Source organism: Streptomyces chromofuscus (assembly GCF_015160875.1).
In the GTDB taxonomy this organism is placed as follows: domain Bacteria; phylum Actinomycetota; class Actinomycetes; order Streptomycetales; family Streptomycetaceae; genus Streptomyces; species Streptomyces chromofuscus.
Genome location: NZ_CP063374.1, coordinates 4,991,248 through 5,104,880, shown reverse-complemented (window position 1 = coordinate 5,104,880; position 113,633 = coordinate 4,991,248). Strand labels below are relative to the sequence as shown.

Genomic DNA, 113,633 nt, shown 5'->3' with positions numbered 1-113,633 from the left:
TGTGAGGGAGACAAGGGTCTGCAGTTCCATGGGTGGGCTCCTGCCTACCGGGCTTCTCGGGTGGCCAGCTGGTCCGCGGACCGGGCGACGCCGAAGGCCGGCGGGATGGGCTGGCTCGCCATGTAGAGGCGGTCGGCGGTGCGCCGGGTCAGCGGGAAGTACTCGAAGTTGCCGTGGATCCGCCCGTCGGCGGCCATCGGCCGGGCGTTGAAGCGGGCGACCGTGGCCAGCCGGTACGGCTCGCCGCCGTGGCTGTCGAGCAGCGCCACCTCGGTGACCCGCCGGGCGCCGTCGGCGAACCGGGTGAGCTGCACGATCACGTCGACGGCGCTGTTGATCTGGTCGTGCAGCGCGGCGAAGGGGACCTCCACGTCGGACATGGACGCCAGGGTCTGCAACCGCATCAGCGCGTCCTCCGCGCTGTTGGCGTGGACAGTGGCCAGCGAGCCGTCGTGGCCGGTCGACATCGCCTGGAGCATGTCCAGCGACTCACCGCCACGGACCTCACCGACGACGATCCGGTCGGGTCGCATGCGCAGCGAGTTGCGGACCAGGTCGCGGATGGTCACCTGGCCCTGGCCCTCGACGTTGGGCGGCCGTGACTCCAGCCGGACCACGTGGTGCTGCTGGAGCTGGAGTTCCGCCGAGTCCTCGATGGTGATGATCCGCTCGCTCTCGGGGATCAGCCCGGACAGCGCGTTCAGCAGCGTCGTCTTGCCGGTGCCGGTGGCGCCGGAGACGATGATGTTGAACCGGGCCTGCACCAGCCCCGCCAGCAGATACACCATCGGCTCGTCCAGCGAGCCGAACCGGATCAGCTCCTGGAGCGTGAAGGAGCGCGGGAAGCGGCGGATGGTGAGCGTGGCGCCGGTCAGCGACAGCGGCGGGATGATGACGTTGACGCGCTCGCCGGACGGCAGACGGGCGTCGACCATCGGGTTGGACTCGTCCACACGGCGGTTGACCGTGGAGACGATCCGCTCGATGGTCTGCATCAGCTGGTCGTTGGAGGCGAAGCGCAGCGGCAGTTGCTCCACGCGTCCGCCGCGCTCCACGAAGATGGCGTCCGGCCCGTTCACCATGATCTCGGTGATCGACGCGTCTTCCAGCAGGGGCTCCAGGATGCCCAGGCCGAGCGCCTCGTCGACGACCCGGCGGATCAGCTGCGCGCGCTCGACGGTCGACAGCACCGGGCCCTCACGGCTGATGATGTGGCCCAGCACCCGCTCCAGCCGCGCCCTGCGCTCGGCCGCCGCGAGCGAGCTCATCTCCGCGAGGTCGATCTCCTCCAGGAGTTTGGCCCGGTACGAGGCGACGAGATGCCCGTCCTCGCCCCGGCCGCCGTTCTCCTCGGGGGAGTTGATCCGTGCCCGCAGACTCATCGCGTACCCCCGCTCAGTGGTCCATCGGCATGGTGGCGGTCTTGCGGGCGGGGCCGAAGTCCCAGCCGGGGACGATCGACGGGATGTCGATCGTGGCGGTGACCTCCACCTCGTCGCCCAGGTCCGCCTTCGTGCAGACGGCGTCCAGCCAGGAACTGACCGCGCTGTCGCAGTCCTGCGCGTACGGCCCGTCGAGCGAGGCGCTGCGCGCGCCGGTGCGGGCGGCCGTGCCGGCCTGCTGCGCGGTGTACGCGATCAGGCCGATCTGCACCGCGGCCAGGGCGACGAGGACCAGGACCGGGATGAAGCCGAGGTACTCGATGGCCACTTGCCCACGGTCGTTGCGCCGGTACGTCATCTCAGTCCGTCTCCTCCACCACGGCCCCCGCGTGGCCGACGACACCCGGGAACGGGAAGCCGACCGAGCCGGGGAAGAGCACCGGCACCTTCAGACGCACCTCGGCCGTGACCAGGCCGCCGCTCTCGCCGCAGGACACCTCGGCACCCCCCTCCCACGCGGACGGCAGATGCCGTACGCCCGCCTCCTGGCAGGCCCCCTGACGGTCCTGAGCCGCGGTGCCCGCCCGTACCGCCTCGTCGGCAGCGTTCCCCGCGAGCGTGTAGGTGTACCCCACGAGCACGAACTGCCACAGCAGCACCAGCGTCAGGATGATCAGCGGGGTCATCCCGAGGAACTCGATGGTGACCTGCCCCCGGTCGCGGGCCCGGCGTGTGGTCCTCATCCGTCCCTCCGCCGCAGGAAGCCCACCGACCCGCGGTCCCCGCGCAGCCGGCCGCCCTTGCGGTCACCCGCCGGCGCCTTGACCAGCCCGAGCTCTCCCGCGAGCGTCCACAGGGCCTGCTTCACCACGCTCTTGTGGTCGAGTTCGTGGACGCGCCCGGCGTCCACGACGGCCTGGAGCTCCTTGAAGTGGGCGGGCACGGCGGTCGCGGCGACCGCCGTGCCGGTGATCCGCTGGATGAGCGGCGGCTGGATCTCCGTACCGCGCGTGTGCCGGTTGACGACGACGGTGGTCTCCTCGGCCTTGCGGATCTGCAGCCGGTCCCACATCCGCACCGTCCGCTTGGCGCCGCGGACCGCGACCACGTCCGGCGTGGTGACCAGCAGGGCGGTGTCGGCCATCTCCACCGCCGCCGCGCCGGCCCCGCTCAGCTGGGCGCCGCAGTCGACGACCACGGTCTCGTACCGGGAGCGCAGGGCGCTGACGATCTGCCGGGCGGCGCGGTCGGTGACCTCCTCGCCGCGTTCGCCCTCGCCGGGGGCGAGCAGCAGGGCGAGACCCGTGTCGTGCCGGAAGACGGCGTCGGCGAGGACGCGCGGCGAGATGTCGGTGATGGCGGCGAGGTCGGCGACGCTCCGCCGGAACTGGACGTCGAGGTAGGACGCGACGTCCCCGGTCTGCAGGTCCATGTCGACCAGCACGGTGGAGCGGCCCGACGCCTGGGAGGCGAGCGCCAGCTGGACGGCGGTCAGCGTCGCGCCGACGCCGCCCTTGGCGCCGCTGACCGTGACGACGGTGCCGCCGACGCCGGTGAACGCGTCACCGCCGTGGCCCAGATGCCGCCGTACCCCCACCGACCACTGGGCGACCGCCTGCACGCGGTTGGCCAGTTCCTCATAGGACAGCGGCAGCGCGACCAGCCCGCGCGCGCCGCAGTCCATGGCGGCCTGGAAGAGGCCGGGGCTCGCGTCGGAGGTGACGAGGATGACGCCCACCGCCGGGAAGCGCAGCGCCACTTCGCGGATCAGCTCCAGGGCCGGTACGGGGCCGATGCGTTCGTGGACGACGACGACCTCGGGCAGTTCGTCGACGGACTCGGCGGCCAGGCGCGCGAGGGTGTCGATGAGCTGGGTGGAGTCGACGACGGGGGTGACCGGTTCGGCGTCCGGGAGCTGGCTGAGCAGAGTCGTGACCGAGCGGACGGCGTCCGCGTCGCCGACGGCCGGCAGGATCCTCGTGGGCATGCGGCCTCACTTGTCCTTCGCGAGTTCGTAGGTGCGGTCCGCGTCGGGGACGGCGGTGTCGCTGCCGGGCGCGACCAGGGCGAGCCGGACGCGCTCGGCGAACGACTCGGCGTAGGTGATGCGCTGGGCGTCGATGGTCGACAGCGCGAAGGTGATGGGCACGGCTTCGGTGGCGCGCCGGCTGCGGTCGTCCGCGTCCGGTTCCAGGGAGGTGAGCCTGCCGACGTCGATCACCCGGGCGTTCGTCACGATGATCTTCGACTGGGCGGGGTCGCCCTCCCGCTCACCGGCGAAGGTGGCGTACACGTTGACCGTGGAGCCCGGCGTGATCTTGCCGGCCACACCGGTCGCCGCGTCGATCATGATGGCGACCTCCTGCTGCCCGGGTCGCAGGGCGGGCTGGTCGACGATCATGTCGCTCTGCAGCAGGGAGCCCTTGCGCAGCGTCGTGACGGCGATCTTGCCCTCGATCTGCCGCAGGTCGGTGACCGCGTTCTCCGACAGCCAGCGCTCGGGCATCTCGATCCGCTCGAACGTGTCCGGGGTCAGGACGGTGTAGGGCGCCACGTTGCCCTTCAGCCGGTACGCGGTGACCTCGGGGCCGACCTTGGACTGCACGTCGTTGACGACGGAGAGCACGCCCGCGAACGCGCCGAGGGCGCACAGGACGGACAGGAGCAGGAGTATGACGCCGCGGCGCTGACGGGAGTTCATGAAGCGTGCAACCTCGTTGGGGGGTGGGGTCGAACGGGTCTGGGGTCCGGTCGGGGCAGCGGGTCACCCCGCCGGGAGCTGGAGCCGGTTGTCGTACGACGGGGCGGTCGCGGAGCAGAACACGCAGCGGTCGCCGATGACGTCGATGCCGCACCAGTGGCAACTGCTCCGGCGTACCGAGCCGACCAGCTGGTAGAGCACCGACAGGTCGGGCAGGTAGGTGCAGAACTCGACGAGCTTGCCGGTCCCCCACCAGTCGGCGGACTCGGCGGGCAGCGGGGCCTCGCGCAGGCCCTGCACCCGCCAGGACGGGGCGAGCGTGGCGCTGACCCAGTCGGACTGGAGCTGCCCCCGGGCGAGCAGCATCCAGGTGCCGAACTCCGGTCCGGCGAGCCGCGCTTCGGGGCCGATCCGGACCAGCTGCGGCTCGGGATGGGCGATCACCCCGAACTGGCTGCCCGGGACCCAGGACTTGGCGTGCGAGGTGAGACCGACGGGGACGCGGTCGAGGCGGGCGACGGAGCCGAGGAGGGCCCCGGCGTGAACGTAGTGGGTGAGCAGCCGCCCCGCCGAGGCGAGGACGCCCGGGCTGAGGTCGCAGGAGGCGAGCTGTCTCAACTGGCGGGTCAGGGCGGCGAGTCCGAGCGGTGGCAGTTCCGGGCGGAACAGGGCGATCCGGTCGCTCTCCAGGAGGGACCGGACGGTGTGCAGCCGCCGTTCCACCGCGGCCGGGACGGCCCGCGAGTACACGACGATCACATGTCCGTGCGCCTCGATCAGGCCCTGCATCTCGGTCAGCGCGTGGTCCAGCGGGCGTTTGTCCACGTCGCGCAGGACGACGGCGGGCAGGGTGCGTTCGTCCTGTGGTGGCAGCGCCATGTCGGCGCTGGTCACGGCAATGGCTGTTGGCACGCGCAGCTCCCCGTTTCCCACCCAAGTCCGGCCCGCCGGCGCAACTCTCGTGCACCGGGACGACTTCACTGCGTGACTACCTCAGCACTGTATCCACGCCTCGATGACCGGAGAACAGCGTTTCCGTAGCCGGACAGCAACTCTTCTTGCACAAGACACGTCAAATCGGGGCAGGGGGAGCATCCCGACCGAACCCAAAAGAGTGCGCGGTACCGACCCCTTGACAGCGGAATTGGTCTGGACCAACTCTTGGGTCCAGCGGTGGCCACCGTCGTCCCTCGTCGTTCCCTCGGCGCCCCTCGGCATCGAGGGCCCCACTCCCCCACCGGAGGCCCCAGTGGACCGTGCACGCGGACGCAGACGTACCCGCATCTGGTCGGGAGCGGTGACCGCCGCACTCGCGCTCACCCTGTCGGCGACCGGCCAGGCATCCGCCGCGGACATCAACAACGCCAAGAACGCCGGCTTCGAGTCCGGCCTGACCAACTGGACCTGCTCCGCCGGCAGCGGCACGACGGTCGCCTCGCCGGTGCACGGCGGCTCGTCCGCGCTGAAGGCGACGCCGGCCGGGCAGGACAACGCGCGCTGCACGCAGACCGTGGCGGTGCAGCCCAACTCGACGTACCGGCTCAGCGCGTGGGTGCAGGGCGGCTACGCGTACCTGGGCGCGACGGGCACCGGCACGACGGACGTGTCGACGTGGACCCCCGACTCGTCCTCCTGGAAGGAGCTGTCGACGACCTTCACCACGGGCTCCTCGACGCGCTCGGTGACGATCTACACGCACGGCTGGTACGGCCAGGCGGCGTACTACGCGGACGACGTCTCGGTGTTCGGCCCCGACGGTGGCGGCGGCGGTGACCCGGCCCCGACCGTCCCGGGCGCGCCGACGGGCGTCGCCGTCTCCGGTACGACGTCGTCCTCGGTGTCCCTGTCCTGGAACGCGGTCTCGGGCGCGACGGGCTACAACGTCTACCGCAACGGCACGAGGGTGACGGCCGTGACCGGCACGTCGGCGACCGTGACCGGGCTCGCGGCGTCGACGTCGTACACCTTCCAGGTCACGGCGACCAACGCGGCGGGCGAGTCGCCGAAGTCGGCCTCGGTGACGGGCACGACGGCGCCCACGGGCGGCGGCTCGGACGTCCCCCGGCACGCGGTCACCGGCTACTGGCAGAACTTCAACAACGGCGCGACCGTGCAGCGACTGTCGGACGTGCCGGCCCACTACGACATCATCGCGGTCGCGTTCGCGGACGCGACGGCGACGCCGGGCGCCGTGACGTTCAACCTGGACTCGGCGGGGCTGGGCGGCTACACGGTGGACCAGTTCAAGGCCGACCTGCGGGCGAAGCAGGCCGCGGGCAAGAAGGTGATCATCTCGGTGGGCGGTGAGCTGGGCCGGGTCGCGGTGAACGACTCCGCCTCGGCGACGAACTTCGCGAACTCGGTGTACTCGCTGATGCAGACGTACGGCTTCGACGGCGTCGACATCGACCTGGAGAACGGCCTGAACGCGACGTACATGACGCAGGCGCTGCGCTCACTGGCCGCGAAGGCGGGCCCGTCGATGGTCCTCACCATGGCACCGCAGACGATCGACATGCAGTCGACCTCGAACTCCTACTTCCGGACGGCGCTGAACGTGAAGGACATCCTCACGGTCGTCAACATGCAGTACTACAACAGCGGTTCGATGCTCGGCTGCGACGGCAAGGTCTACAGCCAGGGCTCGGTGGACTTCCTGACGGCCCTGGCCTGCATCCAGCTGGAGAACGGCCTCGCCCCGTCCCAGGTGGGCCTCGGCGTCCCCGCCTCCACACGGGCGGCGGGCGGCGGTTACGTCGCACCGACGGTGGTGAACAGCGCGCTGGACTGCCTGACCCGCGCGACGAACTGCGGCTCGTTCAAGCCGCCACGGACCTACCCCGACCTGCGCGGGGCGATGACGTGGTCGACGAACTGGGACGCGGCGAGCGGCAACGCGTGGTCCAACGCGGTGGGCCCGCACGTGGACGCGCTGCCGTAGCCCTCGGCGTACCGGGCGCCGGCCGCGGGTGTGTGGACGCGGCCGGCGCAGGCCCGCTTCGACCGCATCGCCAGGGCGCGACCGGGCACGGGGCGGGCGCCGGACCCCGCCCCGTACGTTTCTCAGCCGGACGTCACCGGTCAGCGTTTCTTGTACGCCGCGGTGACCTCGACCTCGACCAGCCAGCCCGCGACGGGCAGCGAGGCGACCTCCACCGACACGCGGGCCGGGCGGGCGGCGTTGGCGAGCAGCGGGGGCCTGGCGGGTGAGGTGCCCATGGGGACCGGTACGACCTCGCGTGTCTTGAGGTCGATATTGGGGCAGCCGAGCGGGCCCGGCGTTCAGGTGGGGTGTGAGTTCCCCGTGGGCCCTGGCCGTGTCATCGGTTTCCGCACGCCGCCGGACGCCACGCTCCCGCGGAGCCGTGAAACATTTCCCCGGGCCCACCGCATCAATGAGGTGAGGAGCGCCGACGACGGGGGGACAGGAACATGCAGGTCCGCGGGGACGAGTACGCGGAGTTCGCCGCGGCGCGCGCGGGGCACCTCTACCGGGCGGCCTGTCTGCTCACCGCCGGTGACACGCATCTCGCCGAGGACCTGGTGCAGGAGACCCTCGGTCGGCTGTACCTGAGATGGGGGCGCGTCAGCCGCGCCGACAACCCGGCGGCGTACGCGCAGACCGTCCTCACCCGCACCTTCCTCGCCCAGAAGCGGCGGCGCAGCAGCAGTGAGCGGACCACCGACGTGCTGCCGGAGACGGCCGCCGCCGGCGCGGACACCACCCTGCGGCTGACGCTGCTGGAGGCGCTCGCCCGGCTGCCCGCCAAGGACCGGGCGGTCGTCGTGCTGCGCTACTGGGAGGACCGCAGCATCCAGGAGACGGCCGACGTGCTGAACACCAGCTCGGCCGCCGTACGCACCCGGTGCTCCCGCGCCCTGGCCCGCCTGCGGGAGCTGCTGGGCGAGGACCTGAGCGAGTACGCGACGACCTGACCCCCGGGCGCCGACCCCCAACCCCCCTCACCTCCCGCTCCTCGCCCGACCTCGCCTCACCTCACGTCACTTCACGACCCACCCTCACGAGACGGTGATTCGCCATGCCCACAGCGCACCAGGAAAACGACCCCTTCGAGGACCGGCTCGGCGCCGCCCTGCGGCAGACCGGGGACACCTTCGACACCGACCGTCCCGCCCTGATCGCCGCGGGCCACCACCGCGGGCGCACGCTGCGGCTGCGCCGGCGGGCCGCGGTGGCCGGCGGCGCGGCGAGCATCGCGCTCGTGGGCATCGCCGGAGCGCTGGTCCTCCCGGGGAGCGGCAGCGGCGGGGACGCCCGCGAACAGCAGGCCGTCGGCTCCGGGCCCAGGACCTCGGCTCCCGCCACCTCGGCCGCGACGCGGGCCGTGTCCGCCGAGCGCATGATCGCCACGTTGCGGCAGCTGCTCCCCGAAGGGGCGGTCAGCGGCGCGGAGGGGAGCGGAGGGGGCGGCGTGGCGACGCCGTCCGTGCGGCTCGTCTACGACGACGGCGAGGGCGGCGGCGCGATCGCCGTCTCGCTGAACCGGGTCGAGCCGGGCAGCCGGACGGCCCGCGAGGCCATCGCCTGCCCCGACAAGGTCTACGTCCCGCACGACAGTTGCACCAGCAGCCGGCTGTCCGACGGCTCGGTGCTCATGCTCTTCCAGGGGTACGAGTATCCGGACCGACGCGTGGACACGAGGCTGTGGCGGGCGGAACTCGTCACCCCCGAGGGCGAGCAGATCAGCGTGAGCGAGTGGAACGCCGAGGCCGAGAAGGACGCGCCGGTCACCCGGCCGGAACCCCCGTTGTCGCTGCAGGAGTTGCGCAAGGTCGCCACCGCCTCGCAGTGGCGGGCGCTCGTCCCAGCCGAGGCGGGGGACCCGAACAAGCCGGAAACCACCACGCAGCCCTCCGCCCCTGCGGCGACGTTCAACGGATCCGCCGTGGACACCCTCGTCACGCTCCTGCCGAAGAAGGCCGAGGTGGTGAGCAAGGGCGGCGAGGGCGACTTCGGCTACGTCGTCGTCGACGACGGCCGGGGACAGAGCCTGGTCCAGATCAACGTGCAGCCGCGCATGGGGGACGTCGCCGGCGAACTCTTCACCGGGGCCGGGACGCTGCCCGACGGCACGCTGGTCAGCACGCGGAAGACACCGGGCGAGAAGGGCGGCGAAGGGGTCGTGATGTGGACCGCCGACACCCTGCGCACCGACGGTCTCCGGGTCGTGATCAGCGCCTTCAACTCCGGCTCCCAGCACACGGCCGCGACCCGCGAAGCGCCCGCCCTGACCCTCGGGCAACTCCGCGAGCTCGCTCTCGACCCCATGTGGCCGACCTTGCTCGACTGACCGCCGACCCCGCTCGACCGACAGCCGACGCCGCCTTCGTGTGCGCTAGAAGAACTCCGACCACGGCTGGTCCCAGATCTGCTTCACGCACAGCACCAGGAACAGCAGCCCCGCGACGACGAGCATCCCGTTGCTCACCCACCCGTTGCGCCACTGCCTCGGCGTGCGGTCGGTGTTGAGCAGCCAGATCAGCGTGCCGGCGAGGAACGGCAGGAACGCCGCGCCGAGCACGCCGTAGATGATGACCAGCCGGAACGGCTGGCCCTCGAAGAGCAGGACCATGGGCGGGAACGTCAGCCACAGCAGGTACGCGCGGAACGGCCACGACCGTTCCCGCTCCCCCGAGGCGACCTCCTCGCCCGTGGTCCGCTCCCGCTTGCGGTAGCGGGCCACGAAGTCGGCGAACATCAGGCTCACGCCGTGCCAGACGCCGATCAGGGAGGTGAAGGAGGTGGCGAAGAAGCCGATCAGGAAGAACTTCGCGGTGGCCGTGCCGTACTCGGCCGCCAGGACGTCGCCCAGCTGGATCAGGCCCTTGTCGCCGCTCTCGAGGGAGATCTCGCGGGCGTGCAGCAGTTCGGCGCCGACGAAGAGCATCGCGACGACGAAGATGCCCGTGGTGGCGTAGGCGACCCGGTTGTCCAGCCGCATGACCTTCATCCAGCCGGTGTCGGTCCAGCCCTTGGCGTTGACCCAGTAGCCGTACGCGGCCAGCGTGATGGTGCCGCCCACGCCACCGATCAGGCCGAGGGTGTTGAGGACCGAGTCCTTCTCGTCGGGCAGGACGGGCAGGAGTCCGGCGAGCGCGTCCGGGATGTTGGGGGTGACGCGGATCGCCAGGTACACCGTCACCACGAACATGACGCCGACCAGGACCGTCATGACCTTCTCGAAGACGGCGTACTTGTTGAACCAGACGAAGACGAGGCCCACCACACCACAGGCGATGCCCCACCACTCCAGGTCCATCACGTCGGGGAACAGCGCCTGCAACGGCAGCGCGCTCGACGACATCGCCGCCGCGCCGTACACGAAGCCCCAGATCACGACGTAGACGACGAAGAAGTACGTGGTCCAGCGGCCGAGGCTAGCCCAGCCGTCGAAGAGGGTGCGGCCCGTGGACAGATGCCACCGGCCGGCCGCCTCGGCGAGGGAGATCTTCACCAGGCAGCCGATGACGGCGGCCCACAGGAGGGTGTAGCCGAATTTGCTGCCCGCGATCAGCGTCGCCACCAGGTCGCCGGCCCCGACGCCGGTCGCCGCGACGACGATGCCGGGGCCGATGTACTTCCAACTGGCTTTACGGGGAGTCGTGGTGGAGTTCGGACCGGGTGCCGGTGTCGCCCCGGTGTCACTGGTGTTTCCCGTGGTGTCCGCCATGAGGGTCAAGTAAGCCCATGGGCGGCGGTCCGACAAGAGGGCGTGCGGGATCTTCACCCGATGTGCTCGGCGGCGGGCAGCGGGACGGACGCCGCGACGGGCGCGTCACGGCTGTCGCCGACCGCAGCCCTCGCACGCGCAGGTGCCGAGCTCGAACCAGACGGTCTTGCCCGGCCCGTCCTGGTGGCAGCCCCAGCGCCGGGCGAGCGCCTCCACCAGGAACATCCCCCGGCCGCTCTGCGAGCTGCCCGCGTCGAGCACCTGCGGAACCCGCCGGCCGCCGTCGGAGACCTCGCAGCGCAGGACGCCGTGGGCGGCGGTCAGTGTGAGCCGGAAGCGGCTCGCGGCGTGCAGCAGGGCGTTGGTGGCCAGTTCGCTGACCAGCAGCTCCGCGGTGGACACCAGGTCGTCACCGGCGCCGTCCCGGTCGGCCAGCCCCCAGCCCTCCAGCCGGCGCCGGACCTCGGCCCGGGCCTCGCGGACGGCGGACGGTCGCGGGTCGTACTCGACGCTCGAATGGCCCGCTCCTAGGGGTGGTTGGGGGTAGGCGCCGTACCGGGGACCGGGTTCCGGGTGGCCTTCCCCGGAGAGTTGCAGCATGCCCTCAGGGTGATGCGTGTCCGGTCCGGGGCACATGGGGAGGACTACCTGTTTCCCTACCTGCGCGGGGATGCGCATACGGATCGGGTCACGTGTACTGCAGGCGTACGACCGCGCCCGCCTCGTCGTCGCGTACGTCGACGTACGCGCACACCTGCCGCGCGAACCACAGCCCCTGCCCCACAGCCGGTTCGGCGGCGGGCGGCGGCACGAATCCGGCGAGCGGGTCGTCGACGCGGCGCGGCGAGCGCAGTTCGCAGACGCAGCCGGGCGCCTCGCCCCACAGCAGGACGTGGCCGACGGGGTCGAGCACGGCCGCCGCCTCGGACACGGCCGCGGCGAACAGCTCCGCGTCGGCGGCGGGCAGGCCCTGGCCGGTGGCCCAGGTGCGGACGGCGTGGGGTTCGGGCGCGGGCAGCGGGCGCGCGTCGCGCGGGGGCGGCGGCAGCGGTACGGCGTCCAGTTCGGCGGCGATGCGCAGCGGGTCCTCGTAGACGCCGGTGCCGGGGTGGGTGCGGCGAGCGGCGGCGATCACGGCGGGGCCCGCGGTGCGGGTGTCGTACGCGCACAGGGCGGTGGTCGCGAGCGGGGCGAAGAGGAGGTTGGCGAAGGCCTCGTAGCGGATCCACTCGCTGCTCTCGCGCGCGGAGCGTCCGGCACGGCCGGCCCAGTCGGGCTCCATCAGCAGGTGGACACGGCCCTGGTGGCCGGCGTGCGCGGCGAGATAACCGGCGCCCTGCGCCACAGCGTTGGCGGCCGAGCCGGAGTACCACTCGGTGTGCGGGACGAAGCCGACGCGCCGGGCGTCGCCGCCGAGGGCCTCGCGCAGCAGGTCGAGCTTGCCGGGGGCGGCGATGGCGACGGGCGGCGGCTCGTCGGGGGCCGCGAGGCCCTCGGCGAGGAAGGGCAGGGCGGCCGCGACGAACTCCTCGTCGGTGGCGAAGACGGCCATGCGGTGGTCGAAGGTGCCTTGGGCACGTGCTGATGAGGTGGGCATGGGGTTCCTGTCGGTCGGATCGGATCGGGCGGGGCGGGGTGGGGTGGGTGTGGGTCAGGTCGAGTGGAGTCGGCGGTGGGTCGGGCGGTGGTGCGGGTCGGGCGGTGGTGCGGTGATCAGCGCTGGGCGGTGACCCAGGCCGCGATCTGACTGCGGTTGCTGAAGCCGAGCTTGCTGAGGATGCGTTCGACGTGGCCCTCGGCGGTGCGGCGGGCGATCACCAGGCGATCGGCGATCTGCTGGTTGGCGAGGCCCTCGGCGACCAGTTCGGCGACCTGTGTCTCACGGCGGGTCAGCCGGACCCCGCGATGGGCGCGTTCGACGGCCGGTTCGCCGGGACCGCGCTGTTCGGGCCGCTCGTCCAGCGCGTGGCCGACGATGCCGGTGAGGCCGAGGGTCGCGCCGTGCGCGTACGCCCGGTCGTAGGCGGCGCCGCCGAGCGCCTCGCGGGCCCGGGTCTCGGTGCCGCGCCGGGTGCTGTCGAGGGCGGCGGAGCCCCAGCGGTCGCGGTCGACGTCGGCCCAGATCCGGTCGGCGCCGCCGAGCAGGACGGCCGCGCGCTCGGGGGCGCCGCTCCGGCCGACGATCTGGGCCAGCAGATCAAGGGTGAGGCCGATGCCGGTGACGTCGTTGACGGCGAGTTTCAGCCGCAGGGCCTCGCGGGCGTGCCGTTCGGCGCGGTGGCCGTCGTCGCGCACGGTGTGGGCCAGGGCGAGCATCCGGTGGACGTACGACAGCACCCACTCCTCGCCGTGCCGTTCGCACAGCGCGCGGGCCTCCTCGCAGACCGCGATGGCCTCGTCGGCCTCACCCAGGAAGCCGAGGGCGCAAGCGAGTTCGACGCGGTCGAGGCCGACGAGGCTGAGGTGCCGGCCGGGGACGCGTCCGCGGGCGACACCGGCCCGGAAGTGGGCGAGGGCGGCCCGCAGGTCGTCGCTGAACAGCAGGATGACGCCGATCACGTACTCGGCGTGCGCCGCCTCGGCCTCCACCCCGAGCCGCCGGGCCAGCGCCCGCGCCTCCTCGGCCCGTCGGCGGCCCCGGGTGAGGTCCTCCGGGCACCCCGCCAGCAGCCCGGCCACCCACAGGCCGCGGGCGCGCTCGGCCGTGGGTTCGGGGCTGGCGTCGAGGGCGCGGTCGAGCCAGTAACGGCCCTCTCGGGGGGCACCGCAGGCATGCCAGTAGAACCAGAGCGTGCCGGCGAGACGGAGGCTGGCCAGCGCGTCGGCGGGGGCAGGGGCGCCGGAATGCGCCCCGGTCGGCGACGCGTCGGGCTCGGGCAGGCCGAACGCCAGGGCCGCGCGCAGGTTGTCCTGGTCGGCGCGCAGGCGGGCCACGATCTCGCGCTGGCCGGGGCCGAACCAGGCCGCCTCGCAGGCGGCGGCCCGCTGCTGCATCCAGTCCCGCTGGCGGCGCCGGGCGGCGCGTTCCTCGTCGGGGTGCCGCCGGAGCCGGTCCAGGCCGTAGTGGCGCAGGGTGTCCAGGAGGCGGTAGCGCACGCCGTCGGGGCCGGGCTCGCGGCACAGCACGGATTTGTCGACCAGGCCGGCCACGGCCTGAAGGACGTCGTACGACCGGACCCGCTCACCGTCGGCGCAGACCGCCTCCGCCGTCTCCAGGTCGAAGCTCCCGGCCAGCACCGACAGCCGGGCCCACACGACCTGCTCCCTCTCGGTGCACAGGTCGTGACTCCAGTCGACGGCGGCGCGCAGCGTCCGGTACCGGGGCAGGACCGCGGGGCTGCCGGTGGACAGCAGGCGGTAGCGGTCGTCGAGGCGTTCCAGGAGCTGCTCGACGGAGAGCACGCGCAGGCGCACGGCCGCGAGTTCGATGGCGAGCGGCAGTCCGTCGAGGCGCCGGCACAGCCGGGCCACGGCGGACCGGTTGGCGGGCGTGAGGCGGAAGCCGGGGACGACGGCGGCGGCCCGGTCGGCGAACAGGGCGAGTGCCGGGCCGGGTTCGGCGGCGGACGCCTCGCCGTCCGGGTCGGGCACGGGCAGCGGCCGTACCTCCAGGAGGTGTTCCTCGGTGAGCCCGAGCCGGTGCCGGCTGGTGGCGAGCACCCGGACGCCGGTGGTGCCGTGCAGCAGTGCCGCCGCCAACTCGGTGCAGGCTTCCAGCAGATGCTCGCAGTTGTCGACGACGAGCAGCAGTCGGCGGTCCCGTACCTGCGTCACCAAAGCGTCGAGCGGGGGCTGTGCGGAGTGGTCGTACAGGCCGAGGGCGTCCGCGGCGGCGACCGGCACCAGCGCGGGGTCGTGCAGGCCGGAGAGGTGGACGAAGCGCACTCCGTCGGGGAAGGCGCGGGCGACGCGGGCCGCGATGCGTCCGGCGAGCCGGGTCTTGCCGACGCCGCCGGGTCCGGTGAGCGTGACCAGACGGGCCCGGGCCAACAGTTCGCGGCCTTCGGCCAGTTCTGCCCGCCGGTCGACGAAGCTGGTCGTCTCGACCGGCAGCCGGCTGTCCCGTCGTGGCGCTGATCCGCCCATGATCAGCCAGTCCTTGGAGGGTGGTCGGGGTCGTGTGCGCGAAATCCCACTCTTCCCGGACGCGTACATATATGCACGCGCCGCTCACACCGGCGGGTGGTATTTGCCGGGGACCCATTCCGGCGGGGGCGGCCCGCGTACACTGCGCGGCCCTCGTCCGGCTGCCGCGGCGGCCGTTTTCCGCCTGTCCCGGCTGCCAGTTGGCGGGCCCTCTTGACCTGGTCATGCCAGACACTCACGATGAGCGCCACACCCGCACCAGAACGTCGTACGTCGCACGGAAGAACCACCCCCACAGCTCCACTCCCCACTTCCGGAGACCCCGGAATTCCCGGAGAACCGAGGAGACTTCATGCGACTTCGCATCCGCGGCTCAGGCGTCCGCAGCGGCAGACGCACCGCCGCCCTCGCCGCCCTGCTGGCCCTCGCCCTCGCGGCCCCGGTCTCGACGACGGTCACCGACGCCACCGCCGACAGCGCGGGCAGGGCGGCGGCCTCGGCGGACGACGTCCGTCAGTACGAGATCCACACGCACTCGACCGTCGAGGACCGCACGGCCATCCAGCAATCGGGCGTGACCGTGGACGAGGCCGACGACCACACCGTCGTCGTCTCCGGCCGCGCGGACCAGATCAGGAAGCTGCGCTCGCTGGGCTACGAGATCACCCCGCTCGGCGCGGCCCCCGACCGCTCGGCCGGCGAGGACGACGTCCGGCTCTACGACTTCCCGTCCGCCGACTCCCGGTACCACAACTACGCGGAGATGACGAGCCAGATCAACTCGGTCGTCGCGGCGAACCCGGCCATCGCGAGCCAGCGGGTGATCGGGACGTCGTACCAGGGCCGGAACATCGTCGCCATCAAGATCAGCGACAACGTCGGCACGGACGAGGCCGAGCCCGAGGTGCTGTTCACCCACCACCAGCACGCCCGTGAGCATCTCACCGTCGAGATGGCGCTGTATCTGCTGCGGGAGCTGACGTCCGACTACGGCACGGACTCACGCGTGCGGAACATGGTGGACAACCGGGAGATCTGGATCGTCCCCGACCTCAACCCGGACGGCGGCGAGTACGACATCGCCACCGGCTCGTACCGGTCGTGGCGCAAGAACCGGCAGCCCAACTCCGGTTCCTCGTACGTCGGCACGGACCTCAACCGGAACTGGAACTACCGGTGGGGTTGCTGCGGCGGGTCCTCCGGCTCGCCGTCCTCCGACACCTACCGCGGCTCGGCGCCCGAGTCGGCGCCGGAGGTGAAGGTCGTCGCCGACTTCGTGCGCAGCCGCGTGGTGGGCGGGACGCAGCAGATCAAGGCCGGGATCGACTTCCACACCTACAGCGAGCTGGTGCTCTGGCCGTTCGGGTACACGTACTCCGACACGACGACCGGGATGACGGCGGACGACCGCAACGCCTTCGCCGCGGTGGGGCAGAAGATGGCCGCGAGCAACGGCTACACGCCCGAGCAGTCGAGCGACCTGTACATCACCGACGGGTCGATCGACGACTACCTGTGGGGCTCGCAGAAGATCTTCGGGTACACGTTCGAGATGTATCCGCGGTCGTCCTCCGGGGGTGGGTTCTACCCGCCCGACGAGGTGATCGAGCGGGAGACCTCACGCAACCGTGACGCGGTGCTGCAACTGCTGGAGAACGCGGACTGCATGTACCGGTCGATCGGCAAGGAAGCCCAGTACTGCGGCTGACCGGGCGGTCGCCCGGGCGGCTCAACCGGCGTCGGCCTCGGCGTCCGCCTCGAAGTAGGCGTCGAGGACCGCGTCCAGCCGCTCGTCCCACTCCTTGTGCTGGGACCTCGACTTGGCCTCGATCTCGATGGGGTACCAACGGCGGTCGGGCGTGTGCACGGTCACCGTGAACCGCTTGCCGAAGCGCGGGGACTCCGTCTCGATCGCGCCGATCTCGTCCCAGCGGAACTCGCAGCTCTCCTCGTCGAGGCTGAGGCGGACGCCCCTGGCGTCGGCGACAATGCGGGCCCGGCGGTCGGCGGCCTCGAACACGGGGCCGCCGACCGCCTCCTTGGGCTCCTCGGCCGCCGGCTCCTCGACCTCCTGCGGCTCCTCTGGCTCCTCGGCGGTGGCCTCTTCGGGCTCCACCGGTGCGGCGGAGGTCCGCCCGGTGACCTCGTCCTCGACCGGGGCCGCGTCCTCGGGCTCGGGCTCGGCGGCCTTCTCCGGGCCGGTGAGCCCGGGGATGTGGGCCGGGTTGAGCCCGGCGTCCAGGGGCTGACTGCTCGTACCTATGCGCTGCTCCACAGCGGGCAGTATGGCGGACATTGCTGTGCCGTGGGGCGCCGGGGGCGACAGAGGTCACCTGTCCCCGCCGCGCGCTCACCGACCCCCGGCGCGGACCGGCTCGATACGCCCGCGGGCCGCCGAGGCGAACCCCGACGGCCCGGCCCCTCACCCGAACAGGCTGAGCACGGCAGCCGCGACGAACCCGGCCACCCACAGCACCGACTCCAGCACCGTCCACGTCTTGAGCGTGTCCCGCTCGCTGATCCCGACGTACTTGGCGACGATCCAGAAGCCACCGTCGTTGACGTGCGAGGCGAAGATCGAGCCGGCGGAGACGGCCATGATGACCAGGGCCACGAACGCCTGCGAGTGGTCGCCCTCCGCGAGCAGCGGGGCCACGATGCCCGCCGTCGTCACGATCGCCACCGTCGCCGAACCCTGGGCGACCCGCGGACGGTGCCGAAGAGTTCGGTGACCGACAGGCCGGCCATCAGGCCGACGGCGATGGAGACGGCCGGCAGGGCGACGAACGGCTGGATCCGGGCCTTGATGATCAGGAAGAGCAGGAGCGCGATACCGAGCGCGGCGACCGTCAGCAGTCCCGCGGTGCCGTCGACGAGGAGGAGCAGACCGCCGGTGTGGGGCGGGGCCTCGGCCGCCGGGGCGGAGGCAGCGAGCGGGACGGATTTCGGGAGGGATGCAGCGGGCATCCGGTGGTCATCTGGGTCGGCACATGACGCTTTCGGGCATGGGGGATCGCGGCACGGCGCCCCGGGGAGGTGGGCACCGTGCCGTGACGGCGTACGGCGTGCGGGGATGGATGTTCCTCGAAGGGCGTCAGCCCAGGACGGCGAGGGCGTCGATCTCGATGAGGAGTCCGGCGGGCAGCCCGACGTAGACGGTGGTCCGGGCGGCCGGCGGCCGGGTGAGGCCCTGCTCCTCGAAGTAGGCGTTGTAGAGCTCGTTCATCTCGGCGAAGTGGTCCACGTCCGTGAGGTAGACGCGGATCATCATCACGTCGTCCCAGGAGGCGCCGCCCTCCTCCAGAACGGACTTGACGTTGGCGAGGGTCTGGAGGGTCTGCTCACGCAGGGTGGGACCGGCCGGCGTCGGGGGCTGCCCCTCGACCGCGGGCAGGAAGCCGACCTGGCCGGCGACCTGGAGGATGTTGCCCTTCCTCACGCCGTGGGAGAACCGCGCGGGCGGGGTGGTGTGGGTCGAGGGGGTCAGGGCGGTCTTCTCGGTCATGCCAGCTCTCTCGTCGGGGTCCTGCCGGAGTACTCGCCGCTGATGGCGTCCGCCGTGCGGCGGACCAGCGGGAGCAGGGTGAGGAGTTCGTCGCCGGTGACGACCACGTTGGGCGCGGACACCGACACCGCGGCGACGACCCGGCCGTCGGCGCCGCGGATGGGCGCGGCGACGCAGTTGATGGACTCCTCGTGGCCGCCGAGGTCGGTGGCCCAGCCCTGTTCGCGCACCCTGGCCAGCTCACGGAGGAAGGCCTCGGGGTTCGGCGTCGAACGGGACGTGTACATGGGGTAGTCGAGCTTGCCCGCGAGAGTGCGGCGCTCGTGCTCGGGGAGGTCGGCGAGCAGCAGCTTGGCAACGGCGGCGACCGTGATGGCGACCGGCTTGCCGATCCGTGAGTACATGCGGACCGGGTAGCGGCTCTCCACCTTGTCGATGTAGAGCACCTCGTTCTCCTCGTACACCGCGAGGTGCACGGTGTGCCCGCACTGCTCGTTCAGCCGTACGAGGTGGGGGTGGGCGATCTCGCGGACGTCGAGGTTCTCCATGGCCTCCTGCGCGAGCGCGAAGAGGCGGGCGCCGAGACGGTAGCGCTGGTCGGACTGGCGGTAGACGAAGCCGTGTTCGTGCAGGGTGCGCAGCAGGCGGAGCGCGGTGGACTTGTGCACGCCGAGGCGGTCGGCGACCTGCCCGAGGTCGGCGGGGCCCTCGGCGAGCAGCGGCAGGATGCTCAGCGCGCGGTCGACGGTCTGGCTCATGGCGTACGTACCTCCTCCGAGGCCCGATCAACGGCGTGCGTCCAGCCGGGGCCGAGTCGAAGTCTCCCCCACGCGCCGTCGTCCAGGGCGGCGAGCCGGTCGGCGTGGTCGCGGGGCGGAGGTGTGGCGAGGTCGCCGGGGACGGTGAGGGCGGCGGCGGCCCAGAGGTGTCCGTGCCGCAGCCGGTCCCGCACGGGCAGGCCCCGCAGGGTGGCGGAGAGGAATCCGGCGGCGAAGGCGTCACCGGCCCCGACCGCTGCCGCGACGGTGACGTGGGGGGCGGGGACGAAGGCGGGCGGCTTTTCGTCGGCGCCCGGCGTCCGTGCCGGCCGGGGGTCGGTCGCGCGACCCGGCTCCTGCGGGGTGCCGCCCGCGCCCACCCGTGCCGCTTCGGCGGCACCCGCGGCCGGACGGGACGGCCGGTCGACGTGCTCGTCCGCGCGCTCGAACACCGTCGCGCCCCGAGCGCCCTCTTTGACCACCAGCACGGGCGGCTCCGGCAGCAGCGCGCGGATCGCCTCCGGACCGCCGGTGACGCCCCAGGCCGCCCGTGCCTCGTCGGTGCCGACGAAGACGACGTCGGCGCGCCGGGCGAGGTCGAGCAGGACGCGCGGCCCCTCGGCGTCACGCCACAGGCCGGGACGGAAGTTGACGTCGAACGAGACGAGCGGCCGCTCGGGCCGGGGCGCGGTCAGCCACCACAAGAGGCCGGAGCACTCGTCGGAGAGCGCCGCCGTGATTCCGGACAGGTGCAGTACGCGTCCCGCGCGCACCGCCCGAAGGTCCACGTTCTCCACCGCCATGGCGGACGCCGCCGACCCCGCCCGGTAGTACGCCACCTCATGCGCGTCCGTCGCCCTGTCCCCGGCCGTGCGGAAGTACACGCCCGTCGGCCGCGCCGGATCCCGGGGGACGGCGGTCACGTCGACGCCGTACGCCCCGATCGCCTCGACCAGGTGGTCGCCGAAGCCGTCCTCGCCCACCCTGCTGACCCACCGCGTCGGGTGCCCGGCCGCCGCCAGCACGCACGCCACGTTGGACTCCGCGCCGCCGATGCCCCGGTCGAAGGAGGGCACGTCGGCGAGGCGGCCCGGCCGGGACGGCAGGAAGGCGACCATGGACTCGCCGAGCGCGACGACGTCCACGACGTCGGGTGCGGTGCTGGTGCCGGTGGCGGTCACGATGGTCAGGACTCCTCGGTCGGCATCGCGGGTCCCGGCTGCTTTCGTTGACCCCGCGTTGGCCGAGATGTTAGACAGCGGTAAGCGACATACGCAATGGACGTTGCGCTAAGCGCAACGCACCAGATCAGGGAGGCTTCATGGCCCTCGACCCCGGCTCCCCCGCCACTGACCAGCTCGCCGGCCTCGCCGAGGAACGCGTCGACCACCGCTTCAAGGGCCTCCCGCCCGACGCCGACGGCCTCACCGTCGCCGAACTCGCCGCCCAGCGCCGCAACCTCTTCACCGACGGCTTCACCACCCCGGTCCTCGCCCTCTCCGCCGAGCACCTGGAGCACAACCTCCGGCTCATGGCGGAGTACGCCACCCGCCACAGCCTCGCCTTCGCTCCGCACGGCAAGACCACCATGGCCCCGCAGCTCTTCCAGCGGCAGATCGAGCGGGGCGCGTGGGGCATCACGCTCGCGGTGCCGCACCAGGTGCGGGTGGCGCGGGCGTTCGGGATCCGGCGGATCTTCCTGGCCAACGAGCTGGTGGACGCGGCGGCCCTGCGCTGGATCGCCGGCGAGCTGGCCGCCGACCCCTCCTTCGCGTTCGTCTGCTACGTCGACTCCGTGCGCGGCGTCGAGCTGATGGACGCGGCGCTGCGCGGCACGGAGCGCCCCGTGGACGTCGTCGTGGAACTCGCCGCCGGCGAGGGCGCCCGCACCGGCGTGCGTACGGAGGCGGAGTGCGCGGCGGTCGCCGACGCGGTGGCCGCCGCACCGGCCCTGCGCCTGGCCGGCGTCGCGGGCTACGAGGGCGAGGTGCCTCGGGCGGACCCCGAGCGGGTGCGCGCGTGGCTGCGCCGGCTGGTGGCGCTGGCGGCGGACTTCGACAAGGCGGGCCGGTTCCAGGGCCGCGAGGAGATCGTGGTCAGCGCGGGCGGCAGCGCCTGGTTCGACGCGGTGGCGGACGTGTTCGCGGAGATCCCCGAGCTGAGCGCACCGGTGCTGAAGCTGCTGCGCTCCGGCGCGTACGTCTCGCACGACGACGGCCACTACCGGAAGCTGACGCCCTTCAACCGGGTGTCGCGGGAGGGCGCCCTGGAGCCCGCGTTCCGGCTGTGGGCGCAGGTGGTGTCGCGGCCGACGCCGGAGCAGGCCTTCGTCAACGCGGGCAAGCGGGACGCGGCGTACGACCTCGACCTGCCTCTCGCCCAGGTCGTGCGGCGGGGCGACGACGAGCGTCCGGCGACCGGCATCGAGGTCACCGCGCTGTCCGACCAGCACGCCTGGCTGCGCACCGGCCCGGAGGCGGACCTCCGCGTCGGGGACTGGCTCGGCATGGGGCTCTCCCACCCGTGCACGTCGTTCGACAAGTGGCAGTTCATCCCGGTGGCCGAGGCGGACGGCACGGTCGTCGACTACATCCGCACGTTCTTCTAGGAGGACCGGCATGGCAGACCTCGTCATCCGTGACGCGGACGTCGTCGACGGCACCGGCGCCCCCGCCTACCGCGCCGACGTCGTGGTCGACGACGGCCGGATCGTGTCGATCGTCAAGGAGGCCGCGGCGGCGGGCTGCCAGCGCCCCACCGCCACCAGGGAGCTGGACGCGGAGGGCCTGGTCCTCTCGCCCGGCTTCATCGACATGCACGCCCACAGCGACCTCGCCCTGCTGCGGGACCCCGACCACAGCGCGAAGGCCGCGCAGGGCGTGACCCTGGAGGTCATCGGCCAGGACGGGCTGTCCTACGCCCCCGTCGACGACCGCACGCTGGCCGAGGTCCGCCGTGCCATCACCGGCTGGAACGGCTACGGCGACGACATCGACTTCGACTGGCGTTCGGTGGGCGAGTACCTGGACCGGCTGGACGCGGGCGTCGCGGTCAACGCGGCCTACCTGGTCCCCCAGGGGACGGTCCGCGCGCTGGTCGTCGGCTGGGAGGACCGGCCGGCCACGCCGGACGAGCTGGAGCGGATGCGGCGGCTGGTGGCGCAGGGCCTGGAGCAGGGCGCGGTCGGGATGTCGTCGGGGCTCACCTACACGCCCGGCATGTACGCGAAGGACGCCGAGCTGACCGAGCTGTGCCGGGTGGTGGCGGAGTACGGCGGCTACTACTGCCCGCACCACCGCTCGTACGGGGCCGGGGCGCTCCAGGCGTACGAGGAGATGGTCGCCCTCACCCGGGAGGCCGGCTGCCCGCTGCACCTCGCGCACGCCACCATGAACTTCGGCGTCAACAAGGGCCGCGCGCCCGAGCTGCTGTCCCTGCTCGACGAGGCCCTCGCGGCCGGAGCGGACATCAGCCTGGACACGTACCCCTACACCCCCGGCTGCACGACGCTGGTGGCGCTGCTGCCGAGCTGGGCGGGCGAGGGCGGCCCGGAGCGGATCCTGCGGCGGCTGAGGGACGACGCCACCGCCGAGCGCATCCGCCACGACCTGGAGGTGGTGGGCGCGGACGGCTGTCACGGCGTACCGGTCGAGTGGGACACGATCGAGATCTCCGGCGTGACCGACCCCGCCCTCCAGGCGTACGTCGGCCGTACGGTGCAGGAGTCGGCGGCCCTGCGCGGCGAGGCGCCGTGGGTCACCGCCCGGCGGCTGCTGGTCGAGGACCGGCTCGGCCCGACGATCCTGCAGCACGTCGGTCACGAGGAGAACGTCCGGGCCATCATGCGGCACCGGGTGCACACGGGCGGCTCGGACGGCATCCTGCAGGGCGCCAAGCCGCACCCGCGCGCATACGGCACGTTCCCGCACTATCTCGGCCGGTACGTCCGGGAACTGGGGGTGCTGTCGCTGGAGGAGTGCGTGGCCCGGCTGACCGGGCGACCGGCGGCCCGGCTGCGGCTGCCGGACCGGGGCGTGATCCGCGAGGGGTACCGGGCCGACCTGGTGCTCTTCGACCCGGCCGCGGTCGCGGCGGGCTCCACCTTCGACCGGCCGCGCACGCTCCCGACGGGCATCCCGCACGTGCTGATCGACGGCCGCTTCGTGATCGAGGACGGGCGGCGCACGGACGTCCTGGCGGGGCGGGCGGTGCGCAGGTCCCCCACCCCGGCCTGAGTTCTCGCTCCCTGGCTACCTGGGCCGCTTGCTGGCGCCCCGGCCGTTGCCCGGGTTGTCGTCGTCGGTCGCCGGATCGTCGGCGGTCGGTGTCGCGCTGGGAGCCGTTGTCGTGGTCGGCGCGGTCGTGGGCTCCTCGCCGGGCGTTTTCGAGCCGGGCGACTCGGAGCCGCCGCCGCCAGCGGACGTGGTGGCGGACGGGGACACGGCGGCGCCGGCTCCGCCGCCCGGCGACGTGGGCGCGGCGGACGTGCCGTCGCCACCGCCCGCCTCCGCCCCCGACGGCGTCGCCGGGTCTGCGTCGTCCGACGTCGAGGTCGTCCTGTCCTGCTTGTCCTGCGTGCCGTCGCCGGAGGGCGAGCCGGAGAAGGAGAACCCGGCGATCAGCGCCGCCACGGACACCGCGCCCACCGCACCCGCGGTCACCGCCACCCGCCGCTGCCGCCAGAGGCTGGGCTTGCGACGGGAGCGGCGGGGCCCGGAGGGCGTCACCGGCGGCAGCTCGCTCGTCTCGTCGTAGGCGTTCTCCCAACCGTGTGCCGCCGCCGGGTCGGCGTACTCGTCGTAGGCCGGTATCTGCTCCGGCGGCGGCTGCGGCAGGTACACCATCGGCGCACTCTGAGGTTCACCCGTTCGGGCAGGCTCTGACATGGCCACGCATTCTAGAGACTCCCAGTATTTCAGGGACAGCGACAGTGCTCGCAAGCCCGAACCGGCGTCTCATGTGGCGGAAAGCACGAGCCGTGACCCGTTATGCGGTCGTAAGCTCCCAGACATGCAGGTGATCCAGTCGACGAAGCTCGCGAACGTCTGTTACGAGATCCGGGGCCCGGTTCTCGAAGAGGCGATGCGCCTGGAAGCGGCAGGTCACCGCATCCTGAAGCTGAACACCGGCAACCCGGCCGCCTTCGGCTTCGAGTGCCCGCCGGAGATCCTGGAGGACATCCTCCGCAACGTGTCGACGGCCCACGGCTACGGCGACGCCAAGGGCCTGCTGGCCGCGCGCCGGGCGGTCGTCATGCACAACCAGACCCTCGGCATCGAGACGGACGTCGAGCACGTCTTCATCGGCAACGGCGTCTCCGAGCTGATCACCATGGCGATGCAGGGCCTGCTGGACGACGGCGACGAGGTTCTCGTCCCGGCGCCGGACTACCCGCTGTGGACGGCCGCCGTGTCCCTGTCCGGCGGTACGGCCGTGCACTACCGCTGCGACGAGCAGTCCGACTGGATGCCGGACCTCGCCGACGTCGAGCGCAAGGTCACCGACCGCACCAAGGCGATCGTGATCATCAACCCGAACAACCCGACCGGCGCGGTCTACGACAAGGCGGTGCTCAAGGGCCTGACCGACATCGCCCGCCGCCACAACCTGTTGGTCTGCTCGGACGAGATCTACGACAGGATCCTGTACGACGGCGCGACGCACGTCCCGACGGCCTCGATCGCCCCCGATCTGCTCACCCTCACCTTCAACGGCATGTCGAAGGCGTACCGGGTGGCCGGCTACCGGGTCGGCTGGATGTCGATCTCCGGTCCGCGCGCGCACGCCGACTCCTACATCGAGGGCCTGACGATCCTGGCGAACATGCGCCTGTGCGCGAACATGCCGGGCCAGCACGGCGTGGTCGCCGCGCTGAGCGGACGCCAGTCGATCAACGACCTGGTGCTGCCGGGCGGCCGGCTGCGGGAGCAGATGGACGTGGCCTACGAGATGCTGACGCAGATCCCGGGCGTGACCTGCGTCCGCCCGAAGGGCGCCCTGTACCTCTTCCCCCGCCTGGACCCCAAGGTCTTCAAGATCAAGGACGACCGGCGGCTGGTCCTGGACCTGCTCCGGCGCGAGAAAATCATGGTCGTGCACGGCACGGGCTTCAACTGGACGGAGCCGGACCACTTCCGGGTCGTCACGCTGCCCACGGTCGCCGACCTGCGGGACGCCATCGGCCGGATCGGCTCGTTCCTGGACGGGTACGGCCAGCACTGACGCTCACCCTGCGTGGACACCGACCCCTTGTGTGCGAACGGCTCAACTTTAGACGAAATCCAAGGTAGGATGTTTTCTGCCGAGCACAGGAGGCCGTCCCATGTACGAACCGATCCGCGCCAAGTCGGTCCACACGATGGCCGGCACCGCGTCCGACTTCCCCCACCGGTCACGTGAGGAAGAGCTGGACATCCAGCTCGCCGGGCACCTCGCGGCACTGCTCGCCGTCACCGACGAGCTGAGCGCGCTGGCCCCGTCCGACGACCTGAACGCCGCCGCCGCACGACTCGCGGAGCAGGTGGCCCGGCTGCGGGGCGGCCGTACGCCGGCCCGCACCCCGGCGACCGCTACCGCCGAACCGCACCTCGCCGCGCTGCACCGGCGCGCCCACGCGCTGGCCGGGCGTGCGCTGGTCGTCGCCGCGTCCCGCGCGGACACGGCGGCGGCGATCCTCGCCGCCCAGCGGATGGACGCCCACGCCAAGGCTCTCGAGCCCCGCCGGCTCGCGTCCCCCTGAGTCCCCTCACGGGCTCCCCCTGACGGCCCCGGTCCGCGTGCACCCGCAGCGACGCGCGGACCGGGTGCCACAGCACTGCGTCGGCTTGATCCGACGCGCCTATGGGGCGTGGGACTTCTTGTCGGCTCGCGGCTGTCTGTTGTTCGTGGTTGATCGCGCAGTTCCCCGCGCCCCTCGCGGCGTTGCCGTGCCGGGACTGGTACGTCACCGGTCGTTCACCGTCGACACCGGGGAACGTCGGGTTCCGGGAGCACGCTCCCGGCGTGAGACGAATCACAGGGATTGTCCTCGCGGTACTGCTGATCGGCGGCGTGGTGGCGGCCGTCGTGGCGGGCCGGGACAACGGGGACCAAGGCATGGCAACGAAGACCGTGCGCGCGGTGGTCGGGTCGGAGAAGGCCGAGTTCTTCGCCGATCCCCAGGTGGTGGACGCCCTTGCCGCCAAGGGCTACACCGTGCGGGCGGAGCCGTCCGGGTCATGGGCCATGGAGGACCTCGACCTGAAGGGTTACGACTTCGCCTTCCCGTCCAGCAAGGCGCCCGCCGACGCGCTGGCCGAGAAGTACGGGGCGCAGCAGCCGCTGCCCCGCCCCTTCTACTCGCCCCTCGTGGTCGTGGCGCACCGCAACGCCGCCGAGGTGCTCGAGGCCAACGGGCTCGCCACGCTCGACGAGGCCCACCGCGGCACACTGAGGATGGGCGCCCATCTCGACGCCGCCCGGGACGACCGGACCTGGCAGCAGCTCAAGGGGGCCGATCGGTACGGCGAGTTGAGCGGGACGCTCTACATCGCCAGCACCGACCCCGTCACCTCCAACTCCGGCGCCCTGTACCTCGCCGCCGCCTCCTACGTCGACAACGACGGCAAGGTCGTCACGAACGACGCCGACGTGCGGCGCACCGCGCCGCTGCTGCGCAAGCTGGTCGCCGTGCAGGGCGCCCAGCAGTCCAGCTCGGACGGGGCCTTCCGGGACTTCGTCAGCGGAGCCGGCAACCCGCTCGTGCTCGTGTACGAGTCGCAGGTCGCCGCCCTGCTCGCGCAGGGCCAGGGCGTCGACGACCTCACCGTCCTGTACCCGGACACCACCGCCACCAGCGACCACACCGTCGTGCCGCTGACCGACGCGGGCCGCGAGCTCGGCCAGCTGCTCTCCACCGATCCCGTGGTGCGGGAGCTGGCCGTCCGGCACGGGTTCCGCCCGCAGGGCGCCACCGCCGAGTTCACCGAGGCCACCGCCGGCCACACCGACTACCTCATGCAGAAGCTGACCGTGCGTCAGGCGCCCGTGCCCACCTCCGAGGTGCTGCACGAGATGGCGCGCCGGGCGCGGGGATAGGGGAATCAGCCAGATGAGCGACTACGTCCTCGGCCACAGCGCCAGCCAGAACACCAGCGCCAGCCGCGACGACACCTTCACCCTCACCCCGCCCGAGCCCGTGTCCGCGGTCCCGCGCGACAAGGCCGGCGGGCTCGTCCCCGTCGACGAGAGCGTCCGCACGGACATGGCCCGCAAGGCCGCCGACCACGTCGCCGGCCTCGCCGCCCTCGACGCCCGCTCACCCGAGTTCGCCGGCAAGGTCGGTGAGATCACCGCGCTCGGCGCCGGCGAGATGCGCACCGCGGCCGCGCAGTCCAACCGCATGCTGGAGCGGACCGTGCGCAGCCTGCCCGGCAAGGGCGGTGACGCCCAGGCGCAGGTCGCCGGGTCGCTGGTGGAGCTGCGGCGCGTCGTCGAGGACCTCGACCCGCGCGACCCGCCCACCGCCAAGGGGCGCAAGTTCCTCTCCCGGCTGCCCGGCGGCAACAAGCTGCGCGACCACGTCGCCAAGTACGCCTCCGCGCAGGGCACGCTGAACAGGATCGTGGGCTCGCTGCGCGGCGGGCAGGACGAACTGCGCCGGGACAACGCCGCGTTGCAGACCGAGCGGGTCCGGCTGTGGGAGAGCATGGGCAAGCTGCAGGAGTACGTCGTCCTCACCGAGGCCCTGGACAGCGCCGTCGAAGAGCACATCGTCCGCGTCGCCGACCCCCAGCAGGCCGACACCCTGCGCGCCGACGTCCTGTTCCCCGTCCGGCAGAAGCACCAGGACCTGCTCACCCAGCTCGCGGTGTGCGCGCAGGGCTACCTCGCGATGGACGTCGTACGCCGCAACAACGAGGAGCTGATCAAGGGCGTCGACCGGGCCGCCACGACCACCGTCTCGGCGCTGCGCATCTCCGTGATGCTGGCCTCCGCCCTCGACAGCCAGAAGAAGGTCGTCGACCAGGTCAACGCCCTGCGCGGCACCACCGAGGACCTGATCCGCGGCAACGCGGAGATGCTCGCCACGCAGTCCGGCGAGATCCAGCGGATCGCCGCCGACCCGGCGGTCGGCGCGGAGACCCTGCGGACCGCCTTCCAGCAGATCTACCGCACGCTCGACGCCATCGACACCTACAAGGTGGAGGCCACCGAAGCGATGGCCGCGACCGTCGAGTCCCTGACGTCCGAACTGCACAGCGCCCGTGCCCACCTGGAGCGCAGCCGCTCGCAGGGCGCCCTGGAAGGGGGCCGGACATGAGACGCCGGATCGCTGCCCTCACCCTCGCCGCGCTCACCCTCCTCACCGCCTGCACCACCGGGCAGGACACCCCCGACGACGACCCCACCGCCTACGCGCCCGGCACGCTGCGCGTCCTCGCCTCCAGTGAGCTCAGCGACATGGCGCCCGTCCTGGAGCAGGTCCGCGAGGAGACCGGCATCACCGTCCGGCCCACTTACATGGGCACCCTGGACGCCGTCGACCTGCTGGCGCGGGGCGAGGCGGACCAGGCGTACGACGCGGTGTGGCTGGCCTCCAACGACTATCTGCGGCTGCGCCCGGAGGCGGCGAAGAAGGTGGTGTCGGAGACGCCGATCATGTCGAGCCCAGTCGCGATCGGCGTGAAGCCGGCCACCGTCCAGGCCCTCGGCTGGCGGCCGGAGGACGTCACCTGGTCCCAGGTCGAGCAGGCGGTCCGCGACGGCGGGCTGACGTACGGCATGACCGACCCGGCCCGCTCCAACTCCGGCTTCGCCACCCTGGTCTCCGTCGCCTCCGCCCTCTCCGGCGCCCAGTCCGCGCTCACCGACGCGGACGTGGAGAAGGCCACGCCGCGGCTGCGGGAGTTCTTCAAGGGGCAGAAGCTGACGTCCGGTTCGTCGGGCTGGCTGGCGAGCGCCTACACCCGGCGCGGCACCGTCGACGCGCTGCTCAACTACGAGTCGGTGCTCACGTCCGTGCCCGGTCTGACGGTGATCCGGCCCACCGACGGCGTGGTGAGCGCGGACTACCCGCTGTCCTCCCTGGCGTCCGCGAGCGCCGGCGCCCGCGAGGACGTCCGCCGGCTCACGGAGGCACTGCGCACCCCGGGCGTCCAGCAGGAGATCACCAACCGCACCCTGCGCCGCCCGGTCGTACCGTCGGTGTCACCGGCCCGGGACCTCGAGACCAGCCGGCGGCGCGAACTGCCCTTCCCGGGCAGCCGTTCCGTCGCCGACGGCCTGCTCGACTCCTACGAGAACGAACTGCGCCGCCCGTCGCGCACGGTGTACGTCCTGGACACCTCCGGCTCCATGCAGGGCGACCGGCTGGAGCGGCTGAAGGCGGCCCTCGCCGGGCTGACCGGGGACTTCCGGGACCGCGAGGAGGTGACGCTGATGCCGTTCGGGTCGGCCGTGAAGAGCGTGCGCACCCATGTCGTCGACCCGGCGGACCCGAAGACCGGCCTCGACGGGATCCGCCGCGACACCCAGGCGCTCCGGGCCGAGGGCGACACGGCGATCTACACCTCGCTGGAGAAGGCGTACGCGCACCTGGGCGCCGACGACGACACGTTCACGTCGATCGTGCTGATGACCGACGGGGAGAACACCGCCGGCGCGAGCGCCCAGGACTTCGAGGCGTTCCACGGCTCGCTCACCGGCGGGCAGGGCGACATCCCCGTCTTCCCGATCCTCTTCGGCGACTCCGACCGCTCCGAGCTGGAGCACATCGCCGACCTGACCGGCGGCCGCCTGTTCGACGCCCAGCAGGGCTCCCTGGACGGCGCCTTCGAGGAGATCCGTGGCTACCAGTAAGGCTCTGACGTACCTGGAGTCCCGCAAGAACCTCACCGGCTGTGCCTGCGGCATCCTGGGCCTGGTGCTCACCTTCACGGGCGTGGCGGGGCCGTACTGGCCGGTGGTCGTCGCGGGCCTGTACGGCGCGGGCGCGCTGATCGCGCCGCCGGAGCGGCCCGCGCCGCCCCGCTTCCCGTCGCCGAGCGAGCAGCTCGACGAGGTGCGCGGCGACCTGGCAACGCTGCGCGGCTATCTCGGCGAGGCCGAGCTGCCGCACTTCGCCGGCGAGTGGCTGGAGCGGCTGACCGAGCTGCTGACGGCGCTGCTGGACCCGGAGCGGGGTGCCCCGCTGCTCGCACAGGACCCGGAGGGCGTGCACGTGCTGTCCCGGGCGGTGCGGCAGGACATGCCCGAGAGCGTCGACAGCTACGTCCGGACCCGCTGGTGGACCCGGCTGACCCCCGGGCAGGAGTCGCCGGAGGTCCAGCTGGAGCGGCAGCTGTCCCTGCTGCACGAGGAGCTGACACGGGTGGCGGCGGGCCTCGGGGAGATCGAGGTCCGCCGCCAGGAGTCCCACACCCGGTACCTGCAGGACCGGGGCGAAACCCGTCAGGGCCCGCCGGTCAGGGGCAACTGACGCGGGCGCCGCCCGAGGGTCGGTGCTGCAGGTCCGCGACGCCGAACAGCCCCGCACGCCGTTGTGCGGGGCTGTTCGGTGACGGGTCACCGCGGCCGGCCGTGACGATGTAGCTGGTCAGGGCACAGTCGGTTCCGGCCGGCCGCGGAGTCTCGGTGGGGCTCAGCCCAGGCGGCGCACCAGGGCGTGGTACTCGTCCCACAGTTCCTTGGGCGTGTGGTCACCGAAGGTGTTGAGGTGGTCGGGAACGAGCGCGGCCTCCTCGCGCCACACCTCCTTGTCCACGGTGAGCAGGAAGTCCAGGTCCGCGTCGGCCATGTCCAGGCCGTCGGTGTCCAGGGCCTCCTTGGTCGGCAGGACGCCGATCGGCGTCTCGACGCCCTCGGCCCGGCCCTCAAGGCGCTCCACGATCCACTTCAGGACGCGGCTGTTCTCGCCGAACCCTGGCCAGACGAACCGGCCCTCGTCGTTCTTGCGGAACCAGTTGACGTAGTAGATCTTCGGCAGCTTCTCCGGGTCCTTGCCCTTGGCGACGTCGACCCAGTGCCCCATGTAGTCGCCCATGTTGTAGCCGCAGAACGGCAGCATGGCGAACGGGTCGCGGCGCAGCTCGCCGACCTTGCCCTCGGCGGCGGCGGTCTTCTCGCTGGCCACGTTGGCGCCGAGGAAGACGCCGTGGTTCCAGTCGAAGGACTCCGTCACCAGCGGCACCGCGGTGGCGCGCCGCCCGCCGAAGAGGATCGCGGAGATCGGCACGCCCCTGGGGTCCTCCCACTCGGGCGCGATGATCGGGCACTGCGCGGCCGGGACGGTGAACCGGGCGTTGGGGTGCGCGGCCGGGGTGCCCGACGCGGGCGTCCAGTCGTTGCCCTTCCAGTCGGTGAGGTGGGCCGGGGTCTCCTCCGTCATGCCCTCCCACCAGACGTCGTTGTCGTCGGTGAGCGCGACGTTGGTGAAGACGGAGTTGCCCCACAGCGTCTTCATCGCGTTGGCGTTGGTGTGCTCGCCCGTGCCGGGCGCGACGCCGAAGAAGCCGGCCTCCGGGTTGATGGCGTACAGGCGACCGTCCTCACCGAAGCGCATCCAGGCGATGTCGTCGCCGATCGTCTCGACCGTCCAGCCGGAGATGGTGGGCTCCAGCATCGCGAGGTTGGTCTTGCCGCAGGCGGACGGGAAGGCGGCGGCGACGTACTTCGGCTCGCCCTGCGGCGGGGTGAGCTTCAGGACCAGCATGTGCTCGGCCAGCCAGCCCTCGTCGCGGGCCATCACGGAGGCGATGCGCAGCGCGTAGCACTTCTTGCCCAGCAGGGCGTTGCCGCCGTACCCGGAGCCGTAGGACCAGATCTCGCGGGTCTCGGGGAAGTGGGAGATGTACTTGGTGCTGTTGCACGGCCACGGCACGTCCTGCTGCCCCTCCTCCAGCGGCGCTCCGAGCGTGTGCACGGCACGCACGAAGAAGCCGTCGGAGCCGAGCTCGTCCAGGACGGGCCGTCCCATGCGGGTCATGGTGCGCATGGACACGGCCACGTAGGCGGAGTCGGTGATCTCGACGCCGATCGCGGAGAGGTCGGAGCCGAGAGGGCCCATGCAGAACGGGACGACGTACATCGTCCGGCCCTTCATCGAGCCGCGGAAGACGCCCTTCTCCCCGGCGAAGATCTCCCGCATCTCGGCGGGATCCTTCCAGTGGTTGGTCGGGCCGGCGTCCTCCTCCTTCTCGGAGCAGATGAAGGTCCGGTCCTCGACGCGGGCGACGTCCGTCGGGTCGGACGCCGCGTAGTAGGAGTTGGGGCGCTTGATCGGGTCGAGTTTCCGGAAGGTTCCCTTCTGGACGAGCTCTTCGCACAGTCGCTCGTACTCGGCCTCGGATCCGTCACACCAGACCACGCTGTCCGGCTGGGTCAGTTCGGCGATCTCGTTCACCCACGAGATCAGTTCCTGGTGGTTGGTCGGGATGACGGGGGGAGCCGCGATGTCGCGCGCCACGATCGCTCCTAAATGAGGGATTTTTTTGTCTGTCTGCCCCGTGGGGGCTGCGACCCGGATGCTTCGCTTACTCCCTTTGGCGCTCATCCGGTGCCGACCGCACTCATTTGATCATCCGAGGTGACTGCGCATTTGTCCAGAGGGCCGCCCACCTGAGCGGCGTGAGGAAGGCCACCACCTCTGTGTTCCCGTTTGTTTCTTTACGTGCACGTTGGGTTTGGATGACCGTCTCTTGGGGGCTTGCGTGCGACGTCCCGGCTACCGTGAGACGATGGCCACTCCTGACGGATACTGATTCGTAACTTACGGTCCCGTAGGTACGATGCCGCGCATGACTGCGTCCGCCCCCGACGCGCCCTCGGAGTCGCCGGTCGCCGACCGGATCCCGAGCGCGCTCTCCCTGCCGCATCCGATCAAGCCCAAGCTCCGCGGCTGGCTGCACCTCGGCATGTTCCCGGCGGTGCTGGTCGCGGGCCTGACGCTCACCGCCCTCGCGGACTCGGCCCGCGGGCGCGTGGCCTGCGGGGTCTACGCCCTCACGGCCTGCCTGCTGTTCGGCGTGAGCGCGCTGTACCACCGGGGCACCTGGAGCCCGCGCATGGACGGCGTCCTGCGCCGCCTGGACCACTCCAACATCTTCCTGATCATCGCCGGCACCTACACGCCGCTGACCCTGCTGCTGCTGCCGGGCAGCAAGGGCCGCTGGCTGCTGTGGGGCATCTGGGCCGCGGCCCTGGCGGGCATCCTGTTCCGCGTCTTCTGGGTCGGCGCCCCGCGCTGGCTGTACACGCCCTGCTACATCGCGATGGGCTGGGCGGCGGTGTTCTTCCTGCCCGACTTCATGCGCACCGGCGGCATCGCCGTACTGGTGCTGGTGGTCGTCGGCGGGTTGCTCTACAGCGCGGGCGGCGTCATCTACGGCATCAAGCGGCCGAACCCGTCACCGCGCTGGTTCGGCTTCCACGAGGTGTTCCACTCCTTCACGCTGGCGGCGTTCGTGGTGCACTACGTGGGGATCTCGATGGTGGCGTACCAGCACGCGTGATCACAGCTCCCGGAAAGGGCCACGGCTTGCGAGCCGTGGCCCTTCCGCATGCGCACATGGCCTCGTCCGTGGCCGATGCACGACAATGACGACCATGACGGCGGCACGTTCCACCGCTCCCGCCGACCGCCCCCGGCCGGGGCTTCGGGAGCGGAAGAAGATCAGGACGCGGGAGGCGATCCGCTCGGCGACGTACGACCTGATCGAGGAGCAGGGGTACGACGCCACGACGATCGAGCAGATCGCCGACCGCGCCGAGGTGTCGCCGTCGACCGTCTTCCGCTACTTCCCCACCAAGGAGGACATCGTCCTCACGGACGAGTGCGCCCCGCCGCTGCTCGAGGAGTTCCGGGCCCGACCGGCGGACGAGCCCTGGCCGGAGTCGCTGCGGCAGATCATGCACAAGGCCGTCGGCCTCGGCGTCGGAGAGGCACTCGAAGTGACCCGGCTGCGGTGCCGGCTGATGGCGGACGTCCCGGCGGTGCGGTCCCGGATGATGGAGAGCATGTCGGAGGCCGGGCAGTCGCTGGCCGAGGCCATCGGCGAGCGCACCGGCCGGGACCCGCAGGGCCTGGAGGTGCGGGTCCTCACGATGTCCCTGATCGGCGGGCTGATGGAGGTGCCCCAGTACTGGGCGCGCACCGACTTCCGGGAGGACCTCGCGGACCTCGTCGACCGGGCCCTGACCGTCTACGAGCACGGCCTGTCATCCTGATCCCGTGAATCGACCCGAGATCCACGTCCAGTTCGCCACCGACCTGCACCTGTTCGTCCCGCACGGCCGGCGGCGCGGCGCCACCGCGCTCGGCACGGACGGCGTCTCGACGCTCGGCCACGTCGTCGAGTCGCTCGGCGTCCCGCTCACCGAGGTCGGCGCGCTCGTCGTGGACGGCCGCGAGGTGCCGCCGGGCCACGTCCCGAAGGACGGCGAGACCGTCACCGTCCACGCGGTCCGGCGCCCGCAACGCGTCCCCGGCGCCCCGCTGCGCTTCCTCCTCGACGTCCACCTCGGCACCCTCGCCCGCCGACTGCGGCTGCTCGGCGTGGACACGGCCTACGAGTCCCTGGACATCGGCGACCCCGCGCTGGCGGCCCGCTCGGCCGCCGAGCGGCGCGTCATGCTCAGCCGCGACCGGGGGCTGCTTCGCCGCCGCGAACTGTGGGCCGGCGCGTACGTCTACAGCACCCGCCCCGACGACCAACTCCGCGACGTCCTCGACCGGTTCTCCCCCGACCTGCGCCCCTGGACCCGGTGCACCGCCTGCAACGGCCTGCTGAGGGAGGCCACCAAGGAGGAGGTGGCGGAGCAGCTGAAGGGCGGGACACAGCGGTCGTACGACGTCTTCGCACAGTGCCGCGAGTGCCGGCGGGCGTACTGGAAGGGCGCGCACCACGACCAGCTGGAGGCGATCGTGGAACAGGCGCTGAGCATGCGGACGCAGGCCGACTGAGTACGTCGCCCGATCACCGGCGGTGGGCGGCGGTGATGCGACGGCGGCGTGAACAGTCCACGTCTGCTCACCGGTCGGTCCGCCGCCGCTCTGGCGCTGGGCGTCCTGGCACGGGCATGGCCCCGAGCCAGGTGGCAGTACGCCAGGCTCGGGGCCGTGCTGCTGCAGTGGGGTGCTCAGCTCATGGTGTCAGGGCTGATCCTCAGCGGCGCCTGAGGTCCCCCTTTCCGCAGGCCACGCCGTCCTTGTCGGGGTCGAGGCGGAGCGGGTCGTCCTTGCCGTTGACCTTCAGCCGGCCGTAGTCGTGCTGCTTCAGCCAGGTGCAGCGAGCCACCGTCGTCTTCTTGACCTCCTTCGGGAAGGCCGTCGGCACACAGACGTTGGCGGAGCCGTAGTGGCGGTCGCAGCCGGAGATCGTGGTGGGCACCTTCTGCGACGACCGCTTCTTGCCGGGCCCCGTGACCTTGCCGGTCAGGTCGTCGGCGAAGGAGTGGACGTGCGCGGAGGCGTCGGTGGCCCTCAGGGCCTGCGGGCCCGACAGGTGCACCCACTTGGCCACCGACGGCACGCCGCCCGCGTCGACCGCGAAGAGCATGTACCAGCCGGGCGGGGCCAGGTTGGGGTTGCTCGTGACGTTGAGGTCGATGTTGTTGCCGTCCACGCTCAGCGGCAGGTCCACGAACCGCTGGTTCGGGTCGGAGGAGTGCGTCACCGCGGCCGGGCGGATCAGCTCGGCCTTCACGATCGGCCGGTCCACCGTGATGCGCTGGGTGTCGCCGTAGTTCCACTCGGTGTCGATCACCGAAGTGATCGTCGGACGCGGGCCCTTGAGCAGATAGGGCGGCGTGTAGATGGACACGTTGTGGTTCCAGGTGCCGTTGCCCGGGTTGTCGCCGGTGGTCATCACGCGGCCGTCGGGCAGCAGGAACGCCGAGGAGTGGTAGCCGCGGGCCTCGGGGTCGGCGGCCACCGGGTCGAACGTGTTGGTGGCCGGGTCGTAGATCGACGACTCGAAGACCGGGTTGGCGCGGTTGTGCAGCGCGCCGCCCGTCTCCAAAACCTTCCCGTCGGGCAGCAGCACGGCGGAGACGTACATCTTGCCCTGGTTGCCGGTCTGCGGGACGGGCCCGTTGCCGAGGTCGACGGTGCCCTGCGGGATCGGCGGTCCGGCGACGTACGACGGGTTGGGCTGCTTCAGGTCGATGACGTCGGTGAGGCGGTTCGCCTGCGGGTTGGACTCGATGTTGCCGCCGCCGAGGGTGAGGACCTTCTGGTCCTGCGCCGGGGGCAGCAGCACGCTCGCCGACTGGTCCCGCTCGTCCTTGTTCTGCAGGCCCGGCACCTGGGTGACGGTGTTGGCGCCGTAGTCGTAGATCGCCGAGCCGGTGCCGGGGATGTTGTTGCCGAAGACATGGCTGCCGGAGTAGAAGAGGCGGCCGTCCTGCATCAGGATCATCGACGGGTACAGACCCCAGTAGGACCAGGTCTGGTTGACCTTCCACAGCGGCTGCCACTGCTGCTCGTCCTCGGACCACAGCTCGGCGGTCACCGAACCGGTGGAGTCCTCCTTCAGCCCGCCGAAGGAGATCACGTCACCGTTGCCGAGGATGGTCGCCGACGGGTACCAGTGCCCGTCGTTCATGTCGTTGGTCTTGATGTACGTCTCGGTCGCCGGGTCGAAGACGTACGAGTCCTTGTACCCCTGGTAGCCGATCGTGCCGTCGGCCGACGGGTAGCCCTTGTTGCCGCTCATGATCAGCACCCGCCCGTCGGACAGCTGCACATGACCGGCGCAGAACATGTCGTCCGGCGTGGGGATGACCTTGTAGCTGCCGTTCTGCGGATCGTAGACCGCGGAGGTGAACGTGCCCGCCTCGAACATCGCGGTGTCGTTGCCGGAACCCGCGATCAGCAGCACCTTGCCGTTGTGCAGCACCACGGAGTGCATCGAGCGCACCGGGTTCTGCGCGGGCAGCACGTCCCACCTGCCGTTCGCGCACTCCTGCGCCGTGCCCGTGCACTGCGGCGGCGGAACCGGGTCGGCGACCTGCTCCATCGTGTAGTCGTCCGTGGTGACGGAGCCGGTGCCGTAGACGGACACGCCCCAGGAGATCCGGTCGGTGCCGGCCGGGACCTCGGGGGTGCGCACCGTGGCCTCGGTCCAGGTGGCCGCCATCTGCAGCGTCTTCAGGTCCGTCCAGTACTGCCAGCCGGCGGTGGCGTCGTGCCGGAACAGCGTGATGTTGGCGTCCGGCGTGGTGCTCTTGTACCAGAGGCCCAGGTCGTACTGCTTGCCCGGCGTGACGACCGGGGCGCAGGTGCTGGACTCGGTGATCAGGGCCTTGCGGTCGCCCTCCAGGCGGCGGGTGAGCGTGACCTTCATGGCCTTGCTGCCGGAGTGGGCGTCGGCGACCGTCTCGAAGGTGAAGTCGTTGTCGCCCCAGCCGGACTTCGACCAGCAGTACGGCATGTCCGCGGTGCCGGCCGTCTCGAAGCCGGGGTTCTTGATCAGGTTGGCGGCGGAGGCGGGCTGGGGTGCGGTCAGAAGCAGGCCGCCGGTGAGGCCTGCCACGGCCAGGAGTGCGGTTCTTCTTCGGTGCTTGTTCACGCGGCTCTCCTTGCATGGCGGCTGCCGCCCAGTTGCCTGCGCGGCAGATAGACCAGCGCTTCGGTACCGAGGAAGCGCAGGACGAACGTCGTCACCAGCGCGAGCGCGGTGGCGGGCAGCACGGCCATCCCGAACGCGCCGACCAGCAGCGCGATCAGCGGGATGCGCAGCAGCAGGTCGGCGTTGGCGAGCAGCGCGAACCGCCCGAGCCGGTCCCACCAGGCCCGGTGCCGGCGCCGGTCGCGGAACAGCAGCCGCTCGATGAGCAGGAAGTTCCAGGCGACGCCGAGCTGGTTGGCGAGGATCTCGGCGGGGAGGTAGTGCATGCCGACGCCGGTGAGGGCCCACAGGCCGAGCAGGTTGGGCAGGAAGCCGGTCACGCCGATCAGCCCGAAGACGATCATGCGGGCCATCGGCGAGGCGGTGCGCAGCCCGACCAGGTGGCGCAGGAATCGGAAGCCCTCCTGCGCGGTCGACTTGGACTCACCGGCGAACCGGTCCTGGAAGACGAACGGGACTTCGGTGACCTCGCGGGGGCGGCTGCGCACCGCGAGTTCGAGGAGGATCTTGTAGCCGAGCGGCTGGAGGATCTCGGCGGTGACCGCGCTGCGGCGGATGGCGAAGAAGCCGCTCATCGGGTCGCTGATGCCGTGCAGCTGGCGCGGGAACAGCGACTTGGTCAGCCAGGTCGCGCCGCGCGAGACGGCGACGCGGTAGCTGCCGGCGAGTCCGGCGCGGCTGCCGCCCTTGATGTAGCGGGACGCGACGACCAGCCCGGCGTTCGCCCGTTCCCCCGTGGCGACCAGCTCCGGCACCAGCGAGGGCGGGTGCTGGCAGTCGCCGTCCATGACGACGATCCAGTCCGACCCGGCCGCCTTCATGCCCTCGACGACCGCGCCGCCGAGCCCTCCGACGGGCTCCTCGCGGTGCAGAACGGTCACCGGAAAGGGGCAGTCCTGGGCGGCCTGCTGGATCACCTCCGGGGTGTCGTCGGTGGAGTCGTCGACGAAGACGACCTCGCACGGCAGCCTGGACGGCACCGACTCGGTGATCTGGTGCAGCAGTTGCCGGACGTTGGCGGACTCGTTGAAGGTCGGTACGACGATGGTGACGGCGCCCGGCTCGGGCACGTCGGCGGCGTACGCCGCCGGATCGCCCAGCTCGCCGGGGACCACGGACTCCTGGCTCATCGGCCGCCTCCTGTCCCGGCGCTCTGAATCTGCCGGATCTCGATCCGGTCCTCCCCGGCGCCGAACACGGCGACCGGCGTCGAGTGCTCCATCGCGGCCTTGACGTTCGGCAGGTCGACCGCGTCCCGTCGTACCGTCGGCGACGCCACCACGTAGTCGAGGTCACGCCAGCCGTTCGGCATGGTCTTGGTCACGGCCGGGTCGAGGTCGGCCTTGTAGAACCAGATGACGCCGAGCCCGGGCTCGAAGCCCTGGTGCACGAGGTCCAGCCACAGGGCGTCGTCGACCAGGACCCGGGTGTCCTCCGGGTCCTCCACCTCGGCGGCCAGCCACGTGGAGGCGGCCCGGTAGGGGGCGTTGGCGTCGGCGGTCATGGCGGTGCGGTCGCCGTCGTACCAGCGCGGTACGACGTACGCGCCCGCGGCGAGCGCCAGGACCGCTGCGAGCGCGTACCGCCCGCCGGTCAGGAATCTGCCCTCGCCCGTCCGGCGCCGCCGCCGCAGCACGGCGTGGGCGACGGAGGCCGTGCCCCCGGCGAGCACCAGGGCGAGGAACGGCAGCGCCTGGATGATGTACATGGCGGGCAGATAGCCCGGCCGCAGCGCCATCCCGGCGAGGATCGCCACGGCGAGCGCCGGCCCGGCGAGCGCCCGCGCGGTCACCGACCAGCGCCAGGTGAGGACGAGCAGCAGCGCCCCGGCGAGTCCGCCCAGGGGCAGCACCCGGTCGTAGTACAGCCAGGACTGGAGCACGCCGTACGAGCCGGTGCCGGGTTCGAGGATGAAGCCGGAGCCGGGGCGGCTCATCTGGTAGACGATGCCGTCCCACAGCGAGACGTGCCCGCTGCCCGGCAGCAACTCGCCCTTCAGCAGCGCGAAGAGGGGGTACGAGATGCCCAGCAGCGCACACGCGGTGATCGCGCCGGTGATGGCGAACTTGCGGGTGTCGCGGTGGCTGTGCCGCCACATGGTCACCAGCACGGCCGGGAGCACGAGCAGCATCGTCTCCTTGGTGAGCACCGCGGCCGCGGCCGCCATGCCCGCCCCGAAGTGGTGCCACAGGTGACGGCTCGGGGAGGCGGCGAGGGTGAACGCGAGCAGCGTCCACATCACCGCGATGTTGTCCAGGAAGATCTCGCGCTGGAGGACCACCGACAGCGGGGAGAGCCCGAACAGCGCCATGGCGAGCCCGGCCGCCCAGCGCGGCAGCGACAGCCGGCGCGCGAGGACGTACACGAGGACGGCGCTGATCGCGCTGATCAGCAGCATCATGACGCGCATCGAGCCGACGGTCATCGACTCGGGCGCGAAGTACGCGGGGATCCAGGTCAGCACGGCGATCTGGATCCAGCCGAACGGCGGGTGGTCGTACCAGTAGGTGTAGTGGGCGAGGCCCCGGCCCTCCTGCACGGCCCAGGCCTGCGCGAGGTAGGTGCCCTCGTCGTCGCTGAGGGTCGGGTAGTCGGCGATGTTCCAGCCCTGCACGACGAGGATCGCCACGAGCAGCAGGCCGCACAGGATGAGGTCGGGACGGGAGGAACGGAGTCTCTTGGGCGGCGTCGTCCGGTTTGTCGTACCGGTTCTGGGCGCAGCTGTCCGCTGCGCGGGGACCTTGACTCCGGTCGCCGCGGGAAGTGTGGAGGTCACGCAGGAACGTCCTCTCGGTTCACGTGCGCGAGATGTGCGCCGACGTGGCTGGTCAACTCCCAGTCGTTGCGGCCGCGTTGCTCGCGCCACACTGCGCGGACAGCGGCCCCGGCGAGCAGCACCTGGTAGAAGGGCCCGCCGATGATCAGCTTCAGGTAGTGCACCAGGCGGACCCGGAGCCCGTACTGCTTGCCGAAGTCGTGCAGCCCGACGACCTCGAAAACGAAGGTCACGAGCGCGGTCACGGCCGGCAGGAAGGTGATGAAGGCGACGCCGACCGGTACGTCGAGGAAGAGCGCGATGGCCACGTTGAGCGGGATGACGACGCCGGAGATCGCCTGAAGGTACGGCGTCATGAGGGTGTAGCGGGCGAGCAGCCGCTGACGGAAGCCGGGCAGCTGCTTCCAGTCACGCTTGCGGTAGACCTGGAGGAAGCCCTGGTTCCAGCGGGTGCGCTGCTTCAGCAGGGACATCAGGCTGCCCGGGGTCTCCTCGCGGGTGACCATGTCGGAGTCGTAGGCGACGACGACCTTCTTGCCGACGCTGGACAGGCGCACGCCCAGGTCGCAGTCCTCGGCGAGGCAGTTGGGGTCCCAGCCGTCGGCCTCGCGCAGCACCTCGGTGCGGACGAACACGGTGTTGCCGCCGAGCGGGATGAAGCCCTTCTGCGCGTGCAGGTGGAGCCGGGAGCGGAACCAGAAGAAGTACTCCAGGCAGTTGCGCAGGCTGTACCAGCTGGAGTGGAAGTTGATCAGCTGCACCCCGCCCTGGACGACGTCCGCGCCGGTGGAGCGGAAGGCGTGGTCGACGTGCGCGAGCAGCTCGGGGTGCACCTGGTCCTCGGCGTCGAAGACCCCGACGACGTCGCCGCGGCAGTGCGGCAGCGCCGTGTTCATCGCCTTCGGCTTGTTCTTCTTCTTGTGGGTGTCGACGACGACCCGCACGCGCGGGTCGCGGGCCTCCGCCCGCCGGGCGACCTCGGTGGTCTCCGGGTCGTCGTGCCCGACGATGACGATGATCTCGAAGTCGGTGTGCGTGGACTCCAGCAGCCGCTGGATGGTGTGGTCCAGCACCGCCTGCTCGTGCCGCGCCGGAAGCAGCAGCGAGAACGACAGATGCTCCGCGCCGTCCGGCCGGCTGAAGCGGGTGGAGGCCAGCACTTCGGGCGTGCGCCACGCGTGCATCTGCCACCACAGGGTGAAAGCCGCCATCCAGAACAAGACGAGCGAAACGACGGCTATGAAGACAGACGTCAGCAAAAGATCCCCCCAGATCTTTGAAATCCCCCCAGCCGCGACGGAGCTGTGCGTCCGCCTCGGCACTGTGGAGAGAGTAGGGGGGAACTGTGAAGCGCGGTAGCTGTTCCGATAAATAGCTTGTTTCGGAATGGTCCGGCGTCTAGGGGGACGTGTCCGAACACGTGCGCAATTGCGCAGTCGCGTTCGGTGTCCGATCAGGCGTTCAGCGCCGCCCGCAGCCGCTCCGGGTCGGTCGTCGGGACGTCACACGTGAAGTTACGGCAGACGTACGCCGTCGGTTCACCGCCGGTCAGCGGGCGGTCGGCGAGGAGCGGGAACTCCTCGGCGCCCGGGACGCCGTACGCGACCACCGCGCCCGGGGCGGTGCCCAGAAGTGCCGTGCGGTGCAAGCTCCTTGTCGCTGCGTCATCGAGTGCGGGACCCACGACGGCGACCTCGCGCGGACCGTCCAGCCGGGCCTCGGCGACCGCGAGCCCCCAGCCGATGAACCGCGGCACGCGCGGCCCGAGCGTCTTCACCACGCCCAACGCCCGCTCGGCGGCGGTGCGGTGGGGCTCGGCGCCGGTCTGGGCGGCATAGCTCAGCAGGGCGCCCGCGGCGGCGCTCCAGCCGGACGGCGCGGCGTTGTCGGTGGGGTCCTGCGGGCGGCGGATCAGCTTCTCGGCGTCGGCGGCCGTGTCGAACAGGGCGCCCGTCTCCTCGTCCGTGAACCGCACGAGGACGTGGTCGAGCAACAGCCCGGCGAATTCCAGCCAGGTGCCCTCACCGGTCACGGACGCGAGCGCCAGGAAGCCCTCGGCGACGTCGGCGTAGTCCTCCAGGACGCCGGCGTTGGCGCCGACCCGGCCGTCCTTGCTGGTCCGGGCCAGGCGGGCGTGGTCGTCGAGGTGGACGCGGACGAGCAGGTCGGCGGCGGCGAGGGCGGCCTCCACCAGGTCCGGGCGGTCGAAGTAGGCGCCGGTCTCGGCCAGGGCGGCGATCGCGAGACCGTTCCAGGCGGCCACGACCTTGTCGTCCCGTCCCGGCGCGGGCCGTCCGGTACGCGCCGCGCGCAGCCGCCGCTTGACGGACTCGACCGTCTCGGCGTCGAACACGCCGTCCGTCTGCGGCAGTTGCAGGACGGAGGCGCCTTCCTCGAAGGTGCCCTCCTCGGTCACGCCGAAGTACTGGGCGGCGAGTTCGGCGTCGTCGCCGAGGACGTCACGGAGCTGCGCAGGGGTCCAGACGTAGTACGCCCCCTCGACGTGCCTGCCCGTCCCGTCGTCGCTGTCGGCGTCGAGGGCGGAGGCGAAACCGCCCTGCTCGGTGCGGAGTTCGGCGACCATGAAGTCGGCGGTCTCCAGCGCGACCCGCCGGGCGAGCTCGGAGCCCGTGGCCCGCCAGAGGTGCGCGTACACCCGGCAGAGCAGGGCGTTGTCGTACAGCATCTTCTCGAAGTGCGGCACCACCCAGTCGCGGTCGACGGAATACCGCGCGAATCCGCCGCCGAGCTGGTCGTAGATGCCGCCGCGGGCCATCCGCTCGCACGTGTCCCGCGCCATCTGCAGCGCACCCTCGGCGCCCGTCCGGGCGTGGTGGCGCAGCAGGAACTCCATGACCATGGACGGCGGGAACTTCGGCGCCCCGCCGAAGCCGCCGCGCTGCGGGTCGTACTCCCGGGTCAGGCCGAGCAGCGCCTGCGCCAGTTCCTGCTCGCCGGGCGCCTCGGACCCGCCGAAGCCGAACTCCCGTCCCGCCAGGTCCCGCGCGATCTTCCCGGCCACGTCGGTGACCTCCGCGCGGCGGTCCTGCCAGGCGTGGCTGACGCCCTCCAGGACCTGCCGGAAGGAGGGCATCCCGTGCCGGGGGGCCGGCGGGAAGTAGGTGCCGAAGTAGAACGGCTCGGCCTGAGGCGTGAGGAACACCGTCATGGGCCAGCCGCCCTGCCCGGTGGCCGCCTGCACGGCCTCCATGTAGACGGCGTCGACGTCGGGGCGCTCCTCGCGGTCGACCTTGATGTTGACGAAGTGCTCGTTGAGGTGGTCGGCGGTGGCCTGGTCCTCGAAGCTTTCCTTGGCAAGAACATGGCACCAGTGACAGCTCGAATAGCCGACGCTCAGGTGCACCGGGACGTCACGCCGTCGCGCTTCCTCGAACGCCTGCGGCGACCAGGGCCACCAGTCGACAGGGTTGTCGGCGTGCTGCAGCAGGTACGGGGACGTCTCGTGCGCCAGTCGGTTCGGCATACCTCCATCCTGCCCGACCGCGCGGGCACCACCGAAACGACCGGCCGGGGCGGACGAGGGCGACCGGACCGGAGACCGCCCCGATCCCGGGCGCGGCCACAAACCACCACGGCAGCCCCGCCGGAGACCACCGGCCGGCCCCCGCCGAGCCCGCGACGGTCGCCACAGCCGCGCGGCAGCCCCGGCCGCCTCGCCGGTAGGCACCACGGCCGCCCCGCAGACGCCGCCTTGCCCCCGGCGAAGAAGAAACCACGGCCTCACCTCACCGAGCCATGACGGCCGCTCCGCCGGCGGACCCCACCTCCCGCCGCCGAAGACCGCACCTCGCCGCGCCCCAGACCACCGCCTCACCTCACCGGACACCACGACGGCCACCCGCCACAGACCCCGTCTCCCGCCACCACAGACCACCGCCTCACCTCACCGAGCCACGACGGCCGCCCCGCCGGCGGACCCCACCTCCCGCCGCCGAAGACCGCACCTCGCCGCGCCCCAGACCACCGCCTCACCTCACCGGACACCACGACGGCCGCTCCGCCCCCAGGCCGCACCTCGCCGCGCCCCAGACCACCACCTCACCTCGCCGGACACCGCGACGGCCGCTCCGCCACAGACCCCGTCTTACCCCGCCTCGCCGCCGCCGCCGGCTCCACCTTCCCCGCCGAAGAGAAGCCACCCGGCCCCACCGCAGACGTCCATGGCCGCCCCGTCGGTGGCCACCACATCTCCACCGTCCGGTGATCGCCGCCCTCTCGCCATCGCGGGCTCGCGCAACGACACTCTTAGGCGACGATGCGGTTGTCGCCGGAGGGGGACGGGACATGCGGGACGGTCATCGGGCGGAGGCCGAGCGGCTGTTGGTGCGGGCGGTGGAGGAGGAGGTGCGGCGGTCGGGCGGCCGTACCGACGGCAAGGTGCTCCTGGCGAGGGCGCGCGGCGAGCTGGACGCCGTGGCGCGGTCCGCCGCCGAGGAGTACGAGGCCTACACCCGGGCCCTGGACGAGGCGGAGGCCGGCCGGCTGACGTTCGGGCAGCGGTACGCCCGTGAGGGCGCGGGGACGCCACTGGTCGTGGCGGGTGTGGCCGCCGTGGCCGCGGTGGTGGCCGATCTGGCCCTCGGCACGGGCACGACGACCGCGCTCGGCGCGGGCGTGACCGTCGGCGTGGTCGGCGCGGCCACGACCGTGGTGAAGGTGGCCGGCTCCCATCTGCCGGCCGCGCACCACCGGGCCGGCGCGGTGGGCCAGCCGGGCGGCCCGGAACAGCTGCGCTTGCAGTGGCTGACGGCACTGGAGGTACGCGGTATCCGCCCGTTCCTCGACCAGCAACGGGTGCTGGCCGCGTCGACCGGGCCGAAGAAGCCCGGCCCCAAACTGATGGGCGCCGACAAGAGCGGTGCCGCGCGCGGGCGCAGTGTCCTGGAGCAGTCGTTCGGTCAACTCCCCGACAAGATCGGCCCGTTCGCGGGCCGTCGGCGGGAGATGGCGCGGATCCGGCAGTGGGTGCAGGCGGCGCGCGCCAGCACACAGACCCGGCCGACGGTGGTCGTCCTGCACGGGGCGCCCGGCAGCGGCCGTACCACGCTCGCGGTGCGCGCCACCCACGACCTGAGGGACCAGTTCCGCGGCGCGTGCGTGGTCGACCTGCGCGGCGACAGCCGGGAGGAGCCGCCGCTGTCCACCCGTGAGGCGCTGCTGCATCTGCTGAACCGGCTGGGCGCGCCCCGCGAGCAACTGCTGTTCCGGGAGCGTTCGTCGGCGGACCAGCAGGTCAAGCGGCTGAGCGAGCTGTACCACCAGCATCTGACCGGCGTCCCCGTCACCGTCGTGCTCGACGACGCCTCGGACCCCGATCAGGTGCGCGCCCTGCTCCCGGAGCGGTCCGACAGCCTGGTCCTCGTCACCGCCCGGACACCGCTCGACCTGCCCGGCGACCTGCCGGCGTGGGTGCACCAGCTGCCCGTCGAGCCGCTCGACGCGGTCGGCGCCGAGGAGCTGACGGGCGCGGCGGCGCAGGGCGAGACGGGGCCGTACGACGCCGAGTCCGCCGACCGGATCCACCGGCTGTGCGGCGGCCTGCCGCTGGCGCTGCGCATCGCGGGCTCCTCCCTGGGCCCCCGCTCGCCCCGGCAGCTGGCGTCGGACCTGGGCGCGTACGGGCCCGTGCAGCCCGTCGAACGTGCCCTGTGGCTGCGCTACACCGACCAGGCGGAACCGGCCCGCCGGCTGCTGCGGCGCCTCGCGCTGGCCGGGCGGGCCTCGCTCGGCGTCGCGGCGGCGGCGTCCCTGCTCGCCACCGACGAGGCCGGGGCGACGCGGCATCTCGCCGCGCTGTCCCGCGCGGGCCTGATCGACCAGGTCCGCGGCAACCGCTACCGGCTGCACGAGCTCGTCCGCGTCTTCGCGCACGCCCGGCTGGTCGACGAGGAGGAGCCGGGCGAGCGGGCGGCGGCGCAGGAGCGGCTGATCGTCAACTACGCCGACCTCGCGGACTCGGTGCTGCGCCTGGTCGACGGCAACATGTCGACCCGCTCGGACCGCTTCGGCCCGCACGGGTTCACCTCGCTCGACGAGGCGCTGCGCTGGCTGGACGACGAGTCCAGCTTCATCACGGCGGCCCTGCGGCACGCCGAGGGCGTGAACCAGGGGGCGGTGCTGAACCTGCTGGGCGCGCTGTGCGACTACTGCCTGCTGCGCGGAGACCTCTACCGCCTCGGCGAGATCAGCGAACTCGCCCAGGCCGTCGACCAGGGCCTGCTGATCCGCTCGGTCCAGTGGCGCACGGGCATCGCGGCCCGTCAGCTGGGCGAGCTGGACAAGGCGCGCACGACCCTGACGTCGGTGGTCGACCTGTACCGGGAGGCGCACCACGACGCGGGCGCGGCCCGCGCGCTGTGCTCGCTCGGCATCACCCTGCACCACCAGGGCAATCTCACCGAGGCGGCGGCCCGGCTCCGGGAGTCCCTCGACCTGCAGGCCGCGCCGTCGCTGGCCACGGACCGGGCCTGGACGATGCACGCGCTGGCGGCCGTGGAACGCGACCGGGCCCACCTCGCGGAGGCGCTGGACCTGCTGACCCGCTCCCTGGAACTGCACCGCGCCGGCGAGTCCCTGCACGGCGAGGCCTGGGCCCATTTCCAGCTCGGCCAGCTGTACCTGCGTCTCGGCGACGTACCGCGCGCCGAGACCGAGCTGCGCAGGGCTTCGGACCTGTACGGCCGTACGCGCGACGCCCGCGGCCAGGCGTGGGCCCAGACCCAGCTGGCCCGGGCCCGGCTCGTCGCGGGCGACACGGTCCCCGCGCTGGAGGAACTGCGCCAGGCGGCGGTCCGGCACCGCGACAACGAGGACGCCCGCGGCGAGGCCTGGACCCTCTACTACCTCGGGCAGGCGCTGGAGGAGACGGGCGACCTCGACCGGGCGGTCCGCGAGCTGGAACGCTCCCGCGCGATGTTCTCCCGGATACGCGACGTCTACGGCCTGGCCTGCGCCCGCCACCACTCGGCCCGCGCCACGCGCGACCAGCGCGCCGCCCGGACGGGCTCCCTGCGCAACTCCGGCTTCGCCCGCCAGCTGCTGGTCGACGCCCGCGCCGACTTCCACCGCATCGGCGTCGCCCACGGCGAGGCCTGGACCTGCCTGGAACTCGCGGTCGTCGACGCGGGCAACGCCCGCACGGCGGCGGCGCTCGCCCTGTGCGACGAGGCGGTCGGCCTCTTCGCCTCCTACGGCGACCGGCGCGGCGAGGACTGGGCCCGCTTCCTGCGCTGCACCCTGCTGCCGTACGCCGCTCCGGGCGGCGTGGAGGTCGGTGCGGCGGTGGCCCAGGAGGAGCTGGCACAGCTGGCCCGCGCCGGGCACCCGGCGCGCGACGAGAAGCTGGACGACTACGTGGAGGCGTACCGGCTGCTGCTGGAACGGGGCGTGGAACTGGAGGCGGGCTGGCAGGCCTGGCGCCTGGGCATGGTGCCCGACCGGCACGCCCGGGAGGTCATGGGTGTGGCGGTGGCGACGGCGTCCTGAGGCCGGCGCCGGGCAGCGGTGGGGCGAGGCGTCGGCGGGCCGGGGACGAGGCAACGACGGGCCGGCGGGCGCGCGCGCCGGCGGGCGCGCGCTCCGGTCAGCGGCGCCCGCGGGGCCGTGCGGCTGTCGCCGTTCCCGGCGGACCGCTCACGGTGAGGGCACGCGGACAGGAGCCCACGCCGTAGCGGCCCGGTGGCGGCCGCATGTGCGAGGGCCCGGTCGGTGGCCCGGTCGGTGGCCGCCCGGGGCGATGGGCCCCCGCCGCGGGGCGGGACGCTCAGCCCTGTGACGTTTTACCCGGGGCGCCCGTGTCCGCCGTGTCCTTGCCGGGGCCCACGGCCGGGTCCGGGGTGTCCTTGAAGTCGACCCGGCCCATGTGCCGGTTCATCGACTTCATCAGGCCCCAGACGGCCAGGGCCATCACCGCGAAGACGATGAAGCCGAGGACGCCGGGGGTCACCTTGTCCTCGTCGACCTCCTTGGCGAGGGTGACGAGGTGGGTCATTGCCAGGCTCGCGCTTGCGCTCATGTCAGGCATTGTCGCGGATGCCCGCAAAGAGGTCGTCCTCGGGGAGGGAGGTATCCACGAGGGACTTCGCGAGCTCGTACTCCTCGGTCGGCCAGACCGACCTCTGGACCTCCATCGGCACCCGGAACCACCCCCCGTCGGGGTCGATCTGCGTGGCGTGCGCGATCAGCGCCTTGTCACGGATCTCGAAGAAGTCACCGCACGGGACGAACGTGGTCAGCGTGCGGTCCTTGTGGCCGGACTCGTCCCAGCGCTTGAGCCACTCGCCGTAGGGGGACTCCAGGCCGCGGTCCAGCATCGCCTGGTGCAGCGCCTCGGTCCGCGGCCGGTTGAAGCCCTGGTTGTAGTACACCTTCAGCGGCTGGTACGCCGGGCCGTACTCGCTCTCCGGGTACTTCTCGGTGTCCGCGGCCCCCTCGAACGCCACCATCGTGATCTTGTGGGTCATGATGTGGTCGGGGTGCGGGTAGCCGCCGTTCTCGTCGTAGGTGGTGATCACCTGGGGACGGAACGAGCGGATCTTCTTCACCAGCTCGCCGGCCGCCTTGTCGACGTCCTCCAGGGCGAAGCAGCCCTCCGGCAGCGGCGGCAGCGGGTCGCCCTCGGGCAGGCCGGAGTCGACGAAGCCGAGCCACTCCTGCTTGACGCCGAGAATCTCGCGCGCCTCGTCCATCTCTCGCCTGCGTACCTCGTGGATGTTCTCCTCGATGTACCGGTCGCCCTGCAGCTTGGGGTTGAGGATGGAGCCGCGCTCCCCGCCCGTGCAGGTCACCACCAGCACGTCCACCCCCTCGGACACGTACTTCGCCATGGTGGCCGCGCCCTTGCTCGACTCGTCGTCGGGGTGCGCGTGGACGGCCATCAGTCGCAGCTGGTCAGTCAAGACTCAATCCTCGTTTGGTCGGCGCCCGGTGTGACCGGGTGCGAACGGCGGCTTCTATAGTGACCGAATCGGGGGGCGAGAAATTCCGGGGTACGCCTCGGAAGCCCCCTTCGGGACCCTCGATCCCGCCCCGGCCGAGAGGACGATCATGAGCACGGCGAGCACGCGACTGCCGGAGGGCCGTTACGGCCGTTCCTCGGACGAGCGCGCCGATCGCACGCTCAAGGTCGTCGGCATCGCCCTGGGCGCCCTGCTCATCGCGGTGATCGGATACTTCGCCTACCACTACATCGCCGCGAACAAGATCAGTGCGGAAGTGATCAGCTTCGATCCCTCGGACGAGGCGGTGAAGGTGACACTCGCGGTCGAGAAGGAGGCGGGCGCCTCCGGCTACTGCACGGTCCGCTCCCAGGCGGCCGACGGCGCCGAGGTCGGCCGGGCCGACTTCCGCTTCGACGGGGACGCCGGCCGGATCACCGAGGTGGTCACGCTGCGCACGACCGCGCCGGGCACCACGGCGGAGCTGCTGGGCTGCCACGCCGACTGATGTCACTCGTCATCCGCAGCGCTGAGCTGCGCTGACGTGATTTTTGGCACTAATGTCCTCCCTCTTTCGCCCCTGAATTGTTAGGCTCGTGGTTTCGCCCTCTCATGGAGGAACATTCTTCTGGGTAGGGCGATGCTTTGTATTCCCAGTACCGACGAGGAGCACCTGTGACCCAGACCAGCGAGAACGTCACCTGGCTGACCCAGGAGGCGTACAACAAGCTCAAGGACGAGCTTGAGTACCTTACTGGTCCTGCGCGCACGGAGATCGCCGCCAAGATCGCGGCCGCGCGCGAGGAGGGCGACCTGCGCGAGAACGGCGGGTACCACGCGGCCAAGGAGGAGCAGGGCAAGCAGGAGCTTCGCGTGCGCCAGCTGACCCAGCTCCTGGAGAACGCCAAGGTCGGCGAGGCGCCGGCCTCGACGGACGGTGCGGTGGCCCCCGGCATGGTCGTGACGATCGCCTTCGACGGTGACGAGGACGACACCCTGACGTTCCTGCTCGCCTCGCGCGAGTACGCGAGCGCCGACATCGAGACCTACTCGCCGCAGTCCCCGTTGGGGGCCGGCGTGATCGGACACAAGGTCGGCGAGGACGCGCAGTACGAGCTGCCCAACGGCAAGAAGGCCTCGGTGAAGATCCTGAAGGCCGAGCCGTACAGCGGCTGACTCCGCGGAACGGCCGGCATGCCGACTGCCGGCCCGGGTCCGCCCGTTCTGGACAGGCCCCCGGCGTCCTCGCGGCGCCGGGGGCCTCTTCATGCTCAGATCAGTGCACAGGCACAGGCACAGGCACCGGCACCGGCCCGGTCACGTCACGCCGTCGCCGAGCGGTACTTCCGCACGGCCAGGGTGCGGAACACCACGAGGATCAGCAGGGACCACAGCAGCGATGCCAGCACCGGATGCTGCATGGGCCAGGCGTCGGACACCGGATAGCCCGCCGGGAGGTTGCCGAAGAGTTCACGGCAGGCCTGCACGGTGGCGCTGAACGGATTCCAGTCGGCGATGGTCTGCAAAAACGCGGGCATGTTGTCCGAGGGCACGAACGCGTTCGAGATGAAGGTCAGCGGGAACAGCCAGATCAGGCCGCCCGAGGTGGCCGCCTCGGGGGTGCGCACGGACAGGCCGATCAGTGCGCCGATCCAGGAGAACGCGTAGCCGAGCAGGAGCAGCAGGCCGAAGCCGGCCAGTACCTTCCCGACGTTCTCGTGTGTGCGCCAGCCGACCAGGACGGCGACGACGGCGAGCACCACCAGGGTCAGGGCCGTCTGCACCAGGTCGGCGAGGGTGCGGCCGGTGAGGACCGCGCCACGGGCCATGGGCAGTGAGCGGAACCGGTCGATCAGGCCTTTGTGCATGTCGTCGGCGATGCCCGCGCCGGCTCCGGCGGTGGCGAACGTGACGGTCTGCGCGAAGATGCCCGCCATCAGGAACTCGCGGTACCCCGAGGCGCTCAGGCCCGCACCCGGGACGTTGATCGAGCCGCCGAACACATAGCTGAACAGCACCACGAACATGATCGGCTGGAAGAGCCCGAAGATGATCATCTCGGGGATCCGGGACATCCGGATCAGGTTGCGCTTGGCGACGACCAGGGAGTCCCGGACGGACTGGCCGAGCGGATGCGGGCGGGCGGCCCGGGGGGCGGCGTCGGTGACGGCACTCACTTGACGGACTCCTTCTTGCGCTTGCGGCCCCTGGCGTCGGCGGGCGAAGCGCCCTCCTCTGCCTCGTTCGCGTCCTCGACCTCGGCCGCGTGTCCCGTGAGGGAGAGGAACACGTCGTCGAGGGTCGGGCGGCGCAGGCCGATGTCGTCGATCTCGATGCCGCGGGCGTCCAGCTCGCGGATCACCTCGGCGAGGAGCTTGGCTCCGCCGGTGACGGGCACGGTGAGCTTGCGGGTGTGCTCCTCGACGGTGGTGTCGCCCTTGCCGAAGCCGGCCAGCAGCTCCGCGGCCGCCGTCATGTGCTCGCGCTCGTGCACCACGACCTCGACGCGCTCGCCGCCGGTGCGGGCCTTGAGCTCGTCGGAGGTGCCACGGGCGATCACGCGGCCCTGGTCGACGACCGCGATGTCGTGCGCGAGGTGGTCGGCCTCCTCCAGGTACTGGGTGGTCAGCAGCAGCGTCGTGCCGCCCGAGACGAGCTGCTTGATGACCTCCCACAGCTGCTGGCGGTTGCGCGGGTCGAGGCCGGTCGTCGGCTCGTCCATGAACATCACGGGCGGTGAGACCACCAGCGCCGCGGCCAGGTCGAGCCGGCGGCGCATGCCCCCGGAGTAGGTCTTGGCGGGCCGGTCGGCCGCGTCGGCGAGGTTGAACTGGTCGAGCAGCTCGCCCGCGCGGGCCTTGGCGGCCTTCGCGCTCATCTGGTAGAGCTGGCCGACCATCTGGAGGTTCTCCCGGCCGGTGAGGTACTCGTCGACGGCGGCGAACTGGCCGGACAGGCCGATCGAGCGCCGCACCTGGTCGGGCTGTTCCAGTACGTCGATGCCCGCGACGACGGCACGGCCGCTGTCGGGGCGCAACAGGGTCGTCAGACAGCGGACCGTCGTCGTCTTGCCAGCGCCGTTCGGCCCCAGCAGGCCGAGGACGGTGCCCTCGGGGACATCGAGGTCGACGCCGTCCAGTGCCCTTACGTCACCGAAGGTCTTGACCAGACCTTCGGCATAGATGGCGCCTGGCATATGAGTCTCCACGTCGTCGGGATTGCTTTGGGAAGTACGGGTGTGCGGCTTTCACTGCGCCTGAGGGGTGGTGCCACGAAGACACACCATAACGCGATGTATCGCGTCCTTCAACGGAAATTCCCGAACGAGCGACGAAGAGTGCGCGATCTTGACCTGACCCCGGCCCGACCTGGGCCTTCGCAGGTGCCGGTTCGCCCCGGCGACTCAGCCGATGACGGTGTACCCCGCCGTGCGCAGGGCCTCGCCGACCTCGACGCAGTGCGCCGGACCCTTCGTCTCCAGGTGCAGTTCGACCTCCGCCTCCGTGAGCCCGAGCCGTGGATCGGTCCGTACGTGGCTCACGTCGAGGACGTTAGCGTCCACCACTGACAACACCCCGAGGAGCGTCGCCAGGGCTCCCGGCCGGTCCGTCAGCCGCAGCCGTACGGCCAGGTAGCGGCCCTGCGCCGCCATACCGTGCCGCAGGACGCGCTGCATCAGCACCGGATCCACGTTGCCGCCGGACAGCACCGCCACGACCGGGCCCTCGAAGGCACGCGGATCGCTCAGCAGCGCGGCCACGGGACTCGCCCCGGCCGGCTCGACGACCAGCTTCGCCCGTTCCAGGCAGAGCAGCAGCGCGGTGGACAGCTCATCCTCGCTGACCGTCCGGACCTCGTCCACCAGATTTTCGATGATCCCGAACGGCACGTCGCCGGGCCGTCCGACCTTGATGCCGTCGGCCATCGTCGCCGGATTCTCGATCGACACGGGGCGTCCCGCCGCCAGTGAGGGCGGGTACGCCGCCGAGCCCGCCGCCTGCACGCCGACAATCCGTACATCCGGCCGCAGCGCCTTCACGGCGACCGCGATACCGGCCGCCAGACCCCCGCCGCCGATGCCGACGACGATCGTGCGCACCTCCGGGCACTGCTCCAGGATCTCCAGGCCGACCGTGCCCTGGCCGGCGATGATGTCCGGGTGGTCGAAGGGGTGGATGAACACCGCGCCGGTCTCGGCGGCGTACTCCCGCGCGGCTTCCAGGGTCTCGTCGACCACCTGGCCGTGCAGGCGCACCTCCGCGCCGTAGTCGCGCGTCGCACTGATCTTCGGCAGCGGGGCGCCCTTCGGCATGAACACGGTGGAGTGGACGCCGAGCAGCGAGGACGCCAGGGCGACGCCCTGTGCGTGGTTCCCGGCGCTCGCGGCGACCACGCCGGCGGCGCGTTCCTCCGGCAGCAGGCCGGCGATCCGGACGTAGGCGCCGCGGAGCTTGAAGGAGCCGGTCCGCTGGAGGTTCTCGCACTTGAGGTGGACCGGCGCCCCCACCAGCTGGGACAGGTACCTGCTGCCCTCCATGGCGGTGACACGTGCGACGCCGCTGAGCATCTTCTGCGCGCCGCGTACGTCGTCGAGGGTGACCGGGGGCAAGGGGGCGGCCTCGCGGTAGTTCATGACTCAAGTCTCGCAGTTCACACGCCGCCACAGCGGTTGTGACCAACGTCCGAGACCGGTTTCCTCAGCCCCGGTACGGCCTGCCTTTCCTCCGCGTACCCTGTCCCCCAACCCAGCACCCAGCATGAAGTGAGCCCCCGGCCATGCCCACAACACCTGAAATGTCGATGGACATGACGACCGTCGGTGACCCCGGCCTTCTCGACGCGCTGCAGCACGAGGTGGCGGTGTTCGCCCGGCGTGCCGAACAGACCCGGCTCGGCGGGGTCGGTCAGGTGCGCAACTCCATGGACCGCGCCGCGTACCTGCTGCTCAACCGGCTCGACAAGGAAGGGCCGATGGGCGTCAAGGCGCTCGCCGCGAGCATGGGCATCGACTCGTCGACGGTCACCCGGCAGGTGGCTCCGCTGGTCGACACGGGCCTGGTCAAGCGGACCTCGCACCCCGAGGACGGGCGCGCCGTGGTGCTTCAGCTGTCCCCGCGCGGGTCGGCGCGGCTGGAGGAGGTGCGCTCGTCGAGGCGTCAGCTGATGGCCGAGCTGACACACGACTGGGCGCCGGAGGAGCGCGAGGCCTTCTGCACGCTCCTCACCCGCTTCAATCACGCCCTCTCGGCCCGGATGACGGCCCAGGGGGTGCCGGTGGCGGAAGCCCCGCCGGCTTCCTGAGATCACCGGCTTCCTCGTACCGGGGGGTGCCGCGTCGGGTGCGGGCACGCGCGCGGGGCGCCCGGGGCCGGGGCCCGGGGAGGAAGCCGGGGACGGGGCCGGGGTCTCGTACGGTGGCGTGATCATGCCTGGCTGACGACTTGCCTCCATGACCGGCCGACCGCAGGACCGGGGGACCTTCGAGCCGCCTGCCCGGACCTCGGACCGGCGTGACCCTTGACCGGCCCGACCTCGGACCGGCATGACCTGAGTGGCGTGACATCCGCGTGGCGTGCCCCTGGCCGCCTGTCCCTCCCCCGCCACGCGGGCCCCGGCAACGGGCGATTCCCACCGTGCGCGGCTCTTGACCGAAAGCGCGCGCCTACCCTCATATGAGACCGGGTCCTCGTGGTCGTCGTACGCGGGATGGCAGCCGGTGAACCGGATGCGGCGCGGCGGCGCGGGATCCGTTTCCTCAGGTCGGCCTCAGGGGGGAGGCGCGGTGCGAGAACGGCAAGCGTCCCACGGCGCCCGACGGGACCGGGAGTTCGCGGCGTTCGTCGCCGGCGCGGCGGGACGTCTGCTGCACACCGCCACACTGCTCACCGCCGAGGCACCGAACGCCAACCCGCGCGCGCGGCACCTGCTGACGCGGGCCCTGGCCCACACGTACGCCTCGTGGGACCGGCTGCGCGGCGAGGATCCCTACGTCCGCACGCGCGCGTACCTCGCCACCCGCTTCGCCCACCGCGCCTGGCACCAGTACGGCGCCCTCGGCCGGGCCCGCCCGCATCCCGGCAGCCCGCTCGCCGACCTCGTTCCCCAGGAGCGCCTGATCGTGGTCCTCCGGCTGTACGAAGGGGTCGCCGAAGAACAGACGGCGGCGCTGCTCGGACTGCCCACTGAGCGCGTCCACGCCCTGTGCGACCGGGCCACGGCGACCCTGCTGCACCCGCCCCGGCCGGCCACGCCCGCGGTGACGGGCGCGAAAGCGGCGGCATCATGAGCGGGCGCTCGCGGTGAGCCGGGCCGAGCGGGAGGCCGCCGCCCGGCGGATCATGGAGCGGACGCCGCCCCAGGTGCCGCCGGACCTGTGCGCCGACGCCGTACGCCTCGGCGAGCGCCTGCTGCGGCGCAGGGCGCTCGCCCTGCGTCTGGGCTGGCTGCTGCTGTGCACGGCGGCCGTGGCGTTCGCCGTGTGGGCCCTGACCGTGCGCCCCTGGGTGGAGCCGCCGTCGGAGACGACCCCACCGCTCACCGGCTGGTAGCCGCCCGCTGGCCCAGCGCCTGCTGGAGGTCCTCCAGCAGGTCGTCGGCGTTCTCGATGCCGACGGACAGGCGCACCAGGTCACCGGGGACCTCGAGCGCCGAGCCGGCCGCGGAGGCGTGCGTCATCCGGCCGGGGTGCTCGATCAACGACTCGACGCCGCCGAGCGACTCACCGAGGGTGAACACCCGGGCGCGGTTGCAGACCTCGACGGCCGCTTCCTCGCCGCCCTCGACCCGGAAGGAGATCATGCCGCCGAACGCGCGCATCTGCTTGGCGGCGACCTCGTGACCAAGGTGGTCCGGCAGTCCCGGGTAGAGCACACGCGTCACGCGCGCGTGGCGGGTGAGCATGTCGGCGATCTTGCCCGCGTTCTCGCTGTGCCGGTCCATGCGCACGGAGAGGGTCTTGGTGCCGCGCAGCACCAGCCAGGAGTCGAAGGGCCCGGCGACCGCGCCCATCGCGTTCTGGTGGAACGCCAGCTCCTCGCCGAGTTCCGCGTCGCCGACGATCAGCGCGCCGCCCACGACGTCCGAGTGGCCGCCCATGTACTTGGTCAGGGAGTGGACCACGACGTCCGCGCCGAGCGACAGCGGCTGCTGAAGGTAGGGCGTCGCGAAGGTGTTGTCCACGACGAGCCGGGCGCCGGCGTCCCGGGCGACCTGGGCGACGGCGGCGATGTCGGTGATGCCGAGCAGCGGGTTGGAGGGGGTCTCCACCCATACGACCTTGGTCTTCGGCGTGATGGCGGCCCGTACGGCGGCGGGGTCGGCGGTGTCGGCGACCGACCACTCCACGCCCCACCGGGCGACCACCTTCGCGAACAGCCGGAACGTGCCGCCGTACGCGTCGTTGGGGATGACCACGTGGTCGCCGGGGCTGAGCAGCGTGCGCAACAGGCAGTCCTCGGCCGCCAGTCCGGACGCGAACGCGAGGCCGCGACGGCCGCCCTCCAGGGCGGCGAGGTTCTCCTCCAGGGCGGTCCTGGTCGGGTTGGCGCTGCGGCTGTACTCGTAGCCGCCGCGCAGACCGCCTACCCCGTCCTGCTTGTAGGTGGACACCTGGTAGATCGGCGGGACGACCGCGCCGGTGAGGGGGTCGGCCGTGTTGCCCGCGTGGATGGCGAGCGTCTCGAAGTGCTGACTGATGTGCCTGTCGCTCATGGGAACCGAGCGTAAGCGCTGCACCGGCTGTACCGCAGGGCGCGGCGGGGTATGTCCGCAATCCGCGGGTCGCCGGTGTCCGGCCGGGGCCGGTTCCCGGCGGCCCCGCGGGGCGCGGCGCGCACCGCACGTCGACGTTGTCCACAGGCCCGGCGGAGGGGGTTGGCCAATTGTCGGCGGCGTCTGGTTCGCTTGAGGCATGGAAATTCTCTGGGTCCTGTTCGCCCTGCTCCTGATCGGCTTCGCGTTGAGTCCGCTGGTGATGCGCAGGCGCAGGGGGATAGAGCTGGTCACACCGGGCCACCCGGACGCGGCGGACCCCGCGAACTACGGCTTCGTACGGCAGGAGGAGCTGGACGTCCGCATGCCCGGCCCCGACCAGGACCTGGTGGACGTCCTGGACCTGGTGCAGCGCACGCAGGACCACCGGGCCGCCGCGCAGCTCCTCGCGGGTACGGAGGCGGAGGGCGAGCGGCGCTGGCAGCGTGTGCAGGCCTTCGCCGGTGCCGCGGCGCTGGAGCTGCTGCAGCGGCCGGGCGGCGTCAGCGAGACGCCGGGCGGCCAGTGGCTGCGCGTGTGGCGGGCTCAGGCACCCAAGGACGCGGGCGGCGCGGCGGTGCACGCCGAGTTCCTGGTGCAGCAGGCGTGGCGGACGGCGACGCCGGGCACGGACGAGTTCCGGATCATCATGGAGGAGGCGAAGGCGGCGTGCGGCGAGGCGGCGCTGCTCGCCCCCGGTGACCCCGTTCCGTACATCATCGAGCTGTCGGTGGCCCGCGGCCTGGCCTACCCGCGCGCGGAGTTCGAGCAGCTGTGGCTGAAGATTCTGGACCGCGCGCCGAACCACATGGGCGCGCACCTGGCGGCGCTGCACTACTGGTGCGAGAAGTGGCACGGCTCGCGCGAACTGGCGACCCAGTTCGCGGAGGCCGCGGCGGCCCGCGCGCCGCGGGGTTCGCTGCTCGCGGCGATGCCGCTGTTCGCGGTGTTCGAGCATCTCCCCGAGGTCAACCTGGTCGCCGGCTTCTACCAGAGCGAGGTCGTGACCAAGGCGGTCCACGGCGCCCTCCACGCGGTTCACTCGGCCCGCGCCGACGACCCGATGCTGGCGCATGTGCGTCATCTGCTGGTGTTCTTCCTGGTCCGCTCGGAGCGCTGGGCGGAGGCCATGAGCCAGCTGATACACATCGACGGCCACGTGGGGGCCCTGCCCTGGACGCTGTCCCCGGACCCGGCCGCGGAGTTCGCGGTCTACCGGGCGCTCGCGGTGGCGGGATACGAGGCGAACGGCGGCAGCCCGGCGACCCTGCTGCGCTGAGGACGCGGACGCCCAAGGCGGGACGACAGCGGACGGGCGCGGCTCGACGCGGTCGGCTGCCAACGCGGCGCCGGCCTCGGCGGCGGCCACGACGAGCGCGAGTGCGGCCGGTGTCGCTGTCGGACCGGAGGCCGGCCGAGCGCGTTCCCGCCCATCGGCCTGCCATGGACACGTCTTGCACGTCAACCCACCGGTAGGCGATACTCCGCTTCCCCCCACAACTGATCATGACGGGCCGTGCACCCACCTCGGGCCCGCCGCGATCACCCGCGTCACCGTTGTCACGGCACTCCGTTGCCATCACCGCACATCCCGTGGGGGGAACCTGCCCGATGGGCGCGACCCTGCGCGCGCTGCGCGCTCTCCTGCTGCTCGCCGGCTTCTATCTGCTCGGCATCCTGCTGCTGGCGGCCCTCGCCGGCGTCGACTACCTGCTGTACCTGCACGCGCCGTCCGGCCTCGCGGCGAAGCTGTACCTCGTCTCCGTGCTCCTGGCGATCCCGCTGGTCCGCGGACTGTTCATGCTGCGGACGCCGAAGGGCGAGGAGATCGCCGGTCTGCCCGTCACGGAGGCCGACGAGCCCGCACTGTGGCGCACCGTGCGGGAGCTGGCCGACCACGTCGGCACCCGCGCCCCGTCCCGCATCGTGCTGACCGCCGACGTCAACGCGGCCGTCACCGAGGACGCTCGCCTGCTCGGCCTGCTGCCGGGCCCGCGTCGCCTCTACCTCGGCGTACCCCTCCTCCAGGGCCTGACCGAGGCCCAGCTCAGGGCGGTCCTCGCCCACGAGCTGGGGCACTACTCCAACGCCGACACCCGCCTCGCCGCCCTCACCGTGCGCGGCCGCGCCCAGATCCTGCACACCATCGGGCACTTCGAGGAGCGCGCCGGGAAGACCGCGGATCGCGAGAAGGCCCGGCAGGAGAAGAAGAACGCCAAGGCGGCGGCCAAGGGCAAGAAGACGACAGAGGTCGACACCCGGCACGCGGGCATCACCTACCGCGCCATGGCCCGGGTCTACGTCGCCTACGCGAAGCTGTACTTCCGTGCCACGCTGGCCGGCGCCCGCCGCCAGGAGTACGCCGCCGACGCCGCGGCGGCCCGGATCGCGGGCCGTGACGCCACCGCTTCGGCACTGCGCGAGATCCCCGTACTGGACGCCGCGTTCGGGTTCTACATGCGCAGCTACGCCACGCTGGGCGCGGAGGCGGAGCTGCTGCCGCCGCGCGGTGAGGTGTTCGGCGGCTTCGGCCGGATGCTGACCGCCCGCCAGCTCGAGCTGGCCGGCCTGCGCACCGACCTGCCGGCCGAGCAGGTCTCCCCGTACGACTCGCACCCGCCGATCGCCGAGCGGGTCCAGCGCGTCGAGGCGCTGCCCGCCGACGGCCGCACGGACGAGGGCAAGGGCGCCGCCCTCGGCCTGCTGTCCGACCCGGAGCGAACCCTGGCGGCCCTGGAGGACGCGGTCCTGGCGGAGGACGTGCGGCGGTTCCGTCGTACGGGCGACTGGCAGGAGCTGCTCGACGGTTCCATGGGCGGACAGCTCGCCACCCTCAACACCCCGCTGCACCGGGCCCTGGCCCTCTACACCAAGGCCCGCCCCACCCTGCCCGCGCTGCTCGACCTGATCGACGACGGCCAACTCTGGCAGCTGGCGCGGCGGCTGCCGCTGTCCGACGAGGCGGCTGCCGCCAAGGGGCGCGCCTTCCGCGAGTTCGTCCGTCCCACCCTGTGCGAGTCGCTGCAGAGCATGGTGCTGGCCGAGTTCAGCGCACGCGCGCGGGTGCGCTGGGAGTTCTCCTGGGAGCAGCCGGCGGCCGCGCGGCTGCTGCCCGCCCCCGGGGAACCGGCGGCGGAACCCGACACCGCCCTGGGCGCCGCGATCGGCCCCGCGGTGGACTCCGCGCTCGCCGACCACCCGGACACCGGCCCGCTGCGCGCCCTGCTGCCCTCCGCCCCGCACGACCCCGCCGACCGAGAGACGGACAGCTCCCGATGACCGTAGTGCTGTGGATCCTGGGCATCCTGGCCGTGCCCACGCTGATCTTCGTCGTGTGGCTGGCCGGGGTGTTCCTCAAGGAGTTCTTCTCCACCAGCTCCTCCGACGGCGACGACGAGGCCGGTTCCGAGGCGGCCCGGAAGCTCGGCCTGCTGCCCGCCGGCCGGCAGAACACCGAGTACGCCGGTCCGCTGCCCGCCGGCTGGGAGGCGGCGCTGGGCGCCGTGCGGGGTGGGGACTGGAAGGCGGCGGCCGAGCTGATGAGCGGCGTCGGGCGGGACTGGGACCGCCGGTCCGCGGCCGCGTACCTGCTGGGCGACATCGCGGCCGAGGACGACGAGTGGCTGCTCGCGTGGGAGGCCGACCGTCGCGACGACCCGGACGCGGCCGTGGTCCGGGCCCGCAGCACGGTCATCCTGGCCTGGGACATACGCGGCGGCAAGCGGGCCCAGTACACGACGCAGGAACAGTTCGCGGGCTTCCACCGGACGCTGCAGCGGGCCCGCGAGGACATCGGCCGGGCAGCGGCGCTCAACCCCGACGACCCCACGCCGTACCTGACGGAGATCTGGGTCGCGCTCGGCCTCGGCTATCCGCACTCCGAGATGGACAAGCTGTGGGCGGAGATCACGGCCCGGGCCCCGCACCACTACGAGGCCCACTTCTCGGCGCTCCAGTACTGGTGCGAGAAGTGGCGCGGCTCCAAGCGGCTGGCCACGGAGTTCGCCGAGCGGGCGGCGGCGAAGGCGCCGCTGGGCAGCCTGCTGACGGTGCTGCCGCTGATCGCCCACTTCGAACACGACGACTCGAACGACCCCGAGGTCGACCGCACGCCCGAGATGGTGGCCCGGGTGGACGCCGGACTGGCGGACGCCGCCGCGGCCGACCCGGCGCATCCGCGGCTGCCGGAGCTGCGTCACCTGCTGGCGTACTACCTCTCGCTGCAGGACCGGGACGAGATGGCGGTCGAGCAGTTCAGACTCGTGGACGGGCATGTGAACGCGCTGCCGTGGCGTTACCAGGGCGACGGGGCCGAGATGGCGGCGTACTACTGCCGCATACGCGACGCGTCGGCGCAGGTCGTCGCCGCCGGCTGACGTACGGCCGGAATCCGGGGCGGCGCCGCGACGTTGTCGAGGTGCCGCCCCGGGACGACCGGCGACCGGGAGGGGCCCGTCGCCCGCCCGGGAAGACATGCTGTTCGGCCGTACGCCCCGCCTGCCCACCCCCGAGCAGGCGCTGAAGGGCCGCCCCGGGCCGGCCTTCGCGGTGCCCGACCGCCACACCGTCCTCGGCAACCCCCTGCTCGGCCCCTACCCCGAGGGCCTGGAAATCGCCGACTTCGGCCTCGGCTGCTTCTGGGGCGCCGAGCGCACGTTCCTTAGGCTCCCGGAGGGCGTGTGGACGACCCTGGTCGGCTACCAGGGCGGCCACACCGAGAACCCGATGTACGAGGAGGTCTGCTCGGGTGACCGGCCACACGGAGGCGGTCCGGGTGGTCCACGACCCGAAGGTGATCTCGTACGCCGGTCTCCTGAAGACGTTCTGGGAGGCCCACGACCCGACGCAGGGCTTCCGTCAAGGCAACGACGTGGGCACGCAGTACCGCTCGGCGATCTACACCCACACCCCGGAGCAGGCCGCCGCGGCCGAGGCGTCCCGGGAGGCCCACCAGAGAGTCCTGACCGGCTCGGGCTACGGGTGATGCCGGAGCGGGCCGATCAGCAGGCCAACCGGGTGCGGCGTGGCCAGGCCCGAGGCAGACCGCCCCGGCCTTCGACCGGGAGGCATACAAGCAGCGCAACACCGTCGAGCATTGCATCAACCGCTTGAAGCAGCGCGCGGTATCGCTGCCCGCTGCACCACCCTGCGTGGCGCGGAGCTGAGCTTGCGAGTGGCTGGGTGGCAGCTCAAGCGGTGCTTGTTGGATGTCGCCACCTGGTGACTCACGACCGGCCGTCTTCAGCCGGTCGGGCCGAGGAGCGCCCATGCGGACTGCCAGGACCATCCCTGGCCGACGTTGAGCGAGATGTTGAGGAGGGCCATCTCCTCCAGTGCGCGGGCCATGCGCAGCCCGCCCGCGTCGATGGGCCGGAAGCCGAGCGAGGCGAGGAGCTCGGAAACGGTCTTCTTCGCCTCGGTGTCGTCGCCGGCGTAGAAGGCGGTGAGCGTGATGCCCTGCTCGACGGGGTTGTTCAGGCGCGCGGCGAGGATGGTGTTGAAGGCCTTCACCACCGGCACGTCGGGCAGGTGGCGCTGCAAGGTCTGCGCTGCGGAGGTCTCCTCGATGTCGAGATCGGTGAGAGTGGCGTTCAGCGGATTGGTGAGGTCGACGACGACCTTGCCACGCACAGCGGAGGCCAGTTCGTCCGCGACGGCCGTCACCGCGCTACCGGGTACGGCCAGCACCACGATGTCCGCTTCGCCGACCGCGTCCAGGTTGTTCTCAGCTACCCGTGCGCCGGTCTGTGCCGCGGAGGCGACTGCCTTGCGCCGGTCGGTGGCGGACACCGAAACGCTGTGGCCGGCGGCCACAGCAGCCTTACTGAGGGCGGTGCCGACATTGCCCGCACCAATGATCGCTATACGCACGACGATCCCGTCTTTCGAAGTTTCATGTGCTGTCGCCCAGAAGACAAGACTGTGGCGTGCTTTGTGACATGTGGGCCTACCGTCTGTCACTCACCGTTCCTGTAGAGCGGGCTGACTCTCGGAGCCCGCAGTCCGCGGAGCCGATCAGCACCGACCATCCGTGAGTGGCTCACACCGGCCTCGGGTCACGGTCGCCGGGCAGGTACTCGACGTTCAGCCGGATCAACGTGCCGTGGATCAGGGGGAGTTCACCGCAGTGGTCGAGCCAGGGGCCACGGGCCTGCAGACGGGGGTGCATCCGGTCCCAGGCCAGGGCTTCGGCCGTGCCGTAGCGGGTGGTGTCGCACGTCGTGGTCTGGTCGGGGGTGTGCCAGGAGTCCGGCTTGGAGAAGGTGAGGACGCCGCCGTGCTTGCGGGGCTGTCCGCCGCGTGGGGTGGAGCGGCGCGGTCCGGCGTCGCGGAGCATGACCCGGTCCGAGCGCAGCCGGCCGACCAGCTCGACGGGCAGATCGGCCAGGACATAGGCGAGACGGGTGACGTCGTAGCCGGTGTCCATCACGACGAGGATGTCCGCATCGCCCGGCCGCCACTGCCCGGCCCGCACGAGCCGGGTGACCACGTCGCGCAGCTGGGCGGCGGTCACCGCGGTGGCGTCGTCGGCCGGCCCCAGCCGGATCGCGTTCAGCACGGCCGTCCACGGCGAGACTCTTCACCAGCGGCCGTTCCTTCACGCGACGTTGCTCGACACCTCGAAGCGTGAAGAACGGCCGCCCTGCTGTCCCGCGAACGAACCAAGATCAGCGGGTCAGGTGAACGGCCGAGGTTAAACACCAAGCTCAGTCGCCACTCCCGTACGGCCGGGTCAGGATTTCCAGTCTGTGGCCGTTCGGGTCGTCGAAGTAGGCGCCCCGGCCGCCGTCGTTGTGGTTGATCTCGCCGGGGCGGGTGTGGTGCGGGTCCGCCCAGTAGGTCAGGTCGGCCTGCCGGATGCGGGTGAAGATCGTGTCGAAGTCGGCTTCCGAGACCAGGAAAGCGTAGTGCTGCGGGGCGATGTCGCCCGGCGTGTTCATGTAGTCGAGCGTCACGCCGTTCGGGATCTCGACGGGGGTGAAGGGGCCGTAGGGCGGGCTCACCTCCAGGCCCAGGAGGTCGGCGAGGAAACGGGCCGAGGCCTCCTTGTCGTGGGCGGCGACGATGGTGTGGTTCAGCTGGACGGTCATGGGGGCCTCCTCGTCGTACGGCCGCGTCGTCCACTTACCTCAACGCCCCGTGCCGACCGGACATTTCCCCCTCTCTCCCGGAACGCTCGTCGGCGGCCCGTACCCCTGGGGATACCGGGCCGCCGACAGAGCCATGTGAACATCAGTTCACTGAAGGGCGACGGTCAGATCGTCGCGGTGTCGATCACGAACCGGTACCGGACGTCGCTCGCCAGCACCCGCTCGTACGCCTCGTTGATCTGGTCCGCCCGGATCAGCTCGATCTCGGCGCCAAGCCCGTGCGCGGCGCAGAAGTCGAGCATCTCCTGGGTCTCCCGGATGCCGCCGATGCTCGACCCGGCGAGGGTCTTGCGGCCGCTGATCACCGAGAACAGGTTGAACGAGATGGGCTCCTCGGGGGCGCCCACGTTCACCAGCGCGCCGTCCGTCTTCAGCAGCCCGAGGTACGCGCCGAAGTCGAGCGGCGCCGACACCGTCGACACGATCAGGTCGAAGGTGCCCGCCAGCTCCTCGAAGGTCTTCGGGTCGCTGGTGGCGTAGTAGTGGTCCGCGCCCAGCTTCAGCCCGTCGTCCTTCTTGCGCAGCGACTGGGACAGGACCGTCACCTCCGCGCCGAGCGCGTGGGCGATCTTGACGGCCATGTGGCCGAGGCCGCCCATGCCGACCACGGCGACCTTCTTGCCGGGACCGGCGTTCCAGTGCTTGAGCGGGGAGTACGTGGTGACGCCGGCGCACAGCAGCGGCGCGGCCTCGTCGAGACCGATGCCCTCGGGGATGCCGACGACGTAGTTCTCGTCGACGACGATCTTCTGCGAGTAGCCGCCGTAGGTCGGCTCCCCGTCCTTGCCGACGCCGTTGTACGTCATCACGGCGCCCTGCGTGCAGTACTGCTCCAGGCCGGCCTTGCAGTTGTCGCACTCACGGCAGGAGTCGACCATGCAGCCGACGCCCACCCGGTCGCCGACGGTGAACTTGGTGACGCCGGACCCCACCTCGGCGACGATGCCGGCGATCTCGTGGCCGGGCACCATCGGGAAGATGGCCTCGCCCCAGCCCTCGCGGGCCTGGTGAATGTCGGAGTGACAGATTCCGGCGTACTTGATGTCGATCAGGACATCGAACTCGCCGACCTCCCGCCGCTCGATCGTCGTGCGCTCCAGCGGAGCCTTGGCGGCGGGGGCGGCGTACGCGCTGACAGTGGTCATGCCGTTGGTCTCCTAGCGATGCGGGTCCGCGCCCGGCCGCCTTCCGACCGGGCACAGCTCAAGGTTGCCGCCGGTTCGCGTACCCACCCAGGTCACCGCTTTGCGTACGTCCCCCGTGCGTACCACTGGCGGGGACAGGTTCGTGTGCGTACGACCGTGAATACTGGATGTATGGACGAACAGCTCAGGCCCGTGGAGGAGCTCGGCGCCGGCCTGGACCGGCGGGCCGAGCTGTGCGAGTTCCTGCGCAGCCGGCGGGCCCGGCTGAAGCCGGGGGACGTGGGGCTGCCGGACTACGGACGGCACCGCAGGGTCCCCGGTCTGCGCCGCGAGGAGCTGGCGCAGCTGGCCGGGGTGTCGGTGGCGTACTACACGCGGCTGGAGCAGGGCAACGGGCGCAACGTGTCGGCGGAGGTGCTGGACGCGATCGCGCGGGCGCTGCGGCTGACCGACGCCGAGCACGCCCACCTGACGCACCTGGCCGCGCCGAAGCAGCACAAGAAGAAGCCGACGGCGCGTACCCAGCAGGTGCGCGTCGCGCTGCGGCAGCTGCTGGACACGATGGACGCCGTCCCGGCGTACGTCGTGGGCCGCCGTTCGGACATCCTGGCGTGGAACCGGATGGCCGCGGCCGTCTTCGGCGACTGGGCTGAGCTGCCGGCGCAGGAGCGGAACTGGGCGCGGCTGGTGTTCCTGAGGCCGAAGTACCGCGAGCTGTTCGTGGACTGGGACCAGAAGGCGTCCGACATCGTCGCCTTCCTGCGCATGGACGCCGGCTGCCATCCGGACGATCCGCGGCTGTCGGCGCTGGTGGGCGAGCTCTCCGTGAAGAGCGGCGAGTTCCGGCGGCTGTGGGCCACCCACGACGTCAAGGAGAAGAGCCACGGCGTCAAGCTGCTGCGCCACCCGCTGGTCGGTGAACTGTCCCTGTCCTTCGAGACGTTCCGCCTGGCCGACGACGTCGAACAGTCGCTGACCACCTACCACGCGGAACCGGACTCCGCGTCCGCGGAGGCCCTGCGCCTGCTGGCCAGCTGGGGACGGGACGCGACGCGCGCGGGCACGGGATCTTCGGCGTCGTCGGCCTGAGGGCCGAGGGCGGCGCGGCCCGAGTCCCGGGCAGGACCGTCGTCCGCGGGCACTCGTTCCTAGCGCACGAAAGCCCGCCGGGAGCAGAACTCCCGGCGGGCTTCCCGCTCACGGCCTCACGGATTCACTGCGGCCGATGCCGAAGCCGAAGCTGAAGCCGTGACCGTGGACGTGATCGTGGACGTGTTTCGTGTCCGTGGCCGTGGCCGTACGGACCGCGGCGCGATCACTTGCCGTAGTACGCGTTGTAGATCGAGATCGTCGACTTGTTGTTCTGCTTGTCGGTGATCTTCGCGTGGAACGAGATCGCCTTGCCCTTGGCCGGGTTCTTGATGGTGATCTTGCCGTTCTTGACGGTGATCTTCTTCCAGGTCTGGCCGTAGTCGTACGACACCCACACGCCCAGCGACTTGAGGTTGCTGCCCCTGGCCGAGCCCTCGACGGTGACCGGGAAGGTGGCCGTGCGGCCGGCCGTGACGCGGCTGTCCAGGCTGGTCAGCGGGCTGAACCGGACGGTGGACGCGGGCAGCTTGGCCACGTCGGCGGTCGGCTTCTTGGAGCGGAACGTCCAGCTCGCGTCGATCCGCGTGGAGGCCGCCGCGACGTTGGCGCTGCGCTTCACCGAGGTGGTCAGGCGGTACTCGGCGTCGCCGGACGGGACCCTGAACGACTTCTCGCCGAACAGCGGGTCGTCGTGGGAGCCGACCTTGACGCCGTTGCGGTACAGCGTGGTGTTCACCGAGGTGAACAGCGACGAGCCCGCGTGCCGGGAGCCGTCGGCGAACAGTGGCAGATAGCCGTAGATGTCGTTGCCCTCGCGGTACAGGCCGAACTCGGTGTTCAGGGTCGGGCCGAAGACCGCCTTGTTGAAGGTCTGCGTGTACGACGTGCCGGCCCTGAAGGTCCGCGGGTCGCCGAGCGTGTAGTACGCCTCCGGGATCGGGTTGCCCTGGGCGTCCTTGCCGCCCCACTGTTCGAAGTCGAGCGACCACTGGATGCCCTGGGCCGTCGACAGGTACAGCGTGCGGCTGCCGGGCAGCTTCTGCTCGACGGGCTCACCGAGGTAGAAGTCGCTGGGGAAGATGCCGACGGCGACCAGCGCGCCGGTCTTGCCGGCGGCGGCCCCCAGGTTGCCCTTCAGCGTGGCCAGTTCGCTCTTGCTGAACCGCCGGACCTTGTCGCCCACGATCTTCTTGACGTCGGCGGTGGTTGCCACGTCGTACTCGGTGGACGCGCCCTTCGTCCACTGGCCGCCCCAGGTCTGGGTGAGGCCGCTCGCGATCTCGCCGCCCAGGTGGGCCATGCGCAGGTCGGCGAAGGAGGCGGCGCCGAAGCCGAAGCCGATACCGGCGCTGTTCAGGAAGTAGCTGATCATCGCCGACCGCGGCTTGGCGGTGGTGTCCGGGACCGTGATGGTCGCGCTCTTGGTCTTCCGGGCGTCGATCGTCACCGAGGTGTTCCTGGTGACGGTCAGCTGCGGCTGGACCAGCCAGTCGAGGCCGCCCTCCAGGGTGACGAAGTCCTTGGCGATCCAGGCGTCCAGCAGGTAGGTGCCCTTGGGCACGCGCACGGTGGTGGTGCCGGACGCGGCGACCGGAACCTGGTAGCCGCGGCCGTCGCCCAGGCCCGAGTAGCCGAGCAGCGCGGTGTTGTAGTCGTCCGTGCCCTGCCCGTCCCGGCCGATGTGCTTGACGGTGACGTCGTACGACTCCACCTCACGCTGCACGGCGGCGGCCGTGCGGACGCTCTGCCCGCCGCCCGTCGCGGTCACGTACGCGGAGTACGCGCCGTCGACGGTGCCGCCGAGCTTGGTGTTGACGGTCATGCCGACGGAGGCCTTGCCGCCCGCGGGGACGGTCACCCGGGTCGCGCCGAGCGTGAAGAAGCCCGCCGGGGCCGCCAGGCCCTTGGGGTTGGTGGCGGTGGCCTTCAGGTCCAGCGTGACGTCGGTGGTGCCCAGGTTGCGGTACGTCAGCTGCTTGGTGACCGGGGTGTCGTCGGTGTGCGGCCACTGCTGGACGCCGAAGCTCACGGACACCGGGTCGGCGATCACCGTCTGCTGGATGGCCCTGTCGACCTGGATGCGGCCCGAGCCCTGCTGGAACGGCGTGTACGCGCCACCCTTGGTGGACGCGGTCAGCGCGCCCTTGATCTCGGCGTACGTCCAGTCCGGGTGCTGCTGCTTGAGGATCGCCGCGGCGCCCGCGACATGCGGCGTCGCCATCGACGTACCGGAGATGGTCAGGTAGCCGGCCGGGTTCTCGCCGACCTCCTGCGCGATGGCGCTGCCCTTGGCGGCGGCCGCGGTGATGTCCACGCCGGGGGCGGTGACGTCCGGCTTGATGGCGCCGTCGCCGACGCGCGGGCCGGTGCTGGAGAAGCCGGCCAGCTTGTCCGCGTCGTCCACGGCGCCGACGGTGAGCGCGGCCTCCGCGCTGCCCGGCGAACCGATCGACTCGGGGCCGGAGTTGCCGGCCGCGATGGCGAAGAGGATGCCCTTGTCGGCGGAGAGCCGGTTGACGGCGGCCTCCAGGGGGTCGACCTCCGGGGTGTCCATGCCGCCGAGGCTGAGGTTGACGACGTCGGCGCCCTGCTCGGCCGCCCACTCCATGCCGGCCAGGATCCCGGAGTCGTCGCCGAAGCCGCTGTCGTCGAGGACCTTGCCGTTGAGGATCTCGGCGCCGGGCGCCACGCCCTTGTACTTGGCGCCCTTGCCGGCCGCGATGGAGGCGACGTGCGTGCCGTGGCCCTGCTTGTCGGTGGCGTCGGCCGCGGTGGTGAAGTTCTTCGACGCCGTCACCTGCGACGCGAGGTCCGGGTGGGTGGCGTCCACGCCGGTGTCCAGGACGGCGATCTTCACGCCCTTGCCGTCGTAACCGGCGGCCCAGGCCTTGGGGGCGCCGATCTGCGGCACGGACTTGTCGAGGGTGGCCCTGCGGACACCGTCGAGCCAGACGTGCGCGATGCCGGAGACGGTCTTGTCGCCGTTGGTGACCGCGTCCCACAGCTCGGGCGTGTCCTTGTGCGCGGTCTGCACGGCGTCCGCGTTCAGGGTCTTGAGGCTGCGGCGCAGGGTGCCCGCGTCGCGCACGTCGGCCTTCGCGGCGGTGGCGGCGCCCCGGTAGCCGACGATGACCTTCAGGCCGTTCTTCTGTGCCTTGCGGGACGCGGACCTGTTCAGCTCGGTGATGTCGAACAGCCGCTGGTCGAGCTTGCCGGTGGCGACCAGGCGGGCCGCGTCGGCGGGTATCACCAGGGTGTGGCCGTCGGCCTTGCGGATCTGGACCGGTATGTGTTCGCGGCCCTCGGCCCGGTCGAGGCCGACGACCCGTCCCTTGGCGTCCACGGAGACCCGGTCGCCGGTGATCAGGGTGATGCGGTGGTGGGACGTGAGCTTGGCAGGGCCGTTCGGGCCCTGTTCCGGCTTCGCGCTCGCCGGGCTGGTCAGGCCCGCGGCGAGGGCGACGGCGGCTGCGGTGGCCACCGCGGCGACGCCGGCTCTCTTCACTTGTGTGCGCAAAACTCCCCCTGGAGTTGAGGAACCGGGCGAATTCCCCGTTCACCCGGCCGGGGGTAGTTCCGCACACATGTGTGTGCACCCCCCGGAATCACGCAGTATGCCGGGGGGTGATCAGCTGCCTCAAGGAGCACTCCGTCACGAGTCGGCCATAAAGTTGGCCGACTCGTGCACAACGGTCGGCCACGGCGTCGCGCGGCGCTACGAGTTGGCGTTCTCCTTCACCGTGATCCGACCCGTGCGGATCGTCGCGACCCGCGGGGCCTTCTTCGCGATCGCGGAGTCGTGGGTCACCATGATGAAGGTGAGCCCGTGCTCCCTCCATGTGCGTTCGAGTACGTCCATGATCTCGTCGCGCATCGACTCGTCGAGATTTCCGGTGGGTTCGTCGGCCAGCAGCACCTTCGGCCGCTTCACCAGCGCCCGCGCGATGGCGACCCGCTGCTGCTGACCCCCCGACATCTCTCCGGGCAGATGCCCGAGCCGCTCACCGAGCCCGACCGACTTCAGTGCCTCGGCGGCCCGTTCACGCCGTTCGCCGGTCTTGACGCCGAGCGGTACGAGCGCTGTCTCGACGTTCTCCAGGGCGGTGAGCGTGGGGATGAGGTTGAAGCTCTGGAAGACGAAGCCGATGTTCTCGCTGCGCACCCGGGTCAGCCGGGCCTCGGGCAGGCGGGCCAGGTCGGTGCCGTCGAGGACGACTTCACCGGAGGTGGGCCGGTCGAGTCCGCCGAGCATCTGCAACAGCGTCGACTTGCCGCCGCCGGTGGGGCCCTGGATGACCAGCCGGTCGCCGTCGGCGACGGTGAGGTCGACGCCGTCCAGCGCGTGCACGGTGTCCTTGCCCCGGCTGTAGCGCTTGGTGACGCCTCTGAGTTCGTACATGGTGGTGCAACTCCTGGGATGCGTTGGGGTGCCGGCCGATGTGCCGGAGCGGCCGGGCGGGTTCGGTGGGGTGCGGTGCGGTGCGGCCGTGCCTCGATGGGCGCGGGGAGCCTCGCGACCCGCCGCGACGGGCGGGCCGGCGGCCGCCCGTCGCGGCGTTTCCCGTGGTGCGCTCGGCTACTCCACGCGCCGCAACGCGTCCGCCGGCCGCAGGCGCGACGCCCGCCAGCCGCCGAACGCGCCCGCGACGAGCCCACCGGTCACGGCGAGGCCGACCGCGAGGGCGATGGTCGTCACGCTGACGGGGGCGGTGAGGGCGACGTCGAGCGTGCGGGCCGCGGCCTGCCTGCCCGGGCCGCCGGCGAAGCCGCCACCGCCGCCGGGCCCGGTCGTCGCACCGCCGGTGCCGCCGAGTTCGGCCTGCAGGGTCGGGCTGATCGCGGTGACGACGTACGCCCCCGCCAGCCCCAGCGCGATGCCGAGCACGCCGCCGACCAGCCCGGTGACGACGGCCTCCCCGACCACCTGCCGGGTCACCCGCCCCGACCGCCAGCCCAGCGCCTTCAGGGTGCCGAACTCCCGCACCCGCCGGGACACCGCGGAGGACGTGAGCAGCCCGGCGACCAGGAACGCGGCGGCGAGCACCACGATCGACAGCCACTTGCCGACGCTGGTGGCGAGGTCGGAGGCGGTGGACAGGGAGCCGGAGACGGTGTCGGCGAGGTCGGCGGAGGTCGTCACGGTCGTACCGGAGATGTTGTTCTGGATGGCCGACTTGACGGCGTCGATCCGCTGGGAGTCGGTCGCCTTGACGTAGATCGTGGTGACCTTGTTCGCCGAGTCGCTCAGCGTCTGCGCCTGCTCGAGCGGGATGTAGAGGTTGGCCGCCGCGTCCCCGCTCTCCGGGGTGGCGATGCCGATGACCTCGTACTTGACGCCCTTGATGGTGACCGTGTCACCGACGGCGAGCTTCTTCTCCTTGGCGTAGGAGGCGTCGGCGACGACGACCTTCGCGTTGGTCTCGGAGGACGTGAAGGTACGGCCGCTGGTGATCTTCGAGGAGGTCAGCGGGCCGAGCTCGGGTTCGGTGACGTCGGTGCCGAAGACGGAGTAGGTGTTGACGTCGAAGTCCGCGCCGCCGCCCTTGACCGTACCGCCCTGCGGGATCACGATCTTGCCGCCGGGTCCCTGCCCCTGCTCCTGGATCTTGCCCCGCGTGAACTGGCCGCTGACCTTGACGACCTGGAGGCTCAGACCGCCGACGGCGTTCGAGACGCCGTCCTGCGCGGCGACCTTCGCGACGGTCGAGCTCGCCAGGGTCTCGAAACCCTGGACCAGCACGCGGTCGCTGCTCTGCTCCTCGTCGGAGCCGTCCTCCCGGGCGTCGAACCGGAAGCGCGGCCCCGCCGCCTGTCCCTCCTCCTGCGGGTCGGCGGCCTTGGTGACCGTCATGTCGGTGCCCAGGCCGTACAGCGACTGAAGGACCTTGTCCTGTGCCTTCCCCATGCCGGAGGACACGGAGTTGACGACGATGACCAGCGCGATGCCCAGCGCGAGGCCGGAGGCGACGACGAGGGCCGCCTTTCTGCGGCGGCGCAGTTCGCGCCTCAGGTAGGTGAAGAACATGCGCCGCAAGCTAGGGACGCACCGTGATGGCCGAATAAGGCGGAGATAAGAGAAGGATGAGAAGGAGCCGTTGAAACGGCGGCGGCCGGGAACGGCGGCAGAGAACGGCGGTGGCCGGGAACGGCGAAGGCCGCCCCGGGCGGGGCGGCCTTCGTCGGTGAGTGGGCGTCAGAGCGCGTGTGTCAGACGGCGGAACCGGCCTTCCACTGCTCCCAGCTCATGTTCCAGCCGTTCAGCCCGTTGTCCGGCGCGATGGTCTTGTCGCCGGTGTTCTGCACGACCACGACGTCACCGATGATCGAGTTGTTGTAGAACCACGCGCCCTCGGTGTTCGGGTCGTCGGCGCCCTTGGTGTCGTTCAGGCCGACGCAGCCGTGGCTGGTGTTGACGCTGCCGAAGATGGAGTCGGCGCCCCAGTAGTTGCCGTGGATGAAGGTGCCGGAGCTGGACAGCCGCATGGCGTGCGGGACGTCCTTGATGTCGTACTCGCCCTTGCCGTCGTCGTCGGTGAAGCCGACCGTCGCGCCGTTCATCCGGGTCTCCTTGAACTTCTCGGAGATCACCATCTGGCCCTGGTACGTCTTGTTCTCGGGCGAGCCGGCGGAGATCGGGATGGTCTTGACGACCTTGCCGTCCTGCGTGACCTTCATCTGCTTGGTCTCCGCGTCGACGTAGGAGACCTGGTTGCGGCCGATGGTGAAGGAGACCGTCTTCTGCTGGACGCCGTAGACGCCCTCGGCGCCCTCGACGCCGTCGAGCTCCAGCTTCAGCGTGACGGTGGAGCCTTCCTTCCAGTACTCCTCGGGGCGGCAGTCCAAGCGGTTGGCGTTGAACCAGTGGCAGACGACCTCCTGGCCGCTGCTGGTGGTGACGTCGATGCTCTTCTGGACCTCGGCCTTGTTGGTGATCGCCTTGTCGAAGTTGATCGAGACCGGCATGCCGACGCCGACGGTGGTGCCGTCGTCCGGCGTGAAGGTGCCTATGAAGCTGTTGTCCGGGGAGACCGTGGTGAAGGACGCGTTCTCGTGGGCCTCCAGGCCCTTGGAGTCCTTCGCCGTCACCGCGACCTTGTAGCGGGTGGAGCGCTCCAGCTGCACGCTGGGCTTCCAGCTGGTCTTGTCGGCCGAGATCTCGCCCTCGACGGCCGTCCCGTCCGCCGTCGTCATGGTCACCTCGGTGAGCGTCCCCTTGCTCACGGTGACGGTGGCGGAGTTGTTGATGGAGGCGTTGGTCGAGCCGTCCTTCGGCGTGATCCGGATCTGGGCCTCGGAGGTCTTCTGGGCCGCCGCCTCGTCGACCTTGGCCTGCGAGGTGTCGGTGCCGCCGTCGCTGCCGGCGGCCTCCTGACCGCTGGAGCACGCCGAGAGCACCAGAACACTTCCGAGCAGTGCGGACGCGACCGAAAGGCCCCTGCGCCGCTTACTGTTCGTCATCACACGCTTCTCCATCGTCGCCGCTTCCCCTGAACGCCAAGAGTCCCCGTAATGTTTCAACGCTACGACCGGTTCGTCCCGTTCCACATTCCCTCGATGTGTGGGGCACACCACGTCCGCCGGAGCGGTCGTGCATGGTGCGGGTGTCGGCCCGTGCGCCCCATGAGACGAAGGAACCCCGGACGGCGGTTGCCGCCCGGGGTCACAATTTCCCCAAGCCGCGTCAGCCGACCCGCTCTTCTTCTTCGTCGTCGTCCACATCATCGTCGTCGAGGTCCCAGTCCGGCGAGTCGGGGTCGTAGTCCACCTGCTCGCTGCTCCAGGAGGCCTGCTGGAGTTCGATCCCCGGCACCTCGCTGACCAGGTCGAACGGGTCCACGAGATACGCGAGTGCCTCCGCGGTGTCTTCCGTCACAGCGCTCTCGGCGTGTACCCGCTCCTCGGCCTGCATGTCGGCGTCCTCGGAGATCCGAAGCTGCGCGGCCCGGGTCAGCGCCTCGGCGTCGTCGACCTGGAGGACGAGTTCCACCCGAAGCCGTACAAAACCTGTTGTCTCTGGAGTGCTCATGCCCGGAGCGTACGGCCCGGGGCCCCCGCGACTTTCCCACGACCCGCGGCTTTCACTAGCATCGCCCCACACGGCCAATTCACCAGATTCGCAAGGGGATCGATATTCCGTGTCATCCGCTCGCCGTCCGCTGCTGACAGCCACCGCCGCGGGCACCCTGCTGGGGGCCCTGTGGTTCGTCCCCTCCGCGAACGCGACGGCGGACGGCCCGGCGAGAGAGGTCTCCACGGTGACGCAGACCACGCAGGCCGGGGTCACGACGACGAACACGGCCGCCACCGCCGCCTCGCTGAGCGACGGGACCCGGCTCGCGGACACCGGCAGTTTCGACAGCACGCCTTACGTCGTCGGCGGCGCCTTCTGTCTCACGCTGGGGGCCGGATTCGTGGTGTATTCCGTGCGCCGAGAGCGCCTCGGGCTCTGACCGAAGTTCACTTGACGTGTTCTTGACCCGGACTTCATAGTCCGGGTCATGAACAGATCATCGGGTGCGCGGCTGTGCGCCACGGTTGCCGTCGGCGCGCTGTCGCTCGCCCTTGTCACGGGATGCGCGCAGAGCGGTCCGGACGACTCCGAGGGGTCCGGCTCGGCCTCGACCGCCCCGGCCGCGTCGGCCGCTCCGGCCGCGAAGGCCCGCGGCGCGGCCGAGTTGAAGAAGCTGATCATCGCTCAGGGCGATGTCGAGGGGTACGAGGTCGAGGCGGACGACAGCCGGCTTCCGGGTTCCAAGGACGAGGTCCAGGTCGACAAGGCGGAGTGCGAGCCGCTCGCCCACGTGATGAGCGGTCTGGCGCCCGGCGAGTCGGCCGGGGAAGCCCGCACCGTGGCGACCGAGCAGAAGTCGCCCAGCGACACGGCCTCCGCGTCCGTGGGGGAGCTGAGTGAGGGCGAGTTCGAGGACGCCTTCACCGACGCGCTGAGCATCGACATGACCGTCGTCGGACTCTCCTCCTACGACGGTGACGGCACCGCGAGGACCTTCGACTCCGTCTCCGACGCGATCGCCGGCTGCGCCGGTGGCTTCACGCTCACCGCCCAGGGCGCCGACCAGAAGATCACCAAGGTCGCCACGGAGAAGGCCTCCGGCACCGGTGACGAGTCGGTGGCGTTCTCCGCGACCGTCGCCATGGAGGACCAGGAGGCGCCGGGCACCGTGCACGGTGAGGTGGTGCGGCACGGCGGCACGCTCGCGACGTACTACACGATCAACATGGGCGCGCTGATCAGCGGCGAAGCGTACGACATCCCAGCCGCGGTGATCGACGCGCAGGCGGCCGGGCTGAAGTAGCCGCCCGCGGGGCCCCGGCCGTCGTGCGCCGGGGCCCCGCCGTCTCGCGCGGCCCGTCAGAGCAGCGGCCCGGTGACCGTCTCCACCGCGGCCAGCAGCCTCCCGTCACGCACGAACGCGTCGGCCGCGGCCAGGTCGGGGGCGAGGAAACGATCCGGCCCGGGTCCGGCCACCCCGGCGGCCCGTGCGGCGTCGATGACGGCCCGTGTGGCGGGGGCCGGGGTCAGCCCCTCGCGCAGCTCGACGGCGCGCGTGGCGGCGTACAGCTCGATCGCGACCACCCGGGTGAGGTTGTCGACGGCCGTGCGCAGCTTGCGCGCCGCCGACCAGCCCATCGACACGTGGTCCTCCTGCATCGCGGAGGACGGGATGGAGTCCGCGGACGCCGGTACGGCGAGCCGCTTCATCTCGCTCACCAGGGCGGCCTGCGTGTACTGGGCGATCATCAGCCCGCTGTCCACCCCGGCGTCGTCGGCGAGGAACGGCGGCAGCCCGTGGCTGCGGTTCTTGTCCAGCAGCCGGTCGGTGCGCCGCTCGGCGATGGAGGCGAGGTCGGCGACGGCGATCGCCAGGAAGTCGAGCACGTAGGCGACCGGGGCGCCGTGGAAGTTGCCGTTGGACTCCACCCGTCCGTCGGGCAGGACGACGGGATTGTCGACGGCGGAGGCGAGTTCGCGCTCGGCGACCAGGCGGGCGTGGGCGACGGTGTCGCGTCCGGCGCCGGCGACCTGGGGGGCACAGCGGACGGAGTAGGCGTCCTGGACACGGGGCGCGTCGTCCTGGTGATGGCCCGTCAGCCCGGAACCCTTCAGCACGGCCAGCATGTTCGCGGCGCTGGCGGCCTGGCCGGGGTGCGGGCGGATGGCGTGCAGCTCGGGGGCGAGGACCTTCTCGGTGCCGAGCAGGGCTTCCAGCGACAGGGCCGCGGTGACGTCGGCGGACTTGTAGAGGGTGTCGAGGTCGGCGAGCGCCATGAGCAGCATGCCGAGCATGCCGTCGGTGCCGTTGAGGAGGGCGAGGCCCTCCTTCTCGCGCAGCTCGACGGGCTCGATGCCGTGCGCGGCGAGCAGTTCGGCGGCGGGGCGCACGACACCGTCCGGTCCCTCGGCGTCGCCTTCGCCCATCAGGGTGAGGGCGCAGTGGGACAGCGGCGCGAGGTCGCCGGAGCAGCCGAGGGAGCCGTATTCGTGCACGACCGGGGTGATGCCGGCGTTCAGCACGTCGGCCATGGTCTGCGCGACCTCGGGGCGCACACCGGTGTGCCCGGAGCAGACGGTCTTCAGCCGCAGGAACATCAGCGCCCGCACGACCTCCCGCTCGACCCTCGGTCCCATGCCGGCGGCGTGCGAGCGGACGATGTTGCGCTGGAGCCGGGTGCGCAGTTCCTGGCCGATGTGCCGGGTCGCGAGGGCGCCGAAGCCGGTGGAGACGCCGTAGACGGGGTCGGGCTTGGCCGCCAGGGCGTCCACGATCTCGCGGGCCGCGGTGAGGGCGGCCACCGCCTCGCCGGAGAGCTCGACGCGGGCGCCGGCGCGCGCCACGGCGAGGACGTCGGACGCGGTGACACCGGACGTCCCCACCACCACAGTGTGCATATCCATATTCAGGAGCGTACGCAGTGAATCTGAAGATGTCACGAGTGGGGGCGGGATGTGACCCTTACCCGCTCGGGGAGGGCGGGGAGCCCGAGCGGCGGCCTCGCTTCCGGTGGCGGGCGTCGTCGGGGTGACGTGGCTCAGCGGCGGCCGCGGAAGGTGCGGCGGTCGGCGGTGGGGCCCTCGGGGGGTGCGTCGGCGAGGCGTACGACGGGGTCGTCGGGCCCCTGACGGCCGGCCACGACGGCCTTGGCGGCGCGGACGCCCTTGGCCTGGTACTGGGCGGCGTCCGCGAGCCGGAACAGGCGGCGGGCGGAGCGGACCGCTCCGATCGGGTCCTCGGTGGACGCGACGCCGCAGGCGACCCCGTCGCCCAGTTCCAGTTCGGCGGCGCGGTGGCAGAGTTCGTCGGCGACCTTGACGACGTCGTCGGCGGGCGGACCGACGGCGAGCAGGCAGAACTCGTCGCCGCCGAGGCGGGCGGCGAGGGTGCCGGGCAGCATGGCGCCGCAGAGCGAGAGCACGGAACCGAACCGTTCCAGGAGCCGGTCGCCGACGGCGTGCCCACGGGTGTCGTTGACGCGCTTGAGGCCGTTGAGATCGCAGACGACCAGGCTCACCACCACCCCGTCCCTGCGGTGCCGCTCGATGGCCTCGTCCAGGTGCGCGTCCACGGCACGCCGGTTGGCCAGGCCGGTGAGGGAGTCGGTGAAGGCGAGCCGCCGGGCCTCCTCCAGCCGCTCGGTCTGCGCGATCCCGGCGGCGACGACGGCGGCCAGGACGGTGGCGAAGTCGGCGTCGGCCCGGTCGAAGACAGGGGCGCCGAGGGGCCGGGCCACATACAGCTCGCCCCAGGCCCGGCCGTGCAGCACGACCGGCGCGACCACGCAGCACCCCCGCCCCCTGCGCCGCAGTGCGGCGACCCGCTGGTGGCAGAAGCCGGCGCGCCCGCCGGTGGGTCCCCCGGCGGTCTCGACCCAGGCGTCGGGCTCACCGCCACCCGCCCACTGCTCGTGCAGGAACTCGGTGATCTCGGCGAACTGGTGCACCGGATACGCCTCGTCCTCCGGGAACTCCTCCTCGTCGTCCGCCCGCTCCCCCACGTTGACGAGCACCCGCAGCCGCCCGAGGTCCCGCTCCCACACCGACAGCGCGGCGAAGCTCCCGTCCAGCGCCCGGCACGCCCCGAGCGCGGCGGCCCGCCACGACTCGCGCACCGACTGCGCCGCGGCCATGCCCTGCGCCAGCGCCACCACGGCCGCGAGCCGGTTGTCCTCACCCATCACTCCAGGCTAGGGAGATTCGGGGCGAATGGGGATGTTTGAGGGGCGGTGGGGTGAGCGGATCATGCGGCGAGAGCCACGGCGTTCTTCGACAAGCCGCGCCCCCGTCCCCCGCTCACTCCCCCGGCCACTGCGGCTTGCGCTTCTCGTTGAAGGCCGCGACGCCCTCCGCCCGGTCCCCCGAGAACGCCACCGAGCGCCACGCCGCGTCCTCCACCTCCAGGCCGGCCCGCAGGTCCAGTCCGTGCCCCAGCCGCAGGGCCCGCTTCGCCGCGCGCAGGCCGACCGGCGAGTTGGCGGCGATACGGGACCCGAGCGCCAGCGCCTCCTCCCGGTCCCGGCCGTCCTCGACCAGTACGTCCACCAGGCCCAGCTGCCGCGCCTCGGCCGCCTCGACCCGCCGTGCGCTGAAGATCAGCTCGGCCGCGCGGGCCGCCCCCACCCGCCGGGGCAGCAGCTGCGTACCGCCTCCCCCTGGGATCACCCCCACGGACACCTCCGGCAGCCCCACCACGGCCGTACCGTCGGCCACGATCACGTCGCACGACAGCGCCAGCTCGAAGCCGCCGCCGAGCGCGAAGCCGTGGACCGCCGCGACGGTCGGCACCGGCAGGTCCAGTACGCCGGTGTACGCCCCCCGCGCCACCGGCCGCTGCCGCACCAGCTCGGCGTCGCTGAGCGAGTTGCGCTCCTTCAGGTCGGCGCCCACACAGAACGCCCGTTCGTGCGTCGACGTCAGCACGACCACCCGTACGTCGCGGTCCGCCCCCAGCGCGGCGCAGGCCCCGGCGATCGACCGGGCCATCTCCGTCGACACGGCGTTCATGGCCTTGGGCCGGTCGAGGGCCAGCTCCGCGACATGCCCGTCCTCGTGCCGCCGCACCAGCACGAACTCCCCGAACCGCTCCTCGCTCATGACACCCTCCCGGTTAACGCGGGTTAACAACACTCGCCACGATCATCCCAGCCGCGCCCCTCCGGGGGAAGGCCGGGCCTGCGCGCGTCCCGGTTCCCGAGTCACCCCCCGACACCCCGTTCGAGTGACATCGCGCCCGACTCCCTCCCCGTGCCCCGGGGGAGCGCATAGCGTGCGCACCGCGACGGCGCACCGGGGGGGGCGTGAGCGCATTGGGGAGGGACCGCCATGAGGACCGACACGTCGACGGGCAGCCCGTCGAAGAACGGCCGGAGGAACGGCCGCAGCAACGACAGCGGACACGACGGCACGAGCGGGCGCACGACAGCGCCCACGGACGCGAAGGGCCGCACCGACACCACCGCGCCGACGGCGCCCCGACCGCCCCAGGCGGCCACGACCGGGCCCGCGCCCCAGCCGAAGGGCACGACACCCCTGCGTGAGCAGCGTCCGCAGGGCTCGACGCCAGACGCACGCGGAGCCCGGCCCCAGAACACCAAGGCACCCGGACGTACGGCCCAGGGCACCACGACGGCCGGGCACACCACACCCCGGCCCCAGGGCGCGGCGGCAGAGGCACGTAAGCCCGAGCCCCAGCCCCGGCCGACCACGGCAACCGGGGACGCACCCCGGCCCCAAGACGCCACGAAGGCCGGACCCGCACCCCGGCCTCAAGGCGCAAAGGCCGGGCCCGCGCACGAGCCCCAGCCCCAGCCCCAGCCCCAGCCCCAGCCCCAGCCCCAGCCCCAGCCCCAGCCCACAACGACAGCCGGAGGCGCACCCCGGCCCCAAGACGCCACGAAGGCCGGACCCGCACCCCAGCCCCAAGGCGCCAAGGCCGGACCCGCACCCCGGCCCCAAGACGCCAAGGCCGGACCCGCACCCCGGCCCCAAGACGCCAAGGCCGGGCCCGCGCACGAGCCCCAGCCCCAGCCCCAGCCCACGACGGCGGCCGGAGACGCACCCCGGTCCAAGAGCCCGACAGCGTCCGCACGCGGCGTTCAGCCGCAGGTCAGGGCTGCGGCGGTTGGGGGTCGTGGCCCGCAGGGGGTGGCCGTGGGCGGGCAGGGGGCCGTCAGCGCCTCCGCCTCCTCCGCGACACGCCCCCGGCCCGGCGCCGACCCGGAGGACACCCGCTCCTGGGCGCCGAGCGGGCGCGGCCGGCACCGTCGCCCCCGGCCCCGCAAGGTGCTCCTCGCCGCGGGCGGACTCGCCCTCGCCGCCGGGGTGCTGAGCCTCGTACGCCCGGTGTCGCCGGGGTCCGGGAACGGCGGGACCGCCGCCACGGCGGCACCCACCCCCGACGCCGCGGTCGGCAGCGAGGGGGCGACCGACACCTCCGCCACCGTCCCCACCGGCGCCGCCACGGCGGGCCCCTCCGCACCCGCTCCCCTGGGCAGCCCGGGCGCGCCCCGCGCGTACGGAACGCCGCACGCCACGCCGTCGTCCCCGGACACGACCTCGGGGCCGCGGGTCCACGCCCCGGCGACGGTCCCCGGCGGTTCCACGAGCGTGCCCGAGGCCCCGAACGTTCCGTCCGCCTCCGGCAGCACCGGCCACAGCGCCCCACCGCAGCAACCGCCCACGGCCGACCCGACGTCTTCGCCCACGCCCCCGCCCGCCACCCCGGGCCCACAGCCCGACGAACCCGGTATCTGCGTACCGGTCATCAACCTGTGCCTGGGCTCGCTGGGCGGGCGATGAGGAACACCTCGCACGCCGCCCCCGCTACGAGGCCCCGTCCCGCCGCGTGAGCAGCCAGGGCTCCACGACGCCCAGCCCACGCACCGGCCGCTGCCACATCGGCTGGAGCGCGAAGCGGTACGTCGGCGGCTCCTCGCCCTCCTTCTCGGCGGCGGCCGCGGCCTCGGCCGCCTCGGCCTCGGAGGCGGGCGCCTCCCCGCTGCGGATCAGCTCCTCGGCGAACGCGCTGTCGACCAGAACCGCGTCGCGCGGAGCTATCGACGTCAACCGGGACGCCAGGTTCACCGTCGTCCCGAACACATCACCCATGCGCGTGGTCACCGTGCCGAAGGCGATGCCCACCCGCAGCTCGGGCAGCGTCTCGTCGTTCGCCAGGGTCTCGATGAGCCGCAGCGCGATCTCCGCCGCGACGCCCGCGTCGTCCGCGGCGTACAGCACCTCGTCGCCCAGCGTCTTGATCAGCCGCCCGCCCCGCGCGGCCACCAGGTCGGCCGCCGTGGTCTCGAAGGCCTCGACGAGTTCGCCGAGTTCCTCCTCCTCCAGGCGGCGGGTCAGACGGGTGAAGCCGACCAGGTCCGCGAAGCCGACGGCCAGACGCCGGTCGACCATCTCCTCGTCGTCGCCGGCCTGCACGACCCGGCCGGCCGAGGCGGCGAGCTGGCGCCGCCAGACGTACACGAGGAACTCCTCCAGTTCCGGCAGGAGCAGTTCGATGATCGGATAGGTCACCTCGGTGCGGGTCATGCCGGGCTCGGGGGGCTCGGTCAGGCCCTCCAGGAAGGAGTCCATCTGCCACTCGGCCAGCCGGGCCGTGGTCTGCCCGGTCGACCGGGCCACCTGCACGGCCATCGCCTCGCTGAGCAGCCCCGCCTCGACCAGACCGGCCAGGCGCCGCAGCGCCAGGACGTCCGCCTCCGTCAGCGCCCTGGCCTGGCCGATGTCGGCGAAGCCCATGGCCCGCCAGAAACGGGAGGCCAGCTCCATGGAGACCCCGGCGCTGCGGGCCGCCTGGAACGGCGTGTAGCGCCGCTCGGCGCCCAGGATGAGCTGTTCGATCCGCAGGGCGAGCGGGTCCTCGCCGGAGTCGGCGCCCTGCGGGTCCGTACCGGAGCCCGTGTCGTCGACGGTCACGCCTGCTGCCCTTCCGATCTGCCGCGGTCAGGTATCGACCGGCCCCAACTTTACGTCAGCTGTGCCCCAGGTCACTCCTCCCGGCACCGCGGCTAAACCCCCCTCAAGTGCACGATGTCGCCGGCGCCGACCGGCTCCTGCACGCCCTCCTCGGTCGCCAGCACCAGCCGCCCGTCCCCGTCCACCGCGACCGCCTCTCCGATGATCGTCCGGTCACCCGGCAGTTCCGCCCGCACCACCCTCCCCAGCGTGGCGCACCCGGCGGCATACGTCTCCTGCAAGCCACTGGACGCCGGATCGCCCCCGGCGGTCCGCCACCGCCGGTACCACTCCTCCAGCGAGCGCAGGACGGCGCGCAGCAGCGGGTCGCGGTCCGTGTTCGCCGCGCCGGCCAGCGCCAGCGAGCCCGCGGTGGGCACCGGCAGTTCCTTCTCGCGGAGGGTGACGTTGAGGCCGACGCCGATCACCACGCCGTCGTCCGCCGCCCGCTCGGCCAGGATGCCGCCGGCCTTGCGTTCCTCGCCGCCGACGGTCACCAGCAGGTCGTTGGGCCACTTGAGTGCCGTGTCGACGCCGGCCGCCCGGGACAGGCCGGTCGCCACGGCCACGCCGGTGAGCAGCGGCAGCCAGCCCCAGTGGGACACCGGGACGTCCGTCGGGCGCAGCAGCACGGAGAAGAACAGGCCGGAGCGCGGCGGAGCGGTCCACTGGCGGTCCAGCCGGCCGCGCCCGGCGGTCTGCTCCTCGGCGATCAGCACCTCGCCCTCCACCGCCAGGCCCTCGGCGGCCCGGGCCACCAGGTCGGAGTTGGTGGAGCCGGTGCGCTGCACCACGCGCACCTCCGACCACAGCCCTCCCTCGAGCACCAGCGCCTTGCGCAGCGCGGTCGCGTTCAGCGGAGGCCGGTCCAGATCGGTCCAGCGGTTGTTGGGCTCTGATGCATCTCGGGGCGTCATGCAAGCCACCCTAGGTGTGGTAAACGCCGCACTGCCGATCGATGGGCACCCCACTACGCTACGGATGAGTAACCGTCCCCCCTTTTGAGCAGGCAGGGAGCCGCATCCCGATGTCCGAGCCGGAAGAGCGTCAAGAGCGTCACGAGATCGACATCCACACGACCGCGGGCAAGCTCGCGGATCTCCAGCGCCGCATCGAGGAAGCGACGCACGCCGGCTCCGCTCGCGCCGTCGACAAGCAGCACGCGAAGGGCAAGCTGACGGCCCGTGAGCGGATCGCGCTGCTGCTCGACGAGGGCTCGTTCGTGGAGTTGGACGAGTTCGCCCGGCACCGCTCCACCAACTTCGGCCTGGAGAAGAACCGCCCCTACGGGGACGGCGTGGTGACCGGGTACGGCACCGTCGACGGCCGTCCCGTCGCGGTCTTCTCGCAGGACTTCACCGTCTTCGGCGGCGCGCTCGGCGAGGTCTACGGGCAGAAGATCGTCAAGGTGATGGACTTCGCGCTGAAGACCGGCTGCCCGGTCATCGGCATCAACGACTCCGGCGGCGCCCGCATCCAGGAGGGCGTGGCCTCGCTGGGGGTGTACGGCGAGATCTTCCGCCGCAACACCCACGCCTCCGGTGTGATCCCGCAGATCAGCCTGGTCGTCGGGCCCTGCGCGGGCGGCGCGGTCTACTCGCCCGCCATCACCGACTTCACGATCATGGTCGATCAGACCTCGCACATGTTCATCACCGGCCCGGACGTCATCAAGACCGTCACCGGCGAGGACGTCGGCTTCGAGGAACTGGGCGGCGCCCGCACCCACAACACCGCCTCCGGCGTGGCCCACCACATGGCCGGGGACGAGAAGGACGCCATCGAGTACGTCAAGCAGCTGCTGTCGTACCTGCCGTCGAACAACCTCAGCGAGCCCCCGGCGTTCCCGGAGGAGGCGGACCTCTCCCTCACCGACGAGGACCGCGAGCTGGACACGCTGGTCCCGGACAGCGCCAACCAGCCGTACGACATGCACACGGTGATCGAACACGTCCTGGACGACGCCGAGTTCTTCGAGACGCAGCCGCTGTTCGCGCCCAACATCCTCACCGGCTTCGGCCGCGTGGAGGGCCGCCCGGTCGGCATCGTCGCCAACCAGCCGATGCAGTTCGCCGGCTGCCTCGACATCGCCGCGAGCGAGAAGGCCGCCCGGTTCGTGCGCACCTGCGACGCGTTCAACGTCCCGGTCATCACCTTCGTCGACGTGCCCGGCTTCCTGCCCGGCGTCGACCAGGAGCACGACGGCATCATCCGCCGCGGCGCCAAGCTGATCTACGCCTACGCGGAGGCCACCGTCCCGCTGATCACCGTCATCACCCGCAAGGCCTTCGGCGGCGCGTACGACGTCATGGGCTCCAAGCACCTGGGCGCCGACCTCAACCTGGCCTGGCCGACGGCGCAGATCGCCGTGATGGGCGCCCAGGGCGCCGTCAACATCCTGCACCGCCGCACCATCGCCGAGGCGGACGACGTCGAGGCGACCCGGGCGCGGCTCATCCAGGAGTACGAGGACACCCTCCTCAACCCCTACATCGCGGCCGAGCGCGGCTACGTCGACGCGGTGATCATGCCGTCCGACACGCGCCACCACATCGTGCGCGGCCTGCGTCAACTGCGCACCAAGCGGGAATCCCTGCCCCCGAAGAAGCACGGCAACATCCCGCTCTAGACGACTGACGACCAGACGACCCACGACCCGCTGGAGCCGACATGACGATCAAGGTCGTACGGGGCAACCCGACCCCGGAGGAGCTGGCCGCCGCCCTGGCGGTGGTCCGGGCCCGCGCCGCGGCGGCGTCGGCAGCGCCGCCCGGCGCGCCCGGCCCGCGGGACTCCTGGTCCGACCCGGCCCGACTGGCCGGCCGGCGCGTGCCCCAGCCGGGCCCGGCGGCGTGGTCGCGGACCTACTGGCCGGCCTGAAGCACGTCCGCGACGGCTTCGGCCATCACCGCGTGGCCCCCGCCGTTCGGGTGCAGGTGGTCGCCGACGTCGTACGCCGGGTGCAGCCGGTCCGGGTCCGCCGAATCGGCCGGGGCGCGGCGCAGGTCCACCCATCGCGTCGTACTCCCCCGAGCACCTGGTCCACTCGTCGAGCCGCTGGCTCACCTCGGCCGCGCGCTCGCCCCAGTGGTCGGCAACCCCGAAGGGCAGCAGGGCCGCGCCGACCACCCCACGAGGCGGACCGAGCCGGGCTCGACGGCGGCACCGGCGGTCGCACGCCCCACCGTCGCGCCCGCCAGGCGCACGGGTGGTGCCGTACGCGTTCGACAGCCGGACGCGCAGCCGGCCGCCGCCCGCCGTGAGCCGGACGACCTGGCGCAGCGACTGACGCCGGCAGCCCTGCCCTGACGGAACCATGGACCCGTGTGATGAAACTTGAGTACGCGTACTCAGGCGCCGCGCGGCACCGCCGACTCACGATCGAAGGCATGCTGTGGTCCGACCCGGAGAACGAGCCGCCCAAGGAACTGCGCGACGCGCAGGAGATGTTGCGGCGGCTGGGCGTTCTCATGGCGCTGGCCATGGTGCTCGCGATGATCGTGATCGGCCTGGGGTGAGCCGTTCGGGTTACGCCGATACGCTGGCCGCATGACTGATCAGCCGCGCCGCCGACTCGTGCTCGCCTCCCAGTCCCCCGCCCGGCTCGGGCTGCTGCGACAGGCCGGGCTCGACCCCGAGGTGATCGTGAGCGGCGTCGACGAGGACGCCGTGACCGCGCCCACGCCCGCCGAGCTGGCCCTCGCGCTCGCCGAGGCGAAGGCCTCCGTCGTCGCCGCCCGGCCCGACGTCAAGGGCGCCCTGGTGATCGGCTGCGACTCGGTGCTCGACCTGGACGGCGAGGCGCTCGGCAAGCCGGCCGACCCCGAGGAGGCCACCGCACGCTGGAAGGCGATGCGCGGCCGGGCCGGAACGCTCCAGACCGGGCACTGCGTCTACGACACGCTGAGCGGGCGGTACGCCTCCGCGACCGCCTCCACCGTCGTCCGTTTCGGTGACCCCACGGACGAGGAGATCGCCGCGTACGTCGCCTCCGGCGAGCCCCTCTACGTCGCCGGGGCCTTCACCCTGGACGGCCGCTCGGCGCCGTTCATCGACGGCATCGACGGCGACCACGGCAACGTGATCGGCATCAGCCTGCCCCTCGTGCGCCGACTGCTGGCCGAGCTGGGCGTCGGCATCACGGAGTTGTGGGCGCCGGCGGAGGACTGACCGGCGCGTCGCCGGCCGGCGGGTCCCCGGCGCCGCCGTCCGTGCCGTCCCACTGCTCGCCGGACGCGGGACTCCGGCGGCCGTCGTACGTCATCAGGAGCAGCACGACGAGGCCCATCACCAGCATCATGAACAGGAACGCGTGCGGGCCCACCAGCCCCCAGGTGAGCGCGCCCAGCACGCCGTGCACCACGGCCGCGCTGATGAGCAGGACGCGGCCGAGGCCGACCGGGGTGCGGTCGCGCACGGCGACCAGGAGGGCGATCAGGCCGCACAGGGCGAAGTAGAGCCCGAAGACCACGCCGCCGGCCTTCGAGGACAGGGACATCACGTCCGGGTCGAGGCCCGCCAGGGACATGTCCTGGTTGTCGACCACCATCCCCAGGAACCACTGCAGCGCGGCGATGCCGAACGCCTCCACGAAGAGCACCAGCGCCACGATCAACGCCACCGGCCTGCGCACCACCGATCCCCACCCACTTCCGGCCGCCGCACCGCCATCAGGTGCTGTTACCCCGAGTACGTTCGCGTACGTCCCGAACGCTACTAACGGGTAAACCAGGGGACAAGGGTTCTGCCGCCGGCAAAGAATCATTGGGCCATTCGTAGGGACTCGACAAAGAATCCAAGTGGGGCGCAGCACGCTCTCACAGAGACCTTGACCACACGAGAAGGCTAGGGTTTCCCGGAGGAATCCTGCGTACCGCGCCGCGACAAGGGATTTCGCGGGTCGAGCAAGCCTCGCATCACGCTCCGTGTGGGCAAGCTCACCATTGGGGACGGGTCGAAGTGCCGTGTCGGCAGTCCCTAAACTCGGCTTGTTTCAAGGAGGGAGCCTCAATCGTGCGCAAGGTGCTCATCGCCAACCGTGGCGAAATCGCTGTCCGCGTGGCCCGGGCCTGCCGGGACGCCGGGATCGCGAGCGTGGCCGTCTACGCCGACCCGGACCGGGACGCTCTGCATGTCCGCGCCGCGGATGAGGCGTTCGCCCTGGGTGGTGACACCCCCGCAACCAGCTACCTCGACATCGAGAAGGTCTTGAAGGCCGCCCGTGAGTCGGGGGCGGACGCCGTCCATCCGGGCTACGGGTTCCTGTCGGAGAACGCGGAGTTCGCGCAGGCGGTCCTGGACGCGGGGCTGATCTGGATCGGGCCGCCGCCGCAGGCGATCCGTGACCTCGGTGACAAGGTGGCGGCGCGGCACATCGCCCAGCGTGCGGGCGCCCCGCTCGTCGCCGGTACGCCCGATCCGGTGAGCGGCGCGCAGGAGGTCGTGGCCTTCGCCGAGGAGCACGGGCTGCCGATCGCCATCAAGGCCGCCTTCGGCGGTGGCGGACGCGGTCTGAAGGTCGCCCGGACGCTGGAGGAGGTGCCCGAGCTGTACGACTCCGCGGTCCGCGAGGCCGTGGCCGCGTTCGGGCGCGGGGAGTGCTTCGTCGAGCGCTACCTGGACAGGCCCCGGCACGTGGAGACGCAGTGCCTGGCCGACCAGCACGGCAACGTCGTGGTGGTGTCCACGCGGGACTGCTCGTTGCAGCGGCGTCACCAGAAGCTGGTGGAGGAGGCGCCGGCGCCGTTTCTGTCGCAGGCGCAGCGGGACGAGCTGTACGCGGCGTCGAAGGCCATCCTGAAGGAGGCCGGGTACGTCGGTGCGGGCACGGTGGAGTTCCTCGTCGGCCTCGACGGCACGATCTCCTTCCTGGAGGTCAACACCCGTCTGCAGGTGGAGCACCCGGTCACCGAGGAGGTCGCCGGGATCGACCTGGTGCGGGAGATGTTCCGCATCGCCGACGGCGAGGAGCTCGGCTACGGCGACCCGGAGCTGCGCGGTCACTCGTTCGAGTTCCGTATCAACGGCGAGGACCCGGGGCGCAACTTCCTGCCCGCGCCGGGGACGGTGACGCTGTTCGCGCCGCCGTCGGGTCCGGGCGTCCGCCTGGACGCGGGTGTGGAGTCGGGCAGTGTGATCGGCCCGGCGTGGGACTCGCTGCTCGCGAAGCTGATCGTCACCGGCCGTACCCGCAAGGAGGCCCTGCAGCGGGCCGCGCGGGCGCTTGAGGAGTTCCAGGTCGAGGGCATGGCCACGGCCATCCCGTTCCACCGCGCGGTCGTCAGGGACCCGGCCTTCGCCCCCGAGCTGACCGGCTCCACCGACCCGTTCACGGTCCACACCCGCTGGATCGAGACCGAGTTCGTCAACGAGATCAAGCCCTTCACCGCCACCAGTGACCTGGAGGCCGAGGACGAGCCGGGCCGCGAGACCGTCGTCGTGGAGGTCGGCGGCAAGCGCCTGGAGGTCTCCCTCCCGACCTCCCTCGGCATGTCCCTGGCCCGCACCGGTCTCGCCGCCGGTGCCAAGCCGAAGCGCCGCGCCGCGAAGAAGTCCGGCCCGGTCGCGTCCGGCGACAGCCTCGCCTCGCCGATGCAGGGCACCATCGTCAAGATCGCCGTGGAGGAGGGCCAGGCGGTCAAGGAGGGCGACCTGATCGTCGTCCTGGAGGCGATGAAGATGGAGCAGCCCCTCAACGCCCACAAGAACGGCACCGTCAAGGGCCTGAGCGCCGAGGTCGGCGCGTCGATCACGTCGGGCGCGGTGATCTGCGAGATCAAGGACTGAGCGGTCGTACGACATCCCGAGCGCCCGGCGGACCGGCTTGTGACGTCCGCCGGGCGTTTCGTTTCCCGTGCGGGACGTCAGGGCAGCCGGTGCCGCGGTCCGGACCTACACGGATCGAGGACACGGCGGTCGCCGCGGTCGTCGTCCCGGCAGCCGCTCATGACGGCGCCGGGGAGCCCCACGGCCCGCCGCGCGGCAGTTCGCGCGGGCGCGGGGCCCGGCAGGTCACCGGCGCCGCAGGTCGGCCACCCTGGCCCGCTCACCGCCCGGCGTCTGCTCGCCGAGGACGGCCGCCGTGCGCAGCGCCGACCCGGCGCCCGGCACCTGGCCGCGGCGGGGGCCCGGAAGGGGTACGTCCCGGCGCTGCTGGCGCGCCTGGGAGCCCTCACCGCCCGCGCTCCCGGCGTTTCCCGGGGCTCCCGTCCCGGCCACGGCGATCTGGACGCCCTGGTCGGCCAGCGCCTGCAGCTCGGTGGCGGCACGGTCGTCGTGCGCCGGCGGCTCGTCCGTGACGAGGCGGGTGATCACATCCGTCGGGACGGTCTGGAACATCGTGTCCGTGCCGAGCTTGGTGTGGTCCGCGAGGACCACGACCTCCGCGGCGGCCTGGACGAGGGCCCGGTCGACGGATGCCGAGAGCATGTTGGACGTGGACAGGCCGCGTTCGGCGGTCAGGCCGCTTCCGGAGAGGAACGCCCGGGACACCCGCAGGCCCTGGAGGGACTGTTCCGCACCCGACCCCACGAGGGCGTAGTTGGAACCGCGGAGCGTGCCGCCGGTCATCACGACCTCCACCCGGTTGGCGTGGGCCAGGGCCTGTGCCACGAGGAGCGAGTTGGTGACGACGGTCAGGCCGGGGACCCGGGCGAGCCGGCGGGCCAGCTCCTGGGTCGTCGTTCCGGCCCCGACCACGATGGCCTCGCCCTCCTCCACGAAGTTCGCGGCGAGGTCGGCGATGGCGGTCTTCTCGGCGGTCGCGAGATGCGACTTCTGCGGAAAGCCGGATTCCCGGCTGAATCCGCCCGGCAATACCGCACCGCCGTGCCGGCGGTCTAGGAGTCCTTCTGCCTCCAGTGCGCGCACGTCCCGCCGTACGGTCACTTCGGAGGTCTGGACGACGCGGGCGAGCTCACGGAGCGACACGGCCCCGTTCGCTCGCACCATTTCGAGGATCAACTGGCGACGTTCTGCAGCGAACACGAAACTGACAGTAACCCCAACGACCGTCTGGTTTCAGCAGTTTGCGCCGAATAACAGAAGTTGTTCGTACAGGGCAGCGGGAAGTGGTATAGGGGCCTACTCCCGCCGCTTATGCCGAACGCATGGTCGGCAACTCCCCGTGACCAGCGAGGAGTCGCTTTCGGCCGCCGGAACGGTCAGGCCTCGGCGGTCGCCTTCCGGGTGTGGAGCTGCCGGGCGACCTCCGCGATCGACCCCGAAAGGGAGGGGTACACGGTGAACGCGTTCGCGATCTGTTCGACCGTCAGATTGTTGTCGACGGCGATCGAGATCGGATGGATGAGCTCGGAAGCGCGCGGCGCCACCACCACTCCACCCACCACGATGCCGGTGCCCGGACGGCAGAAGATCTTGACGAAGCCGTCCCGGATGCCCTGCATCTTCGCGCGCGGGTTGCGCAGCAGCGGCAGCTTCACGACCCGGGCGTCGATGACACCGCCGTCGACGTCGGCCTGGGTGTAGCCGACGGTGGCGATCTCGGGGTCGGTGAAGACGTTGGAGGAGACGGTCTTCAGGTTCAGCGGGGCCACCGCGTCGCCGAGGAAGTGGTACATGGCGATACGGCCCTGCATGGCCGCCACCGACGCGAGCGCGAAGACACCGGTGACGTCACCGGCGGCGTACACGCCGGGGGCGCTGGTGCGCGAGACCTTGTCGGTCCAGATGTGCCCGGAGTCCTTGAGCCGGACGCCGGCCTCCTCCAGGCCCATGCCCTCGGTGTTGGGGATGGCGCCGACGGCCATCAGGCAGTGCGACCCGGTGATGACCCGCCCGTCGGCGAGGGTGACCTCGACCCGGTCCCCGACCCGCTTGGCGGATGCGGCCCGCGAGCGCGCCATGACGTTCATGCCGCGCCGCCGGAAGACGTCCTCCAGCACCGCCGCCGCGTCCGGGTCCTCACCCGGCAGCACCCGGTCCCGGGACGACACGAGGGTCACCTTCGACCCGAGCGCCTGGTAGGCGCCCGCGAACTCGGCGCCGGTGACGCCCGACCCGACCACGATCAGTTCCTCGGGCAGCTCGTCGAGGTCGTACACCTGGGTCCAGTTCAGGATCCGCTCACCGTCGGGCCTGGCGTCGGGCAGCTCACGGGGGTGCCCGCCGGTGGCGATGAGGACGGCGTCGGCCGTGAGCGTCTCCTCGCTCCCGTCCGCGGCCCGCACGACGACCTTCCGTGACCCGTCGAGCGCCTGCATGCCCTCCAGCCGTCCGCGCCCGCGCATCACCCGCGCGCCGGCCCGCGTCACGGCGGCGGTGATGTCGTGGGACTGGGCGAGCGCGAGGCGCTTCACCCGTCGGTTGACCTTGCCGAGGTCCACCCCGATGATGCGGGCGGCCATCTCCTCCGGCGGCGTGTCGTCCGCGACGATGATGCCCAGTTCCTCGTAGGAGGAGTCGAAGGTGGTCATCACCTCGGCCGTGGCGATCAGAGTCTTCGACGGCACGCAGTCGGTCAGCACCGACGCTCCGCCCAGACCGTCGCAGTCGACGACGGTCACCTCCGCACCGAGCTGGGCGGCGACCAGCGCCGCCTCGTATCCGCCGGGTCCGCCACCGATGATCACGATCCGAGTCACGTACTCCATTGTCCCGCACCCTTCAATGTGCGACTGCCCCGGGGGGCCGCCCGAGCTGTCACAGGTACCCCTGGTGTGAAAGTGACGCGCGAGCCGACTGCCGTACCCTCAGTCCATGTCGCTCTACGCCGCCTACGCCGGCAACCTCGACGCGCGGCTGATGACCCGCCGCGCCCCGCACTCGCCGATGCGAGCCACGGGGTGGCTGAACGGCTGGCGGCTGACGTTCGGCGGCGAGCACATGGGCTGGGAGGGCGCGCTGGCGACGATCGTGGAGTCGCCCGGCTCCCAGGTCTTCGTCGCGCTCTACGACATCGCCCCCATGGACGAGGAGTCACTCGACCGGTGGGTCGGCGTCGGCCTCGACGTCTACCGCCGCCTGCGCGTGCGCGTGCACACCCTGGACGGCGAGGAGGGCGCCTGGGCGTACGTCCTCAACGGGTACGAGGGCGGCCTTCCCTCGGCGCGCTATCTGGGCGAGATCGCGGACGCGGCGGAATCCGCCGGGGCGCCACACGATTACGTGATGGAGCTGCGCAAGAGGCCCTGCTGAGGACGCCCGACTCTAGACTCGGGCCGGATCGACGCACGAACGGAGGCGCGCCATGGCCGGCAGGACCGCGTACGAGGTCTACTACACCGAGCAGGCGGCAGCGGCTCGGGACCAGCTCGAGGAGCGTCAGCGCGCCGCGTTCGACAAGGGCATCATGATGCTCGCCCGGGACCCTTATCCCGACCTGTCCCGGTCCATAAGCTCCACCGGCGACGACCGGACCATCCGGCTCACGCAGAACATCCTCATCGAGTACACCGTCAGCGTGGGCCGACTGTTGATCTTCATCGTCCTGGTCTTCAACGACAAGGACATCTTCGTCCCCGGCGACTGACGAGCCGCCTCCTTGGCGGGAAACGACAAGACAACGATCGCCATCCCGTGACCTCCGCATCTACGCGCGTAGGACCAAACCGGCTACCCTCATCCGCGTGAACGCATCTCTTCTTCCGGACGACATCCAGGGCGACCCCTACGCCGCCGCCGGCGCCGCCGCCGCCCGCCTGCGCGAACTCACCGGCGCCGACTCCCACGACGTCGCCCTGGTGATGGGCTCCGGCTGGGCGCCGGCCGTGGACGCACTGGGCGCCCCCGACGCCGAGCTGCAGGTCACCGACCTGCCCGGGTTCCCGCCGCCGGCGGTCGCCGGGCACGGCGGCAAGATCCGCTCGTACCGGATCGGCGACAAGCGCGCCCTGGTGTTCCTCGGCCGCACCCACTACTACGAGGGCCGCGGAGTCGCCGCCGTGGCGCACGGCGTGCGCACCGCCGTCGCCGCGGGCGTGAAGACGATCGTCCTCACCAACGGCTGCGGCGGCCTGCGCGAGGGCATGCGTCCCGGGCAGCCGGTGCTGATCAGCGACCACATCAACCTCACCGCGACCTCCCCCATCGTGGGGGCGAACTTCGTCGACCTCACCGACCTGTACTCGCCGCGCCTGCGCACCCTGTGCAAGGAGATCGACCCCACCCTGGAGGAGGGCGTCTACGCCCAGTTCCCCGGCCCGCACTACGAGACGCCGGCCGAGATTCGCATGGCCCGCGTGATCGGCGCCGACCTGGTGGGCATGTCGACGGTTCTGGAGGCGATCGCGGCACGTGAGGCGGGCGCGGAGGTCCTGGGCATCTCGCTCGTCACGAACCTCGCCGCCGGCATGACCGGAGAGCCCCTGAACCACGAGGAGGTCCTCCAGGCGGGCCGCGACTCGGCGACGCGGATGGGCTCCCTGCTGGCCCAGGTCCTGGACCGGCTGTAGTCCACTCGGCGCAGGGTCCCGGACGGGGGGCGGCCACGACGGACTACGGTCGGGCACACGAAGCCGCACCCGCGCACGGCGGGCAGGGGCCGTGTCGGGGGGTGTCCGCCCACAGCGGTTGGCGCGTCAACCCGGGCACCTCTGCAGATGACCGATCGCGCGCCGTTCCGAGGACGGACACCCCCGGCGCGGCCCCGACGACGCACGCACCGCAGGCGCCCCAGCAACCCCGCAGACGCCCGCACAGGCCACCGCAGGCACCCCCGCCCGCAAAGATGCCGCAGGCACCCGGCAGGCACCACCCACAACGAGAGGCTGACCGACCGTGCAAGACGATCTCCTCGCACAGGCCCAGGCATGGCTCACCGAGGACCCCGATCCGGAGACCCGCGCCGAACTGGCCCGCCTGATCGACGCCAAGGACGTCACCGAGCTGGCCGCCCGCTTCGGCGGCACCCTCCAGTTCGGCACCGCCGGCCTGCGCGGCGAACTCGGCGCCGGCCCCATGCGCATGAACCGCTCGGTCGTCATCCGCGCCGCCGCCGGCCTCGCCGCGTACCTCAAGAAGCAGGGCCACCACGACGGGCTCGTCGTCATCGGCTACGACGCCCGCCACAAGTCGGCGGACTTCGCCCGCGACACCGCCGCCGTCATGACCGGCGCCGGCCTGCGCGCGGCCGTCCTGCCCCGCCCCCTGCCCACGCCCGTCCTCGCCTTCGCCATCCGGCACCTCGGCGCGGTCGCCGGCGTGGAGGTCACCGCCAGCCACAACCCGCCCCGGGACAACGGCTACAAGGTCTACCTCGGCGACGGCTCCCAGATCGTCCCGCCCGCCGACGCCGAGATCGCCGACGAGATCGCCGCGGTCCCCTCCCTCACCGTCGTCCGCCGCCCCACCGAAGGCTGGGAGACGCTCGACGACAGCGTCCTGCAGGCCTACCTCGCCCGCACGGACGCCGTCCTGGCCGAGGACTCCCCCCGCACCGCCCGCACCGTCTACACGGCGATGCACGGCGTCGGCAAGGACGTCCTCCTCACCGCCTTCGACCGCGCGGGCTTCCCGGTCCCCGTCCTGGTCGCCGAGCAGGCCGACCCCGACCCGGACTTCCCCACCGTCGCCTTCCCCAACCCGGAGGAGCCCGGTGCGATGGACCTCGCCTTCGCCGAGGCCCGCGCGTCCGACCCGGACCTGGTCATCGCCAACGACCCGGACGCCGACCGCTGCGCGGTGGCCGTCAAGGACGCCGGCGACTGGCGCATGCTCCGCGGCGACGAGGTCGGCGCCCTCCTCGCCGCCCACCTGGTGAACCGCGGGGTGCGCGGCACGTTCGCCGAGTCGATCGTCTCCTCCTCGCTCCTCGGCCGCATCGCCGCGCAGGCGGGCCTGCCTCACGAGGAGACCCTCACCGGCTTCAAGTGGATCGCCCGCGTCGACGACCTCCGCTTCGGCTACGAGGAGGCCCTCGGCTACTGCGTCGACCCGGACGGCGTACGCGACAAGGACGGCATCACAGCAGCGCTGCTGATCACGGAACTGGCCTCCGTGCTCAAGGCGGACGACCGCACCCTCCTCGACCTCCTCGACGACCTGGCCGTCGAACACGGCCTGCACGCAACCGACCAGCTGTCGGTCCGCGTCCAGGACCTCTCCGTCATCGCCGACGCCATGCGAAGGCTCCGCGAGCAGCCCCCCACCCACCTCGCAGGCCTGCCGGTCACGAACGCCGAGGACCTCGCCCGGGGCACGGACCGGCTCCCGCCCACGGACGGCCTGCGGTACACGCTCGACGGCGCACGGGTGATCGTCCGCCCCAGCGGCACGGAGCCGAAGCTGAAGTGCTACCTGGAGGTCGTCGTCCCGGTGGCCGCGCACGCCGACCTGCCGGCGGCCCGCGCCCGGGCGACGGAGCTGCTGGCGGCGATCAAGCGGGACCTGTCGGAGGCGGCGGGCATCTGACGGACCGGGGTGCCCCTCCCCCGGGCGGGGGCACCCCATCGGGTGGTTGACCCGGCGCACGACGCACGCTCCCCACCGCGGCACCCCCGCCGGTGAACGGTGGACCGGTACCGCACCGCAGCCGCGTACCTGGTTGGAGCACTCCCCTTGGCCTCGACGCCCGCCCCCACCGTCTGCCTGCCGCCCACCCGCACGCCGGCCGCCGCCCGTCGCACCGCCCTGCGTCACGCCGCCCCGGCGCTGCTCGCCTACGCCGGCGTCCGCGCCACCGGCCTGCTCGTCCTCACCCTCTGGTCGCACGTCCGCGGCCAGGACGTCCGGCGGGCCCTGGCGGCGGAGTGGGACGCCGAGTGGTACCTCGGCATCGCCGCCGACGGCTACGCCACGGAGCTCGGCACCCGGCACGACGCCAACAACCTCGCGTTCTTCCCCCTCTACCCACTCCTCCTGCGCGCCGTCACCCCGCTCTCCCCCCTCTCCCCCGCCTCCACCGGCCTGGCCCTGGCCGTCGCCGCGTCCCTGCTCGCCGCCTGGGGCGTCTTCGCGGTCGGCGACCACCTGCACGGCCGCCGCGTCGGCGTCCTGCTCACCACCCTCTGGGCGGCGCTGCCGGTGGGCCTCGTGCAGTGGATGGGGTACACGGAGTCCCTGTTCACCGCCTGCGCGGCCTGGTCGCTGTACGCCGTGCTCACCGGCCGCCCGCTCACCGCCGCCGGCCTCGCCGTCCTCGCCGGACTCACCCGCCCGACCGGCGTCGCGGTGGCCGCGGCGGTCACGGTCACCGCGCTGATGTCGTCGCGCCGGCCCCGGGCCCTCGCGGCGGCACTGCTCGCCCCGCTCGGCTGGCTGGGCTACGTCGGCTGGGTCGGCCTGCGCCTGGACCGCTGGGACGGCTACTTCGCCGTGCAGCGGCTGTGGCGCAACGAGTGGGACGGCGGCGTGCGGACCGTCGAGCGGATGCGGCAGCTGCTGTTCGAGGACTCGACGCCGGAGTCGTTCCTGCTCGTGGTGACCGGCACGCTGCTGGCGTCGGTGGTGCTGTTCGCCCTGTCAGTGGCGGACCGTCAGCCGTTGCCGCTGCTGGTCTTCACGGGCGTGATGCTGGCCGTCGTGCTGGGCAGCGGCGGCGTCTACTTCCCACGGGCCCGCTTCCTGCTGCCCGCGTTCCCGCTGCTCCTCCCCCTCGCCGTGCACCTGGCCGGGGCCTCCCGCCGACTGCGCGCACTGGCGCTGACAGGGGCGGTGCTCGGATCGGCGTACTGCGGCGCCCACATGATCCTGGTGTGGCCGAGCGCGCCCTGATGCACCGGGAGTTGGGCTGCCGCATCCCTCCCGGACGCCCTGCCCGGTCCCTCGGCGCCCACCATGGAACCGGTGTCCGGCGCCACACCTGTCCCCCCAGGCGCCCGGCACCAGGCGCCCCGGTCATCCCCTGATCGGCGCGCCCGGGGCCGGACGCGGGCCCGGTCCCGGCTCCCACTCGCCGGAGAGCCGCGCCTCGCACCCGGCGAAGACGCGGCTCCAGGAGTCCGTCGTGATCAGTACGAGGAGCCCGACGCCCCCAACGAACCCGTGGGGTGCCACACCGTCTTGGTCTCCAGGAACGCCGTCATGCGGTCGGTCCCCGGCGTCTCGGCGTAATCCACAGGCTGTGGACGCAGCACCCGCTTGAGGTTGTCCGCCGCGGCGATCTCCAGCTCCTTCGCCAGTGCCTCGTCCGCGCCCGCCAGGTCGATCGCGTTGACGTCCTGGTGCGCGGCCAGGGGCGCCGCGATCTCCGCCGTACGGCCGGACAGGACGTTGACCACACCGCCGGGGACGTCGGAGGTGGCCAGCACCTCGGCCAGGGACAGGGCCGGGAGCGGGGACTTCTCGGAGGCGATCACCACCGCCGTGTTGCCCGTCGCGATCACCGGGGCGACCACCGAGACCAGGCCCAGGAAGGACGACTCCTGGGGGGCGACCACGGCCACCACACCGGTCGGCTCGGGAGAGGACAGGTTGAAGAACGGGCCCGCCACCGGGTTCCCGCCGCCGACCACCTGGGCGATCTTGTCGGTCCAGCCCGCGTACCAGACCCAGCGGTCGATCGTCGCGTCGACCACCGCCGCCGCCTTCGACTTGGACAGGCCCTCCGCGTCCGCGACCTCGCGCGCGAACTGGTCCCGGCGCCCCTCCAGCATCTCCGCGACGCGGTAGAGGACCTGCCCGCGGTTGTAGGCCGTCGCCCCCGACCACGCGCCGAACGCCTTGCGCGCGGCGACCACCGCGTCCCGGGCGTCCTTGCGGGACGCCTGCGGCGCGTTGGCCAGCCAGTTGCCCTTGCCCGCCGCGTCAGCGGCTGATGCAGCTGTCGTCACCTCGTACACCCGGCCGCTCTCGGAACGCGGGAACTTCCCGCCGATGTACAGCTTGTAGGTCTTGAACACACTGAGTCGGTCAGACATCGAGGTACGCCTCCAGGCCGTGGCGGCCGCCCTCGCGGCCGAAGCCCGACTCCTTGTAGCCGCCGAAGGGCGAGGTCGGGTCGAACTTGTTGAACGTGTTGGACCAGACCACGCCCGCGCGCAGCTTGCCGGCCACGGCCAGGATGCGGGACCCCTTCTCGGTCCAGATGCCCGCCGACAGGCCGTACGGCGTGTTGTTGGCCTTGGCGACGGCCTCGTCCGGCGTACGGAACGTCAGCACCGACAGGACCGGGCCGAAGATCTCGTCGCGGGCGACCGTGTGCGCCTGGGTGACGTTGGTGAACAGCGTCGGGGCGAACCAGTAGCCGGACGACGGCAGCTCACACGCCGGGGACCAGCGCTCGGCGCCCTCCGCCTCGCCCTGGTCGGCGAGCGCGGTGATCCGCGCCAGCTGCTCGGCGGAGTTGATCGCGCCGATGTCCGTGTTCTTGTCGAGCGGGTCGCCCAGGCGCAGCGTCGACAGGCGGCGCTTCAGCGCCTGCAGCAGCTCCTCCTCGATCGACTCCTGCACCAGCAGGCGGCTGCCCGCGCAGCAGACCTGGCCCTGGTTGAAGAAGATGCCGTTGACGATGCCCTCGACGGCCTGGTCGATCGGGGCGTCGTCGAAGACGATGTTCGCGCCCTTGCCGCCCAGTTCGAGGGTGAGCTTCTTGCGCGTCCCGGCGACCGTCCGCGCGATCTGCTTGCCGACCGCCGTGGATCCGGTGAACGCGACCTTGTTCACGTCAGGGTGCGAGACGACCGCGGCGCCCGCGTCGCCGTAGCCCGGGAGGATGTTGACGACGCCCTTGGGCAGGCCGGCCTGCCGGCAGATGTCCGCGAAGAACAGGGCGGACAGCGGCGTCGTCTCCGCGGGCTTCAGCACGACCGTGTTGCCGGTCGCCAGCGCCGGGGCGATCTTCCACGCCAGCATGAGCAGGGGGAAGTTCCACGGGATGACCTGGCCCGCCACGCCCAGCGGCTTCGGGGACGGCCCGAACCCGGCGTGGTCGAGCTTGTCGGCCCAGCCCGCGTAGTAGAAGAAGTGCGCCGCCACGAGGGGCAGGTCGGCGTCCCTCGTCTCCCTGATCGGCTTGCCGTTGTCCAGGGTTTCCAGGACCGCCAGCTCGCGGGAGCGCTCCTGGATGATGCGGGCGATGCGGAACAGGTACTTGGCGCGCTCGGCGCCGGGCAACGCGGACCACTTCTCGAACGCCTTGCGCGCGGCCCGCACGGCGCGGTCGACGTCCGCCTCGCCGGCCTGCGCGACCTCGGAGAGGACCTCCTCGGTGGCCGGGGAGACCGTCTTGAAGACCTTGCCGTCGGCCGCCTCGACGAACTCGCCGTCGATGAACAGGCCGTAGGAGGGCGCGATGTCGACGATCGCGCGGGACTCGGGCGCCGGTGCGTACTCAAAGGTCATGATGGATCAGTCCACCGTCACGTAGTCGGGGCCGGAGTAGCGGCCGGTGGCCAGCTTCTGACGCTGCATCAGCAAGTCGTTCAGCAGCGAGGAGGCGCCGAAGCGGAACCAGTGGTTGTCCAGCCAGTCCGCCCCGACGGTCTCGTTGACCAGGACGAGGAACTTGATCGCGTCCTTGGACGTGCGGATGCCGCCGGCCGGCTTCACACCGACCTGGACGCCGGTCTGGGCGCGGAAGTCGCGCACCGCCTCCAGCATGAGGAGGGTGTTCGCCGGAGTCGCGTTGACGGCGACCTTTCCGGTCGAGGTCTTGATGAAGTCGGCGCCCGCCAGCATGCCGAGCCAGCTCGCGCGGCGGATGTTGTCGTACGTCGACAGCTCGCCGGTCTCGAAGATGACCTTCAGACGGGCCGACGTGCCGCAGGCCTCCTTCACGGCGACGATCTCGTCGTACACCTTCATGTACCGGCCCGCGAGGAAGGCCCCGCGGTCGATGACCATGTCGATCTCGTCGGCGCCGGCCGCCACGGCCTCGCGCACGTCCGCCAGCTTCACGGAGAGCGGGGCGCGGCCGGCCGGGAAGGCGGTGGCGACCGAGGCCACCTTGACGGTGGAGCCGGCGACGGCCTGCTTGGCGGCGGCCACCATGTCGGGATAGACGCAGACGGCCGCGGTCGCCGGGGCCGTACGGTCCGTCGGGTCCGGGTGGACCGCCTTGGCGCCGAGCGCCCGGACCTTGCCCGGGGTGTCCGCGCCTTCCAGCGTCGTCAGGTCGACCATCGAGATGGCGAGGTCGATGGCGTACGCCTTCGCGGTGGTCTTGATGGAACGGGTGCCGAGGGAGGCGGCGCGCGCCTCCAGGCCGACCGCGTCGACGCCGGGCAGCCCGTGCAGGAAGCGGCGCAGCGTACTGTCGGAGGCCGCCACGTCCGTCAGGGTGTGTGCAGTGGTGGGCATGGTCACCAGACGAGCATATCTACGCGCGTAGCGGCTGTACAGCCCCTGGGGCTTGTCGGGCGGGGGCGTTGGGCGGGGCGGGCGGGCTTGGGGCGGCCCGGTGGCCGCTGGAGCCATCGGCTGTGGGCAGCGCGGTGCCCGGCCAAAGCCGCCGGGCTCGGGGCGGGGGGTGGTGGGTGGGTGTGGGAGCGGGCGAGCTTGAGGGCGCTGTGGCTGTGAAACCCGCCGGGCGTGCGTGGGGCGGCGGCCGGTGACCTGCCCGGGACGGGCCAGGCGACCTGCCTCGGACGGCCGGGCCACGACTGGCGACCTCCCGGGGAGGAGCCGGACGGCGGCAGGCGACCTGCCCAGGACAGGCCAGGCGACCTGCCTCGGACGGCCAGGCCACGACTGGCGACCTCCCGGGGAGGAGCCGGACGGCGGCAGGCGACCTGCCCAGGACAGGCCAGGCGACCTGCCTCAAACGGCCAGGCCACGACTGGCGACCTCCCGGCAAGGAGCTGGACGGCGGCAGCGACCTGCCCGGGACGGGCCAGGCGACCTGCCTCAAACGGCCAGGCCACGACTGGCGACCTCCCGGCAAGGAGCTGGACGGCGGCAGCGACCTGCCCAGGACGGGCCAGGCGACCTGCCTCAAACGGCCAGGCCACGACTGGCGACCTCCCGGCAAGGAGCTGGACGGCGGCAGCGACCTGCCCAGGACGGGCCAGGCGACCTGCCTCAAACGGCCAGGCCACGACTGGCGACCTCCCGGGGAGGAGCTGGACGGCGGCAGCGACCTGCCCGGGATGAGCGGGACGGCGGCTGACGACCGGCCCAGCAGGGGAAGCTGCGGGCCCGGGGCCGACCGGGCGTTCGGGGTGTCGGTGGCGTCGGGCAGAATCGGGGGCATGACGACCCCGGACCAGCCGTCCCCCGCGCCGCAGCCTCCGCGCCCCACGACCCGTGACCGGGTCTACCGGTCACCCATGGGTCTCGTCGGCGGCGTCCTGATGCTCGGCCTCGCCGCCTGGCTCGGCGTGGACGCGATCATCAGGGGCGAGGGCCGCACACCGTGGCTGGCACTCGCCACGCTGCTCCTCGTGGTGCCCCTGGTCGTCGCCTTCACCCTGCGCCCGGCCGTGTACGCCGGCGAGGACCGCCTGCGCGTCCGCAACCCCTTCCGCTCGATCGTGCTGCCCTGGGGCGAGGTCGCCTCCCTGCGCTCCGGGTACACCAACGAGGTCGTCAGCAAGGCCGGCACCAAGTTCCAGCTGTGGGCCGTCCCCGTCTCCCTGCGCGGACGCGGCCGGGCCGCACGCAAGGAGGCGCGGCGCGCGAGCCAGGCCGCCGGGGACGGGAGAACCCGTGCCCGTGGAATCGACGGGCTGGCGGACGTCGAGCTCCACGACGGCCCGTTCCGCGCCGAGAGCGACCAGATCATGCACGACCTCCGCCTGACGCTGGAGGCCCGTGAGAAGGCCCGGACGGCCCAGGGCGAGGTGACCGTCCGCTGGGCGTACGAGATCGCAGGGCCTGCGGTCGCCGGGGCGGTGCTGCTGGTCATCCTGCTGGTGGCCGGCTGACGGGTGGACCGTCTCGGGACCGGTCCTGCGGCGGCGGGGACCGGGGCTCGGAAGCGGGAGCGGCGACGGCAGGGGGAGCGACTGATCGAGCAGGTCCGCCGTGCGCCTGCCCGGACGTCCGCCCCAGGTCGTTCGTCGGGTTCGGCCCGCGCCACCGCCTCGATCCGCCCTGCCTCCTTCGCCCAACGACGGACGTTCCTTCCGGTCGGGCCTGCCCTGCTTGCTCCGCCTGTTCCGCCTCCTCCGCCCGCGACGCCACACGGCGGTGACGGCCGCCCTGACGACTGGTAGACCATGCGCTCGACCCCCGCTCCCGGACAGCCGCGACCGCTTCCCCTGCCGCTGCCTGCCACCTCGATACCCGACGGCTGCCGTCCCTGGAACGCCAAGGACGCCCGTCGCTGGGCGCACGCCCTGCCGCCCAGGTGGGTACCGCTGCGGTGGCGGGCGCTGTACGTCGGCGGGGCGGTGGCCGTCGGCGGGGCGGTGGCCGTCGCCGCGCCGGCCGCCGGTCTGCTCACGCTGTACGCCGGCCTGTGGCCGTGGGTCGCGGCGCTGGCCGCGGCGCATGCGGTGTGGGCGGTGGTGCGGCCGGAGGCAGTGCTGCTCTGCGCTCCCGTCGCCGTCGCCCTGGTCCTCTGCACGCCGGGGGCGGGGCGGGGAGCGACCCTGGCGGTCGTGGCGGGCTTGGTGACCGTAGGGGTGGCCGCGTGGCTTCGGTCGGCGGCGCGACGGCGACAGCGGGAGGTGGCGGGGGCGGCGACGGCAGGCGTGGTCGCCGCTCTGCCGGACGGTCGTACGCCGCTGAGGCGCGGAGCGTTTCTCACCGGGCTCGGCCTGACGCTCGTCGGCGGTGGGGCTGTGGCGCTCGCCACCGTCGATCACTGGGCGGTGGCCGGCGGCAGACGTGCGGAACTGTCGTTCGGCTGGCTGCTGGTGTTCCTCGCGCTGTCCGTGGTCGCCTCGGGCGCGCTGGGGCGGTGGCGCGCCGCGGCGCTGCGGGGCACGGAGGCCGTACCCGTACTGCGGGTCCTGGTGCGGGACAGCGCCGACGGCGACACGGAGGTCTTCGCGGCCGACGACGTCACGGCGACGCGGCCACTCTTCACGGTGGCGCTGACGCGGGCCGGCAAGACTTCGGACGACGAGGACGACGAGGACGACGAGGACGACGACGAGGAGGACCTGGACGCGCACTTCGACCGCATGGCCTCCGAGGAGCCCGGCCCGCTGCGGGAGGCCGTCCTGTACGGCGTCCCGTACGACGGCGCCGAGATGGTGCTGGTCAGCGCGGCCGAAGAGGCGGACGAGCCGCCGCTCGTCGAGCGGTCGGCGGGGCCGGTGCGGCCGTGTCCCGACGCGACCGTACGGCGTCTGGTCGCGGCCGGAGAACGCGCGGGGGCCGAGGAGCGCCGGCAACGGGAACTGAGGAACGCGGTCGCGGAGACGATCACCGCGGTGCCGGTGCGGCGGTGGCGTGCGGGCGGGGCGGACTGGCTGGCCACCGCGTTCCTGGCGCAGTGGGGACTGTGGGTGTGCTGGGGCTGGTTCACGGCAGGGGACGGCACGCCTTGGAAGCCGGTGCTCATCGAGGTGCTCGGCGTGTTCGGCGCCTGCCGCCTGGTGGTGAAGTCGCGCTGGCGCCTGACCGCCGACCGCACCGGGCTGTGGCTGAACGGTCTGCGCGGCCCCCGCCACATCCCCTGGGAGGACGTCCGCGCCGTCCACCGCGAGTCGTTCCGGCTGAAGCTGCGCTGGCGCGACGGCGGTTGGTCGGTGTCGGCGCCGTACTGGCGCCGCCTGGAGCGCAGGCGGGGACGGCCGCACCCGTACGACGCCCTGGCCGCCGAACTCACGGCGCTGCTCGCCGATCCGCGGCTGCGCCCGACCGGGGAGAGCGGGGCGCGGGAGCGCGGACGCCCGCTGTGGCCGCCGGCCGCCGCGATCGCGGTGGCGTGGTCGATCGCGGTGATGTGGACGTGGGCCGGAGCCGCGGGGTGGCGGTAGCCGTTCGACGGCGCGCGGCGGCACTACCGGGAGCGCACCGCCTCCAGTTGCGCCGCCCGTGACGCCATGCGGGTCGGAGGCTGCCAGGTCCAGGTGCGCACGGAGGGGAAACCGGCTGCCCGGACCGTGTCGGCGAGGGTCGGCAGGTCGGTGGGGAGAAACCTCTCGTGGACGGAGAGCAGGAGGCGGCCGCCGGGGCGCAGGACGCGGTGGAGTTCGGCGAGGGCGGCGGGGACGTCGGGCCAGAGCTGGAGGTTGTTGACGGAGATCACGACGTCGGCGGAGGAGTCCGGCTGACCGGTGCGCGCCGCGGTGCCGGGGCTCAGGCGGAGGCGGCCGCGGGCGATCAGCGGTGCGCAGCGGCGGCGGGCCATGGCACGCATAACCTCGGAGGGATCGACGCCCACGACGTGGGCCGAGCGTTCGGCGGCGGCTGCGAGGCCGATGCCGGGGCCTGGGCCGACGACGAGGACGACGTCGTCTTCGGCGGGGGCGGCGAGAGCCACGACATGACGTTCGGTGGCCGCGTTGCCGCGGGCCATGAGCCGGCCGCCCAGGCGGCCGAGGGGACCGCTGGGCCGGCCGAAGCACTTGGTCAGGAGCCACCTGGTGACGCTTTCCACGTCCGCATCCAAACACGCGGGCCGGCTCCGCGCACGGGGACGGCACATCGCGGCACACGACTTGCCAGACCTATCGAAAATCGATAGCTTCCTATCGTAGGTCGATTGAAGGAGGGGTCATGGGGCAGGTGACGACGCTTGCTTTGCGAGGCGTGCTGGTGGCACTGCTGGCCGGGTCGGTGTTCGTACAGGCCGTGATGGTGCCGCTGATCGGGGCCGATCTGGAGGAGAGCGGATCCGAGTTGGCGTATCCGCGGGCCGCGTATCTGGTGGTGCTCGTTCTGGGAATCGTCACCGTGCAGGTCGTGCTCGTCTGCGTGTGGCGGCTGGTGACCATGGTCCGGCGCGGCACCGTGTTCTCGCACGCCGCCTTCCGGTACGTGGACGTCGTCATCTGGGCCATCGCCGCGGCCGCCGTCCTGCTGAGCGCGTTCGGGTACATGCTCGCGCCGGGCGAGGCCGTGGCGCCGGGCGTCGTGCTGCTGATCGGCGGGGTGATCGTGGCCGTGCTGGGCGTCGCGCTCATCGTGCTCGTGCTGCGGATGCTGCTGGCGCAGGCCGTCGCGCGCGACGTCGAGGCGGCGCGGCTGGAGGCCGAGTTGCAGGGAGTGATCTGATGCCGATCGCCGTCGACATCGACGTGATGCTGGCCAGGCGGAAGATGTCCGTGGGTGAGCTCGCCGAGCGCGTCGGAATCACCCCTGCCAATCTGGCGGTGCTCAAGAACGGCCGCGCGAAGGCCGTACGGTTCTCCACGCTCGCCGCGCTGTGCGAGGTGCTGGAGTGCCAGCCGGGGGATCTGCTGCGGTGGGAAGCCGGCGAGGAGGGCCCGGGCGAGGACCACCGGCCCGCGGCCGCGACAGCCGGTACGACGACGGAGGGCGCCGCCCCCACGCGCTAGGGACAGGCCGCGGCCGTACGGAGCGGTGGGGCCCGCGCTCCGACGAGCCGGGCCCCGGATTCCCGCCCAACAGGGTTCCGCGCCCTGGCGAGCACCGTGCACACCCCGCCGCCCCGGCCGGCAGTGCGCCGGACCGGCAGACCGGGAGACGCGATGGAACAGACGGACCGGACACACCAGGGCCGCGCACCCCGTCACCAGGGACGCGCGGCCCTTCGCACGCCGAGCCCGCGAGGCTCAGGTCAGCAACCCCGTCGCCTGCCCCACCACCGGCACGCTCCCGACCGACGGGGCCTGCGCCACGGGACCCGTGACGGCCTTGGACGTCACGGGCTTGAAGTCGGCCAGCTGGGTGCCCACGCCGTTGTCGAGGGGGTCCACGCCGGTCCCGGCGAGCGGGTTGGGCTTGAGGCCGGCGACCGGGCCCGCGACGTAGCGGACGGAGCCGGTCAGGGCGGCCCCGCCCGCCTGGGGGTCGATCTTGCCGAGAGAGGTGGGGCGGGTGTGGACCATACCCAGGATCGACTCGGCGTCCGCGGCGGCCGGCGTCGCGGATGCGCTCAGGGCCGCCCCCGCCGTCGCGAGGACGGCCAGGGCACGCCGGGTGGTGGACTGGAGGGGGAAGTCGTGTCGAGCCATCGGTTGCGGCCACCTCGTGTAGCACTGGGTAATCAGGTCGCAACGTAGGGTAGTTGAGAGTGCGTGTGAGCTGCAATCAGCGCGCCGGGCACCGCGACGAGCGGGATGTCGTCACGACTCACGTCACCGCACCGCCCGCGACCTTCGCAACCGCGCCCCCACCCCTAACCGTCCAGCACCACCCCCGGATTGAGCACCCCCTGCGGATCCAGTGCCGCCTTCACCGACCGCATCACCGCGATCTCCGCCTCCGACCGGCTCAGGCGCAGATGGCGGGCCTTGGCCCGCCCCACCCCGTGCTCGGCGCTGATGCTCCCGCCCACGGCCGCCACCCGCTGAAGCACAGCGCTGGTGACCGCCTCCTCGTCCTCGGCCGCCACGTCCAGCAGGTTGACGTGCAGGTTGCCCTCCGCCAAGTGCCCGAAAAGATACGGCCGCCCCCGCCCCGCCAGCACCCGTGGCAGCTCGGCGACGAAGCCGGGCAGCTCGGCCAACGGAAGCGTCACGTCCAGCTTCAGCGGAACCCCCGCCGCGTTGATCGACTCGGTGTGCCGCTCCCTGTAGGCGGTCAGCCGCCGCCGGTCGGCGTCCGCCAGCGCGACCGCCGTCTCCCCCGGCCCCGCCCCGTCGAGCACGTCGGCCAGTTCCTCGGCCGGATCGCGCCGCCCCGCGCACTCCACCAGCAGATACACCGGGTAGGCCGTCCGGAACGGGGCGGGCAGCCCGGTCGTCTCCAGCACCAGCGCGAGCCCTTCGGCCATGAAGAACTCCGCCAGCTCCAGCGAGTCCAGCACCCGCAGTCGCGCCACCAGATCGAGCGCAGCCCGCAGCGAGTCGAGCCCCACCAGCGCGGTCACCCGCTCCGGCAGCCGGGGCACCAGCCGCAGCCGGGCACGCGTCACCACCGCCAGCGTCCCCTCACTGCCGATCAGCAGGCCGGTCAGGTCGTACCCGGTGTTGTCCTTGGGCAGCCCGGCCAGCCGGTCCAGCACGGTCCCGTCGGCCAGCACGGCCTCCAGCCCGGCCACGTTGGCCCGCGTGGTGCCGTACCGCACGACCCGCTCGCCGCCCGCGTTGGTCGCGATCATCCCGCCCAGGGTCGCCGAGTCCCGGGCGGCCAGGTCGACGCCGAACTGAAGTCCGTACGCGGCGACATGGCGGTGCAGGTCGGACAGCACGACACCGGCACCGACCGTCACCTGCCCCGCGGCCGGGTCGACGTCCCCGATGCAGTCCAGCCGCCGAAGCGACAGCACGACCTCGCCTCCGTCCGGCGTCGGCACCGAAGCGCCGACCAGCCCGGTGTTGCCGCCCTGCGCGACCACCGGCACGCCGGCCGCGTGGCACAGCCGCAGCACCTGAGCCACCTGGGCGGTGTCGCCGGGCCGCACCACCAGCCGGGCGCGGCCCCGGTAACGGCCGGTGAAGTCGGTCTCGTACGAGGCGCACAGCGCGGGGTCGCGCAAGACATGGGCCGGCCCGACGACGGCGGACAGCCGCTGGGCGAGACGATCGGTATCCACGGTCGGCCACTCCTCGTCGTACGGGGCTCTCCGTCCCGGGGGAACCGGCGACGGAGCGGCGGTGGCGCGCCCGCCCGCCCCCGCACGCATCCTATGAAGTCCTGTGCTCGACCGGCTGAAGTCCCGCGTGCCGACCGGCGCCCGGCCGGCCCTCGGCCCGCGGCAGGGATAATGACGGGATGCGCGCCGGCGAGAGCCTCGCCCGAACCGCCCCCGAGACCGCAGGTAGAAGGACAAGACATTGGGTTCCCAGCCGCCCATACCCACCCGGGTCGTGCTGCTGTGCGGCCCGTCCGGCTCCGGCAAGTCCCTCCTCTCCGCCCGCTCCGGCCTGCCGGTCCTGCGGCTCGACGACTTCTACAAGGAGGGCACGGACCCGACGCTGCCGCTGGTCGAGGGGGGCTCCGACATCGACTGGGACCACCCGGCCTCGTGGGACGCGGACGCGGCCGTCGCGGCGATCGGGGAGCTGTGCCGCACGGGCCGTACCGACCTCCCCGTCTACGACATCTCACTCAGCGCCCGCACCGGCGCCGCGACCCTCGACATCGGGCGGACCCCACTGTTCATCGCTGAGGGCGTCTTCGCCGCCGAGATCGTCTCCCGCTGCCGCGAACTGGGCGTGCTGGCCGACGCGCTGTGCCTGAGCCGCGGCCCGGTGCGCACCTTCCGCCGGCGCTTCGTGCGCGACCTGAAGGAGGGCCGCAAGTCGGTGCCGTTCCTGCTGCGCCGCGGCTGGCGCCTGATGCGCGCCGAGCGTTCCATCGTCGCCCGCCAGACCGCGCTCGGCGCCCACGCCTGCGACCGGGACGAGGCGATGGGCCGCCTGGCCGCGGCGGCGGCCGGCCGCTGCACGACGACACGCACGGCGGCGTAACACCCGCGGAGGGCACGCACGGCACGGCGGCGTAACACCCGCGGACGGAATACACGAAGGCGGGACTGGACGGACCCCCCGGCCCTCCAGCCCCGCTCCCGTGTCCCCCGTGCTCCCCCGCTTTCCCCCCGCTCTACTCCCCCGTGCCCCCGTGATCCCCCCGGCCCCGTACTCCCCCGCACTCCCCGTGGGGCCCGGCCTTCAGGCGACAAGCTCCCCGAAGGCGTGCTGCTCGTCACGGCCGAAGCTGAGGACCTCATCCTCGCGCAGCCGGCGGAGCGACCGCCAGATACTGGACTTCACCGTGCCGACACTGATGTCGAGGATCTCCGCGATCTCCGGGTCCGTGCGGCCCTCGTAGTAGCGCAGGACCAGCATGGTGCGCTGGAGTTCGGGCAGCCGGGCCAGCGCCTGCCACAGGACCGCGCGCAGTTCGGTGCCGCGCATCGCGTCCGTGTCACCGGCCGTCTCCGGCAGTTCCTCGGTCGGGTACTCGTTGAGCTTGCGGCGCCGCCAGGCGCTGATGTGCAGGTTGGTCATGGTGCGGCGGAGGTATCCGCCGACCGCAGCCTTGTCACTGATCCGGTCCCAGGCCCTGTACGTCGAGAACAGCGCGCTCTGCAACAGGTCCTCGGCCTCGAAGCGGTCGCCCGTGAGGTGGTAGGCGGTTGCGTACAGGGAGGCGCGGCGCTCCTGGACGTAGGCGGTGAACTCCGCCTCCGTCAGCGAGCGACGCTCCCCCTGCTCCTCCCCGTACGCGGCTCCCCCGTGCGTCTCCCCCGTGAGACCGTCAACCACCGTCATGTAGGGCTGAAGCCCCGGCTGAAGCCCCTGCTGCGCATGCGCGGTGTGCTGACGCCCAGTGCCCCGGGCGCACCCCCGCCCTCCCCCGCGCTCGAACGAGCTCGCGCGGGAGGGCCCCCCGTCGGCACCGGACTTCTCGGAACCCCGGCCACCGTGCACGTCGTGCAGACGCGTGACCACTGCGCTGGTGCTGGTGCCGTGCAGCGTATTCATCTCGCGCCCCCCGTCGTGGACTTACCGGTGTTCGGTCTTGCTCGTCCTGCTTCCTTGCCTGTGCCGAAAAGCTTGCCGAGCCGACATCATGACCGTGTCCGCCGACTGTCACAGACCTGTCACAGGGCGCGGGTCGCAGCCCGTTCGCGGAACACCCACAGCACGGTCACAGACAGAAGCGGTCCGGCTACGCGGTTGCCCGAGTGTCGAAACGCCGACCCACCATGGGCCAGAATGAGCCCGTGCCTTCCCTGTTGCTGATCGAGGACGACGACGCCATCCGTACGGCCCTGGAGCTCTCACTGACGCGCCAGGGGCACCGCGTGGCGACCGCTGCCAGCGGTGAGGACGGTCTGAAGCTGCTGCGCGAACAGCGGCCGGACCTCATCGTGCTGGATGTGATGCTGCCCGGCATCGACGGATTCGAGGTGTGCCGACGCATCCGGCGCACCGACCAGCTGCCGATCATCCTGCTGACCGCCCGGAGCGACGACATCGACGTGGTGGTCGGGCTGGAGTCCGGCGCCGACGACTACGTCGTCAAACCGGTGCAGGGCCGGGTGCTGGACGCGCGCATCCGGGCCGTGCTGCGGCGCGGCGAGCGGGAGGCGAACGACGCGGCGACCTTCGGCAGCCTCGTCATCGACCGCGCGGCGATGACCGTGACGAAGAACGGCGAGGACCTCCAGCTCACGCCGACCGAGCTGCGGCTGCTGCTGGAGCTGAGCCGGCGGCCCGGTCAGGCGCTGTCCCGGCAGCAGTTGCTGCGGCTGGTCTGGGAGCACGACTACCTCGGTGACTCCCGGCTCGTGGACGCCTGCGTCCAGCGGCTGCGCGCCAAGGTCGAGGACGTGCCGTCGTCCCCGACGCTGATCCGTACCGTGCGGGGCGTCGGCTACCGGCTGGATCCGCCTCAGTGACCGAGGCGCAAGCGGGTCTGCGCGGCTTGACCGCGGCACGCAAGGGAGCTCTGTCCACGCTGCGCTTCACCAGTCTGCGGCTGCGGCTGATCCTCGTGTTCGCGCTGGTGGCGCTGACGGCCGCGGTGTCCGCGTCCGGTATCGCGTACTGGCTCAACCGCGAGGCCGTGCTCACCCGCACCCAGGACGCGGTGCTGCGCGACTTCGAGCAGGAGATGAAGAACCGCGCCGGCGCCCTGCCCGCCCACCCCGGCCAGGACGAACTGCAGCGCACCGCGGGCCAGATGGCCAGCAGCAGCCAGCGCTTCAGCGTGCTCCTCGTCGCCGAGGACGCGAACGGCAGAGCGGTGTACGGCAGTTCCGGCGGCCTGAACGACGGCTTCGCGCTGGCGGACGTACCGACGTCGCTGCGTACGGCCGTGAACAAGCAGCAGCCGCTCTCCGCGAGCAACAAGTCGCCGTACCACCTGTACTGGCAGCGGATCGTCGACGACGGCACCCCGTATCTGGTGGCCGGCACGCGGGTGATCGGCGGCGGGCCGACCGGCTACATGGTCAAGTCGCTGGAGCCGGAGGCCAAGGACCTCAACTCCCTGGCCTGGTCGCTGGGCATCGCCACCGGTCTCGCGCTGATCGGCTCGGCACTGCTCGCGCAGGCCGCCGCCACGACCGTGCTGAAGCCGGTGCACCGGCTCGGTGTCGCCGCGCGGCGGCTCGGGGAGGGTGAGCTGGACACCCGGCTGAGGGTGTCGGGGACCGACGAACTGGCCGATCTGTCGCGCACGTTCAACATGGCCGCGGAGGCTCTGGAGAAGCGGGTCGCGGACATGGCCGCGCGGGACGAGGCGTCCCGTCGGTTCGTCGCGGACATGAGTCATGAGCTGCGCACGCCGCTCACGGCGATCACCGCGGTGACCGAGGTGCTGGAGGAGGAGCTGGACTCCGAGAGCGGCGGCCTCGACCCGATGATCGAGCCCGCGGTACGGCTGGTGGTGAGCGAGACCCGGCGGCTGAACGACCTGGTGGAGAACCTCATGGAGGTCACCCGCTTCGACGCGGGCACCGCCCGGCTGGTCCTGGACGACGTCGACGTCGCCGACCAGATCACCGCCTGCATCGACGCCCGCGCCTGGCTGGACGCGGTCGAGCTGGACGCCGAGCGCGGCATCCACGCCCGCCTCGACCCGCGCCGCCTGGACGTCATACTCGCCAACCTCATCGGCAACGCGCTCAAGCACGGCGGTTCGCCGGTGCGGGTGGCCGTGCGCGAGGAGGACAGCGAGGTCGTCATCCAGGTGCGCGACCACGGGCCCGGCATCCCCGAGGATGTCCTGCCGCACGTCTTCGACCGCTTCTACAAGGCCAGCGCCTCCCGCCCGCGGTCCGAGGGCAGCGGCCTCGGCCTGTCCATCGCCCTGGAGAACGCCCACATCCACGGCGGCGACATCACCGCCGCGAACTCGCCCGAGGGCGGCGCGGTGTTCACGCTGCGGCTGCCGCGGGACGCGTCGGACGTGGTGCGGGCGGCGGAGGAGAAGCACTCCGAGAAGGGGGAGGCGTGAGGAAGGCTCGTTGGCCGGCTCTGCCGGTGCTCGCCGCGCTGCTCGCCGGGTGCGGCATCCGGGCCACCGAGGTGCCGACGGACTTCGGCCCGGCGCCGTCGCGGGCGCACTGCTCACTGGCCGGGCAGCGGACCGCCCCGCAGTCCGCGCCGGGCATGCCGGTGCAGGTGTTCCTGCTCTGCGGATCGTCGCTGGTCACCGTCGACCGGACCGTGCGGGTGCCCGAGGGCGCGGAGGACTCGAAACGGCGGGTGCTGGTCGCTCAGGGGCTGCTGGACGAACTCGCCAGGACGCCGTCGGCGGCCGAGAAGCAGGCCGGGTACTCCACGAACGTGCGCGGCGGGACGACGGTGGGCGGGCCCGGCCCGAGGGACCCGGACGACACCCTGCGGCTGACGACCGCCCCCGGCGACCTCACCGCGTACGCGCTCGCCCAGGTCGTCTGCACGTTCTCCGACTCGGCGGCGGCCGAGGGCGACGGCTCGGTGATTCTCGGCGGGCCCGGTGCCGCGCCGCCCCGCCGTTACGAGTGCACCGCCGACGTCCGCGCCCGCCCGGGCGAGGCGGAACCGCCGTCGACGGAGGTCACGGCCGGCTGACGGCAGGTGTGGCGCAGCCCTCACGCGGGTACGGGGTCCCGACACGGAACCGATCCCGCCGTGGACCGCGTCTAGGGGGTCGTGCAGCGTCAAGGCTCCAGGGGCGGCAGCGCCGCGATCCGCATGCGCGTGACGGGGGGTGTCCTCCTCGCCGCGCATCTCGCGTTCGTCGCCTGGTACACGCTGCGTCCGCTGGACGTGCCCTGGGTGATGCCCGCCAATCTGCGTCCGCTCGCCGGCATCCGTGCCGACCTCGCGCTGGGCTGGCCGCAGGCGGCGCGCGCCGTCGGCGCCGGACTGGGGCTGCTCGCGCCGCTGGGCGTGCTGCTGCCGGTGGTCGCCGGCAGACTGCGGGTCTCCCCGCTCGGCTCCCTGGTCCGCACGGTCGCCGCCGGGGCACTGATCTCGCTCGGCATCGAGCTGCTCCAGACCGGCGTGCCCGGCCAGGTCGTGGACGTGGACTCGCTGCTGCTGAACACCACGGGCGTCGCCTTCACCCACGTCGCGGTCGTGCCGGCGGGCCGCCACTGGCTACGCCGCAGGGCGGAGGCCCGGCGCCGGGCGTCGCCGCCGTCACCGCCCAGGGAGGACACGTATCAGGGTCGTACCCCGACGATTCCC

General features: G+C 72.1%; 102 protein-coding genes and 4 pseudogenes (2 of these 106 only partly in view). 50 read left to right on the top strand and 56 right to left on the bottom strand.

Annotated features, from left to right (window positions below):
• From IPT68_RS23120 to IPT68_RS23090, 7 genes are all read right to left on the bottom strand, one after another.
• Window positions 1-30, bottom strand: partial view of a type II secretion system F family protein gene (locus IPT68_RS23120; RefSeq protein WP_189696288.1) — the 5' end (the start) only. It extends 915 nt beyond the left edge of the window; the window shows 30 of its 945 coding nt (coding positions 1-30); the start codon lies at window positions 28-30; its stop codon lies off the left edge, out of view.
• Window positions 31-44: 14 nt separating this feature from the next.
• Window positions 45-1,382, bottom strand: a complete 1,338-nt coding sequence (locus IPT68_RS23115) for a CpaF family protein (protein WP_189696287.1) — start codon at window positions 1,380-1,382, stop codon at window positions 45-47.
• 13 nt (window positions 1,383-1,395) lie between these two features.
• A complete protein-coding gene (locus IPT68_RS23110) occupies window positions 1,396-1,740 on the bottom strand; it encodes a TadE/TadG family type IV pilus assembly protein (protein WP_189696286.1) in 345 nt (114 codons plus the stop codon).
• A gap of 1 nt (window position 1,741) precedes the next feature.
• Window positions 1,742-2,125, bottom strand: a complete 384-nt coding sequence (locus IPT68_RS23105; protein WP_189696285.1) for a TadE/TadG family type IV pilus assembly protein — start codon at window positions 2,123-2,125, stop codon at window positions 1,742-1,744.
• Entirely contained in the window at window positions 2,122-3,369 is a 1,248-nt protein-coding gene (locus IPT68_RS23100) for an AAA family ATPase (protein ID WP_189696284.1), read from the bottom strand. Before IPT68_RS23100 ends, IPT68_RS23105 begins: the two co-directional genes overlap by 4 nt.
• Before the next feature lie 6 nt (window positions 3,370-3,375).
• Window positions 3,376-4,083, bottom strand: a complete 708-nt coding sequence (gene cpaB, locus IPT68_RS23095) for a Flp pilus assembly protein CpaB (RefSeq protein ID WP_189696283.1) — start codon at window positions 4,081-4,083, stop codon at window positions 3,376-3,378.
• 63 nt (window positions 4,084-4,146) lie between these two features.
• Window positions 4,147-4,962 carry a hypothetical protein gene (locus IPT68_RS23090; RefSeq protein WP_228040598.1) on the bottom strand — a complete coding sequence of 272 codons (816 nt, stop codon included), beginning with the start codon at window positions 4,960-4,962 and terminating at the stop codon, window positions 4,147-4,149.
• Window positions 4,963-5,332: 370 nt separating this feature from the next.
• Here IPT68_RS23090 and IPT68_RS23085 point away from each other — a divergent pair, with 370 nt between their 5' ends.
• Window positions 5,333-7,024, top strand: coding sequence for a chitinase (locus tag IPT68_RS23085; RefSeq protein ID WP_189696281.1), 1,692 nt, complete (start codon window positions 5,333-5,335; stop codon window positions 7,022-7,024).
• Window positions 7,025-7,164: 140 nt separating this feature from the next.
• On the opposite strand, the gene IPT68_RS23080 is transcribed toward IPT68_RS23085, so the two are convergent.
• Entirely contained in the window at window positions 7,165-7,302 is a 138-nt protein-coding gene (locus IPT68_RS23080; RefSeq protein ID WP_189696280.1) for a RidA family protein, read from the bottom strand.
• A 213-nt stretch (window positions 7,303-7,515) separates the two neighbouring features.
• On the opposite strand from IPT68_RS23080, the gene IPT68_RS23075 reads away from it, so the two are divergent.
• Window positions 7,516-8,019 (top strand): SigE family RNA polymerase sigma factor, encoded by a 504-nt coding sequence (locus IPT68_RS23075; RefSeq protein WP_189696279.1) that lies wholly within the window; start codon window positions 7,516-7,518, stop codon window positions 8,017-8,019.
• A 104-nt stretch (window positions 8,020-8,123) separates the two neighbouring features.
• Window positions 8,124-9,395 carry a hypothetical protein gene (locus tag IPT68_RS23070; protein WP_189696278.1) on the top strand — a complete coding sequence of 424 codons (1,272 nt, stop codon included), beginning with the start codon at window positions 8,124-8,126 and terminating at the stop codon, window positions 9,393-9,395.
• 45 nt (window positions 9,396-9,440) lie between these two features.
• On the opposite strand, the gene IPT68_RS23065 is transcribed toward IPT68_RS23070, so the two are convergent.
• The 4 genes from IPT68_RS23065 to IPT68_RS23050 all read right to left on the bottom strand — a co-directional run bounded on the left by IPT68_RS23065 (window position 9,441) and on the right by IPT68_RS23050 (window position 14,861).
• Window positions 9,441-10,775: an Nramp family divalent metal transporter gene (locus IPT68_RS23065; protein WP_189696277.1), complete on the bottom strand. Its 1,335-nt coding sequence runs from the start codon at window positions 10,773-10,775 to the stop codon at window positions 9,441-9,443.
• Between the two features lie 105 nt (window positions 10,776-10,880).
• A complete protein-coding gene (locus tag IPT68_RS23060; protein ID WP_189696276.1) occupies window positions 10,881-11,375 on the bottom strand; it encodes an ATP-binding protein in 495 nt (164 codons plus the stop codon).
• Window positions 11,376-11,463: 88 nt separating this feature from the next.
• Window positions 11,464-12,372, bottom strand: a complete 909-nt coding sequence (locus IPT68_RS23055) for an MEDS domain-containing protein (RefSeq protein ID WP_189696275.1) — start codon at window positions 12,370-12,372, stop codon at window positions 11,464-11,466.
• Window positions 12,373-12,488: 116 nt separating this feature from the next.
• Complete coding sequence (locus tag IPT68_RS23050; protein ID WP_189696274.1) at window positions 12,489-14,861, bottom strand: ATP-binding protein; 2,373 nt, start codon at window positions 14,859-14,861, stop codon at window positions 12,489-12,491.
• A 352-nt stretch (window positions 14,862-15,213) separates the two neighbouring features.
• Between IPT68_RS23050 and IPT68_RS23045 the strand changes: the two genes are divergently transcribed.
• On the top strand, window positions 15,214-16,569 hold the full coding sequence (locus IPT68_RS23045; protein ID WP_189696273.1) for a M14 family metallopeptidase: 1,356 nt from the start codon (window positions 15,214-15,216) through the stop codon (window positions 16,567-16,569).
• 21 nt (window positions 16,570-16,590) lie between these two features.
• Here IPT68_RS23045 and IPT68_RS23040 read toward each other — a convergent pair whose 3' ends face one another.
• The 6 genes and pseudogenes from IPT68_RS23040 to IPT68_RS23020 all read right to left on the bottom strand — a co-directional run bounded on the left by IPT68_RS23040 (window position 16,591) and on the right by IPT68_RS23020 (window position 20,305).
• Window positions 16,591-17,157, bottom strand: coding sequence for a hypothetical protein (locus tag IPT68_RS23040; RefSeq protein ID WP_228039820.1), 567 nt, complete (start codon window positions 17,155-17,157; stop codon window positions 16,591-16,593).
• Window positions 17,158-17,283: 126 nt separating this feature from the next.
• Window positions 17,284-17,568: pseudogene (locus tag IPT68_RS35060) on the bottom strand (GntT/GntP/DsdX family permease); the annotation flags it as partial.
• Window positions 17,532-17,828: a GntT/GntP/DsdX family permease gene (locus IPT68_RS35055; RefSeq protein WP_373300495.1), complete on the bottom strand. Its 297-nt coding sequence runs from the start codon at window positions 17,826-17,828 to the stop codon at window positions 17,532-17,534. The gene IPT68_RS35055 and the pseudogene IPT68_RS35060, both read right to left, overlap by 37 nt.
• A 127-nt stretch (window positions 17,829-17,955) precedes the next feature.
• Window positions 17,956-18,366, bottom strand: a complete 411-nt coding sequence (locus tag IPT68_RS23030; protein WP_189696272.1) for a RidA family protein — start codon at window positions 18,364-18,366, stop codon at window positions 17,956-17,958.
• Window positions 18,363-19,124, bottom strand: coding sequence for an IclR family transcriptional regulator (locus IPT68_RS23025; RefSeq protein WP_189696271.1), 762 nt, complete (start codon window positions 19,122-19,124; stop codon window positions 18,363-18,365). Before IPT68_RS23025 ends, IPT68_RS23030 begins: the two co-directional genes overlap by 4 nt.
• Complete coding sequence (locus IPT68_RS23020) at window positions 19,121-20,305, bottom strand: sugar kinase (RefSeq protein WP_189696270.1); 1,185 nt, start codon at window positions 20,303-20,305, stop codon at window positions 19,121-19,123. Before IPT68_RS23020 ends, IPT68_RS23025 begins: the two co-directional genes overlap by 4 nt.
• A 140-nt stretch (window positions 20,306-20,445) precedes the next feature.
• Between IPT68_RS23020 and IPT68_RS23015 the strand changes: the two genes are divergently transcribed.
• Window positions 20,446-21,732 carry an amino acid deaminase gene (locus tag IPT68_RS23015; RefSeq protein ID WP_189696269.1) on the top strand — a complete coding sequence of 429 codons (1,287 nt, stop codon included), beginning with the start codon at window positions 20,446-20,448 and terminating at the stop codon, window positions 21,730-21,732.
• Window positions 21,733-21,742: 10 nt separating this feature from the next.
• Entirely contained in the window at window positions 21,743-23,359 is a 1,617-nt protein-coding gene (locus IPT68_RS23010) for an N-acyl-D-amino-acid deacylase family protein (protein WP_189696268.1), read from the top strand.
• A 15-nt stretch (window positions 23,360-23,374) separates the two neighbouring features.
• Here IPT68_RS23010 and IPT68_RS23005 read toward each other — a convergent pair whose 3' ends face one another.
• Window positions 23,375-23,968: a hypothetical protein gene (locus IPT68_RS23005; RefSeq protein ID WP_228039818.1), complete on the bottom strand. Its 594-nt coding sequence runs from the start codon at window positions 23,966-23,968 to the stop codon at window positions 23,375-23,377.
• 166 nt (window positions 23,969-24,134) lie between these two features.
• On the opposite strand from IPT68_RS23005, the gene IPT68_RS23000 reads away from it, so the two are divergent.
• From IPT68_RS23000 to IPT68_RS22975, 6 genes are all read left to right on the top strand, one after another.
• Window positions 24,135-25,346 carry a pyridoxal phosphate-dependent aminotransferase gene (locus IPT68_RS23000; protein WP_189696266.1) on the top strand — a complete coding sequence of 404 codons (1,212 nt, stop codon included), beginning with the start codon at window positions 24,135-24,137 and terminating at the stop codon, window positions 25,344-25,346.
• A gap of 100 nt (window positions 25,347-25,446) precedes the next feature.
• Window positions 25,447-25,863 (top strand): SCO4983 family protein, encoded by a 417-nt coding sequence (locus tag IPT68_RS22995; RefSeq protein WP_189696265.1) that lies wholly within the window; start codon window positions 25,447-25,449, stop codon window positions 25,861-25,863.
• A gap of 263 nt (window positions 25,864-26,126) precedes the next feature.
• Window positions 26,127-27,200, top strand: a complete 1,074-nt coding sequence (locus IPT68_RS22990; RefSeq protein WP_189696264.1) for a substrate-binding domain-containing protein — start codon at window positions 26,127-26,129, stop codon at window positions 27,198-27,200.
• Window positions 27,201-27,213: 13 nt separating this feature from the next.
• Window positions 27,214-28,425 carry a toxic anion resistance protein gene (locus IPT68_RS22985; protein ID WP_189696263.1) on the top strand — a complete coding sequence of 404 codons (1,212 nt, stop codon included), beginning with the start codon at window positions 27,214-27,216 and terminating at the stop codon, window positions 28,423-28,425.
• Window positions 28,422-29,963 carry a substrate-binding and vWA domain-containing protein gene (locus tag IPT68_RS22980; protein ID WP_189696262.1) on the top strand — a complete coding sequence of 514 codons (1,542 nt, stop codon included), beginning with the start codon at window positions 28,422-28,424 and terminating at the stop codon, window positions 29,961-29,963. Before IPT68_RS22985 ends, IPT68_RS22980 begins: the two co-directional genes overlap by 4 nt.
• Window positions 29,950-30,582 (top strand): hypothetical protein, encoded by a 633-nt coding sequence (locus tag IPT68_RS22975; protein ID WP_189696261.1) that lies wholly within the window; start codon window positions 29,950-29,952, stop codon window positions 30,580-30,582. The genes IPT68_RS22980 and IPT68_RS22975 overlap by 14 nt, the downstream gene beginning before the upstream one ends.
• A 162-nt stretch (window positions 30,583-30,744) precedes the next feature.
• On the opposite strand, the gene IPT68_RS22970 is transcribed toward IPT68_RS22975, so the two are convergent.
• Window positions 30,745-32,568: a phosphoenolpyruvate carboxykinase (GTP) gene (locus IPT68_RS22970; protein ID WP_189696260.1), complete on the bottom strand. Its 1,824-nt coding sequence runs from the start codon at window positions 32,566-32,568 to the stop codon at window positions 30,745-30,747.
• Window positions 32,569-32,899: 331 nt separating this feature from the next.
• On the opposite strand from IPT68_RS22970, the gene trhA reads away from it, so the two are divergent.
• From trhA to IPT68_RS22950, 4 genes are all read left to right on the top strand, one after another.
• The gene (trhA, locus tag IPT68_RS22965; protein WP_189696259.1) at window positions 32,900-33,613 is read left to right on the top strand and encodes a PAQR family membrane homeostasis protein TrhA; all 714 of its coding nucleotides are present in this window, start codon (window positions 32,900-32,902) and stop codon (window positions 33,611-33,613) included.
• Between the two features lie 94 nt (window positions 33,614-33,707).
• A complete protein-coding gene (locus IPT68_RS22960) occupies window positions 33,708-34,328 on the top strand; it encodes a TetR/AcrR family transcriptional regulator (RefSeq protein WP_444545027.1) in 621 nt (206 codons plus the stop codon).
• 4 nt (window positions 34,329-34,332) lie between these two features.
• A complete protein-coding gene (locus IPT68_RS22955) occupies window positions 34,333-35,064 on the top strand; it encodes a Mut7-C RNAse domain-containing protein (RefSeq protein WP_189696257.1) in 732 nt (243 codons plus the stop codon).
• Window positions 35,065-35,112: 48 nt separating this feature from the next.
• A complete protein-coding gene (locus IPT68_RS22950) occupies window positions 35,113-35,280 on the top strand; it encodes a hypothetical protein (RefSeq protein ID WP_189696256.1) in 168 nt (55 codons plus the stop codon).
• Here the strand turns inward: IPT68_RS22950 and IPT68_RS22945 are convergent.
• The 5 genes from IPT68_RS22945 to IPT68_RS22925 form a co-directional block, all read right to left on the bottom strand.
• Window positions 35,267-37,672, bottom strand: coding sequence for a galactose oxidase-like domain-containing protein (locus IPT68_RS22945; RefSeq protein ID WP_189696255.1), 2,406 nt, complete (start codon window positions 37,670-37,672; stop codon window positions 35,267-35,269). The genes IPT68_RS22950 and IPT68_RS22945 overlap by 14 nt on opposite strands.
• Window positions 37,669-38,862, bottom strand: coding sequence for a glycosyltransferase (locus IPT68_RS22940; protein ID WP_189696254.1), 1,194 nt, complete (start codon window positions 38,860-38,862; stop codon window positions 37,669-37,671). Before IPT68_RS22940 ends, IPT68_RS22945 begins: the two co-directional genes overlap by 4 nt.
• On the bottom strand, window positions 38,859-40,508 hold the full coding sequence (locus tag IPT68_RS22935; RefSeq protein ID WP_189696253.1) for an ArnT family glycosyltransferase: 1,650 nt from the start codon (window positions 40,506-40,508) through the stop codon (window positions 38,859-38,861). Before IPT68_RS22935 ends, IPT68_RS22940 begins: the two co-directional genes overlap by 4 nt.
• Window positions 40,505-41,767: a glycosyltransferase gene (locus IPT68_RS22930; protein WP_189696252.1), complete on the bottom strand. Its 1,263-nt coding sequence runs from the start codon at window positions 41,765-41,767 to the stop codon at window positions 40,505-40,507. The genes IPT68_RS22935 and IPT68_RS22930 overlap by 4 nt, the downstream gene beginning before the upstream one ends.
• A gap of 194 nt (window positions 41,768-41,961) precedes the next feature.
• Window positions 41,962-43,992, bottom strand: a complete 2,031-nt coding sequence (locus IPT68_RS22925; RefSeq protein WP_189696251.1) for a thioredoxin domain-containing protein — start codon at window positions 43,990-43,992, stop codon at window positions 41,962-41,964.
• An 821-nt stretch (window positions 43,993-44,813) separates the two neighbouring features.
• Here IPT68_RS22925 and IPT68_RS22920 point away from each other — a divergent pair.
• Window positions 44,814-48,014: a tetratricopeptide repeat protein gene (locus IPT68_RS22920; RefSeq protein WP_189696250.1), complete on the top strand. Its 3,201-nt coding sequence runs from the start codon at window positions 44,814-44,816 to the stop codon at window positions 48,012-48,014.
• A 277-nt stretch (window positions 48,015-48,291) separates the two neighbouring features.
• Here IPT68_RS22920 and IPT68_RS22915 read toward each other — a convergent pair whose 3' ends face one another.
• Complete coding sequence (locus IPT68_RS22915; RefSeq protein ID WP_189696249.1) at window positions 48,292-48,552, bottom strand: hypothetical protein; 261 nt, start codon at window positions 48,550-48,552, stop codon at window positions 48,292-48,294.
• Window positions 48,545-49,426 carry a mycothiol conjugate amidase Mca gene (gene mca / locus IPT68_RS22910; RefSeq protein ID WP_189696248.1) on the bottom strand — a complete coding sequence of 294 codons (882 nt, stop codon included), beginning with the start codon at window positions 49,424-49,426 and terminating at the stop codon, window positions 48,545-48,547. The genes IPT68_RS22915 and mca overlap by 8 nt, the downstream gene beginning before the upstream one ends.
• A gap of 148 nt (window positions 49,427-49,574) precedes the next feature.
• On the opposite strand from mca, the gene IPT68_RS22905 reads away from it, so the two are divergent.
• Window positions 49,575-49,973: a DUF4307 domain-containing protein gene (locus IPT68_RS22905; RefSeq protein ID WP_189696247.1), complete on the top strand. Its 399-nt coding sequence runs from the start codon at window positions 49,575-49,577 to the stop codon at window positions 49,971-49,973.
• Between the two features lie 167 nt (window positions 49,974-50,140).
• On the top strand, window positions 50,141-50,641 hold the full coding sequence (gene greA / locus IPT68_RS22900; protein ID WP_189696246.1) for a transcription elongation factor GreA: 501 nt from the start codon (window positions 50,141-50,143) through the stop codon (window positions 50,639-50,641).
• Between the two features lie 146 nt (window positions 50,642-50,787).
• On the opposite strand, the gene IPT68_RS22895 is transcribed toward greA, so the two are convergent.
• From IPT68_RS22895 to ilvA, 3 genes are all read right to left on the bottom strand, one after another.
• Entirely contained in the window at window positions 50,788-51,642 is an 855-nt protein-coding gene (locus IPT68_RS22895) for an ABC transporter permease (RefSeq protein ID WP_189696245.1), read from the bottom strand.
• Window positions 51,639-52,661 (bottom strand): ATP-binding cassette domain-containing protein, encoded by a 1,023-nt coding sequence (locus IPT68_RS22890; RefSeq protein WP_189696244.1) that lies wholly within the window; start codon window positions 52,659-52,661, stop codon window positions 51,639-51,641. Before IPT68_RS22890 ends, IPT68_RS22895 begins: the two co-directional genes overlap by 4 nt.
• Window positions 52,662-52,868: 207 nt before the next feature.
• Window positions 52,869-54,098 carry a threonine ammonia-lyase gene (gene ilvA / locus IPT68_RS22885; RefSeq protein WP_189696243.1) on the bottom strand — a complete coding sequence of 410 codons (1,230 nt, stop codon included), beginning with the start codon at window positions 54,096-54,098 and terminating at the stop codon, window positions 52,869-52,871.
• Window positions 54,099-54,259: 161 nt separating this feature from the next.
• Here ilvA and IPT68_RS22880 point away from each other — a divergent pair, with 161 nt between their 5' ends.
• The 3 genes from IPT68_RS22880 (at window position 54,260) to IPT68_RS22870 (ending at window position 56,013) form a co-directional block, all read left to right on the top strand.
• Window positions 54,260-54,766, top strand: coding sequence for a MarR family winged helix-turn-helix transcriptional regulator (locus tag IPT68_RS22880; protein ID WP_189696242.1), 507 nt, complete (start codon window positions 54,260-54,262; stop codon window positions 54,764-54,766).
• 481 nt (window positions 54,767-55,247) lie between these two features.
• Window positions 55,248-55,751 (top strand): sigma factor-like helix-turn-helix DNA-binding protein, encoded by a 504-nt coding sequence (locus IPT68_RS22875; RefSeq protein WP_189696241.1) that lies wholly within the window; start codon window positions 55,248-55,250, stop codon window positions 55,749-55,751.
• A 13-nt stretch (window positions 55,752-55,764) separates the two neighbouring features.
• Window positions 55,765-56,013 (top strand): hypothetical protein, encoded by a 249-nt coding sequence (locus IPT68_RS22870; RefSeq protein ID WP_189696240.1) that lies wholly within the window; start codon window positions 55,765-55,767, stop codon window positions 56,011-56,013.
• On the opposite strand, the gene IPT68_RS22865 is transcribed toward IPT68_RS22870, so the two are convergent.
• A complete protein-coding gene (locus tag IPT68_RS22865; protein WP_189696239.1) occupies window positions 56,000-57,175 on the bottom strand; it encodes a cystathionine gamma-synthase in 1,176 nt (391 codons plus the stop codon). The two genes, IPT68_RS22870 and IPT68_RS22865, sit on opposite strands and share 14 nt — an antisense overlap.
• A gap of 199 nt (window positions 57,176-57,374) precedes the next feature.
• On the opposite strand from IPT68_RS22865, the gene IPT68_RS22860 reads away from it, so the two are divergent.
• The 5 genes and pseudogenes from IPT68_RS22860 to IPT68_RS22840 form a co-directional block, all read left to right on the top strand.
• Window positions 57,375-58,493: a hypothetical protein gene (locus IPT68_RS22860; RefSeq protein ID WP_189696238.1), complete on the top strand. Its 1,119-nt coding sequence runs from the start codon at window positions 57,375-57,377 to the stop codon at window positions 58,491-58,493.
• Between the two features lie 332 nt (window positions 58,494-58,825).
• Window positions 58,826-60,493, top strand: coding sequence for a M48 family metallopeptidase (locus tag IPT68_RS22855; protein ID WP_189696237.1), 1,668 nt, complete (start codon window positions 58,826-58,828; stop codon window positions 60,491-60,493).
• Window positions 60,490-61,590 (top strand): hypothetical protein, encoded by a 1,101-nt coding sequence (locus IPT68_RS22850; RefSeq protein WP_189696236.1) that lies wholly within the window; start codon window positions 60,490-60,492, stop codon window positions 61,588-61,590. The genes IPT68_RS22855 and IPT68_RS22850 overlap by 4 nt, the downstream gene beginning before the upstream one ends.
• Before the next feature lie 97 nt (window positions 61,591-61,687).
• Window positions 61,688-62,195 (top strand): annotated as a pseudogene (gene msrA, locus IPT68_RS22845) (peptide-methionine (S)-S-oxide reductase MsrA); the annotation flags it as partial.
• A pseudogene (locus tag IPT68_RS22840) lies at window positions 62,195-62,331 on the top strand (IS5/IS1182 family transposase); the annotation flags it as partial. The pseudogenes msrA and IPT68_RS22840, both read left to right, overlap by 1 nt.
• Window positions 62,332-62,455: 124 nt before the next feature.
• Here IPT68_RS22840 and IPT68_RS22835 read toward each other — a convergent pair.
• The 4 genes and pseudogenes from IPT68_RS22835 to IPT68_RS22820 form a co-directional block, all read right to left on the bottom strand.
• Entirely contained in the window at window positions 62,456-63,028 is a 573-nt protein-coding gene (locus IPT68_RS22835; RefSeq protein WP_407699466.1) for an NADPH-dependent F420 reductase, read from the bottom strand.
• 229 nt (window positions 63,029-63,257) lie between these two features.
• Window positions 63,258-63,782, bottom strand: a pseudogene (locus IPT68_RS22830) (transposase); the annotation flags it as partial.
• A gap of 139 nt (window positions 63,783-63,921) precedes the next feature.
• Window positions 63,922-64,305, bottom strand: coding sequence for a VOC family protein (locus IPT68_RS22825; protein ID WP_189696234.1), 384 nt, complete (start codon window positions 64,303-64,305; stop codon window positions 63,922-63,924).
• A gap of 164 nt (window positions 64,306-64,469) precedes the next feature.
• Window positions 64,470-65,510, bottom strand: a complete 1,041-nt coding sequence (locus IPT68_RS22820; protein ID WP_189696233.1) for an NAD(P)-dependent alcohol dehydrogenase — start codon at window positions 65,508-65,510, stop codon at window positions 64,470-64,472.
• 171 nt (window positions 65,511-65,681) lie between these two features.
• Between IPT68_RS22820 and IPT68_RS22815 the strand changes: the two genes are divergently transcribed.
• Window positions 65,682-66,599 carry a helix-turn-helix domain-containing protein gene (locus tag IPT68_RS22815; protein WP_189696232.1) on the top strand — a complete coding sequence of 306 codons (918 nt, stop codon included), beginning with the start codon at window positions 65,682-65,684 and terminating at the stop codon, window positions 66,597-66,599.
• A gap of 226 nt (window positions 66,600-66,825) precedes the next feature.
• On the opposite strand, the gene IPT68_RS22810 is transcribed toward IPT68_RS22815, so the two are convergent.
• The 5 genes from IPT68_RS22810 to IPT68_RS22790 all read right to left on the bottom strand — a co-directional run bounded on the left by IPT68_RS22810 (window position 66,826) and on the right by IPT68_RS22790 (window position 74,628).
• On the bottom strand, window positions 66,826-70,107 hold the full coding sequence (locus tag IPT68_RS22810; RefSeq protein WP_228039815.1) for a S8 family peptidase: 3,282 nt from the start codon (window positions 70,105-70,107) through the stop codon (window positions 66,826-66,828).
• Between the two features lie 210 nt (window positions 70,108-70,317).
• Window positions 70,318-71,001: an ABC transporter ATP-binding protein gene (locus IPT68_RS22805; RefSeq protein WP_189696230.1), complete on the bottom strand. Its 684-nt coding sequence runs from the start codon at window positions 70,999-71,001 to the stop codon at window positions 70,318-70,320.
• A 177-nt stretch (window positions 71,002-71,178) separates the two neighbouring features.
• A complete protein-coding gene (locus IPT68_RS22800; protein WP_189696229.1) occupies window positions 71,179-72,627 on the bottom strand; it encodes an ABC transporter permease in 1,449 nt (482 codons plus the stop codon).
• Window positions 72,628-72,809: 182 nt separating this feature from the next.
• Window positions 72,810-74,060: a L,D-transpeptidase gene (locus IPT68_RS22795; protein ID WP_189696228.1), complete on the bottom strand. Its 1,251-nt coding sequence runs from the start codon at window positions 74,058-74,060 to the stop codon at window positions 72,810-72,812.
• Window positions 74,061-74,283: 223 nt separating this feature from the next.
• Window positions 74,284-74,628, bottom strand: a complete 345-nt coding sequence (locus tag IPT68_RS22790) for a hypothetical protein (protein ID WP_228039814.1) — start codon at window positions 74,626-74,628, stop codon at window positions 74,284-74,286.
• Window positions 74,629-74,737: 109 nt separating this feature from the next.
• Here IPT68_RS22790 and IPT68_RS22785 point away from each other — a divergent pair, with 109 nt between their 5' ends.
• Complete coding sequence (locus tag IPT68_RS22785; protein WP_189696226.1) at window positions 74,738-75,052, top strand: hypothetical protein; 315 nt, start codon at window positions 74,738-74,740, stop codon at window positions 75,050-75,052.
• Between the two features lie 48 nt (window positions 75,053-75,100).
• Window positions 75,101-75,916 (top strand): hypothetical protein, encoded by an 816-nt coding sequence (locus IPT68_RS22780; RefSeq protein ID WP_189696225.1) that lies wholly within the window; start codon window positions 75,101-75,103, stop codon window positions 75,914-75,916.
• Between the two features lie 56 nt (window positions 75,917-75,972).
• On the opposite strand, the gene hutH is transcribed toward IPT68_RS22780, so the two are convergent.
• From hutH to IPT68_RS22765, 3 genes are all read right to left on the bottom strand, one after another.
• Window positions 75,973-77,511, bottom strand: coding sequence for a histidine ammonia-lyase (gene hutH / locus IPT68_RS22775; protein WP_189696666.1), 1,539 nt, complete (start codon window positions 77,509-77,511; stop codon window positions 75,973-75,975).
• 140 nt (window positions 77,512-77,651) lie between these two features.
• A complete protein-coding gene (locus IPT68_RS22770; RefSeq protein ID WP_189696224.1) occupies window positions 77,652-78,794 on the bottom strand; it encodes a GGDEF domain-containing protein in 1,143 nt (380 codons plus the stop codon).
• Between the two features lie 115 nt (window positions 78,795-78,909).
• Window positions 78,910-79,710 (bottom strand): enoyl-CoA hydratase/isomerase family protein, encoded by an 801-nt coding sequence (locus IPT68_RS22765; RefSeq protein WP_189696223.1) that lies wholly within the window; start codon window positions 79,708-79,710, stop codon window positions 78,910-78,912.
• 1,056 nt (window positions 79,711-80,766) lie between these two features.
• Between IPT68_RS22765 and IPT68_RS22760 the strand changes: the two genes are divergently transcribed.
• Complete coding sequence (locus IPT68_RS22760) at window positions 80,767-81,414, top strand: hypothetical protein (RefSeq protein ID WP_189696222.1); 648 nt, start codon at window positions 80,767-80,769, stop codon at window positions 81,412-81,414.
• 24 nt (window positions 81,415-81,438) lie between these two features.
• Here IPT68_RS22760 and IPT68_RS22755 read toward each other — a convergent pair whose 3' ends face one another.
• Window positions 81,439-82,545 (bottom strand): adenylate/guanylate cyclase domain-containing protein, encoded by a 1,107-nt coding sequence (locus IPT68_RS22755; RefSeq protein WP_189696221.1) that lies wholly within the window; start codon window positions 82,543-82,545, stop codon window positions 81,439-81,441.
• A 92-nt stretch (window positions 82,546-82,637) separates the two neighbouring features.
• Window positions 82,638-83,501: a biotin--[acetyl-CoA-carboxylase] ligase gene (locus tag IPT68_RS22750; protein ID WP_189696220.1), complete on the bottom strand. Its 864-nt coding sequence runs from the start codon at window positions 83,499-83,501 to the stop codon at window positions 82,638-82,640.
• Window positions 83,502-83,611: 110 nt separating this feature from the next.
• Here IPT68_RS22750 and IPT68_RS22745 point away from each other — a divergent pair, with 110 nt between their 5' ends.
• Both IPT68_RS22745 and IPT68_RS22740 read left to right on the top strand, forming a co-directional pair.
• Window positions 83,612-85,213 carry an acyl-CoA carboxylase subunit beta gene (locus IPT68_RS22745; RefSeq protein ID WP_189696219.1) on the top strand — a complete coding sequence of 534 codons (1,602 nt, stop codon included), beginning with the start codon at window positions 83,612-83,614 and terminating at the stop codon, window positions 85,211-85,213.
• A gap of 41 nt (window positions 85,214-85,254) precedes the next feature.
• Entirely contained in the window at window positions 85,255-85,464 is a 210-nt protein-coding gene (locus IPT68_RS22740; RefSeq protein WP_189696218.1) for an acyl-CoA carboxylase epsilon subunit, read from the top strand.
• Here IPT68_RS22740 and IPT68_RS22735 read toward each other — a convergent pair.
• The gene (locus IPT68_RS22735) at window positions 85,449-85,595 is read right to left on the bottom strand and encodes a hypothetical protein (RefSeq protein WP_189696217.1); all 147 of its coding nucleotides are present in this window, start codon (window positions 85,593-85,595) and stop codon (window positions 85,449-85,451) included. The genes IPT68_RS22740 and IPT68_RS22735 overlap by 16 nt on opposite strands.
• 378 nt (window positions 85,596-85,973) lie before the next feature.
• Between IPT68_RS22735 and mmpB the strand changes: the two genes are divergently transcribed.
• Entirely contained in the window at window positions 85,974-86,102 is a 129-nt protein-coding gene (gene mmpB / locus IPT68_RS22730) for a morphogenic membrane protein MmpB (protein WP_373300505.1), read from the top strand.
• Window positions 86,103-86,133: 31 nt separating this feature from the next.
• Window positions 86,134-86,754 (top strand): Maf family protein, encoded by a 621-nt coding sequence (locus IPT68_RS22725; protein WP_189696216.1) that lies wholly within the window; start codon window positions 86,134-86,136, stop codon window positions 86,752-86,754.
• Here the strand turns inward: IPT68_RS22725 and IPT68_RS22720 are convergent.
• The gene (locus IPT68_RS22720; protein ID WP_189696215.1) at window positions 86,723-87,220 is read right to left on the bottom strand and encodes a hypothetical protein; all 498 of its coding nucleotides are present in this window, start codon (window positions 87,218-87,220) and stop codon (window positions 86,723-86,725) included. The two genes, IPT68_RS22725 and IPT68_RS22720, sit on opposite strands and share 32 nt — an antisense overlap.
• Before the next feature lie 377 nt (window positions 87,221-87,597).
• On the opposite strand from IPT68_RS22720, the gene IPT68_RS22715 reads away from it, so the two are divergent.
• Window positions 87,598-89,370, top strand: coding sequence for an acetyl/propionyl/methylcrotonyl-CoA carboxylase subunit alpha (locus IPT68_RS22715; RefSeq protein ID WP_194074001.1), 1,773 nt, complete (start codon window positions 87,598-87,600; stop codon window positions 89,368-89,370).
• A gap of 225 nt (window positions 89,371-89,595) precedes the next feature.
• Here the strand turns inward: IPT68_RS22715 and IPT68_RS22710 are convergent, their stop codons facing one another.
• Entirely contained in the window at window positions 89,596-90,534 is a 939-nt protein-coding gene (locus tag IPT68_RS22710; RefSeq protein WP_229818539.1) for a DeoR/GlpR family DNA-binding transcription regulator, read from the bottom strand.
• A 212-nt stretch (window positions 90,535-90,746) separates the two neighbouring features.
• A complete protein-coding gene (locus IPT68_RS22705; RefSeq protein WP_189702246.1) occupies window positions 90,747-92,195 on the bottom strand; it encodes an NAD(P)H-quinone dehydrogenase in 1,449 nt (482 codons plus the stop codon).
• A gap of 106 nt (window positions 92,196-92,301) precedes the next feature.
• Between IPT68_RS22705 and IPT68_RS22700 the strand changes: the two genes are divergently transcribed.
• The 5 genes from IPT68_RS22700 to IPT68_RS22680 all read left to right on the top strand — a co-directional run bounded on the left by IPT68_RS22700 (window position 92,302) and on the right by IPT68_RS22680 (window position 97,254).
• Window positions 92,302-92,739 (top strand): gamma-glutamylcyclotransferase, encoded by a 438-nt coding sequence (locus IPT68_RS22700; protein ID WP_189702245.1) that lies wholly within the window; start codon window positions 92,302-92,304, stop codon window positions 92,737-92,739.
• A 52-nt stretch (window positions 92,740-92,791) separates the two neighbouring features.
• Window positions 92,792-93,073 carry a hypothetical protein gene (locus IPT68_RS22695; RefSeq protein ID WP_189702244.1) on the top strand — a complete coding sequence of 94 codons (282 nt, stop codon included), beginning with the start codon at window positions 92,792-92,794 and terminating at the stop codon, window positions 93,071-93,073.
• Between the two features lie 97 nt (window positions 93,074-93,170).
• Entirely contained in the window at window positions 93,171-93,995 is an 825-nt protein-coding gene (locus tag IPT68_RS22690; protein ID WP_189702243.1) for a purine-nucleoside phosphorylase, read from the top strand.
• Window positions 93,996-94,320: 325 nt separating this feature from the next.
• The gene (locus IPT68_RS22685; protein WP_189702242.1) at window positions 94,321-95,952 is read left to right on the top strand and encodes a phospho-sugar mutase; all 1,632 of its coding nucleotides are present in this window, start codon (window positions 94,321-94,323) and stop codon (window positions 95,950-95,952) included.
• Between the two features lie 147 nt (window positions 95,953-96,099).
• Window positions 96,100-97,254 (top strand): hypothetical protein, encoded by a 1,155-nt coding sequence (locus IPT68_RS22680; protein WP_373300771.1) that lies wholly within the window; start codon window positions 96,100-96,102, stop codon window positions 97,252-97,254.
• A gap of 236 nt (window positions 97,255-97,490) precedes the next feature.
• On the opposite strand, the gene IPT68_RS22675 is transcribed toward IPT68_RS22680, so the two are convergent.
• The 3 genes from IPT68_RS22675 to deoC are packed head-to-tail and all read right to left on the bottom strand — an operon-like array spanning window position 97,491 to window position 100,779.
• The gene (locus IPT68_RS22675; RefSeq protein WP_189702241.1) at window positions 97,491-98,399 is read right to left on the bottom strand and encodes an aldehyde dehydrogenase family protein; all 909 of its coding nucleotides are present in this window, start codon (window positions 98,397-98,399) and stop codon (window positions 97,491-97,493) included.
• Window positions 98,392-99,822, bottom strand: coding sequence for an aldehyde dehydrogenase family protein (locus IPT68_RS22670; protein WP_189702240.1), 1,431 nt, complete (start codon window positions 99,820-99,822; stop codon window positions 98,392-98,394). The genes IPT68_RS22675 and IPT68_RS22670 overlap by 8 nt, the downstream gene beginning before the upstream one ends.
• Window positions 99,823-99,828: 6 nt before the next feature.
• Window positions 99,829-100,779, bottom strand: coding sequence for a deoxyribose-phosphate aldolase (deoC, locus tag IPT68_RS22665; RefSeq protein WP_189702239.1), 951 nt, complete (start codon window positions 100,777-100,779; stop codon window positions 99,829-99,831).
• An 890-nt stretch (window positions 100,780-101,669) separates the two neighbouring features.
• Between deoC and IPT68_RS22660 the strand changes: the two genes are divergently transcribed.
• Both IPT68_RS22660 and IPT68_RS22655 read left to right on the top strand, forming a co-directional pair.
• Window positions 101,670-102,344 (top strand): PH domain-containing protein, encoded by a 675-nt coding sequence (locus IPT68_RS22660; RefSeq protein ID WP_189702238.1) that lies wholly within the window; start codon window positions 101,670-101,672, stop codon window positions 102,342-102,344.
• A gap of 294 nt (window positions 102,345-102,638) precedes the next feature.
• Window positions 102,639-104,351: a hypothetical protein gene (locus tag IPT68_RS22655; protein ID WP_189702237.1), complete on the top strand. Its 1,713-nt coding sequence runs from the start codon at window positions 102,639-102,641 to the stop codon at window positions 104,349-104,351.
• A 23-nt stretch (window positions 104,352-104,374) separates the two neighbouring features.
• Here IPT68_RS22655 and IPT68_RS22650 read toward each other — a convergent pair whose 3' ends face one another.
• Window positions 104,375-104,974 carry a class I SAM-dependent methyltransferase gene (locus IPT68_RS22650; protein WP_228039813.1) on the bottom strand — a complete coding sequence of 200 codons (600 nt, stop codon included), beginning with the start codon at window positions 104,972-104,974 and terminating at the stop codon, window positions 104,375-104,377.
• A 119-nt stretch (window positions 104,975-105,093) separates the two neighbouring features.
• Here IPT68_RS22650 and IPT68_RS22645 point away from each other — a divergent pair, with 119 nt between their 5' ends.
• Complete coding sequence (locus IPT68_RS22645; protein ID WP_189702235.1) at window positions 105,094-105,591, top strand: DUF2975 domain-containing protein; 498 nt, start codon at window positions 105,094-105,096, stop codon at window positions 105,589-105,591.
• A complete protein-coding gene (locus IPT68_RS22640) occupies window positions 105,591-105,875 on the top strand; it encodes a helix-turn-helix domain-containing protein (protein ID WP_228039812.1) in 285 nt (94 codons plus the stop codon). The genes IPT68_RS22645 and IPT68_RS22640 overlap by 1 nt, the downstream gene beginning before the upstream one ends.
• 237 nt (window positions 105,876-106,112) lie before the next feature.
• Here IPT68_RS22640 and IPT68_RS22635 read toward each other — a convergent pair whose 3' ends face one another.
• Window positions 106,113-106,514, bottom strand: a complete 402-nt coding sequence (locus IPT68_RS22635) for a hypothetical protein (protein WP_189702234.1) — start codon at window positions 106,512-106,514, stop codon at window positions 106,113-106,115.
• Between the two features lie 164 nt (window positions 106,515-106,678).
• A complete protein-coding gene (locus tag IPT68_RS22630) occupies window positions 106,679-108,037 on the bottom strand; it encodes an FAD-binding oxidoreductase (protein WP_228039811.1) in 1,359 nt (452 codons plus the stop codon).
• Between the two features lie 241 nt (window positions 108,038-108,278).
• Between IPT68_RS22630 and IPT68_RS22625 the strand changes: the two genes are divergently transcribed.
• Complete coding sequence (locus IPT68_RS22625) at window positions 108,279-108,914, top strand: uridine kinase family protein (protein WP_228039810.1); 636 nt, start codon at window positions 108,279-108,281, stop codon at window positions 108,912-108,914.
• Window positions 108,915-109,115: 201 nt separating this feature from the next.
• Here IPT68_RS22625 and IPT68_RS22620 read toward each other — a convergent pair whose 3' ends face one another.
• Window positions 109,116-109,931 (bottom strand): SigE family RNA polymerase sigma factor, encoded by an 816-nt coding sequence (locus IPT68_RS22620; RefSeq protein WP_189702232.1) that lies wholly within the window; start codon window positions 109,929-109,931, stop codon window positions 109,116-109,118.
• Window positions 109,932-110,173: 242 nt separating this feature from the next.
• Here IPT68_RS22620 and afsQ1 point away from each other — a divergent pair, with 242 nt between their 5' ends.
• The 4 genes from afsQ1 to IPT68_RS22600 form a co-directional block, all read left to right on the top strand.
• The gene (afsQ1, locus tag IPT68_RS22615; RefSeq protein WP_189702231.1) at window positions 110,174-110,851 is read left to right on the top strand and encodes a two-component system response regulator AfsQ1; all 678 of its coding nucleotides are present in this window, start codon (window positions 110,174-110,176) and stop codon (window positions 110,849-110,851) included.
• Entirely contained in the window at window positions 110,848-112,413 is a 1,566-nt protein-coding gene (locus IPT68_RS22610) for a sensor histidine kinase (protein ID WP_189702230.1), read from the top strand. The genes afsQ1 and IPT68_RS22610 overlap by 4 nt, the downstream gene beginning before the upstream one ends.
• Window positions 112,410-113,012, top strand: coding sequence for a hypothetical protein (locus IPT68_RS22605; protein WP_189702229.1), 603 nt, complete (start codon window positions 112,410-112,412; stop codon window positions 113,010-113,012). Before IPT68_RS22610 ends, IPT68_RS22605 begins: the two co-directional genes overlap by 4 nt.
• An 81-nt stretch (window positions 113,013-113,093) precedes the next feature.
• Window positions 113,094-113,633, top strand: partial view of a VanZ family protein gene (locus IPT68_RS22600; RefSeq protein WP_189702228.1) — the 5' portion only. It continues 51 nt past the right edge of the window; only the first 540 of its 591 coding nucleotides appear in the window; its start codon is at window positions 113,094-113,096; its stop codon lies off the right edge, out of view.

Bases quoted from the DNA above. Each gene is read 5' to 3' on its own strand.
- IPT68_RS22985 (WP_189696263.1), top strand. From the start codon at position 27,214: ATGAGCGACTACGTCCTCGGCCACAGCGCCAGCCAGAACACCAGCGCC.
- IPT68_RS22820 (WP_189696233.1), bottom strand. From the start codon at position 65,510: ATGACCACTGTCAGCGCGTACGCCGCCCCCGCCGCCAAGGCTCCGCTG.
- IPT68_RS22675 (WP_189702241.1), bottom strand. From the start codon at position 98,399: ATGTCTGACCGACTCAGTGTGTTCAAGACCTACAAGCTGTACATCGGC.
- IPT68_RS22655 (WP_189702237.1), top strand. From the start codon at position 102,639: ATGCGCTCGACCCCCGCTCCCGGACAGCCGCGACCGCTTCCCCTGCCG.
- IPT68_RS23065 (WP_189696277.1), bottom strand. From the start codon at position 10,775: ATGGCGGACACCACGGGAAACACCAGTGACACCGGGGCGACACCGGCA.
- IPT68_RS22765 (WP_189696223.1), bottom strand. From the start codon at position 79,710: ATGAGCGAGGAGCGGTTCGGGGAGTTCGTGCTGGTGCGGCGGCACGAG.
- IPT68_RS22915 (WP_189696249.1), bottom strand. From the start codon at position 48,552: ATGCCTGACATGAGCGCAAGCGCGAGCCTGGCAATGACCCACCTCGTC.
- IPT68_RS22745 (WP_189696219.1), top strand. From the start codon at position 83,612: ATGTCCGAGCCGGAAGAGCGTCAAGAGCGTCACGAGATCGACATCCAC.
- IPT68_RS22710 (WP_229818539.1), bottom strand. From the start codon at position 90,534: ATGGTGCGAGCGAACGGGGCCGTGTCGCTCCGTGAGCTCGCCCGCGTC.
- IPT68_RS22660 (WP_189702238.1), top strand. From the start codon at position 101,670: ATGACGACCCCGGACCAGCCGTCCCCCGCGCCGCAGCCTCCGCGCCCC.
- IPT68_RS22740 (WP_189696218.1), top strand. From the start codon at position 85,255: ATGACGATCAAGGTCGTACGGGGCAACCCGACCCCGGAGGAGCTGGCC.
- IPT68_RS22790 (WP_228039814.1), bottom strand. From the start codon at position 74,628: ATGAGCACTCCAGAGACAACAGGTTTTGTACGGCTTCGGGTGGAACTC.
- IPT68_RS23010 (WP_189696268.1), top strand. From the start codon at position 21,743: ATGGCAGACCTCGTCATCCGTGACGCGGACGTCGTCGACGGCACCGGC.
- IPT68_RS22920 (WP_189696250.1), top strand. From the start codon at position 44,814: ATGCGGGACGGTCATCGGGCGGAGGCCGAGCGGCTGTTGGTGCGGGCG.
- IPT68_RS22860 (WP_189696238.1), top strand. From the start codon at position 57,375: ATGGAAATTCTCTGGGTCCTGTTCGCCCTGCTCCTGATCGGCTTCGCG.
- IPT68_RS23075 (WP_189696279.1), top strand. From the start codon at position 7,516: ATGCAGGTCCGCGGGGACGAGTACGCGGAGTTCGCCGCGGCGCGCGCG.
- IPT68_RS22880 (WP_189696242.1), top strand. From the start codon at position 54,260: ATGTCGATGGACATGACGACCGTCGGTGACCCCGGCCTTCTCGACGCG.
- IPT68_RS22995 (WP_189696265.1), top strand. From the start codon at position 25,447: ATGTACGAACCGATCCGCGCCAAGTCGGTCCACACGATGGCCGGCACC.
- IPT68_RS22700 (WP_189702245.1), top strand. From the start codon at position 92,302: ATGTCGCTCTACGCCGCCTACGCCGGCAACCTCGACGCGCGGCTGATG.
- IPT68_RS23005 (WP_228039818.1), bottom strand. From the start codon at position 23,968: ATGGTGTACCTGCCGCAGCCGCCGCCGGAGCAGATACCGGCCTACGAC.
- IPT68_RS22645 (WP_189702235.1), top strand. From the start codon at position 105,094: ATGGGGCAGGTGACGACGCTTGCTTTGCGAGGCGTGCTGGTGGCACTG.
- IPT68_RS23050 (WP_189696274.1), bottom strand. From the start codon at position 14,861: ATGGGCGGATCAGCGCCACGACGGGACAGCCGGCTGCCGGTCGAGACG.
- IPT68_RS22635 (WP_189702234.1), bottom strand. From the start codon at position 106,514: ATGGCTCGACACGACTTCCCCCTCCAGTCCACCACCCGGCGTGCCCTG.
- IPT68_RS23100 (WP_189696284.1), bottom strand. From the start codon at position 3,369: ATGCCCACGAGGATCCTGCCGGCCGTCGGCGACGCGGACGCCGTCCGC.
- deoC (WP_189702239.1), bottom strand. From the start codon at position 100,779: ATGCCCACCACTGCACACACCCTGACGGACGTGGCGGCCTCCGACAGT.
- IPT68_RS23040 (WP_228039820.1), bottom strand. From the start codon at position 17,157: ATGTCCGCCATACTGCCCGCTGTGGAGCAGCGCATAGGTACGAGCAGT.
- IPT68_RS23045 (WP_189696273.1), top strand. From the start codon at position 15,214: ATGCGACTTCGCATCCGCGGCTCAGGCGTCCGCAGCGGCAGACGCACC.
- IPT68_RS22705 (WP_189702246.1), bottom strand. From the start codon at position 92,195: ATGGAGTACGTGACTCGGATCGTGATCATCGGTGGCGGACCCGGCGGA.
- IPT68_RS23055 (WP_189696275.1), bottom strand. From the start codon at position 12,372: ATGCCCACCTCATCAGCACGTGCCCAAGGCACCTTCGACCACCGCATG.
- cpaB (WP_189696283.1), bottom strand. From the start codon at position 4,083: ATGAACTCCCGTCAGCGCCGCGGCGTCATACTCCTGCTCCTGTCCGTC.
- IPT68_RS22850 (WP_189696236.1), top strand. From the start codon at position 60,490: ATGACCGTAGTGCTGTGGATCCTGGGCATCCTGGCCGTGCCCACGCTG.
- IPT68_RS22960 (WP_444545027.1), top strand. From the start codon at position 33,708: ATGACGGCGGCACGTTCCACCGCTCCCGCCGACCGCCCCCGGCCGGGG.
- ilvA (WP_189696243.1), bottom strand. From the start codon at position 54,098: ATGAACTACCGCGAGGCCGCCCCCTTGCCCCCGGTCACCCTCGACGAC.
- IPT68_RS22750 (WP_189696220.1), bottom strand. From the start codon at position 83,501: ATGACGCCCCGAGATGCATCAGAGCCCAACAACCGCTGGACCGATCTG.
- IPT68_RS22695 (WP_189702244.1), top strand. From the start codon at position 92,792: ATGGCCGGCAGGACCGCGTACGAGGTCTACTACACCGAGCAGGCGGCA.
- trhA (WP_189696259.1), top strand. From the start codon at position 32,900: ATGACTGCGTCCGCCCCCGACGCGCCCTCGGAGTCGCCGGTCGCCGAC.
- IPT68_RS22890 (WP_189696244.1), bottom strand. From the start codon at position 52,661: ATGCCAGGCGCCATCTATGCCGAAGGTCTGGTCAAGACCTTCGGTGAC.
- IPT68_RS23115 (WP_189696287.1), bottom strand. From the start codon at position 1,382: ATGAGTCTGCGGGCACGGATCAACTCCCCCGAGGAGAACGGCGGCCGG.
- IPT68_RS22825 (WP_189696234.1), bottom strand. From the start codon at position 64,305: ATGACCGTCCAGCTGAACCACACCATCGTCGCCGCCCACGACAAGGAG.
- IPT68_RS23090 (WP_228040598.1), bottom strand. From the start codon at position 4,962: ATGGCGCTGCCACCACAGGACGAACGCACCCTGCCCGCCGTCGTCCTG.
- IPT68_RS22815 (WP_189696232.1), top strand. From the start codon at position 65,682: ATGGACGAACAGCTCAGGCCCGTGGAGGAGCTCGGCGCCGGCCTGGAC.
- IPT68_RS22855 (WP_189696237.1), top strand. From the start codon at position 58,826: ATGGGCGCGACCCTGCGCGCGCTGCGCGCTCTCCTGCTGCTCGCCGGC.
- IPT68_RS23110 (WP_189696286.1), bottom strand. From the start codon at position 1,740: ATGACGTACCGGCGCAACGACCGTGGGCAAGTGGCCATCGAGTACCTC.
- IPT68_RS22795 (WP_189696228.1), bottom strand. From the start codon at position 74,060: ATGACGAACAGTAAGCGGCGCAGGGGCCTTTCGGTCGCGTCCGCACTG.
- IPT68_RS23060 (WP_189696276.1), bottom strand. From the start codon at position 11,375: ATGCTGCAACTCTCCGGGGAAGGCCACCCGGAACCCGGTCCCCGGTAC.
- IPT68_RS22865 (WP_189696239.1), bottom strand. From the start codon at position 57,175: ATGAGCGACAGGCACATCAGTCAGCACTTCGAGACGCTCGCCATCCAC.
- IPT68_RS23000 (WP_189696266.1), top strand. From the start codon at position 24,135: ATGCAGGTGATCCAGTCGACGAAGCTCGCGAACGTCTGTTACGAGATC.
- hutH (WP_189696666.1), bottom strand. From the start codon at position 77,511: ATGCACACTGTGGTGGTGGGGACGTCCGGTGTCACCGCGTCCGACGTC.
- IPT68_RS22805 (WP_189696230.1), bottom strand. From the start codon at position 71,001: ATGTACGAACTCAGAGGCGTCACCAAGCGCTACAGCCGGGGCAAGGAC.
- IPT68_RS23025 (WP_189696271.1), bottom strand. From the start codon at position 19,124: ATGAGCCAGACCGTCGACCGCGCGCTGAGCATCCTGCCGCTGCTCGCC.
- IPT68_RS22725 (WP_189696216.1), top strand. From the start codon at position 86,134: ATGACTGATCAGCCGCGCCGCCGACTCGTGCTCGCCTCCCAGTCCCCC.
- IPT68_RS22670 (WP_189702240.1), bottom strand. From the start codon at position 99,822: ATGACCTTTGAGTACGCACCGGCGCCCGAGTCCCGCGCGATCGTCGAC.
- IPT68_RS23070 (WP_189696278.1), top strand. From the start codon at position 8,124: ATGCCCACAGCGCACCAGGAAAACGACCCCTTCGAGGACCGGCTCGGC.
- IPT68_RS22980 (WP_189696262.1), top strand. From the start codon at position 28,422: ATGAGACGCCGGATCGCTGCCCTCACCCTCGCCGCGCTCACCCTCCTC.
- IPT68_RS23030 (WP_189696272.1), bottom strand. From the start codon at position 18,366: ATGACCGAGAAGACCGCCCTGACCCCCTCGACCCACACCACCCCGCCC.
- IPT68_RS22925 (WP_189696251.1), bottom strand. From the start codon at position 43,992: ATGCCGAACCGACTGGCGCACGAGACGTCCCCGTACCTGCTGCAGCAC.
- IPT68_RS23105 (WP_189696285.1), bottom strand. From the start codon at position 2,125: ATGAGGACCACACGCCGGGCCCGCGACCGGGGGCAGGTCACCATCGAG.
- IPT68_RS22620 (WP_189702232.1), bottom strand. From the start codon at position 109,931: ATGAATACGCTGCACGGCACCAGCACCAGCGCAGTGGTCACGCGTCTG.
- IPT68_RS22640 (WP_228039812.1), top strand. From the start codon at position 105,591: ATGCCGATCGCCGTCGACATCGACGTGATGCTGGCCAGGCGGAAGATG.
- IPT68_RS22780 (WP_189696225.1), top strand. From the start codon at position 75,101: ATGAACAGATCATCGGGTGCGCGGCTGTGCGCCACGGTTGCCGTCGGC.
- IPT68_RS22770 (WP_189696224.1), bottom strand. From the start codon at position 78,794: ATGGGTGAGGACAACCGGCTCGCGGCCGTGGTGGCGCTGGCGCAGGGC.
- IPT68_RS35055 (WP_373300495.1), bottom strand. From the start codon at position 17,828: ATGCCCGCTGCATCCCTCCCGAAATCCGTCCCGCTCGCTGCCTCCGCC.
- IPT68_RS22905 (WP_189696247.1), top strand. From the start codon at position 49,575: ATGAGCACGGCGAGCACGCGACTGCCGGAGGGCCGTTACGGCCGTTCC.
- IPT68_RS23015 (WP_189696269.1), top strand. From the start codon at position 20,446: ATGGCCCTCGACCCCGGCTCCCCCGCCACTGACCAGCTCGCCGGCCTC.
- IPT68_RS22940 (WP_189696254.1), bottom strand. From the start codon at position 38,862: ATGAGCCAGGAGTCCGTGGTCCCCGGCGAGCTGGGCGATCCGGCGGCG.
- IPT68_RS22800 (WP_189696229.1), bottom strand. From the start codon at position 72,627: ATGTTCTTCACCTACCTGAGGCGCGAACTGCGCCGCCGCAGAAAGGCG.
- mmpB (WP_373300505.1), top strand. From the start codon at position 85,974: ATGCTGTGGTCCGACCCGGAGAACGAGCCGCCCAAGGAACTGCGCGAC.
- IPT68_RS23080 (WP_189696280.1), bottom strand. From the start codon at position 7,302: ATGGGCACCTCACCCGCCAGGCCCCCGCTGCTCGCCAACGCCGCCCGC.